Annotated in this window: 101 protein-coding genes, 1 tRNA gene, 1 pseudogene and 1 riboswitch (2 of these 104 cut by a window edge); of the genes and pseudogenes, 61 read left to right on the forward strand and 42 right to left on the reverse strand. The window is 64.0% G+C overall.

The window, feature by feature from the left end; translation table 11 throughout:
• The 10 genes from KNJ79_RS06095 to KNJ79_RS06140 form a co-directional block, all read left to right on the forward strand.
• Positions 1–967 carry the 3' portion of a deoxyguanosinetriphosphate triphosphohydrolase gene (locus tag KNJ79_RS06095; RefSeq protein ID WP_317153225.1) on the forward strand. 206 nt of this gene lie to the left of the window's left edge, so only the last 967 of its 1173 coding nucleotides appear in the window; the start codon falls outside the window, past its left edge; the stop codon is at positions 965–967.
• 28 nt (positions 968–995) lie between these two features.
• Entirely contained in the window at positions 996–1646 is a 651-nt protein-coding gene (locus KNJ79_RS06100) for a Rossmann-fold NAD(P)-binding domain-containing protein (protein ID WP_317153226.1), read from the forward strand.
• Between the two features lie 160 nt (positions 1647–1806).
• Positions 1807–1913: riboswitch (glycine riboswitch) on the forward strand.
• A 53-nt stretch (positions 1914–1966) separates the two neighbouring features.
• Positions 1967–3121 carry a glycine cleavage system aminomethyltransferase GcvT gene (gcvT, locus tag KNJ79_RS06105; RefSeq protein ID WP_317153227.1) on the forward strand — a complete coding sequence of 385 codons (1155 nt, stop codon included), beginning with the start codon at positions 1967–1969 and terminating at the stop codon, positions 3119–3121.
• Between the two features lie 2 nt (positions 3122–3123).
• Positions 3124–3495: a glycine cleavage system protein GcvH gene (gene gcvH / locus KNJ79_RS06110; RefSeq protein ID WP_089215045.1), complete on the forward strand. Its 372-nt coding sequence runs from the start codon at positions 3124–3126 to the stop codon at positions 3493–3495.
• Between the two features lie 120 nt (positions 3496–3615).
• The gene (gene gcvPA, locus KNJ79_RS06115; protein ID WP_317153228.1) at positions 3616–4974 is read left to right on the forward strand and encodes an aminomethyl-transferring glycine dehydrogenase subunit GcvPA; all 1359 of its coding nucleotides are present in this window, start codon (positions 3616–3618) and stop codon (positions 4972–4974) included.
• On the forward strand, positions 4971–6524 hold the full coding sequence (gene gcvPB, locus KNJ79_RS06120; RefSeq protein WP_317153229.1) for an aminomethyl-transferring glycine dehydrogenase subunit GcvPB: 1554 nt from the start codon (positions 4971–4973) through the stop codon (positions 6522–6524). Before gcvPA ends, gcvPB begins: the two co-directional genes overlap by 4 nt.
• An 88-nt stretch (positions 6525–6612) precedes the next feature.
• Complete coding sequence (locus tag KNJ79_RS06125) at positions 6613–7071, forward strand: ABA4-like family protein (protein WP_317153230.1); 459 nt, start codon at positions 6613–6615, stop codon at positions 7069–7071.
• Entirely contained in the window at positions 7068–7703 is a 636-nt protein-coding gene (locus KNJ79_RS06130) for a DUF938 domain-containing protein (RefSeq protein WP_317153231.1), read from the forward strand. Before KNJ79_RS06125 ends, KNJ79_RS06130 begins: the two co-directional genes overlap by 4 nt.
• 128 nt (positions 7704–7831) lie before the next feature.
• Positions 7832–9388 carry a fatty acid--CoA ligase gene (locus KNJ79_RS06135; RefSeq protein WP_317153232.1) on the forward strand — a complete coding sequence of 519 codons (1557 nt, stop codon included), beginning with the start codon at positions 7832–7834 and terminating at the stop codon, positions 9386–9388.
• Between the two features lie 89 nt (positions 9389–9477).
• Complete coding sequence (locus tag KNJ79_RS06140; protein ID WP_317153233.1) at positions 9478–11295, forward strand: DUF885 domain-containing protein; 1818 nt, start codon at positions 9478–9480, stop codon at positions 11293–11295.
• A 26-nt stretch (positions 11296–11321) separates the two neighbouring features.
• Here KNJ79_RS06140 and KNJ79_RS06145 read toward each other — a convergent pair whose 3' ends face one another.
• Positions 11322–11939 (reverse strand): glutathione S-transferase family protein, encoded by a 618-nt coding sequence (locus KNJ79_RS06145; RefSeq protein WP_317153234.1) that lies wholly within the window; start codon positions 11937–11939, stop codon positions 11322–11324.
• Complete coding sequence (locus KNJ79_RS06150; RefSeq protein WP_317153235.1) at positions 11936–12868, reverse strand: DMT family transporter; 933 nt, start codon at positions 12866–12868, stop codon at positions 11936–11938. The genes KNJ79_RS06145 and KNJ79_RS06150 overlap by 4 nt, the downstream gene beginning before the upstream one ends.
• 108 nt (positions 12869–12976) lie before the next feature.
• On the opposite strand from KNJ79_RS06150, the gene KNJ79_RS06155 reads away from it, so the two are divergent.
• Positions 12977–13052: transfer RNA gene (locus KNJ79_RS06155), tRNA-Trp, on the forward strand.
• Between the two features lie 124 nt (positions 13053–13176).
• Here the strand turns inward: KNJ79_RS06155 and KNJ79_RS06160 are convergent.
• Entirely contained in the window at positions 13177–13812 is a 636-nt protein-coding gene (locus KNJ79_RS06160) for a PilZ domain-containing protein (RefSeq protein WP_089215038.1), read from the reverse strand.
• Between the two features lie 483 nt (positions 13813–14295).
• Here KNJ79_RS06160 and secE point away from each other — a divergent pair, with 483 nt between their 5' ends.
• The 5 genes from secE to rplA all read left to right on the forward strand — a co-directional run bounded on the left by secE (position 14296) and on the right by rplA (position 17421).
• Complete coding sequence (gene secE, locus KNJ79_RS06165; protein ID WP_089215037.1) at positions 14296–14493, forward strand: preprotein translocase subunit SecE; 198 nt, start codon at positions 14296–14298, stop codon at positions 14491–14493.
• Positions 14494–14534: 41 nt separating this feature from the next.
• A complete protein-coding gene (nusG, locus tag KNJ79_RS06170) occupies positions 14535–15071 on the forward strand; it encodes a transcription termination/antitermination protein NusG (protein WP_089215036.1) in 537 nt (178 codons plus the stop codon).
• Between the two features lie 100 nt (positions 15072–15171).
• Positions 15172–16104, forward strand: coding sequence for an acyl-CoA thioesterase (locus KNJ79_RS06175; protein ID WP_089215035.1), 933 nt, complete (start codon positions 15172–15174; stop codon positions 16102–16104).
• A 185-nt stretch (positions 16105–16289) separates the two neighbouring features.
• Positions 16290–16721 (forward strand): 50S ribosomal protein L11, encoded by a 432-nt coding sequence (gene rplK / locus KNJ79_RS06180; RefSeq protein ID WP_089215034.1) that lies wholly within the window; start codon positions 16290–16292, stop codon positions 16719–16721.
• A 4-nt stretch (positions 16722–16725) separates the two neighbouring features.
• Positions 16726–17421, forward strand: a complete 696-nt coding sequence (gene rplA, locus KNJ79_RS06185; protein WP_089215033.1) for a 50S ribosomal protein L1 — start codon at positions 16726–16728, stop codon at positions 17419–17421.
• A gap of 563 nt (positions 17422–17984) precedes the next feature.
• On the opposite strand, the gene KNJ79_RS06190 is transcribed toward rplA, so the two are convergent.
• From KNJ79_RS06190 to KNJ79_RS06200, 3 genes are read right to left on the reverse strand one after another with little or no spacing between them, the layout of a single operon-like run.
• Entirely contained in the window at positions 17985–18632 is a 648-nt protein-coding gene (locus KNJ79_RS06190) for a heme exporter protein CcmB (RefSeq protein ID WP_089215032.1), read from the reverse strand.
• Positions 18629–19213 carry a heme ABC exporter ATP-binding protein CcmA gene (ccmA, locus tag KNJ79_RS06195; RefSeq protein WP_317153236.1) on the reverse strand — a complete coding sequence of 195 codons (585 nt, stop codon included), beginning with the start codon at positions 19211–19213 and terminating at the stop codon, positions 18629–18631. Before ccmA ends, KNJ79_RS06190 begins: the two co-directional genes overlap by 4 nt.
• The gene (locus KNJ79_RS06200) at positions 19213–19641 is read right to left on the reverse strand and encodes a metallopeptidase family protein (RefSeq protein ID WP_317153237.1); all 429 of its coding nucleotides are present in this window, start codon (positions 19639–19641) and stop codon (positions 19213–19215) included. Before KNJ79_RS06200 ends, ccmA begins: the two co-directional genes overlap by 1 nt.
• Positions 19642–19692: 51 nt before the next feature.
• Here KNJ79_RS06200 and KNJ79_RS06205 point away from each other — a divergent pair, with 51 nt between their 5' ends.
• From KNJ79_RS06205 to KNJ79_RS06220, 4 genes are all read left to right on the forward strand, one after another.
• Positions 19693–19980 carry a 4a-hydroxytetrahydrobiopterin dehydratase gene (locus KNJ79_RS06205; RefSeq protein WP_317153238.1) on the forward strand — a complete coding sequence of 96 codons (288 nt, stop codon included), beginning with the start codon at positions 19693–19695 and terminating at the stop codon, positions 19978–19980.
• Between the two features lie 284 nt (positions 19981–20264).
• Positions 20265–20573 carry a helix-turn-helix domain-containing protein gene (locus tag KNJ79_RS06210; protein WP_089215028.1) on the forward strand — a complete coding sequence of 103 codons (309 nt, stop codon included), beginning with the start codon at positions 20265–20267 and terminating at the stop codon, positions 20571–20573.
• Entirely contained in the window at positions 20570–22246 is a 1677-nt protein-coding gene (locus KNJ79_RS06215) for a SulP family inorganic anion transporter (RefSeq protein ID WP_317153239.1), read from the forward strand. The genes KNJ79_RS06210 and KNJ79_RS06215 overlap by 4 nt, the downstream gene beginning before the upstream one ends.
• Positions 22247–22275: 29 nt before the next feature.
• Positions 22276–22581, forward strand: coding sequence for an alkylphosphonate utilization protein (locus KNJ79_RS06220; RefSeq protein ID WP_089215101.1), 306 nt, complete (start codon positions 22276–22278; stop codon positions 22579–22581).
• A 236-nt stretch (positions 22582–22817) separates the two neighbouring features.
• Here KNJ79_RS06220 and KNJ79_RS06225 read toward each other — a convergent pair whose 3' ends face one another.
• The 3 genes from KNJ79_RS06225 to KNJ79_RS06235 all read right to left on the reverse strand — a co-directional run bounded on the left by KNJ79_RS06225 (position 22818) and on the right by KNJ79_RS06235 (position 24200).
• Entirely contained in the window at positions 22818–23138 is a 321-nt protein-coding gene (locus KNJ79_RS06225) for a DUF2218 domain-containing protein (protein ID WP_317153240.1), read from the reverse strand.
• A gap of 11 nt (positions 23139–23149) precedes the next feature.
• A complete protein-coding gene (locus KNJ79_RS06230; RefSeq protein WP_394357153.1) occupies positions 23150–23758 on the reverse strand; it encodes a PadR family transcriptional regulator in 609 nt (202 codons plus the stop codon).
• A gap of 100 nt (positions 23759–23858) precedes the next feature.
• On the reverse strand, positions 23859–24200 hold the full coding sequence (locus KNJ79_RS06235; protein ID WP_317153241.1) for a DUF4440 domain-containing protein: 342 nt from the start codon (positions 24198–24200) through the stop codon (positions 23859–23861).
• Positions 24201–24573: 373 nt separating this feature from the next.
• Here KNJ79_RS06235 and rplJ point away from each other — a divergent pair, with 373 nt between their 5' ends.
• On the forward strand, positions 24574–25089 hold the full coding sequence (gene rplJ / locus KNJ79_RS06240; RefSeq protein ID WP_089215026.1) for a 50S ribosomal protein L10: 516 nt from the start codon (positions 24574–24576) through the stop codon (positions 25087–25089).
• Positions 25090–25190: 101 nt separating this feature from the next.
• The gene (gene rplL / locus KNJ79_RS06245; RefSeq protein WP_089215025.1) at positions 25191–25565 is read left to right on the forward strand and encodes a 50S ribosomal protein L7/L12; all 375 of its coding nucleotides are present in this window, start codon (positions 25191–25193) and stop codon (positions 25563–25565) included.
• Between the two features lie 106 nt (positions 25566–25671).
• Here the strand turns inward: rplL and KNJ79_RS06250 are convergent, their stop codons facing one another.
• Together KNJ79_RS06250 and KNJ79_RS06255 are read right to left on the reverse strand one after the other, a co-directional pair.
• The gene (locus tag KNJ79_RS06250; protein ID WP_317153242.1) at positions 25672–26703 is read right to left on the reverse strand and encodes a hypothetical protein; all 1032 of its coding nucleotides are present in this window, start codon (positions 26701–26703) and stop codon (positions 25672–25674) included.
• A gap of 115 nt (positions 26704–26818) precedes the next feature.
• A complete protein-coding gene (locus tag KNJ79_RS06255) occupies positions 26819–28321 on the reverse strand; it encodes a hypothetical protein (protein WP_317153243.1) in 1503 nt (500 codons plus the stop codon).
• Positions 28322–28454: 133 nt separating this feature from the next.
• Here KNJ79_RS06255 and KNJ79_RS06260 point away from each other — a divergent pair, with 133 nt between their 5' ends.
• Together KNJ79_RS06260 and KNJ79_RS06265 are read left to right on the forward strand one after the other, a co-directional pair.
• Positions 28455–29486: a D-alanine--D-alanine ligase family protein gene (locus KNJ79_RS06260; protein WP_089215098.1), complete on the forward strand. Its 1032-nt coding sequence runs from the start codon at positions 28455–28457 to the stop codon at positions 29484–29486.
• Positions 29483–30343: an NTP transferase domain-containing protein gene (locus tag KNJ79_RS06265; protein ID WP_317153244.1), complete on the forward strand. Its 861-nt coding sequence runs from the start codon at positions 29483–29485 to the stop codon at positions 30341–30343. Before KNJ79_RS06260 ends, KNJ79_RS06265 begins: the two co-directional genes overlap by 4 nt.
• Here KNJ79_RS06265 and KNJ79_RS06270 read toward each other — a convergent pair.
• Positions 30264–31706 (reverse strand): 8'-apo-carotenoid 13,14-cleaving dioxygenase, encoded by a 1443-nt coding sequence (locus tag KNJ79_RS06270; RefSeq protein ID WP_317153245.1) that lies wholly within the window; start codon positions 31704–31706, stop codon positions 30264–30266. The two genes, KNJ79_RS06265 and KNJ79_RS06270, sit on opposite strands and share 80 nt — an antisense overlap.
• 75 nt (positions 31707–31781) lie before the next feature.
• Between KNJ79_RS06270 and KNJ79_RS06275 the strand changes: the two genes are divergently transcribed.
• On the forward strand, positions 31782–32396 hold the full coding sequence (locus KNJ79_RS06275; protein ID WP_317153246.1) for a TetR/AcrR family transcriptional regulator: 615 nt from the start codon (positions 31782–31784) through the stop codon (positions 32394–32396).
• 484 nt (positions 32397–32880) lie between these two features.
• Here the strand turns inward: KNJ79_RS06275 and KNJ79_RS06280 are convergent, their stop codons facing one another.
• Positions 32881–33720: a hypothetical protein gene (locus KNJ79_RS06280; RefSeq protein WP_317153247.1), complete on the reverse strand. Its 840-nt coding sequence runs from the start codon at positions 33718–33720 to the stop codon at positions 32881–32883.
• A gap of 431 nt (positions 33721–34151) precedes the next feature.
• On the opposite strand from KNJ79_RS06280, the gene rpoB reads away from it, so the two are divergent.
• Both rpoB and rpoC read left to right on the forward strand, forming a co-directional pair.
• Positions 34152–38327, forward strand: coding sequence for a DNA-directed RNA polymerase subunit beta (rpoB, locus tag KNJ79_RS06285; protein WP_317153248.1), 4176 nt, complete (start codon positions 34152–34154; stop codon positions 38325–38327).
• Positions 38328–38379: 52 nt separating this feature from the next.
• The gene (rpoC, locus tag KNJ79_RS06290) at positions 38380–42663 is read left to right on the forward strand and encodes a DNA-directed RNA polymerase subunit beta' (RefSeq protein WP_089215017.1); all 4284 of its coding nucleotides are present in this window, start codon (positions 38380–38382) and stop codon (positions 42661–42663) included.
• A 260-nt stretch (positions 42664–42923) separates the two neighbouring features.
• Here rpoC and KNJ79_RS06295 read toward each other — a convergent pair whose 3' ends face one another.
• The 4 genes from KNJ79_RS06295 to KNJ79_RS06310 all read right to left on the reverse strand — a co-directional run bounded on the left by KNJ79_RS06295 (position 42924) and on the right by KNJ79_RS06310 (position 46755).
• Positions 42924–44318, reverse strand: coding sequence for a L,D-transpeptidase scaffold domain-containing protein (locus KNJ79_RS06295; RefSeq protein ID WP_317153249.1), 1395 nt, complete (start codon positions 44316–44318; stop codon positions 42924–42926).
• A 71-nt stretch (positions 44319–44389) separates the two neighbouring features.
• On the reverse strand, positions 44390–45751 hold the full coding sequence (gene accC, locus KNJ79_RS06300) for an acetyl-CoA carboxylase biotin carboxylase subunit (protein WP_317153250.1): 1362 nt from the start codon (positions 45749–45751) through the stop codon (positions 44390–44392).
• Positions 45752–45762: 11 nt separating this feature from the next.
• The gene (accB, locus tag KNJ79_RS06305) at positions 45763–46248 is read right to left on the reverse strand and encodes an acetyl-CoA carboxylase biotin carboxyl carrier protein (protein ID WP_089214031.1); all 486 of its coding nucleotides are present in this window, start codon (positions 46246–46248) and stop codon (positions 45763–45765) included.
• Between the two features lie 66 nt (positions 46249–46314).
• Positions 46315–46755: a type II 3-dehydroquinate dehydratase gene (locus tag KNJ79_RS06310; RefSeq protein ID WP_089214032.1), complete on the reverse strand. Its 441-nt coding sequence runs from the start codon at positions 46753–46755 to the stop codon at positions 46315–46317.
• A gap of 78 nt (positions 46756–46833) precedes the next feature.
• On the opposite strand from KNJ79_RS06310, the gene thiS reads away from it, so the two are divergent.
• Positions 46834–47037, forward strand: a complete 204-nt coding sequence (gene thiS / locus KNJ79_RS06315; RefSeq protein WP_170935380.1) for a sulfur carrier protein ThiS — start codon at positions 46834–46836, stop codon at positions 47035–47037.
• Complete coding sequence (locus KNJ79_RS06320) at positions 47034–47804, forward strand: thiazole synthase (protein WP_317153251.1); 771 nt, start codon at positions 47034–47036, stop codon at positions 47802–47804. Before thiS ends, KNJ79_RS06320 begins: the two co-directional genes overlap by 4 nt.
• 77 nt (positions 47805–47881) lie before the next feature.
• On the opposite strand, the gene KNJ79_RS06325 is transcribed toward KNJ79_RS06320, so the two are convergent.
• Entirely contained in the window at positions 47882–49276 is a 1395-nt protein-coding gene (locus KNJ79_RS06325; RefSeq protein WP_317153252.1) for a DUF1254 domain-containing protein, read from the reverse strand.
• 274 nt (positions 49277–49550) lie between these two features.
• Between KNJ79_RS06325 and KNJ79_RS06330 the strand changes: the two genes are divergently transcribed.
• Positions 49551–50288, forward strand: coding sequence for a Crp/Fnr family transcriptional regulator (locus tag KNJ79_RS06330; protein WP_317153253.1), 738 nt, complete (start codon positions 49551–49553; stop codon positions 50286–50288).
• Between the two features lie 15 nt (positions 50289–50303).
• Here KNJ79_RS06330 and KNJ79_RS06335 read toward each other — a convergent pair whose 3' ends face one another.
• From KNJ79_RS06335 to KNJ79_RS06350, 4 genes are all read right to left on the reverse strand, one after another.
• Positions 50304–51032 (reverse strand): hypothetical protein, encoded by a 729-nt coding sequence (locus tag KNJ79_RS06335; RefSeq protein WP_317153254.1) that lies wholly within the window; start codon positions 51030–51032, stop codon positions 50304–50306.
• Positions 51033–51119: 87 nt separating this feature from the next.
• Entirely contained in the window at positions 51120–51560 is a 441-nt protein-coding gene (locus tag KNJ79_RS06340) for a DUF1330 domain-containing protein (RefSeq protein WP_317153255.1), read from the reverse strand.
• On the reverse strand, positions 51557–52108 hold the full coding sequence (locus tag KNJ79_RS06345) for a GNAT family N-acetyltransferase (RefSeq protein ID WP_317153256.1): 552 nt from the start codon (positions 52106–52108) through the stop codon (positions 51557–51559). The genes KNJ79_RS06340 and KNJ79_RS06345 overlap by 4 nt, the downstream gene beginning before the upstream one ends.
• A gap of 159 nt (positions 52109–52267) precedes the next feature.
• Positions 52268–52678, reverse strand: coding sequence for a glycine zipper 2TM domain-containing protein (locus KNJ79_RS06350; protein ID WP_317153257.1), 411 nt, complete (start codon positions 52676–52678; stop codon positions 52268–52270).
• A gap of 175 nt (positions 52679–52853) precedes the next feature.
• Between KNJ79_RS06350 and KNJ79_RS06355 the strand changes: the two genes are divergently transcribed.
• From KNJ79_RS06355 to KNJ79_RS06375, 5 genes are all read left to right on the forward strand, one after another.
• The gene (locus KNJ79_RS06355) at positions 52854–53075 is read left to right on the forward strand and encodes a hypothetical protein (RefSeq protein WP_317153258.1); all 222 of its coding nucleotides are present in this window, start codon (positions 52854–52856) and stop codon (positions 53073–53075) included.
• Positions 53076–53100: 25 nt separating this feature from the next.
• Positions 53101–53301: a hypothetical protein gene (locus tag KNJ79_RS06360; protein WP_317153259.1), complete on the forward strand. Its 201-nt coding sequence runs from the start codon at positions 53101–53103 to the stop codon at positions 53299–53301.
• Positions 53302–53683: 382 nt separating this feature from the next.
• Entirely contained in the window at positions 53684–53818 is a 135-nt protein-coding gene (locus KNJ79_RS06365) for a hypothetical protein (RefSeq protein WP_317153260.1), read from the forward strand.
• A 51-nt stretch (positions 53819–53869) separates the two neighbouring features.
• A complete protein-coding gene (locus KNJ79_RS06370; protein ID WP_317153261.1) occupies positions 53870–54496 on the forward strand; it encodes a lasso peptide biosynthesis B2 protein in 627 nt (208 codons plus the stop codon).
• Complete coding sequence (locus tag KNJ79_RS06375; RefSeq protein WP_317153262.1) at positions 54493–56223, forward strand: asparagine synthase C-terminal domain-containing protein; 1731 nt, start codon at positions 54493–54495, stop codon at positions 56221–56223. Before KNJ79_RS06370 ends, KNJ79_RS06375 begins: the two co-directional genes overlap by 4 nt.
• Here KNJ79_RS06375 and KNJ79_RS06380 read toward each other — a convergent pair.
• From KNJ79_RS06380 to KNJ79_RS06430, 12 genes and pseudogenes are all read right to left on the reverse strand, one after another.
• The gene (locus KNJ79_RS06380; RefSeq protein WP_317153263.1) at positions 56220–58406 is read right to left on the reverse strand and encodes a prolyl oligopeptidase family serine peptidase; all 2187 of its coding nucleotides are present in this window, start codon (positions 58404–58406) and stop codon (positions 56220–56222) included. The two genes, KNJ79_RS06375 and KNJ79_RS06380, sit on opposite strands and share 4 nt — an antisense overlap.
• 2 nt (positions 58407–58408) lie before the next feature.
• Positions 58409–60946, reverse strand: a complete 2538-nt coding sequence (locus KNJ79_RS06385; RefSeq protein ID WP_317153264.1) for a TonB-dependent receptor domain-containing protein — start codon at positions 60944–60946, stop codon at positions 58409–58411.
• A 320-nt stretch (positions 60947–61266) separates the two neighbouring features.
• Positions 61267–62271 (reverse strand): FecR family protein, encoded by a 1005-nt coding sequence (locus KNJ79_RS06390; protein ID WP_317153265.1) that lies wholly within the window; start codon positions 62269–62271, stop codon positions 61267–61269.
• Complete coding sequence (locus KNJ79_RS06395; protein WP_317153266.1) at positions 62268–62837, reverse strand: RNA polymerase sigma factor; 570 nt, start codon at positions 62835–62837, stop codon at positions 62268–62270. Before KNJ79_RS06395 ends, KNJ79_RS06390 begins: the two co-directional genes overlap by 4 nt.
• 275 nt (positions 62838–63112) lie before the next feature.
• Positions 63113–63823 carry an RES family NAD+ phosphorylase gene (locus KNJ79_RS06400; RefSeq protein ID WP_317153267.1) on the reverse strand — a complete coding sequence of 237 codons (711 nt, stop codon included), beginning with the start codon at positions 63821–63823 and terminating at the stop codon, positions 63113–63115.
• A 7-nt stretch (positions 63824–63830) separates the two neighbouring features.
• Positions 63831–64235 (reverse strand): MbcA/ParS/Xre antitoxin family protein, encoded by a 405-nt coding sequence (locus tag KNJ79_RS06405; protein WP_317153268.1) that lies wholly within the window; start codon positions 64233–64235, stop codon positions 63831–63833.
• Positions 64236–64379: 144 nt separating this feature from the next.
• Complete coding sequence (locus KNJ79_RS06410) at positions 64380–64802, reverse strand: hypothetical protein (RefSeq protein ID WP_317153269.1); 423 nt, start codon at positions 64800–64802, stop codon at positions 64380–64382.
• Positions 64803–64829: 27 nt separating this feature from the next.
• Positions 64830–64970 (reverse strand): annotated as a pseudogene (locus tag KNJ79_RS22495) (GntR family transcriptional regulator); the annotation flags it as partial.
• A gap of 260 nt (positions 64971–65230) precedes the next feature.
• Positions 65231–65986, reverse strand: a complete 756-nt coding sequence (locus tag KNJ79_RS06415; protein WP_317153270.1) for a helix-turn-helix transcriptional regulator — start codon at positions 65984–65986, stop codon at positions 65231–65233.
• A gap of 847 nt (positions 65987–66833) precedes the next feature.
• On the reverse strand, positions 66834–67220 hold the full coding sequence (locus KNJ79_RS06420) for a hypothetical protein (protein WP_317153271.1): 387 nt from the start codon (positions 67218–67220) through the stop codon (positions 66834–66836).
• 121 nt (positions 67221–67341) lie between these two features.
• Positions 67342–67677, reverse strand: coding sequence for a hypothetical protein (locus KNJ79_RS06425; RefSeq protein WP_317153272.1), 336 nt, complete (start codon positions 67675–67677; stop codon positions 67342–67344).
• 70 nt (positions 67678–67747) lie between these two features.
• Positions 67748–68260, reverse strand: coding sequence for a helix-turn-helix transcriptional regulator (locus KNJ79_RS06430; RefSeq protein ID WP_317153273.1), 513 nt, complete (start codon positions 68258–68260; stop codon positions 67748–67750).
• Between the two features lie 420 nt (positions 68261–68680).
• On the opposite strand from KNJ79_RS06430, the gene KNJ79_RS06435 reads away from it, so the two are divergent.
• The 15 genes from KNJ79_RS06435 to KNJ79_RS06505 all read left to right on the forward strand — a co-directional run bounded on the left by KNJ79_RS06435 (position 68681) and on the right by KNJ79_RS06505 (position 83404).
• Positions 68681–68953, forward strand: a complete 273-nt coding sequence (locus tag KNJ79_RS06435; protein WP_317153274.1) for a helix-turn-helix domain-containing protein — start codon at positions 68681–68683, stop codon at positions 68951–68953.
• A 38-nt stretch (positions 68954–68991) separates the two neighbouring features.
• Positions 68992–69504 (forward strand): S26 family signal peptidase, encoded by a 513-nt coding sequence (locus KNJ79_RS06440; protein ID WP_317153275.1) that lies wholly within the window; start codon positions 68992–68994, stop codon positions 69502–69504.
• Positions 69505–69565: 61 nt separating this feature from the next.
• Positions 69566–71359: a DUF3363 domain-containing protein gene (locus KNJ79_RS06445; protein ID WP_317153276.1), complete on the forward strand. Its 1794-nt coding sequence runs from the start codon at positions 69566–69568 to the stop codon at positions 71357–71359.
• 96 nt (positions 71360–71455) lie between these two features.
• Positions 71456–71800 carry a hypothetical protein gene (locus tag KNJ79_RS06450; protein ID WP_317153277.1) on the forward strand — a complete coding sequence of 115 codons (345 nt, stop codon included), beginning with the start codon at positions 71456–71458 and terminating at the stop codon, positions 71798–71800.
• Between the two features lie 243 nt (positions 71801–72043).
• Positions 72044–74029 (forward strand): IncP-type conjugal transfer protein TraG, encoded by a 1986-nt coding sequence (gene traG / locus KNJ79_RS06455; protein ID WP_317153278.1) that lies wholly within the window; start codon positions 72044–72046, stop codon positions 74027–74029.
• On the forward strand, positions 74026–74436 hold the full coding sequence (locus tag KNJ79_RS06460; protein ID WP_317153279.1) for a ribbon-helix-helix protein, CopG family: 411 nt from the start codon (positions 74026–74028) through the stop codon (positions 74434–74436). Before traG ends, KNJ79_RS06460 begins: the two co-directional genes overlap by 4 nt.
• A complete protein-coding gene (gene trbB / locus KNJ79_RS06465) occupies positions 74433–75413 on the forward strand; it encodes a P-type conjugative transfer ATPase TrbB (protein WP_317153280.1) in 981 nt (326 codons plus the stop codon). The genes KNJ79_RS06460 and trbB overlap by 4 nt, the downstream gene beginning before the upstream one ends.
• 13 nt (positions 75414–75426) lie before the next feature.
• Positions 75427–75759 carry a TrbC/VirB2 family protein gene (locus tag KNJ79_RS06470; protein WP_317153281.1) on the forward strand — a complete coding sequence of 111 codons (333 nt, stop codon included), beginning with the start codon at positions 75427–75429 and terminating at the stop codon, positions 75757–75759.
• The gene (locus KNJ79_RS06475; RefSeq protein ID WP_317153282.1) at positions 75756–76028 is read left to right on the forward strand and encodes a VirB3 family type IV secretion system protein; all 273 of its coding nucleotides are present in this window, start codon (positions 75756–75758) and stop codon (positions 76026–76028) included. Before KNJ79_RS06470 ends, KNJ79_RS06475 begins: the two co-directional genes overlap by 4 nt.
• Complete coding sequence (gene trbE / locus KNJ79_RS06480) at positions 76022–78478, forward strand: conjugal transfer protein TrbE (protein ID WP_317153283.1); 2457 nt, start codon at positions 76022–76024, stop codon at positions 78476–78478. Before KNJ79_RS06475 ends, trbE begins: the two co-directional genes overlap by 7 nt.
• Before the next feature lie 2 nt (positions 78479–78480).
• Positions 78481–79194: a P-type conjugative transfer protein TrbJ gene (gene trbJ / locus KNJ79_RS06485; protein ID WP_317153284.1), complete on the forward strand. Its 714-nt coding sequence runs from the start codon at positions 78481–78483 to the stop codon at positions 79192–79194.
• A 50-nt stretch (positions 79195–79244) separates the two neighbouring features.
• Entirely contained in the window at positions 79245–80543 is a 1299-nt protein-coding gene (gene trbL, locus KNJ79_RS06490) for a P-type conjugative transfer protein TrbL (protein ID WP_317153285.1), read from the forward strand.
• A gap of 4 nt (positions 80544–80547) precedes the next feature.
• Entirely contained in the window at positions 80548–81387 is an 840-nt protein-coding gene (trbF, locus tag KNJ79_RS06495) for a conjugal transfer protein TrbF (RefSeq protein ID WP_317153286.1), read from the forward strand.
• Positions 81384–82199, forward strand: a complete 816-nt coding sequence (gene trbG, locus KNJ79_RS06500; protein ID WP_317153287.1) for a P-type conjugative transfer protein TrbG — start codon at positions 81384–81386, stop codon at positions 82197–82199. Before trbF ends, trbG begins: the two co-directional genes overlap by 4 nt.
• Positions 82196–83404 carry a TrbI/VirB10 family protein gene (locus tag KNJ79_RS06505; RefSeq protein ID WP_317153288.1) on the forward strand — a complete coding sequence of 403 codons (1209 nt, stop codon included), beginning with the start codon at positions 82196–82198 and terminating at the stop codon, positions 83402–83404. The genes trbG and KNJ79_RS06505 overlap by 4 nt, the downstream gene beginning before the upstream one ends.
• A 99-nt stretch (positions 83405–83503) precedes the next feature.
• Here KNJ79_RS06505 and KNJ79_RS06510 read toward each other — a convergent pair whose 3' ends face one another.
• Genes KNJ79_RS06510 through KNJ79_RS06520 form a run of 3 tightly spaced genes read right to left on the reverse strand, consistent with a single transcriptional unit; the run spans position 83504 to position 97807 of the window.
• Entirely contained in the window at positions 83504–87127 is a 3624-nt protein-coding gene (locus KNJ79_RS06510) for a hypothetical protein (RefSeq protein ID WP_317153289.1), read from the reverse strand.
• Positions 87127–90174 (reverse strand): hypothetical protein, encoded by a 3048-nt coding sequence (locus tag KNJ79_RS06515; protein WP_317153290.1) that lies wholly within the window; start codon positions 90172–90174, stop codon positions 87127–87129. Before KNJ79_RS06515 ends, KNJ79_RS06510 begins: the two co-directional genes overlap by 1 nt.
• A gap of 1 nt (position 90175) precedes the next feature.
• Positions 90176–97807 carry a hypothetical protein gene (locus KNJ79_RS06520; protein ID WP_317153291.1) on the reverse strand — a complete coding sequence of 2544 codons (7632 nt, stop codon included), beginning with the start codon at positions 97805–97807 and terminating at the stop codon, positions 90176–90178.
• Between the two features lie 709 nt (positions 97808–98516).
• Here KNJ79_RS06520 and KNJ79_RS06525 point away from each other — a divergent pair.
• Genes KNJ79_RS06525 through KNJ79_RS06535 form a run of 3 tightly spaced genes read left to right on the forward strand, consistent with a single transcriptional unit; the run spans position 98517 to position 100621 of the window.
• Positions 98517–99407 carry an ArdC family protein gene (locus KNJ79_RS06525; RefSeq protein WP_317153292.1) on the forward strand — a complete coding sequence of 297 codons (891 nt, stop codon included), beginning with the start codon at positions 98517–98519 and terminating at the stop codon, positions 99405–99407.
• Entirely contained in the window at positions 99404–99652 is a 249-nt protein-coding gene (locus KNJ79_RS06530) for an RNA polymerase sigma factor (protein WP_317153293.1), read from the forward strand. The genes KNJ79_RS06525 and KNJ79_RS06530 overlap by 4 nt, the downstream gene beginning before the upstream one ends.
• Before the next feature lie 51 nt (positions 99653–99703).
• Positions 99704–100621 carry a HEPN domain-containing protein gene (locus tag KNJ79_RS06535; protein ID WP_317153294.1) on the forward strand — a complete coding sequence of 306 codons (918 nt, stop codon included), beginning with the start codon at positions 99704–99706 and terminating at the stop codon, positions 100619–100621.
• Positions 100622–100908: 287 nt separating this feature from the next.
• Here KNJ79_RS06535 and KNJ79_RS06540 read toward each other — a convergent pair whose 3' ends face one another.
• The 4 genes from KNJ79_RS06540 to wecB form a co-directional block, all read right to left on the reverse strand.
• Complete coding sequence (locus tag KNJ79_RS06540; protein WP_317153295.1) at positions 100909–101982, reverse strand: mannose-1-phosphate guanylyltransferase/mannose-6-phosphate isomerase; 1074 nt, start codon at positions 101980–101982, stop codon at positions 100909–100911.
• 16 nt (positions 101983–101998) lie between these two features.
• Complete coding sequence (locus KNJ79_RS06545; protein ID WP_317153296.1) at positions 101999–102805, reverse strand: class I mannose-6-phosphate isomerase; 807 nt, start codon at positions 102803–102805, stop codon at positions 101999–102001.
• A gap of 129 nt (positions 102806–102934) precedes the next feature.
• Positions 102935–104230 carry a UDP-N-acetyl-D-mannosamine dehydrogenase gene (gene wecC / locus KNJ79_RS06550; RefSeq protein WP_317153297.1) on the reverse strand — a complete coding sequence of 432 codons (1296 nt, stop codon included), beginning with the start codon at positions 104228–104230 and terminating at the stop codon, positions 102935–102937.
• Positions 104220–105335: a non-hydrolyzing UDP-N-acetylglucosamine 2-epimerase gene (wecB, locus tag KNJ79_RS06555; protein ID WP_317153298.1), complete on the reverse strand. Its 1116-nt coding sequence runs from the start codon at positions 105333–105335 to the stop codon at positions 104220–104222. Before wecB ends, wecC begins: the two co-directional genes overlap by 11 nt.
• 246 nt (positions 105336–105581) lie before the next feature.
• Between wecB and KNJ79_RS06560 the strand changes: the two genes are divergently transcribed.
• The 8 genes from KNJ79_RS06560 (at position 105582) to tnpC (ending at position 114312) form a co-directional block, all read left to right on the forward strand.
• Positions 105582–106394, forward strand: a complete 813-nt coding sequence (locus KNJ79_RS06560; RefSeq protein WP_317153299.1) for a metallophosphoesterase — start codon at positions 105582–105584, stop codon at positions 106392–106394.
• A 78-nt stretch (positions 106395–106472) separates the two neighbouring features.
• Positions 106473–107504, forward strand: coding sequence for an SDR family NAD(P)-dependent oxidoreductase (locus KNJ79_RS06565; protein WP_317153300.1), 1032 nt, complete (start codon positions 106473–106475; stop codon positions 107502–107504).
• Between the two features lie 233 nt (positions 107505–107737).
• Positions 107738–108445, forward strand: coding sequence for a polysaccharide biosynthesis/export family protein (locus KNJ79_RS06570; RefSeq protein WP_317153301.1), 708 nt, complete (start codon positions 107738–107740; stop codon positions 108443–108445).
• Positions 108446–108450: 5 nt separating this feature from the next.
• Positions 108451–110670, forward strand: coding sequence for a GumC family protein (locus KNJ79_RS06575; RefSeq protein ID WP_317153302.1), 2220 nt, complete (start codon positions 108451–108453; stop codon positions 110668–110670).
• Positions 110671–110780: 110 nt separating this feature from the next.
• Positions 110781–111551, forward strand: coding sequence for a WecB/TagA/CpsF family glycosyltransferase (locus KNJ79_RS06580; protein WP_317153303.1), 771 nt, complete (start codon positions 110781–110783; stop codon positions 111549–111551).
• 465 nt (positions 111552–112016) lie between these two features.
• Entirely contained in the window at positions 112017–112373 is a 357-nt protein-coding gene (tnpA, locus tag KNJ79_RS06585; protein WP_317153304.1) for an IS66-like element accessory protein TnpA, read from the forward strand.
• Positions 112370–112717 (forward strand): IS66 family insertion sequence element accessory protein TnpB, encoded by a 348-nt coding sequence (gene tnpB, locus KNJ79_RS06590; protein WP_137754517.1) that lies wholly within the window; start codon positions 112370–112372, stop codon positions 112715–112717. The genes tnpA and tnpB overlap by 4 nt, the downstream gene beginning before the upstream one ends.
• A gap of 53 nt (positions 112718–112770) precedes the next feature.
• Entirely contained in the window at positions 112771–114312 is a 1542-nt protein-coding gene (gene tnpC, locus KNJ79_RS06595) for an IS66 family transposase (RefSeq protein WP_317153305.1), read from the forward strand.
• A 149-nt stretch (positions 114313–114461) separates the two neighbouring features.
• Here tnpC and KNJ79_RS06600 read toward each other — a convergent pair whose 3' ends face one another.
• Positions 114462–115343: the 3' portion of a glycosyltransferase family 4 protein gene (locus tag KNJ79_RS06600; protein WP_317153306.1), read on the reverse strand. 186 nt of this gene lie beyond the right edge of the window; 882 of the gene's 1068 nt are visible here — the last part of the coding sequence; its start codon lies off the right edge, out of view; its stop codon occupies positions 114462–114464.

Genomic DNA, 115343 nt, shown 5'->3' on the forward strand with positions numbered 1-115343 from the left:
CAGTATCGAAGTCGCGCAGATCGGCCGCGGTATCGCGCGCGCGCTCGGGCTCAACGAGGATCTGACCGAGGCGCTGTGCCTCGCGCACGACATCGGCCATCCGCCCTTTGGCCACGCGGGGGAAGATGCGCTGAAAGCCGCGATGCGGACGCATGGCGGCTTCGATCACAATGGCCACACGCTGCGCACGCTCGCGCGGCTCGAATGTCCCTATCCGCGCTTCGACGGGCTCAATCTGACGTGGGAGACGCTCGAGGGGCTCGCCAAGCATAATGGCCCGGTGCGCCGCCCCGGCTGGGCGCTCGCCGACATCGACGCCGAATTTCCGCTCGATCTGACCAGTCATGCAAGCCTCGAAGCGCAGGTGGCGGCGGTCGCCGACGACATCGCCTATGACAATCACGACATCGACGACGGGCTGCGCGCCGGGCTGCTCTGCCTCGACCAGTTGATGGAACAGCCATTCGTCGCGGCGAACTTCGCAGGAGTCGAACGCCGCTTTCCCGGCGCGGCGCGCGAGCGGCAATTGCGCGAACTGGTGCGCGACCAGATCGGGGTGATGGTCAACGACGTGATCGCCGCGACGCAGGCGAATGTCGCCGGCGCGGGGGTCGCGACCGTCGCCGAGGTGCGCGCGGCGGGGCGGACGCTCGGCACCTTCTCACCCGAACTCGCGCGGCAGGAGCGCGACCTCAAGCGCTTCATGTATGCGAATCTCTATCACCACCCGTCGCAGCTCGCCGCGGCGGAGGGCGCGCGGCAGGTCGTCGCCAGCCTGTTCGCCGCCTATGTCGACGATCCGCGCCGCATGGGCAAGGATTGGGCGGCGCGCCTGCCCGACGGCGAGACCGCGATGGTCCGCCATATCGGCGACTATATCGCGGGCATGACCGACCGCTTCGCGATCGACCGCTTCGCCGAGATCCACGGGCGCGATGCGGTGCCCGAGGCGCTGAAACACGCCTGAGAGCGGACCGCTCGGGGAGGCGGACAAGATGGACGTGGAAACTCTTATCATCGGCGCAACCGGCATGATCGGTCGCAGCGTGATCGCGCAGGCGGACGAGTGTCCGCTGACGATCCTTGGACGCCATGCGCTCGCCGACCTGCCCCCACACCACAGCCAGCATGTCGCGCCGCCCGACGACTGGCCCGCGATCATCGCCGCCGTGCGTCCCGCGACGCTGATCTGCTGCCTCGGCACGACGATCAGGCAGGCAGGGTCGCAGGCCGCCTTTCGCGCGGTCGACCTCGATCTCGTGCTCGCGGCTGCCGGCGCGGCGCGAAGGGCGGATGCTGCGCATATGATCGTCGTCAGTTCGGTGGGCGCGTCGGCGAAAAGCCGCAATTTCTATCTGCGCACCAAGGGCGCGATGGAGGCGGGCCTCGCGGCGCTCGGCTTCGACCGGCTCGATATCCTGCGGCCGGGTCTGCTCACGGGCAAGCGGCATGGGCCGCCGCGGCTGGGCGAAGGAATTGCGATGGCTGCGGCGCCTTTCACCGACATGCTGCTCCACGGCTCGCTGCGGCGCTATCGCTCGATTCCCGCCGATGTCGTCGCAAGGGCGATCGTCGCGCTCGTCGATGCCGGCGCGCCGGGGATTTACGTCCATGAAAATGACGCGATGCGGCGGCTCGCCGATTGACTCTGTCCACCGCCGCCGCCAAGGCTCGGGCGTCTGCCGGAGCCTCGCAAGGGATTCGGCCGGCCGCGCGGGAGAGCGCGGGGAGCGGAGCGATCCGCGCCTCGCCACCGAAGGAGCAACCGCCCCGGAAACTCTCAGGTCAGCAGGACCGCGCGCCGGATCTGGACACTCTGGAAAGCGTCGTGGCTCCATGCTGCGACCACCGAAGGGGTAACTCCATGCTTTCATGGAGGAAAACTCTCAGGTTCCCGTGACAGAGGGGGCATGGCAAAGCGGCGGCATCGGGCCGCCGCGCGCCATGTCAACGACGGGAGGCCGATATGAGCGAAATTGGAGAAATTGACGAAGAGGCGGCGATCGAAGCGCTGCCGCTCGACGCCTGGCACCGCGCGCGCGGCGCGCGCATGGTCGAATTCGCCGGCTATCACATGCCGATCCAATATGAAGGCATCATGGCCGAACATCTGTGGACGCGCGACAGCGCCGGGCTGTTCGACGTCAGTCACATGGGCCAGCTCGTGCTGAGCGGCGAGGGCGCCGCCGAGGCGCTCGAAGCGCTCGTTCCCGGCGATATTTCGGCGCTGAAGCCCGGCCGGATGCGCTATTCGCTGCTGCTCGCCGAGGACGGTGGCATCCTCGACGATCTGATGATCACCAACACCGGGCGCGGCCTCTATCTGGTCGTCAACGGCGCGGTCAAATGGGACGATATCGCGCATCTGCGCGAGCATCTGCCCGACGAAATCGAGATGAACCTGCTCGACGATCATGCGCTGCTCGCGCTGCAAGGGCCAAAGGCGGTCGAAGCGCTCGTCGCGCTCGGCGTCGCGCCCGAGTTCGCCGACATTCTCCCCGTCGACCGCCTCGTTTTCATGCAGGCAGGCGCCTATCTGTGGGGCGACGTCCGATTGGGGATCAGCCGCTCGGGCTATACCGGCGAGGACGGGTTCGAAATTTCGGTGCCCGCCGAACAGGCCGAAGCGCTTGCCGATGCGCTGTGCGCGCTCGAGACGGTGAAGCCGATCGGGCTCGGCGCGCGCGATTCGCTGCGGCTCGAGGCGGGGCTGCCGCTCTATGGCCACGATCTCGACGAAGCCATCGACCCGGTCGAGGGCGACCTCTCCTTCGCGATTTCGAAGCGCCGCCGCGAGGAAGGCGGCTTCCCCGGTGCAGCGCGTATCCTCGGCCATCTCACCGACGGCTCCCCCCGCAAGCGCGTCGGCCTGAGCGTTGAAGGCAAGCTGCCGGTGCGCGAAGGCGCAAAGCTGTTCGACGGCAATCGCGAAGTCGGCATCGTCACCTCGGGCGGCTTCGCCCCCAGCGTCGGCGCGCCGATCGCGATGGGCTATGTGCCGCGCGGGTCGGCCGCGCCCGGCACCGCGCTCGCCGCCGAGGTGCGCGGGAAACGCATCCCGGTGACGGTCGCCGCCTTGCCGTTCGTTCCGCACCGCTATGTTCGTAAAACAGGAGCCTGACGATGCCGCGTTACTATACCGAAGAGCATGAATGGATCGACGTCGACGGCGACGTCGCGACGGTCGGGATCACCGACTATGCGCAGGGGCAGCTCGGCGACATCGTGTTCGTCGAAGTCCCCGACACCGGCGCCGAACTGTCGCAGGGCGGCGACGCCGCGGTGGTCGAATCGGTGAAGGCGGCGAGCGACGTCTATGCCCCGGTCGACGGCACCGTGACCGAAGGCAATGCCCAGCTCGAGGAAGACCCCGCGCTCGTCAACAGCGATCCCGAGGGCGAAGGCTGGTTCTTCCGCATGACGTTGTCCGACAAGAGCCAGCTCGACGGGTTGATGAACGCCGCGGCTTACAAGGCCTATTGCGACGATCTGTGACAAAGACCTCCCCTCCCGCTTGCGGGAGGGGTCGGGGGTGGGCCTGAACCATCAAGCTCACCTCTGCGGCCATGCCCACCCCCCAGCCCCTCCCGCAAGCGGGAGGGGGGAGATAGTGAAATGCGTTACCTCCCGCTCACCCCCGACGACCGCACGGCGATGCTTGCTGCCGTCGGCGCGTCGTCGATCGACGATCTGTTCGCCGATGTTCCGCCCGAAGCACGGCTCGATGGCCCGATCGCCGGCCTGCCGCTGCACGCGAGCGAGCTGGCGGTCGAGCGCCACATGGCGGCGCTGTCGCGGCGGAACCGCGCCGCGGGCGACGGTCCCTTCTTCCTCGGCGCCGGTGCCTATCGCCACCATGTCCCGGCGAGCGTCGATCATCTGATCCAGCGCGGCGAGTTTCTGACCGCCTATACGCCCTATCAGCCCGAAATCGCGCAGGGCACCTTGCAGATGCTGTTCGAGTTCCAGACGCAGGTCGCGCGATTGTTCGGCACCGACGTCGCCAATGCGTCGATGTACGATGGTTCGACCGCCTGCTGGGAAGCGATCGTGATGGCGCGGCGGATCACCAAGCGCGGCAAGGCGCTGCTATCGACCGGCCTGCACCCGCATTATCGCAGCGTCGCGCGGACGATGGCGAAATATACCCGCGACAGCCTGGTCGATGGCGATCCGAGCCTCGAACCCGGCACCGACTGGCGCGCGCTGGCCGACGCGGTCGACAAGGATACGAGCTGCGTCGTCGTCCAATATCCCGACATCCTTGGCCGCATCGACGATATGAGCGCGCTTGCGAGCGCCTGCCAGGCCGCGGGCGCGCTGCTGATCGCGGTGGTCACCGAACCCGTCGCGCTCGGCCTCATTAAATCGCCCGGCGAAATGGGCGCCGACATCGTGGTGGGCGAGGGGCAGGCGCTCGGCGTCGGGCTCCAGTTCGGCGGGCCCTATGTCGGCCTCTTCGCCTGCAAGAGCAAATATGTCCGCCAGATGCCGGGGCGCCTGTGCGGCGAGACCGTCGACGCGCAGGGCAAGCGCGGCTTCGTGCTCACCCTCTCGACGCGCGAGCAACATATCCGGCGCGAGAAGGCGACGAGCAATATCTGCACCAATTCGGGGCTTTGCGCCCTCGCCTTCAGCATCCACATGAGCCTGCTCGGCGAAAAGGGGCTGCGCCAGCTCGCCGCGATCAACCACGCGCGCGCGAAGGCGGCCGCCGCCGAACTGGCGAAGGTGCCCGGCGTGTCGGTGATGAACGACGCCTTTTTCAACGAATTCACGCTGCTCCTGCCGTCCGACGCGCGCGCCGCGGTGCATAGCCTCGCCGAAAAGGGCGTGCTCGGCGGCGTATCGCTGGGCCGGCTCTACCCCGACAATGACGGCCTCGCGAACGGGCTGGTCGTCGCCGTCACCGAAACGGTGACCGAAGAGGATATCGCCGCCTTTGCCGCGGCGCTGAAGGAGGTGCTGGCATGACCGCGCTCAACCCCGCCGGCTGGCGCCCCGAAATGAACGTCGCGGGCGGCGCCGACGACAGCGCCACCTTCACCGGCAACCGCGCGCTGATGCTCGAAGAGCCGCTCATTTTCGAGATCGGCTCGGCCGAGACCACCGGGGTCGATTTCGACGAGGACGCGCCCGCCGCCGGCCTCGGCCCCCTGATGCGCAGCGATCCCATCGGCCTGCCGGGGCTCAGCGAGTCCGAAACGGTGCGTCATTACACGCGCCTGTCGCGCCAGAATTATGCGATCGACCTCGGCCTCTTCCCGCTCGGCAGCTGCACGATGAAGCATAACCCGCGCCTCAACGAAAAGGTCGCGCGGATGCCGGGCTTCGCCGACGTCCACCCGCTCCAGCCGCAGGAAACGGTGCAGGGCGCGCTCGCCGTCATCAACGAACTCGCGGTGTGGCTGATCGAACTCACCGGCATGTATGGCGTCGCCATGTCGCCCAAGGCCGGCGCGCACGGCGAGCTGTGCGGCATCCTCTGCATCAAGGCGGCGCTCGAAGCGCGCGGCGAGGACCGGCGCGTGCTGCTCGTCCCCGAAAGCGCACACGGCACCAACCCCGCGACCGCCGCCTTTGCCGGGTTCACGGTCGAGGATATTCCGGCGACCAAGGAGGGCCGCGTCGACCTCGAAGCGCTGAAGGCGCGGCTCGGCCCCGATGTCGCCGGCGTGATGATCACCAACCCCAACACCTGCGGTCTGTTCGAGCGCGACATGAAGGCGATTTCGGACGCGGTCCACGCCGCGGGCGGCTATGTCTATTGCGACGGCGCGAACTTCAATGCGATCGTCGGCAAGGTGCGCCCCGGCGACCTCGGCGTCGATGCGATGCACATCAACCTCCACAAGACCTTCTCGACCCCGCACGGCGGCGGCGGCCCCGGTTCGGGTCCGGTCGTACTGTCCGAAGCGCTCGCGCCCTATGGCCCGATCCCCTACGCCGCGCGTTACGCCGATGGCTCGTTCAAGCTAGTCGAAGAGGAAAGTGCGGGCGACGAGCATCCCGATACTTTCGGGCGCATGACCGCCTTCCACGGCCAGATGGGCATGTTCACGCGCGCGCTGACCTATATCCTCAGCCACGGCGCCGACGGGCTGAAGCAGGTCGCCGAAGACGCCGTGCTCAACGCCAATTACGTGCTGCGCAGCTTGTCGGATGTGCTCGACGCCCCCTTCGCGGCGTCGGGGCCGTGCATGCATGAGGCGCTGTTCAGCGATCGTGGTTTCGCCGAGGGCTTCTCGACGCTCGACATCGCCAAGGGACTGATCGACGAGGGCTTCCACCCGATGACGGTCTATTTTCCGCTCGTCGTCCACGGCGCGATGCTCGTCGAGCCGACCGAGACCGAGTCGAAAGCGGTGCTCGACCAGTTCATCGGTGCCTTGCGCAGCCTCGCAATGCGCGCGAAAAATGGCGACCCCGCGCTCAAGTCGGCGCCGCATTTCGCCCCGCGCGCGCGGCTCGACGAGACGCTGGCGGCAAGGAAGCCGATCCTGACGTGGAGCGAAGCCAACTGATCGTCATTGCGAGCGTAGCGAAGCAATCCAGAGCGGCGTAAACCTCCCTGGATTGCTTCGCTTCGCTCGCAATGACGGGAACGGGACCATGATTATGAGCTGGGAAAGCCTCTATTCGCTGACCAACGGCTGGGCGCTGATCGGCTGGCTTGCGCTCGCCTTCCTGCCGCGCGGCCCGCGCATCCTGTCGGCGATCCTCTATGCCGGCGTCGCGCTGCTTTGCCTGACCTATGCGATCCTGCTCGGCGGCCTGATCTTCGGCGGCTGGGATGCCGGCGGGCCGAAGGCGGCGCTCGATTTCGCGAGCCTCTCGGGGGTGATGGCGCTGTTCGCGACCAAGGGCGGCACGGTCGTCGGCTGGACGCATTATCTGGCCTTCGACCTGTTCGTCGGCATGTGGATCGCGCGCGACGCCGATCAAAAGGATTTCAGCCGCATCGTTCAGCTGCCCTTCCTCTTCCTGACGCTGATGGTCGGGCCGGTCGGGCTGTTCGCATGGCTCGTGATGCGCGAGCGCCGCGCCAGGGCGCTGGCAAAGGCGAAATGAGCCCGCGTCCCTGGACCCCCGGCGACGGCGGCGCCGGCGACAAGCGCCACGCCCCCGCGACGCTGCGCAACCGCGACGCGATCGCGGCGGTGCTGGCCGAATGGCTCCTCCCTGCGGGCCGGGTTCTCGAAGTGGCGAGCGGGTCGGGCGAGCATGTGGTCCATTTCGCCGCCGCCTTTCCGCAGCTGCAATGGCAGCCGAGCGATCCCGACCCCGGCGCGCTCGTCTCGATCGCCGCGTGGAGCGCCGAGGCGGGGCTCGCCAATGTCGCGCCGCCGCTCATGCTCGATGCCGCCGCGCCCGATTGGCCGGCGGGTGATGCCGATGCGCTGCTCTGCATCAACATGGTGCATATCAGCCCGTGGGCCGCGACGCTCGGCCTGTTCGCGGGCGCGGCGCGCCTCCTGCCCGTTGCCGCGCCGCTGATCCTCTATGGCCCCTATGTCGAGCCCGACGTGCCGACCGCGCCGAGCAACGCCGATTTCGACGCCAGCTTGCGCGCGCGCAATCCCGAATGGGGTCTGCGCGATCTTGCCGCGGTGAAAACCGCCGCCGCCGATGCGGGCTTCGTTTTTACCGAGCGGCGCGCGATGCCCGCCAATAATCTGATGCTTCTTTTCCGCCGCAGCTGATCCGCGCTTTCCCGTTGCGCCCAGCCGCGCTTCGCATAAGTTCGCATACGAAGCGTCGCGCTTGTCAAACCGCCGGGTCTGTTGTTATCAGATCTGAGAATGGCGCGAAGCCGCTTGGGAGAGTCCAGATGAGCGATACCGCCGACCTGATTACCTTCGACCAATTCCTCACCCACTGGGCAAAGGAGCGTCCCGATCGCGTTGCGATGCGCGAGGAAGACCGGGTGATGAGCTATGCCGAACTCGAAGAGCGCACCGCGCGCGTCGCGAGCGCGCTGCTCGCCGCGGGGCTCGAAAAGGGCGATCGCATCGCGTGGATCGGCAAGAACAGCGACCTCTATTTCACCCTCTTCTTCGGCGCCGCGCGCGCCGGCATCGTGATGGCGCCGATCGGCTGGCGCCTCTCGCCCGTCGAATGGGCGTTCATCGTCAACGACACGCGGGCGAAGATCGTCTTCACCGGCCCCGGCTTCGACGCCGCGGAGGACCAGCTCGCCGGCAAGCTCGACCATGATCCGCAGATCGTCGGTGCCGATGCCGCGCGCGCGATGATCGGCGGGGCGAAGCGGGTGACGTTCGATCCGTCGGGGCCGGCGGACGCGGTGCTGCAACTCTATACCTCGGGCACGACCGGCAATCCGAAGGGCGCGGTGCTCACCAACACCAACCTCTTTGCGCTGCGCAAATATTCGGCCGACCTCGACATGCCCTATACCCGGTGGGAGGATGACGAGGCGGTGCTCGTCGCCATGCCGTGCGCGCACATCGGCGGCACCGGCCTCGGCATCATGGCGCTCGCGGCGGGGCTGCCCGGCATCGTCCTCGCCGAATTCAACCCCGATGGCGTCTTCGACGCGGTCGAGCATCATGGCGTGACGCGCTTCTTCATCGTCCCAGCGGCGCTGCAGATGCTGCTCCTCCACCCGCGCTGCGCGAGCGTCGACTACAGCCGGCTCAAATATATCCTCTATGGCGCCGCCCCGATCCCGCTCGACCTCCTGCGCCAGTGTATCAAGATGTTCGGCGCGCAGTTCATCCAGGCCTATGGCATGACCGAGACGACGGGCACGATCTGCATGCTTCCGCCCGAGGATCACGACCCCCAAGGCAATAGACGGATGCGCTCGGCGGGCAAGCCCCTCCCCGGCGTCGAAATCCGCATCCTCGGCCCCGACGGCGAAGAGGTGCCGACCGGCGAGGTGGGCGAGGTCGTCACCCGATCTTCGAACAATATGCAGGGCTATTGGAACCTTCCCGACGCGACCGCACGGACGATGACCGCGGGCGGCTGGATTCATACCGGCGACGCCGGTTACATGGACGAGGATGGCTATCTCTATATCCACGACCGGATGAAGGACATGATCATCTCGGGCGGCGAGAATGTCTATCCCGCCGAGGTCGAAAGCGCGATCTATGGCCACCCCGCGGTGCAGGAGGTCGCGGTGATCGGCATCCCCGATCCGAAATGGGGCGAGACGGTGAAGGCGGTCGTGGTCCCCAAAGCCGGCATGACGGTCGAGCCCGACGACATCATCGCCTGGGCCCGCGAGCGCATCGCCGCCTTCAAGGCGCCGCGCAGCGTCGACGTCATCGAAGCGCTGCCGCGCAACGCGAGCGGCAAGATCCTGCGCAAGGATCTGCGCGCACCCTATTGGGAAGGCTATGAGCGCATGGTGAATTGAGGCGATCGGCACCAGGCCGGTTTTGCCGCTGAAATATTATTGCGTCCGGCGAACCATTCGGCGACAAGCTCCTCAACCGACAGGAGAATATGATGCGCTTTGCCGTTGCCCTGATGCTGCTTCCCGTCCTGCCGCTCGCTCCCGTGAGCGCCCCCGCGTTCGCGCAGGCCGCTCCCGAGACCAGGGCGCAGGATCAGGCGCTGCTCGAATTTCTCGACAAGGCGTTCGACGAGCGCCTCGCGCTCAGCCCCGAATCGCAGACCCAGCTGGGGCTCAAGACCAACTACGACCGGCTCGACGACTATACCGACGCAGCCGCGGTGCGCGACCAGGAGCTGGCCGAGCGGCAGCTGAAAGCGATGCACGCCCGCTTCAAGCCCGACCAGCTCGGCGAGCGCGCGCGGGTCAGCTATCGCCTGTTCGAATATGAAGTCGAACGCGGCCGCGAATCGCTGCGCTTCCGCAAGCTGCGCTTTCCCGTCTCGACCAATGGCAGCCCTGCCGGCGCCATCCCGGTATTGCTCATCAACAACCACAAGGTCGACAGCGTGGCGGATGCCGAGGCCTATATCGCCCGGCTGCGCGACACCGACCGCGTGATGCGCGAAGTCGCGGCGACGATGCGCGAGCAGGCGGCCGCGGGAATCGTTCCGAACAAGGTCAACTTCGCCCCGGCGCGCGCCGACGCGCTGAAAGTGGTGACCGGCGCGCCGTTCGACGATGGCGCCGATTCGACGCTGATGGCCGATTTTCGCAAAAAGGTCGCCGCGCTCGATGCGCCCGAGGCGACCAAGGCCAGGCTTCTGGTGGATGCGCGCACCGCGCTGACCGGCCCTTTCAAGCATGGCTATGACACGCTGGTCGCCGCGATCGACGAGATCGAGCCGCAATCGACGGGCAACTTCGGCGCGTGGCACCTGCCCGACGGCGCGGCCTATTATGCCGACCGGCTCAAAAGCTCGACCACCACCGACCTTACCGCCGACCAGATCCACGAGCTCGGACTGAAGCAGGTCGCGGCGATTCATGAAGAGATGGAGGCGATCAAGCGCGAGGTCGGCTTCAAGGGCACGCTCACGCAATTCTTCGACCATGTCCGCACCGATCCGCGGTTCAAATATCCCGACACCGAAGCCGGCCGCGAGGCCTATCTCGCCGACGCGCGCGGCGTGATCGCTTCGGCGATGGCCGCCGCCCCGCGCCATTTTCGCGTGCTGCCCAAGGCGGCGCTCGAAGTGCGCGCGGTCGAGAAGTGGCGCGAGGCGACGGCGCCGACCGCCTTTTACAACCCGCCGTCGGCCGACGGGACGCGGCCCGGCATCTATTATGTGAATCTCGTCGACATGAACCAGACGCAAAAGGTTCAGGTCGCCGGCATCGCTGCGCATGAAGGCGCGCCCGGGCACCATTTCCAGATCGCGCGCCAGCAGGAACTCGCCGGTATTCCGAAGTTCCGCAAATATGGCGGCTACGGCGCCTATATGGAGGGCTGGGGGCTCTATTCGGAGCGCCTCGCGAACGAGATGGGGGTGTATAAAACTCCCTATGACCGTTTCGGCATGTTGTCGCTGCAGGTCTGGCGCGCGATCCGGCTGGTGCTCGACACCGGCATCCATTCGAAGCGCTGGACGCGCGAACAGGCGATCGCCTATTTCAAGGCGAACAGCTCGGTGTCCGATACCGACATCGCGCGCGAGGTCGATCGCTATTTCAACTGGCCGGGGCAGGCGACGAGCTACATGGTCGGCCAGCTCAAGATCGCCGAACTGCGGGGGCGCGCCGAAAGCGAACTCGGACCCCGCTTCGACATCCGCGACTTCCACGAAGCGGTGCTGAGCGAAGGCGCGCTGCCGCTCGATATCCTCGAAGAGCAGGTCGAGCGTTATATCGCGGCGAAGAAGCGATAAGAGCGACGGCCGGTGCCCGGGGCGGCTTATCCCTTCTGCCGCTCGCGCGCGCGCACGAACCCGTCGCGCGCCGTGCAGCGCGCCAGCCAGTCCTTCGTCGCCTCGCCGAGCACGTCGCCGGCGCCGAGCGTCGTCGCCAGAAACGCCGCATAGCCGATCGCGACGTCGGCAATGGTGAAGCGCCCCGCGACGAGCCATTCGCGTCCGTCGGCCAGCGCGGCCTCGATGCTCTTGGCGCGGCCGCCGAAGAAGGCCTTGTAATCCTCGACCGCCTGCGCGAGCCGGCGGGGCTCGGGCTCGACGCGCGTGTAGCGGATCATGATCGCGAGCGGAAAGGTCAGCGTCGCGTCGCTGCGGTGCAGCCAGTTGCGCCACGTCCAGTAATCGGGCTCGTCGCGTCCGACTTCGAGCGGCGTGCCCTCGGCGATACGCTCGCAGATCGCCGCCGATTCGGTCAGCAGCCGCCCGTTCTCGACCCACCCCGGCACTGTCATCAGCGGATTGATCGCGCGATAATCGGGCGCAAAGACGCGCGGCGGAAAGGGGAGGGTGCGAAGCTCGATCGCCATCCCCGCCTCCTCGGCTGCCCACAGGCAGCGCAGCGACCGCGCATCGGGGCAGTGATAGAGGATGGGCAGCGTCATGCGGTGATGTCCTTTCGCCGCTCGATATGCAGGCGATGCTCGCGCCAGGCAATGAACAGGCCGCTCGCGACGATCAGCGGGGCGCCGACCCACGTCGTATCGGCCGGGAAGGTGCCAAAGAAATACCAGCCGCAGGCGATCGACCAGAGCAGGCTCGAATAATCCATCGGCGTCACCACCGCGACGGGGGCGAGCCGCAGCGCGCCGGTCAGCGACATCTGCACCACCGCGCCGAGCAGGCCGAGGCCGATCAGCACCGCCCAGATCGCCGGGCCGTGCGGCGTCATTACGAAGGGCAGGGCGATCGTCAAAGGGACGAGCGAGATCAGGCTGAACCAGAAGACGATCGCCATCGGGCTTTCGGTGCGCGCAAGGTCGCGGACCTGGATGGTGATCAGCGCGGTCATGATCGCGCCGCCGAGCGCGATCAGGGTGCCGATGCCATGATCGCCGGTGAAGCCGCCGGCGAGCACGGTCGTCGGGTTGAGCACGACGAGCACGCCCAGAAAGCCGACGATCACCGCGCCCCAGCGCTGCCACCCGGTCGGCTCGCCGAGGAAGGCCGCGGCAAAGATCACCGCAAAGATCGGCACCGACAGGTTGATCGTCGTCGCCTCGGCCATCGGCAGATAGATCATGCCGCCGAAGTTGAGCGCCATGCCGGTGAGGCCCATTATCGCGCGGCGCGCGTGGGTGCCGGGGCGCTGGGTGCGGAACGTCGCGATCCCGCCGTGCCGCATCGCCCATAGGAGAAGCAAGGGGAGCACGACCACCTGCCGCCAGAACAGGCTTTCGACCAGGTGGACGCCGTCGGCAGCGGCGATCTTCACCAGCACGAACATCAGCGAGAGGCTCGCCATCGCGAGCAGCCGCAGCGCGATGCCGCCGAGATAATGTTGCGGAACGTCGGAGGATCGGGCGGCGGTCATGCGAGGCAAGCGCATATCAGCCCGGCGATGCTTTGCAAGCTATGCATCGCCCGCGCTATTCCGCTTGCGCACCCCGCCCCGTTGCGGCTAAGGGCGCACTCCGGCCTTAGGGGTATAGCTCAGCTGGTAGAGCATCGGTCTCCAAAACCGAGGGTCGCGGGTTCGAATCCTGCTGCCCCTGCCATTTCCTTGCAGGGAAATGATGTCGCCGGTCGCCGCTGTTGGCCCGGGGGCAGTCTTCAAAATTTGTCGATGATATTCCGCTGCGCCTGGCCCCTGTGGTCCGGCCAGGCTTTGTGCAGCGTGCGTCAGCTTTGAAAGCGGCGGATGCTTTCGAGGTCGCCCGGCGCGAGCGGCGGGGCGAACCAGATGCCGGCGCGCCAAATTCCCTGGGGGTCGCCGCGCGACCAGCGGACGATGCCGCGGCGGCGGATGTCTTCGCCGAGGACGAGCAGCAACTCGGTGCCCGTTTCAAGCCCACCGCCGTGGATAACGCCGGCGCCGTTCTGCGACAGATTTTCGATCTCGACGTCGTGATTGCCATCCTCGGTGACCGCGAGCGCGCGGCCGTGGACGGGCAGGCGCGGGGGGCGGTAATCGCCCGACTGGCGTTCGGCGGCGAGTTGGCGAAGGATGTCGAGCGCGTCGACCGGCGTGTCGAACTCGACGCCGCAGCGCCCGTCGCGCGCCCACACGACCTTGCCGACGAGCGTGATCGCGTCCGAAAGCGCGATCTGCAACGGCTCGCCGGGACTCACTGCGACAGTGGTCGCGAGCATCATGCCATGGTCCGAAATATTGCGGACGCGCCACAGTCCGGCGTCGCTTTCGCGCGCGATCCTGGCGATCCGAAAGACCGTACAATGCCGATTGTCTTCGCGGCGCTCGTCCTCGAGCCCGCTGGTATCGGGCGGTACCGGGCTGGCCGCATTGGGAATGTTCACAGGTTTCTCCTTATCGCTGCGTACCCGGATGAGTGCGTAGAGACCTATGTAATTTACGGATAAATTCTAGGTTATTAAGCCCGATGATGTCGATATTTTATTGTTGGTGAAGCTTTTGATCTAACCATTTCGTAACCAGTAAGAAATCCTGGAGCGATTCCGCCGGGTTAGGGGCCTTTCTCGCTCCTGTTCCGGCCGTTTTCGGGCCGGGGGGGGGTATTTGCGCCCTTTCGAACGCCGTTTTCGCCGGCCGCCCGGCGGCCCGTCCCGCGTGATCGCGCCGCCCCGCATCATGCGCGGCTTGCCAAGCCACCGGCGGGCGGCTAAAGGCCGCTTTCACTCGGACAGATGCGCCGTTTTCTTCCGCCTTTCACCGGCCCCGCCGGGGAGGGTGGGCGGACTATTGCCTGAAACCGCGCTTGACGCGGTGCGGCCGGCATCCCATCTGCCCTTCGAATTGGACACAAGGACAGGACGATCGACATGGCGAGGCCCAAGATTGGCGAATTCGTCAACCAGGTGAAGACCGAAGCCGGCAAGATCGTGTGGCCGACCGGCCGCGAAACGGTGCAGACGACGATCATGGTGCTGATCATGACGACGATCCTCGCCTTCTTCTTCCTTGGCGTCGACACGGTTTTCAACGCGATCGTCAACTGGTTGACGTCGCTCGCGCGCTGACAGGGCGCGGTTACAGGCATTTTTCCAGGGACAGGACGACAATGGCGCGCTGGTACATCATTCACGCCTATTCGGGCTTCGAGAACAAGGTTCGCGATTCGGTGATCGCCGAAGCCGAGCGCATGGGCCTCAGCGACTTCGTCGAAGCGGTCGAAGTGCCGGTCGAGACGGTCACCGAGGTCAAGCGCGGCAAGAAGGTGCAGGCCGAACGGAAATTCTTCCCCGGCTATGTCCTCGCCAAGCTGACGATGAGCGACGACGTCTATCACCTCGTCAAGAACACGCCCAAGGTCACGGGCTTTCTCGGCTCGTCGGGCAAGCCGCAGCCGATCAGCGAGGCCGAGGCGGCGCGCATCCTGAACAGCAAGGAAGAGGCCGCGGCGCGTCCGAAGACCGAGATTCGCGTCGATTACGAAATCGGCGACCAGGTCAAGGTGCTCGAAGGTCCGTTCGCGAGCTTCAACGGCGTCGTCGAGGAACTCGACTTCGACAAGGCGCGCGTCAAGGTATCGGTGTCGATCTTTGGCCGCGCGACCCCCGTCGAGCTCGATTTCGAGCAGGTCGAACGCATGAAATAAGCGTCGCCCCCGCGCAGGCGGGGGCCGTCGGCGGCCTTGCGCTGCGCCGACAGCGGCCCCCGCCTGCGCGGGAGCGACGGGCAAGGGGTAGGCCGTCATCATGAATTCGCTCTCTCCCGCAGAGATTCAGGCACGCATCGACCGCGCGCGCGAAATCAACGCGGGCGTCGATGCCGCAAAGGTCGTCGGCGCCGTGGCGCGGCTGTTCGATCTCGATCCCGTCCCCGGCCTTCCGGACGAGTTCACCTTTCCCGCGCTGCCGACCACGGCGCGCGACCGCATCTTCGGCGGACAGGTGATCGCGCAGGCGATGATGGCCGCGGCGCGCACGATCGAAGAAGGCAAAGAGGTCCACTCGCTCCACGCCTATTTCCTGCGCGGCGGCGACGAGACCAAGCCGCTGCATTTCCGCATCCACCGCGATTTCGACGGGCGCAGCTTCTCGAACCGCCGCGTCGTCGTGCGGCAGGACGGCAAGGTCATCTTCAACCTGACCGCCTCGTTCCAGATCCCGGCGAAAGGGCTGTCGCACCAGGTGCCGATGCCCGACCTCCGCCCGCCGGAGGAATGCTGGGATTTCACCGACTTCATCGCCGCCGATCCGCATATCTCGGATCGCCACCTCGCGCATATGGCGCGGCGCCGGCCGTTCGAGGTGCGCAGCTATCGCCCGGCGCCGTCCGAAAAGGCGACGCAGCATTATCAGTGGTTCCGCGTCGCCGCGCCGATCGGCGACGATCCGCTGATCCATCGCGGTTTCCTGGCCTTTGCCTCGGACATGGGGCTCCTGTCCTCGGCGATGCTGCCGCACGGGGTCAATTTCTGGACCCCCGGCATGGTGTCGACCAGCCTCGACCACGCGATGTGGTTCCACGGCGACATTCGCGTCGACGACTGGTTCGTCTTCGTGATGGACAGTCCGTGGACCGGCGGCGACCGCGGGCTGTGCCGCGGCTCGATCTATCGCCAGGACGGCACGCTGATCGCCACCGTCGTCCAGGAAGGGCTCGTGCGCTATCGCCCGCAGGGGTGAACGACTTTCCTCTCCCCTCGGGAGAGGGCAAATCCCTTGCATCTCCGCCGATTTGGGTCTAACCGCGCCGCTTCGCATCAGACACGGGTGCGATTCCGCGCGGGAGGAGGGGTGATGCCCTCTGCTGGACCGCTTATTTTGAGCCCCGGATTCCGTCCGGGGCGACAGAAAGAAAGGAGGCCATCATGGCCAAGAAGATCAGCGGCTATATCAAGCTGCAGGTGCCCGCCGGCACCGCCAACCCGTCGCCGCCGCTCGGGCCGGCGCTCGGTCAGCGCGGCGTCAACATCATGGAATTCTGCAAGGCGTTCAACGCCGCGACCGACGGCATGGACAAGGGCACCCCGACCCCGACCATCATCACCGTCTATGCGGACAAGAGCTTTTCGTTCGTCACCAAGACGCCCCCGGCGACCTACCTCATCAAGAAGGCCGCGAACCTGAAGTCGGGTTCGAAGGAGCCCGGCAAGATCAGCGGCGGCAAGATCGCGCGCTCGAAGCTCAGCGAGATCGCCGAGATCAAGATGAAGGATCTCAACGCCAACGACATCGAACAGGCGACGAAGATCATCGAAGGCAGCGCCCGCTCGATGGGCCTCGAAGTGACGGAGGGCTGATCCCATGGCAAAGCTGACCAAGAAGCAGAAGGCCCTCGAGGGCAAGGTCGACGCGCTGAAGCTCCACGCGGTCGATGAGGCGATCAAAACGGTGCGCGAACTCGCCAGCTCGAAGTTCGACGAAACGATGGAAATCGCGATGAACCTGGGCGTCGACCCGCGCCACGCCGACCAGATGGTCCGCGGCGTCGTCACGCTGCCCGCGGGCACCGGCAAGGACGTCAAGGTCGCGGTCTTCGCGCGCGGCGACAAGGCCGAGGAAGCGCTGAAGGCTGGCGCCGACAAGGTCGGGGCCGAGGACCTGATGGAAGACATGCAGGCCGGCAACCTCGACTATGGCCGCGTCATCGCGACGCCCGACATGATGGGCATCGTCGGCCGCCTCGGCAAGGTGCTGGGCCCGAAGGGCCTGATGCCGAACCCGAAGCTCGGCACCGTCACCCCGAACGTTGCCGAAGCCGTCAAGGCGGCCAAGGGCGGCCAGATCGAATTCCGCGTCGAAAAGGCCGGGATCATCCACGCCGGCCTCGGCAAGCTGTCGTTCGGCGAGGAAAAGCTCCGCCAGAACTTCGACGCCTTCGTCGATGCGATCGTCAAGGCGAAGCCCTCGGGCGCGAAGGGCAAATATGTCCGCAAGATCGCCCTGTCGTCGTCGATGGGCCCGGGCGTGAAGGTCGACACCGCCGAAATCGGCGCCTGATCGACCTGCAACCGATTCAGGAAAGGGCCGGGGGAAACTCCGGCCCTTTTCTTTTGGGCGGCATTTGGGGTGGCCTGTTGCCGTTGCGGTCTTCGGCTATCGCGGGTCGGGTCCGCGCTCTCGTTTCAAAGTTCAGCAAAGTTCAGCCTCGTGCGGCCGCCGGGTCGCGTCCGGCGAACCTGCCGCGCCGGCTCCCGCCCGCATCGTGACCGCGCTTTATCCACCTATCGAAAGAGCCGAGACAAAGGCTGGCACAGCCGAATGATGTAGGACAGCGGTTTTTTGCGGCGGACGTCCGGGTTGGGGTGGGGAACTGACGTTCGCCTACTCTCTTTCGTCATCCCGGACTTGATCCGGGATCCATAGCAGCGCCGAAGTCATGGACCCCGGATCAAGTCCGGGGTGACGAGGATGGAAAGGTCCGCAATCGGTCGGATGCCGCCTTCCAAACATTTCGCGCAGAGACGCAGAGAACGCAGAGATTTTCACGCTTGCCCTCTACGTTCTCTGCGTCTCTGCGCGAATCTGGTGATGGCCTGACGGTAGCAACCGGCCGAAGGCGGTCATTCGCGCAGCCCCCGCAGCGCCGCGCCCGCCGCGAACGGCCCGATTACGGTCAACAGCAGGCTCACCGCCGCGAGCAGCTTTGCCGCGCCGCGCCCCGACGGGTCGAGCATCCCCGCACCGAAGATGAGCAGCGGCACTGCGAGCGGCAGGATCAGCAGGCCGCCGATCGCGCTGCCGCCTTTGAGGTTCGCGGTCAGCGCGGCGCTCAGCACCGCGAGCGCGGCGAGCGCCGGAATCGCGAGCGCGAGCCCTGCCGCAATCGTGGCCACCCGCGCGCCATCCTGCGCGAGCAGCGCCGCCGCGGGCAGCAGCGCGATCAGCAGCGGCAGGCCAAAGCCGATCGCGTGCGCGGCAATCTTCACTGCGGCGATCAGTTCGTCGGCGAAACCGCGCACCGCGAGCTGGTCGAGCACCCCCGCGTCGCGGTCGGGGCGCACCAGCCGGTCGATCGGCAGCAGCGCCGCAAGCAGCGCCGCCACCCACAGCATCCCGCCGCCGGTCTTTGCCAGCAGCGGCGCGTCGGGGCCGACCGCGAAGGGAAAGGCGGTCGCGACGAGCAGGAAGAAGACGACCGGAATCCACAGCGCGCCGCTGCCCCATGCGCGGCGCAGGTCGCGCCAGAAGAGGGCGATGAGCGCGGTCACGCCAGCGCCCCCATGTCGAGTTGTGCCACATCCGGTAGCCCCAGGCTGAAATGCGACGCGAGCAGCACTGCGCCGCCGTTCGCGCGGTGCGCGGCGATCGCGGCGACGAGCAAGCCTCGCGCGCGCTCGTCCATCCCGTTCGCGGGCTCGTCGAGCAGCCAGATCGGCGCGCCGCTCGCGATCACGCGCGCCATCGCGCCGCGCTTGCGCTGGCCGGTCGACAGCATGGCGACGGGCACGTCGGACAGCGGCGCGAGCGCCATCGCCTCTATCGCGCGGTCGACCGCATGGCCATCGACGGTGTCGATCCGCGCCCAGAAATCGAGCGCCCGGCGCAGCGGCAGCTCGGGATCGAGCGCCGCCGCCTCGTCGATCAGCGCGCAGCGTTCGCGGCGCGTCACCGTCCCCGCAGCGGGGCGCAGCAGTCCGGCGGCGAGCCGGATCAGGCTCGACTTGCCCGCGCCATTGGGGCCGCGCAGCCACAGCGCTTCGCCGCGCGCCAGTACCAGCGACAGCCCTTCGAAGAGCAGCCGGTCGCCGCGGATGCACGCCACCCGGTCGAACCGCAGCAGCTCCGCCATCAGGCCATGTCCTCGAGCGCGTGCATATCCTCGTCGGAAAAGCCGAAATGGTGACCGATTTCGTGGATCAGCACATGGCGTATCAGCCAGTCGAGCCGTTCGCCGCCCTCGATCCATTCGATCAGGATCGGCAGGCGAAAAAGGGTCACGCGGTCGGGCATCGCGCCGCTCATGTCGATGCTGCGCTCGGTCAGCGGGCGGCCTTCGTAAAGGCCGGTCAGATCATAGGGATGCTCGATGTCGAGTGCGGCGAGCGTCGCGTCGTCGGCGACCTCTTCGATCGCGACCACCACGCCTTCGATATGCGGCTTGAACATATCGGGCAGCGCTGCGAGCGCCGCCTCGGCCATCGCATGGAAGGTATCGGCGTCGGGCGCGGTGCCGGCCCAGCCGGCGGGCGGATCGCGAAGGGCGGTCTTGTCGCTCATCGCGCCCTTCCTTATGGCGGGCGCTCGGCCTTTACCAGCGGGAGAAAGCAGATGGTCCGGAAACTCGACGATGCCGCGCGCGCCGCGCTGCTCGCCCGCTTCCCCGAATGGACGCACGAGCCGGCGCGCGACGCGATCACGCGCCGCTTCACCTTCGCCGATTTCGCGCAGGCGTTCGGCTTCATGGCGAGCGTCGCGATCATCGCCGAAAAGATGGACCATCATCCCGAATGGTCGAACGTCTATAATCGCGTCGACATCCTGCTGACGACGCATGACGCGAACGGCCTGTCGGAGCGCGACGCAAGACTTGCCGAGGCGATCGAGGCGCTGCTCTAAAACCGGCCGGTTTTGAGTGAAACCATTGTGAAAGCTTGTGTGTCCCCGCGAAGGCGGGAGCCCATCTCCTGCCGGTGCCATCCTGAACCGTCGGGAGATGGGTCCCCGCCTTCGCGGGGACACACGGCCTTTTTCGGGCAAAGGCGATCGCGCCATTGGGCAAATTGGAAAGCCTTCGGATTCGCGTAATGCTCTAATGCGGAGACCAGCATAATTCATATATGCACCATCCATTATTGGTGATAATGATCATAAATGATATATGAAACATCAATGAGGCGGATATGATCACGTCGCAGCAGATGCGCGCCGCGCGGGCGTTGCTGGGGATCGACCAGCGCGAGCTAGCCGAACGCGCCGGCCTCTCGCTGCCGACGATTCAGCGCATGGAGGCGTCGAACGGGCAGGTGCGCGGGGTCGTCGACACGCTGGTGAAGGTCGTCACCGCGTTCGAAAATGCGGGGATCGAACTGCTCGGCGAAAATGCGCCGAGCATCGGGATTGGACGCGGCGTCCGGCTGCGCGAAGCCGCGGCGACGCCGGATCGACGACGCCTCTCGCCCCGATTTGCGGAGGGAGACCGCGCGAAGTGATCGCGCAGGGCTTTACCCCCAAGCTGCTGACCGTCTGGCGCGAAGGCTATTCCCTTGCCACTTTCCGCGCCGACACGCTCGCCGGCCTGACCGTCGCCATCGTCGCGCTGCCGCTGGCGATGGCGCTCGGCATCGCCAGCGGCGCTTCGCCCGACAAGGGGCTCGTGACCGCGGTCGTCGCGGGCTTCCTGATCTCGATGCTCGGCGGCTCGCGCGTCCAGGTCGGCGGGCCGACCGGCGCGTTCGTCGTGGTGATCTTCAACGTCATTGCGAGCCATGGCTATGACGGCCTGCTGATCGCGACATTGCTCGCCGGCCTGATCCTGATCGCCGCGGGGCTGCTCCGCCTTGGGCAGATGATCAAATATATCCCGCATCCGGTGGTGACGGGGTTCACCGCGGGAATCGCAGTCATCATCGCTTCGAGCCAGGTCAAGGATTTCCTCGGCCTGACGATCGAGAACGTGCCCGCCGACTTTCTTGCCAAATGGCAGGCCTATCTGGGCGCCCTCGGCAGTGTCGACTGGACGACGGTCGGTATCGGCGCCGCGGCGCTCGCGATTATCGTTGGGCTTCGCAAGGCCGCGCCGCGCCTGCCCGGATTTCTGATCGCCGTCGTCGCGACCTCGGCGGCGGTCGCGCTGTTTCACCTGCCCGTGGACACGGTGGGCTCGCGCTTTCCCGATATGCCGGTTGGCCTGCCGATGCCATCCTTTCCCGAGCTTTCGCTGGCGAAGGTCAATGCGGTGTTGCCCTCGGCCTTCACCATCGCCTTCCTCGCCGGGATCGAGGCGTTGCTTTCGGCCGTCGTGGCCGACGGCATGGCGGGGACGCGGCATCGTTCGAACCAGGAATTGATCGGGCAGGGCGTGGCGAACCTCGGCTCGGCCTTTTTCGGCGGCCTTCCGGCGACCGGAGCGATCGCGCGCACCGCGACCAATATCCGGTCGGGGGCGAAGACGCCGGTCGCGGGCATGATGCACGCGATCTTTCTGCTTCTCTTCATCCTCTTCGCGGGGCGCCTGATGGGCTTTGTGCCGATGGCGGCGCTCGCGGCGATCCTGTTCATGGTCGCGTGGGGCATGAGCGAATATCAGCGCTTCCTCGCGCTGCTCAAAATGCCCAACAGCGACCGCGCGGTGCTGCTCCTCACCTTCGGGCTGACGGTGCTCGTCGACCTGACCGTCGCCATCGCCGTCGGGGTGACGCTCGCCTCGCTGCTCTTCATGGCGCGCATGGCCGAGGCGGTCGAGGTCAGGCGCGGCGGCGACCGCGATGCCGAACTCGATAAAGAAGATCTCGACCAGCGCGACGATCTGCCCAAGGGGGTCGAGGTGTTTCGTATCGCGGGGCCGCTCTTCTTCGGCGTCGCGGGCGAACTGCTCGACACGCTGCGCCGGCTCGGCGCGCCGCCGCGCGTCATCATCCTGCGGATGCGGCTCGTCCCGCTGCTCGATGCGAGCGGCGCGCAGGCGATCGAGGAATTCGCCCGTCAGGCACGGATCGCCGGGGCGCATGTCATCCTCTCGGGCGTGCAGCCGCAGCCGAGGGCGATGCTCGAACGCATCGGCCTCGGCGAAGCCGCGGGAAAGATTTCCTATGCCGCCGATTATGCGAGCGCGCAGGCGCTCGGCATCGAGCTCGCGGGCCTCGACGATGCCGCGCGCCACTGACGCGCCGGCCCCAATCCATGGAGAATGAAATGAGCAACGACGAAGATTATGTCTATGACGAGGAAAGCGGCGAGTGGCTGCCGGCCTCCGAACTCGCCGCGCGCCGTGCGGCGGCGGCCGAGGTCGAGGTGCGCGACGCCGTCGGCAACCGGCTCGCCGACGGCGACAGCGTCGTTCTGGTCAAGGATCTCGAGGTCAAGGGCGCGGGCAAGACGCTCAAGGTCGGCACGGTCATCAAGTCGATCCGGCTGACCGCCGATCCGCAGGAAATCGACTGCCGCCACGAAAGCATCAAGGGCCTCGTCCTGCGCGCCGAATTCGTGCGGAAACGTTGAGGGGGACGGCCGTTCGGTTTCGGGGTGTCCCCGCCAACCCTGAAAACAGGAATGGCGCGGGCGACAGGTTCCGACCCTGAAGCATGATCATCTTGGTCTGAATAAAGCCCGTGTGCTCCCGCGAAGGCGGGAGCCCATCTCATGCCGGTGCCATCTTGAACCGTCGGAAGATGGGTCCCCGCCTTCGCGGGGACACACGAACCTGTGCTAACGCTTCACACAAGGGCGATCGGCCGCTAGACCGCCTGCCAGTCGAAGGTCAGCGGCGCCTCGCGAAAGGCGAAGCGGTCGAGGTGACGCGCGAGGACGCCCTTCAATCCCTCGAGCTGCGCTTCGCTGCTCGCGTCGAGCCGCACCGCGAGCGTATCGGCGCCCGCGTCGAGCGTCGCGAGCCCGTTGCCGGGCCAGTCGGCGCCGCGCGCATCCCGCGGGAAGGTCACGGTCCCATGCTCGGGGGTGAATTCGACCGTTAGATTATGCTGCCAATGCTTGCAGAGCTGCTGAAGATATTTGCTCGCGTGCGCGGTCGGCACGCTGGCCGTGGCGGAAATCGTCATGCCTTGCTCCTTCACAGCCGCTCGATCTTCTGCGCGGCCTCGTCGATCAGCGCGACGATCCGGTGCAGCACCTCTTCGTCGGCTTCGCGGCGGCCGAGGCGGTTGACCAGGACATTGCGCAGATTGCCCATCGCGCGCCGCACCGAGACGGCATCGGTGCGCTGCTGTTCCTCGCCGATCGCGGCGAGCCGCGCGACGAGCGCTTCGACCTCTTCGGCGTTCGCGGCGAGTTCGGCCTCGCCGTCGGGGGTGATCGCGAACAGTTTCTTCGCGCCCTCGCTCTGCTGCGCTTCGATCTGGCCCATGTCGTCGAGCATGGTCAGCGTGGGATAGATGACGCCGGGGCTCGGCGCATAGGCGCCGCCGGTCAGCTCCTCGATCTGGCGGATCAGGTCGTAACCGTGGCGCGGTTCGTCGGCGATCAGCCTCAACAGGACGAGCCGCAACTCGCCGCTGTCGAACATCCGGCGTCGCCGGCCGCGCCCGTCGCCATCGTGGCCGTGCCGGCCGCCGAAACCGCGTCCGCTGCCGGGCCCGAAGCCGAAACCGCGTCCGCCGCGGTGCATCGCATGGCGCCGGCCGCAGCCGCGACCGCCATGCTCGTGGTGATGATAATGCATAAAAGCTCCTTCGAGTGAATCAAGATAGCTTTAAGATATATCTTAGATGCAATTTGGCAAGAGGCAATTTCGCGGGCGATCATCGGTCGCCTCGCGTGGGTCAGAGCGGGGTCTGCTGGTGCTGGACGAGCTGCCAGCCGCCGCCGGTGTCGCGATAGGTCGACGAGCACCAGCAGCCATAGACCTGGTCCCCCTCTCGGCGCGCCGCGGCCTTATAGGCAAGGACGCACAGCCCGGCCTGCGGCCGCGACAGGCGGCGCTCGCTCAGTTCGACGTCGGCCCAGCGCGGCGCCTGCCGGACCTCTTCGACGATCGCGTCATATTCCATCGCACCGATCCCCGGAAAGACCATCACGCAGTCGCGGTCGACCGATTGCTCGTATCGCTCGGGCCCGCCGAGCCAGAGAGCCTTCTCGATTGCCCATGCGCCATCGTCATTCATCGCGCGTCCTCCTGTCCCGCCAACTCGCCGCGGTGGGGCAAGGTTGCCTCGGGCGCTCGCGGCACGCGCGCTTGACTTTGCGCGCTGCGCCGCTATGAGCGCCCGCGTGTCGTCCGGGTTTCGGCCCGGCGATTCCGTCCGAGACAGTTGGTGAAGGGGATTGCCCTTCTTAATTTCCAGCCGAGACGGGGAACAGTCTTTCTCGGTCGCCCGCCTGGCGTTTCAGGCGTTCGCGGCTTGACCGACCCCATCGGACATCGTTGCGCGTGGATCAGGCGGGATTCGTCCCATGTCTGCCCATGCGTGTGTTAGCCGCCCGGCGGCGCGCGTGCCTCGTGCGCGCTCGCATCCGGGCAAGAGTGGAGAAACAGGCATGGATCGTGCTGAAAAGGCCGAAGCCGTATCCGCGCTGAACGCTACGCTGTCGAATGCAGCCTCGGTTGTGATTGTTCGCAACCTTGGCCTTACCGTCGCCCAGTCGACGGTGCTTCGCCAGCAGATGCGCGACGCCGGCGCGAGCTTCAAGGTCGCGAAGAACCGCCTGGCCAAGATCGCGCTCGATGGCACCGCCTACACCGGTATCGGCGATCTGCTGACCGGCCCGACGGCAATCGCAGCTTCCACCGACGCGGTGGCAGCGGCGAAGGTCGCCGTGGAATTTGCCAAGACCAACGACAAGCTCGAGATCGTTGGCGGCGGCATGGGCGATGTCGTGCTCGACGTCGAAGGGGTGAAGGCGCTTGCCTCGCTGCCGTCGCTCGACGAGCTGCGCGCGAAGATCGTCGGTCTCGTCCAGGCTCCGGCCACGAAGGTCGCGCAGATTGCGGCGGCTCCGGCGGGCCAGCTGGCGCGGGTCTTCGGTGCCTATGGCGCCAAGGACGCGGCATAAGAATACACGTCATCCCAGCGAAAGCTGGGATCGGTGTGATCCCAACTGAACGATGCCAGCTTTCGCTGGCATGACGATTAGAAATCTGATGGAGAATGAAAATGGCTGATCTTGCCAAGATTGTTGAAGACCTGTCGGCGCTGACCGTTCTGGAAGCCGCCGAGCTTTCGAAGATGCTCGAAGAAAAGTGGGGCGTTTCGGCTGCCGCTGCCGTTGCTGCTGCTCCGGCCGCTGCTGGCGCCGCTGCTCCGGCCGCTGAAGAAAAGGACGAGTTCGACGTCATCCTGACGGGCGACGGTGGTCAGAAGATCAACGTCATCAAGGAAGTCCGCGCGATCACCGGCCTGGGTCTCGGCGAAGCCAAGGCGCTGGTCGAAGGCGCGCCGAAGCCGATCAAGGAAGGCGCCAACAAGGCCGAAGCCGAAGAGATCAAGAAGAAGCTCGAAGCTGCCGGCGCGACCGTCGAACTCAAGTAATCGGGTTCGCGGACGAGCCGGGCGGGTTCTACCCGGTCGGCTTTGCGACGCAAAAGAAAGGGGCGGTGCCGCGAGGCGCCGCCCTTTTTCGTTGTGATCGGCGGGATCAGCCCTTGGCGAAGCCGGGGCGCAGGCCGCGATGGCCGCGCGCCGGTTCGGGGCGCAGCACCTTCTGCTCGGCTGGCGCCGGTGCCGGGCGCTGCGCGACGTCCCAGGCGCTCGCGGGCTTGCGCGTCCCGTCCTTCTGACCGGCAAGCAGCGCCTCATATTCCATCCGCTCGCGGCGGTCCTGGAAGCGCGCGCGCTTGAGCCGCTTCTTCAGCGTCAGGAAGGGATTGTCATCGCTGGGGCCGGCCATGGCCATCGCTTCGTGACGCCCCATGCTGCCGTGCGGTGCGGCGGTGAAGGCCGGGGTCGAGCGCGGCAGCGACGCCCTGACCGGCGTTTCGCGATGCACCGCGGGCTGGGGCGTGACAGGGGCTTCATAGGCGGTCGCAGGTTCGGCTTCGGCGACGACCCGGCGGCGGCGCGTCAGCGCAAAGGCCGCGCCGCCCGCGAGCAGCAGCGCCGCGGCGCCGCCGGCAAGTTCCCAGGGGAAGCTGTCGTTCGCCACGTCTGCGCTGGGGGGCGCCGCAAACCCGGTCGCGGGCACCGTCGGAACGGCAGCCGGCGGCGGTGCTGCTTCAGCTATTGCGGCAGCGGCAGGACCATTTACGGGCGCGGGTTCATCGACGGAGCGCGTCGTCGTTGTAGCGGAGGCGGGCTCCGGCCCCTTTTCGCGCTGCGCCGGGGCGCTGCGCCCGGCCTGTGCGGGTTTCGGCGCGGGCGCTTCGGCGGCCTTCGGCGCCGGGGCCGTTTCGGGGGCGGGCTCGATGTCGAGCGGCACGCGGAGCACGGGCGTCGCGGGCGGCGGCGTTTCCGGTGCGGGAGCCGTTACGGTCGGCGCGGGCACCGTCGGCGTGGTTGTCGGTGCGACCGGCGGCACGATCACCGGTGGCGACATCTCGATCGTCGGGCTCGCCGGCGCGGGAGCGGGCTGCGCAGGAGCCGCCTGCGCGAAGGCAGCGGGGGCGGAAAGGGCCAGAAACGCGGCAATCGCGCTCGTGGCGGGACGGGAGAGAGGCAGTTTCTTCGTCATAGTGGGGGGCAAACGGCCATGGTGCGAAAAGCGCTGCCGAACGGCTCGATTTTTCACGGCGAGCCGTTGCCGCCGAACGGTTGACTGAAGAATCCGCTCGATCCGGCGGTCGGATTCAGGCCACTTCGCGCTGCGTCAGCGTCGTCGCAGCCGAGGCCGATATGGCGGCGCCGATCAGCGACAGGTCGCGTTCGAGCCGCGCCTCGAGCGCCGCGTCGGGCATCGCGGCGAGTTCGGACATCAGCGGCATCGACAGCGACAGCCGGAGCGTGCCGGCCGCCCGTCCGCACGGCAGCATATGGGTGCGCACCGGTTGCCCGAGCCGGATTTCCTGCCCCAGCCAATGCTTCGATTGGCGCGCTATGGTCGCGTGGATCGCGCGCGCGGCTTCGAAATCGCACGCGGGCCAGCGCGGCGACAGGTCGATCGTGCGCAGCGTTTCGCTGGCGAGGCAGGCGCTGCCGGCGCCGGGCACTTCGCCGATCTCCAACCGGTCGACGAGCCGGCGCACTTCGCGATCGAAGGCGCCGGCGATGGTCGTCCGCCGCTCGCAGTCGATGGCGGCAAAGCGCTCCATTTCGATCAGCGCGGCCTCGAGCCGCAGCAGCAGCCCGAAATTGCCCGAGGCGGGCAGCGTCCCCGCGCCCGGCCAGCCCGCCGGCCATTCGGCGCGGCTGGCGAGCCGGCGAAAACCCGCGGGCAGCGGGTGAGCGCGTGCGTGGAGCGCATCGGGCACCAGCGCAAATCCGCTGAAGGGCGGCCCGCCCGCAAATTTGGACCCGGTGAGCAGAACGACGCAGCCAAGCGCGAGATAGCGCCGCACCGCTTTTGGCGCGATGCGGAGCTGGCAGGCGTCGACGACGATCGTGGCATGATCGGCATAGGCGCTCGCCAGCCGCTCGACATCGTCGAATGCGGGGAGGGTCAGGCCGGACTTCGATCCATGCACGACATGAACGATGGCGCGGCGATCGCGCGCGGCGGCATGGTCGATGTGCAGCGCGAGCTCGGCGGCGACCGCGGTGGAGGCGCGCGGACGGCCGTTGGCGTCGCGGATCGCCACATCGACGAGTTCGGTATCGGAAAAGGCCGGGTCGATCGCGCTTTCGGCGGTCACCTGTGCGCCCGCTGCCGTCTCATCGGCGAAGAAGCGTCCCGCCGCGCTGTGGACGCAGCCGCTGCCGACCTCGTCGCGCCCGAGGAGGACCGCGGTCAGCGGGCGTCCATCGTACGCGGCGGCGAGGCCGATATATTCGAGGTCGGTTCCCGATGCCGCAAAGACGACCGCCGTGTCGGCGAGGTCGAAATAGTCGGTGATGCGCTCGCGCAGCCCGGCGAGCGCCTCGGCATAGGCGCCGGCGGCCATCGGGCGGTCGAGCCGGTCGCGCCAGCGGCGCGCGAGCAGGTCGAAACTGTGCTGCGAAATGCTGTTGATCGTGGACGAGCCATAGGCGAGCGCCTCGGACGGCAACACGCTCGCGTAATATTTGTTACGCCCCTCTGCGTCGGGGCGGATGCGCGCGTCGCCGCCGCTCGCAAGGATTGCGGCGAGGCGCAGCCTGTCACGTCCGGCGCGTCCCAAGCCATTGTCGGTGAAATCGGATGGGCTCAGCAGCATCGGGATGCATCCTGTGGGGGAGGTGACGCGTTCCCCGTTAGCGCCGCGCGATGACAGTAGATTGGCGTTTTCGTTTCACGCATGTCATCGAAGCGTCATGCTGTCGCAACCTTCGCGTGGTCAGAGGAAGCTCATGCGAACCGACGATCTGAAACCGACGAAGCTGCCCGATGCGCTACGCGAGACGCAGCGGCTGCTGTTCATCGCGAAACATGCGAAATGGACCGGAGGGCTGCACCCCGAAGACGGCAATCATGCGCTGTATCACCGCGAGACGCGCGAGATACTCGAAGCGCTCGGTATGCCGCTCGTCGTCGCCGACAGCTACACCGATCTGTTCGCCGCGCCCGAGGCCGATTTCGTCTTTCCGCTGCTCAACCGCGGCGGCTTCTTCAATTCGGAAATGCTGCTGCCCCTGCTCTGCAACCGGCTCGGCCTGCCCTATGTCGGGGCGTCGCCGATCGTGCGCGGCCTGTCCGACGACAAGCATCTGACCAAGCTCGAAGCGGCGGCGCGCGGCGTTCCGACCGCGCCCTGGGCGCTGTTCCGCCGCGGCGCGCCGGTCGATGTGTCGCGCTGTCCGCCCGCGCGGCGCTGGGTGGTCAAGCCGAACAACAGCTCGGCGTCGTGGGGCATTCGCGACGCGCACGACCGCGCCGAACTCGCGCAGGCGATCGCCGAGGTGCAGGCGCTCGACCATGACGCGCTCGTCGAGCCGTTCATCGACGGCAGCGATGTCGAGGTGCCGGTGATCACGCTGGGCGGCGAGCCCGCGATGCTGCCGATGATGATCTTCGAACAGGCCGACCCGACGCATTTGCGCACCTATCAGGAAAAGCGCGACCTCGTCGATCGCAGCGCCAAATACAGCCTGCGGCTGCTCGAAGCCTCGCCGGTTGCGGCGCGGATCGAGGAGCTGACACGGCGGATGGTCGAGATTTTCCGGCCGTTCGATTATGGGCGTTTCGAGTTTCGCGTCGATTTCGCGAGCGGCGACATCCGGCTGCTCGAGGTCAATCTCAACTGCAACCTCTGGTCCGAAAAAGTGTTCGGCCGCGCGGCTCTGGCGGCGGGGTTCAGCCAGGCCGACCTCATCGAAACGATCGTCGCCGAAAGCATGATCCGGCAGGTCGGCGCAGCCGGCCGGCGAAAGGACGCGGCATGACGGGCTCGATCCTGATCCTCGCGGGGCGGCGTCCGGGCGCGGTCGATGCGCTCGCGGCGGCGCACGGCGTCGCCGACAAATGCCTGGTGCCCGTGGCGGGACGGCCGATGATCGCGCATGTGCTGGAAAGCGCGGCGGCCAGCGGGGCGGGCAAGATCTTCGTCTCGACGCACCACCGCGCGCTCGCGGACGATCTGGACGATCCGATCGTCGCAGCGCTCGGCGAGCGGCTCGTCGTCGTTCCGGCGGCGGACAATCTGACCGACTCGGTGCTCGCGGTCGCCGATCGCGCCGACTTCCCGCTGCTGATCACCACCGCCGACAATTGCCTGCTCACCCCCGAAACGATCGCCGAGATCGGTTCGGAAGCGGCGCGGCTCGGCGCCGAAGCCGGCGTGGCGCTCGCGCGGCGCGAGGATGTGCTTGCGGTGCATCCCGAGGGCCAGCGGCGCTTCTACGAATTTTCCGACGTCGCGGTGTCGAACTGCAACGCCTATTGGATCGGCCATCGCGGTGCGCTGAAGGCCGCCGAGGCGTTTCGCGGCGGCGGCCAGTTCGTCAAGAAGCCGATGCGCGTGATGCAGGCGTTCGGGCTGATCAACCTGCTCCGCTTCCGCTTCGGCCTCGGCCCGATCCACCATATTTTCCGGCGCATTTCCGGGCAATTGAAGGTCGATGTCGCCCCGCTTCTGGTGAGCGATGGAGCAACCGCGATTGATGTCGACAACGAACGCTCATTGCGCGTGACCGAAATGTTGATGCGGCGGATCGGGGGTGTCAGTCCGCCACCCAATTGCCGTGAAATCCCGGTGGAACGCGGTGCGGCAGATGCACGACCGCTTGCGGCGGCCCGCTGAAATCGTCGGCGTTCAGGATCATCAGGTCGGTGGTTTCGTCGTTCATGTCGACAACGAGGCCGATCAGCCAGCCGTCGTCCTCGGCGCCTTCGGCGCTGCGCGGCACGAAGACGAATTCGCCCGGATGGCGTCCGGGGCCGAAGTCGCGCGTTTCGGTGACCCCTTTCTCGAGGTCGTGGCGAAAGAGCCGCGTGTCGGCGATCGCCATCTCGACCCGGTCTTCGCCCGGTAGCGAAACGCTGTAAACATAGCGGTAGGGCTGCGTCGTCCGCCGCTCGTCGTAGCGGGGAAATTCCTGATTATGGTCGTGGATCACCGTGCGGATGGTTTTCCCCGCGACGGGGTCGATCGTCCAGCGCTCCATGCGCGAACGCTCGCTGTCGGGGCCGCGCTTCGAGCGCGCGAACATGGTTTCATGCGCGACGACGTCGACGATCACCTTGCCGTCCGTCGTTTCGAAGGCATTGGCGGGGTGAAAGACATAGCAGGGATCGACCGGCACCCAGACGACCTCGTCGCCGCGGCCTTTCCTGGGGAGGAGGCCGACCCGCGCCGGATGCGCGTCGTTCCACGCATAGGGGAAGCGATAGCCCGCGAGCAGCGATTTCATCGAGAAGGTGACCGGAAGATCGAAGACGAGGACGTAATTTTCGGTGATCGCGCAGTCGTGGATCGAAGGGCCGTCGCTGACCGCGACCGGTTCCTCGCGGATCACATGCGCCTCGGCGTCGAGCACCGTATGCCAGACCGTGCCGAGCTGGTCGCCCTTATAGGTGATCGCGTGTATCTCGTTCGTGAACGGGTCGTGATGCGGGTGCGCGGTGTAAGGACCGGCGAGCGTGCCGTCGAAGGGATTGTGCGCGATCGTCTCCAGCATTTCGGTCATTTCGGCGGGGGTTCCGCCCGCCTCGACGATCGCGAAAGTGCGGCCTGCGATGCCGACGACATTGGTGTTGGGGGCATCGAAGCCCTCTTGGCGCGGGCCCGGCGGGACCGGCTCGCCGAGTTTCGCGCAGGCTTCGGTGCCGCGCACCCAGCGGTTGCGATACCAGTCGGCCCTGCCGCCTGCGATGCGGATGCCGTGAACCATGCCGGCGCCGGTGAACCAGTGATAGCTCGCGGGATCGGGGGGGAGAGCCGGGTTGGGGCCGTTGCGCAAATAGCGGCCCGACAGCGCCGCGGGGATTTCGCCCTCGACACGCAGCTCTTCGAGCGTCAGTTCTTCGGTCATCGGCGTGTGGATGCCGGTCAGATAGGGATGGGCATCGGCGGGGCGGGGCAGGCGCTTGCGGTTGAAATCGGCGACCTTGCCGATGCCTTTGGCGACCGCGCCGCGGATCAGGGTTTCGACATTGCTGGCCATGTTGCTTCTCCACTATGCCGGGGGGAGGGGAGGCCCGGGCTTGCTTCGGCGACTCGGTATGTTTACAGTGGAAACATGATGGCGAGCAAAGATAACAGTGTCAACATGGAAAATTCCGGAGCGAGGGACGCGCGCGCCTATCATCATGGCGACCTGCGCGCTGCGGTAATCGCGGCGGGGCTGGCGCGGCTTGCCGGGGGCGACAGCGGCGAACTCGGGCTGCGTGCGCTGGCGCGCGACGTCGGGGTCAGCGCGACCGCGCTCTATCGGCATTTTCCCGACAAGGAGGCGCTGCTCGACGCGCTCGCCGACGAAGGGTTGCGGCGATTGGGGGCGTTGCAGGCGCAGGCGTGGCTGAAGGCCGGTGGCGGCCGCGCGGGGTTCAAGGCGACCGGCGTCGCCTATGTTCGCTTCGCGCACGACGAACCGGCGCTCTTCCGCCTCAGCTTCACGCGCCAGATGCCCGAGCGCAAGGGCGGGGGCGACGCGAGCGACGGCGGCGAGGTCGCTTATAATCTGCTACGCGCGGGCGTCGGCGAGGTTTTTCCCGCCGGCCCGGTCGATACCGCGGCGCTTCATGCCTGGGCGCTGGTGCATGGCCTGGCGATGCTGATCCTCGACCGCCGCGTCGACTGGGACGAAGCGATGGTCGAGCGCGTCGTCGGCCTGACCTTCGGCGGGGTGGATTGAGGAGCGCCGGGTAGCGTGCGCTCGGTATGCCGGGCAGACCTTTCACCGTTTCAGAAATCTCACACAAAGACACAAAGAGGGTGCGCTAGCAAACAAGCCTAGCCCGCTATCCCGCGCGAAGCGCATTTCCCTCTTTCATCGCTTGCGACGGCCAAGGAGCGCTTGCACAATGGCGCACCCTCTTTGTGTCTTTGCGTGAGATTCTGCACCGCTTCGGCCTGAACCCGCGCATCTGGCGCATCACCTCGGTGGGGGCGATGCGTCTTGTGAGGCCGCCATGCGATTCTAGAGCATCGTGCCGGAAATCTGCACCGTCTCCCCGAGCGGCGACGCTGCGGTTCTCGCTCCGCTCGAACGAGCCCCTCGTCTTCGCTCGGGGATGCGGATGATTCAGATTTCGCGCAATTTGCTCTAAACCACGAGACGCAAAAAGGGCGCGGAAACTCTCGTTTCCGCGCCCGGATTTCGGGTCGAAAATCCAGCCTTAGTTCGCCGGCGCTTCCGCCGCCGACGTATCGCCTGCTGCCGTTTCGGCAGCCGGAGCCGGTGCGCCGGTCGCTTGCGCGACGGCGGCCGCGAACTGTTCGGGCGTATAGGCGGCGACGATGCCGCTCGCGCCCATGTTGAAGGCGCTGCGCGGCAGCGCGACGTCGCCGCTCGCCGTCGCGATCACGACATTGGCGTTGTCGAACGACTTCACGGTGCCGAGCACCGCGGCGCCGTTGATGCTGCGCACCTCGACGCCGGGCTTCAGCGCCGCCGCGACCGCCGCGTCATCGGCGGCCGAAGCCTGGTTCGCCTGCGCGACCGCCGAGGCGAACTGCTCGGCGGTGAAGCTGGTGGCGAGGCCCTGCTGCGAGACGAAAAAAGCGTTCTTCGGCACCTTCACCTCGCCGGTCGGCGTGGTGACGACGACGCCGGTCGCGTCGACGAGCTTCACCTTGCCGAGGATGGCGGTGCCGCCCGCGCTGCGGATGTCCGCGCCCGGCTGGAGCGCCGAGGTCAGCGCCGCGGCATTGTCGGCGGCCGCCTTGTCGATCGCGGCGGTGAGCTGCGCCAGCGTGATCGTGATCGCCGGACCCTTGTCGCCCTGGGTGAAAGCGTTGGCGGGAAGCGTGACGGGCTTGCCGTTCATGGTGACGACGATATTGCTGCCGCTCACGCTCGAAATGGGACCGATTTCGGTGCCTTCGCTGTCATAGACGGTGGTGCCGGCGGTCAGATTGGGACCGGCTGCGTCCTGCGCCGCTGCCATCGTGGGCGCGGCCGCGACGGCGGCGAGGCCGAGGGAAACCGAGGTAAGCAAAACTGCGATCTTTCGCATCGCGAAAAGTCTCCTTGAGGAATGAAACGGGAATTGCGTTCACGGTCTGAACGCACAGACCCCTTGGATGGCTAATCAAATGCTGCCGAGCCGTGCCATATGCGCGACGAACCGTTGGACCCGGAGCCAATTGGTTGGCGATTGGCACGCGCGTTGCTTGCAGGGAGGGCGGCCGGGCGTTTCGTCCGATGAAGGGATTCGCGCGCGGGCGGGGAGGGTGCAATTGACAGGCGGCGACGGCAATCCTATATGGCGGTCACACCCTTCCGTCCGGGACGGACCCGACTTTGCGCAGCGGGTTCCATGAATGGGGCGTCGGGGATTTCGGGATGCGTGATGAAGCTGCGGTAAACCGGCAACGGTTGCTTGCGGCCTTTTTGCGTCTCTAGCGCTCCCGCGATTTTGGATTTTTGCAGGCGAGACAATCACATATGGCGACCAAGGCGACGTCGGTGGGCAAGGCCCTCGAAGCAACCGCGAAGAAGCGTATCCGCAAGCTGTTCGGCGACATTCACGAAGCCGTGGAAATGCCCAACCTCATCGAGGTGCAGCGCGAATCCTACGAACAATTCCTGCGGTCCGACCCCTCGGTCGGCTATGTTTCGGGCCTCGAAAAGACGCTGCGCAGCGTTTTCCCGATCCGCGACTTCGCCGGCACCGCCGAGCTCGACTTCGTTCATTACGAACTCGAAGACCCCAAATATGACGTCGAGGAATGCCGTCAGCGCGGCATTACCTATGCGGCGCCGATGAAGGTCACGCTGCGCCTGATCGTCTTCGAGGTCGACAGCGAAACCGACACCCGCAGCGTCCTCGATATCAAGGAGCAGGACGTCTACATGGGCGACATGCCGCTCATGACCGAGAACGGCACCTTCTTCATCAACGGCACCGAGCGTGTCATCGTCAGCCAGATGCACCGTTCGCCGGGTGTGCTGTTCGACCATGACCGCGGCAAGACGCACTCGTCGGGCAAATATCTCTTTGCCGCGCGCGTGATCCCCTATCGCGGCTCGTGGCTCGATTTCGAATTCGACGCCAAGGACATCGTCAACGTCCGCATCGACCGCAAGCGCAAGCTGCCGGTGACGAGCCTGCTCTATGCGCTTGGCATGTCGAGCGAGGAAATCCTCAACTTCTTCTACGACCGCCTCGTCTTCGAGCGCGCCGAAAACGGCTGGAAGGTTCCCTTCGTCGCTGAAAACTGGCGCGGCGCAAAGCCGACCTTCGACGTCGTCGATGCCAAGACCGGCGAAGTCGTCTTCGCCGCGGGCCACAAGATCAGCCCGCGCCTCGCCAACAAGGCGGCGAAGGACGGGCTCGACACGTTGCTGATCCCGACCGAGGAAATCTTCGGCCGCTATTCGGCCTATGACCTGATCAACGAGGCGACCGGCGAGATTTACATCGAAGCCGGCGACGAGGTGACCGCCGAAAATCTGGAAAAGATGGACGCCGCCGGCATCGACAAGCTGGTGCTGCTCGACATCGACCACAACAACACCGGTCCGTGGATCCGCAACACGTTGAAGGCCGACAAGGCCGAGGACCGCGACCAGGCGCTTTCGGACATCTACCGCGTGATGCGCCCCGGCGAACCGCCGACGCGCGAGACCGCCGAAGCGCTGTTCGACGGCCTGTTCTTCGACGCCGAACGCTACGACCTGTCGGCGGTGGGCCGCGTCAAGCTCAACATGCGCCTCGGCCTCGACGCCGAGGATACGGTGACGACGCTGCGCAGCGAGGACATCCTCGCCGTGGTCAAGGAACTGGTGAACCTGAAGGACGGCAAGGGCGAGATCGACGACATCGACAATCTCGGCAACCGCCGCGTCCGCTCGGTCGGCGAGCTGCTCGAGAATCAGTATCGCGTCGGCCTCTTGCGCATGGAGCGCGCGGTCAAGGAGCGCATGAGCTCGGTCGACGTGTCGACCGTGATGCCGAACGACCTGATCAACGCGAAGCCCGCAGTCGCCGCGGTGCGCGAATTCTTCGGCTCGTCGCAGCTCTCGCAGTTCATGGACCAGACCAACCCCTTGTCCGAAGTGACGCACAAGCGCCGCGTTTCGGCGCTCGGGCCGGGCGGCCTGACGCGCGAGCGCGCGGGCTTCGAAGTCCGCGACGTTCACCCGACCCACTATGGCCGCATCTGTCCGATCGAAACGCCCGAAGGCCCGAACATCGGCCTGATCAACAGCCTCGCGACCTTTGCCCGCGTCAACAAATATGGCTTCATCGAAACGCCGTACCGCCGCGTCGTCGATGGCAAGGTGACGAGCGAAGTCGTCTATCTGTCGGCGATGGAAGAGCAGAAGCACACCGTCGCGCAGGCGAACGCCGATTTGAACCCCGACGGCAGCTTCGCCGAGGAGCTGATCTCGGCGCGCGAAGGCGGCGAGTTCCTGATGGCGCCGCGCGAGCAGATCACGCTGATGGACGTGTCGCCGAAGCAGCTCGTTTCGGTCGCGGCCTCGCTGATTCCCTTCCTCGAGAACGACGACGCCAACCGCGCGCTGATGGGCTCGAACATGCAGCGCCAGGCGGTGCCGCTGCTGCGCGCCGAGGCGCCGGTCGTCGGCACGGGCATGGAAGGCACGGTCGCACGCGACTCGGGCGCGGCCATCGCGGCGCGCCGCGGCGGCATCGTCGATCAGGTCGATGCGACGCGTATCGTCATCCGCGCGACCGATCTGGTCGAACCGGGCAAGTCGGGCGTCGACATCTATCGCCTGCAGAAGTTCCAGCGCTCGAACCAGAACACCTGCGTCAACCAGCGTCCGCTGGTGAAGGTGGGCGACGTGATCCGGGCGGGCGACATCATCGCCGACGGTCCCTCGACCGAACTCGGCGAACTGGCGCTCGGCAAGAATGTGCTCGTCGCGTTCATGCCGTGGAACGGCTACAACTATGAGGACTCGATCCTCATTTCCGAACGCATCGTGAAGGACGACGTCTTCACCTCGATCCACATCGAGGAGTTCGAGGTCACCGCGCGCGACACGCGCCTTGGGCCGGAGGACATCACCCGCGACATTCCGAACGTCGGCGAAGAGGCCCTTCGCAACCTCGACGAAGCGGGCATCGTCTATATCGGCGCCGAGGTCGGCCCCGGCGACATCCTCTGCGGCAAGATCACGCCGAAGGGCGAAAGCCCGATGACGCCCGAAGAAAAGCTGCTCCGCGCGATCTTCGGTGAAAAGGCGAGCGACGTGCGCGACACCTCGCTGCGCCTGCCGCCGGGCGTGTCGGGCACCGTCGTCGAGGTCCGCGTCTTCAACCGTCACGGCATCGACAAGGACGAGCGCGCGATCGCGATCGAACGCGAGGAAATCGAACGTCTGAAGCAGGACGCCGACGACGAACGCTCGATCCTCAACCGCGCGACCTTCTCCAGCCTCAAGGAACTGCTGGTCGGCCAGACCACCAGCGCGGTGCCGAAGGGCATGAAGAAGGGCGAGACGCTGACCGAAGAGCAGCTCGCCGATCTCGACCGCGCCGACTGGTGGAAGCTCGCCGTCGTCGACGACAAGGCGCAGGCCGCGTTGGAAGCGATCAAGGCGCAGTATGACGAGGCGATCAAGCGCATCAACGCGAAATATGAAGATCGCGTCGAAAAGCTGCAGCGCGGCGACGAACTCGCGCCGGGCGTGCTCAAGATGGTCAAGGTCTTCGTCGCCATCAAGCGCAAGCTCCAGTCGGGCGACAAGATGGCGGGCCGTCACGGCAACAAGGGCATCATCAGCCGCATCCTGCCGCAGGAAGACATGCCCTTCCTCGAAGACGGCACTCCCGTCGACGTCGTGCTCAACCCGCTGGGCGTGCCGAGCCGCATGAACGTCGGTCAGATCCTCGAAACGCACCTCGGCTGGGCATCGCGCGGCTTCGGCCAGCGGATCACGGCCGCGCTCGAGGATTGGCGCGCGGCGAACCCCGAGCCCGAAGCGGGCGCGCCGCCCGAGGCGGTGCGCGAGGCGCTGCTCGACGCCTATGGCGACGATTATGCCGACGACATCAAGGCGCGGACGAGCGAGCAGATCGTCGATATGGCCGAGCATCTGAAGCTCGGCGTGCCGTTCGCGACGCCGGTGTTCGACGGTGCGCGCGAAGGCGATGTGTCGGCGATGCTCGAGCGCGCCGGGCTCGACCGCTCGGGTCAGGTCGATCTCTACGACGGCCGCACCGGCGACCGCTTCGACCGCAAGGTGACGGTGGGATATATGTATATCCTGAAGCTCCATCACCTCGTCGACGACAAGATCCACGCGCGCTCGATCGGCCCGTACAGCCTCGTCACCCAGCAGCCGCTGGGCGGTAAGGCGCAGTTCGGCGGCCAGCGCTTCGGTGAGATGGAGGTCTGGGCGCTCCAGGCCTATGGCGCGGCGTACACGCTCCAGGAAATGCTGACGGTGAAGTCGGACGACGTGATCGGCCGCACCAAGGTTTACGAAGCGATCGTCAAGGGCGACGACACCTTCGAGGCCGGCATTCCCGAAAGCTTCAACGTGCTCGTCAAGGAAATGCGCTCGCTGGGCCTCAACGTCGAGCTATCGTCCTATTCGGACGAAGACGACGAAGGTCCGGACGCCCTTCCCGAAGCCGCCGAATGATTTTTCCTCACCCCTCCCGCCCGCGGCGGGAGGGGAAGAGTGGAGCAGATAAATGAACCAGCTTACCAACTTCATGAACCCGGTCGCGAAGCCCGAAACCTTCGACATGATCAAGATCGGCATCGCGAGCCCCGAGCGCATCCGCTCGTGGTCGTTCGGCGAGATCAAGAAGCCCGAAACGATCAACTACCGCACGTTCAAGCCCGAGCGTGACGGCCTGTTCTGCGCGCGCATCTTTGGCCCGATCAAGGATTATGAATGCCTGTGCGGCAAGTATAAGCGCATGAAATACAAGGGCATCGTCTGCGAGAAGTGCGGTGTCGAAGTCACGGTGACCAAAGTGCGCCGCGAGCGCATGGGTCACATCGAGCTCGCCGCGCCCGTCGCGCACATCTGGTTCCTGAAGTCGCTGCCGAGCCGCATCGGCCTGCTGCTCGACATGCAATTGAAGCAGCTCGAGCGCGTCCTTTATTTCGAGGCCTATATCGTCCTCGAACCCGGCCTGACGCCGCTCGAGAAGTTCCAGCTCCTCACCGAGGACGAACTGCTCGACGCGCAGGATGAATATGGCGAGGACGCTTTCTCGGCCGGCATCGGCGCCGAGGCGATCCGCGTGCTGCTCGAAAATCTCGATCTCGAGCAAGAGCGCACCGACCTGATGGAAGAGCTGGCGACGACCAAGTCGGAGCTCAAGCCCAAGAAGATCATCAAGCGCCTCAAGGTCGTGGAATCGTTCATCGAATCGGGCAACCGCCCCGAATGGATGATCCTCGAGGTGATCCCGGTCATCCCGCCCGAGCTGCGCCCGCTGGTGCCGCTCGACGGCGGCCGCTTCGCGACGTCGGACCTCAACGACCTCTATCGCCGCGTCATCAACCGCAACAATCGTCTCAAGAGGTTGATGGAGCTGCGCGCGCCGGACATCATCGTCCGCAACGAGAAGCGCATGTTGCAGGAAGCCGTCGACGCGCTGTTCGACAACGGCCGCCGCGGCCGCACGATCACCGGCGCGAACAAGCGTCCGCTCAAATCGCTGTCCGACATGCTCAAGGGCAAGCAGGGCCGCTTCCGCCAGAACCTGCTCGGCAAGCGCGTCGACTATTCGGGCCGCTCGGTCATCGTGACCGGTCCGGAACTCAAGCTGCACCAGTGCGGTCTGCCGAAGAAGATGGCGCTCGAACTGTTCAAGCCGTTCATCTACGCCCGCCTCGACGCCAAGGGTCTGTCGATGACCCTGAAGCAGGCGAAGAAGTGGGTCGAGAAGGAACGCAAGGAAGTCTGGGACATTCTCGACGAAGTCATTCGCGAGCACCCGGTCCTGCTCAACCGCGCGCCGACGCTCCACCGCCTGGGCATCCAGGCGTTCGAGCCGGTGCTGATCGAGGGCAAGGCGATCCAGCTGCACCCGCTGGTCTGCGCCGCGTTCAACGCCGACTTCGACGGTGACCAGATGGCCGTCCACGTCCCGCTGAGCCTTGAGGCGCAGCTCGAAGCGCGCGTGCTGATGATGTCGACCAACAACATCCTCAGCCCCGCGAACGGCAAGCCGATCATCGTCCCGTCGCAGGACATGGTCCTCGGTCTCTATTATCTGTCGCTCGAGCGCGAAGGCGAGCCGGGCGAAGGCATGCTGCTCGCCGACATGGCCGAAGTGCATCAGGCGCTCTATACGGGCGCGGTCACGCTGCATACCAAGGTCATCAGCCGCGTCCCGCAGACCGACGAAGAGGGCAACGAGTATCTGAAGCGGTTCGAGACCACCCCGGGCCGCATGCTGATCGGCGAATGCCTGCCGAAGTCGCACACCGTGCCCTTCGACGTCGTCAACCGCCTGCTCACCAAGAAGGAAATCGGCGACGTCATCGACCAGGTCTATCGCCACACCGGCCAGAAAGAGACCGTTCTCTTTGCCGACGCGATCATGGGTCTGGGCTTCCGTCACGCGTTCAAGGCGGGCATTTCCTTCGGCAAGGACGACATGATCATCCCCGCGGCGAAGGAGAAGCTCGTCGACGATACGCGCGCGCTCGTGAAGGATTTCGAGCAGCAGTATCAGGACGGCCTGATCACGCAGCAGGAGAAGTATAATAAGGCGATCGACGCCTGGTCGCAGTGCGGCGACAAGGTCGCGAACGCGATGATGGACGAAATCCGTGCGACGCCGAAGCTCGACGACGGCCGTCTCGCCCCGATCAACTCCATCTATATGATGGCGCATTCGGGTGCGCGTGGTTCGCAGGCGCAGATGAAGCAGCTCGCGGGTATGCGCGGCCTGATGGCCAAGCCGTCGGGCGAGATCATCGAAACGCCGATCATCTCGAACTTCAAGGAGGGCCTGACGGTTCTCGAATATTTCAACTCGACCCACGGCGCGCGTAAGGGTCTGGCCGACACGGCGCTCAAGACGGCGAACTCGGGCTATCTGACCCGCCGCCTCGTCGACGTGTCGCAGGACTGCGTCGTGATCGAAGAGGATTGCGGCACGACCCGTGGCATGGAAATGCGCGCGATCGTGCAGGGCGGCAGCGTGATCGCTTCGCTCGGCGAGCGCATCCTCGGCCGCACGACGCTCGAGGACGTCACCGATGCCGAGGGCAATGTCCTCGCGCCGGTCGGCACGCTGCTCGACGAAGCGACGGTCGCGAAGATCGAGGAGGCCGAAGTGCAGGCGGTCAAGATCCGCTCGCCGCTGGTCTGCGAAGCGACGATGGGCGTTTGCGGCAAATGCTATGGCCGCGACCTCGCACGCGGCACGCCGGTGAACATCGGCGAAGCCGTCGGCGTCATCGCGGCGCAGTCGATCGGTGAGCCCGGCACGCAGCTGACGATGCGGACCTTCCACATCGGCGGCGCGGCGCAGGTCAACGAGCAGTCGAACCTCGAAGCGATTTCGGACGGCACGATCGAATATCGCGACATGGAAACGATCGTCGATCAGCGCGGCCGTCGCCTGGCGCTGTCGCGTTCGGGCGAGATTGCGATCATCGACGCCGAGGGCCGCGAGCGCGCGACCCACAAGCTGCCCTATGGTGCGCAGATCATGCACAAGGACGGCGAGAAGGTGAAGAAGGGCGACCGGATTGCCGAATGGGATCCGTTCACCATGCCGCTGATCACCGAAAAGCCGGGTGTCGTGAAATATCAGGATCTGGTCGATGCGAAGACGCTGACCGAGCAGGTCGACGAAGCGACCGGCATCGCGCAGCGCGTCGTGACCGAATATCGCGCCACCGGCCGCGGCAAGAAGGAAGATCTTCAGCCGCGCCTGACCCTGCTCGACGATGCGTCGGGCGAAGCCGCGCGCTATCTGCTCGCGGTCGGCACGATGATCTCGGTCGAGGACGGTCAGGAAGTGCAGGCGGGCGACGTGCTGGCGCGCGTCAGCCGCGAGGCATCGAAGACGCGCGACATCACCGGCGGTCTGCCGCGTGTTGCCGAGCTGTTCGAGGCGCGCGTGCCGAAGGATAATTCGGTCATCGCAAAGATCAGCGGCCGCATTGAGTTCGTCAAGGATTACAAGGCGAAGCGCAAGATCGCGATCGTTCCGGAAGAGGGCGATCCGGTCGAGTATCTGATCCCCAAGTCGAAAGTTCTGGAAGTGCAGGAAGGCGACTATGTGAAGCGCGGCGACGCGCTGATCTCGGGCTCGCCGAACCCGCACGACATTCTCGACGTCATGGGGGTCGAGGCGCTCGCCGAGTTCCTCGTGGCCGAGATCCAGGAAGTCTACCGGTTGCAGGGCGTGAAGATCAACGACAAGCACATCGAGGTGATCGTTCGCCAGATGCTGCAGAAGGTCGAGATCACCGACGGCGGCGACACCACGCTGCTGCCGGGCGAACAGCTCGATTATCTGGAGATGATGGAATATAACGCCAAGCTGCCGAAGAATGGCAAGCCCGCGGAAGGCCGCCCGGTCCTCCTCGGCATCACCAAGGCGTCGCTGCAGACCCGCAGCTTCGTCTCGGCGGCGTCCTTCCAGGAAACGACCCGCGTGCTCACCGAAGCGTCGGTGCAGGGCAAGGTCGACTCGCTGATGGGCCTCAAGGAAAATGTCATCGTCGGCCGCCTGATCCCGGCGGGCACCGGCGCTGCCATGAACCGCGTCCGCGTCACTGCGTCGAGCAAGGATGCCGCGCTGCGCGCCGCCATGCGCGCCGCGACCGAAGCGCATCTGATCGCGCCCGAGACGGCCGCCGAGGAGCATGAAGCCGAGTTGCAGCAGGGTCCCGATGCCGCGATCGGCGACGATCCGCTGGGTGCCGTGCAGGGCGAGGACTTCACGACCGACGATGTGATGGTCGAGGAGCGCCCCGAAGGCGGCGACGAGGAATAATCCTCGCCGGACCTCAGGCCTGACCGAATAAAGCCCCGCCGGAGCGATCCGGCGGGGCTTTTTCTATGGGCGATGGGGGAGGCGGCGGGCCGGTTGGAGACAGAGAACCGCCGTTCCCCATCTTCGTCATTCCCGCGAACGCGGGAATCCAGTGTGGGTTAGCCGACGCACGCTCTGGATTCCCGCTTTCGCGGGAATGACGACGTTGTGTGAGGCAGAATGTCGTCTATCGACCGCAATCGGTCGATGCGCTCCTCGCCTCAGTAGATTCCCGACATCCCCGGAGCCTCTGCGCTCGGCGTCTTCGGCGTCGGCTGGCGCGCCGCGGTCGTCGTCGTCGGCACGACCGGCGGCGGCGTGGGCGAGATGAGCACCGCGGTCGGACGGCCCCTTTCGGCAAAGCTGGCGACGACCGGTGCATCGCGGCCGTATAGGTCGGCGAGTTTCTTCACGCCGCCCTTGTCGTCGGGAACCATGGTCCAATAGGCGACATAGACCGGGAAGGGCTGTTCGAATTCGAAGCGGGTGGTCTTGCCGCTCGCGACGACTTCGCCGAACTCCTCGGGCGTCGCGCCCGCGAACATCACCGCCATCAGGCCGGAGAAATGGAGCGCCTTTTCGGTGCGGATGCAGCCGTGGCTGAAGGCGCGCTTCTCGGCGTTGAACGCGCCCTTCGACGGCGTGTCGTGCAGATAGATGGCGTGCGGGTTGAGCATTTCGAGCTTCATCACGCCGAGCGCGTTGCCGGGACCGGGCTGCTGAACGACCGACAGCGTCTTGCCGCTGCCGCTCCACGTATAGCCCTGACGCCGCGCCGAGGCGGGATTGTGCGCGATCGTCGCGCCGATGCCCTCGGCGATGATGCTGCGCGGCAGGGTCCAGGTCGGGTTGAGGATCACGCCGGTCGCCATAGGGTTGAGCTGCGGCGTCGGGGTCGAGGGCTTGCCGACGACTGCCTTGTGCGTCGCGATGACCGTGCCGTTCCGCACGACGCGGGTCAGATATTCGGGAACGTTGGTGACGACATAGCCGTCGCCGAGGTCACGCGGCATCCAGCGCCAGCGCTCCATGTTGACGCGAATGATATTCTCGTCCGCAGGCGTTTTCGCGGTGGCGAGCGCCGCCTTGAGCAGCGCGAAATTCGGATGGACCGGGTCGAGGCCGGCGAGCGTCATCGCGACGTCGTTCGCGGTCAGCGCATAATCGAGCAACGGGATCAGCGGCGTGCTGTCGGAATCGGTGTCGTCCATGAACCATTGCTTGCGCGCCGCATTGGGCGTGCGTCCGTCGCGCAGATGCGTCGCGAGCAGCAGGAAGGCGTCGGTCGCCGCCTTGTCGAGTTCGACCTGATTGCCGCTCGCGATCGCCGCCTGCAGGCCTTGGGGGTTGTAGTCCTGCGGGAAAAGGCCTTCCTCGCCGACATGCTGAATGAAGGTCAGCAGCGCGCGGGCATTATCCTCGCTCCAGCTCGGCAGATTGGCTTCGGCCAGCGTTTCGACGACCGGCGCATCGTCGGCGACCTTGTCGGGCTGGAGGACGACCGAATCCTCTTTGACGTCCGTAGGCGCGGTCTGCGCAAATGAGGGGGCGCCCGCAAGCGCGAGCGGAAGGAGGAGCGCCGCTGCGGGCGCGAAACGGGGGGAGATTAGGGCCATGATCTTGCCATAGCCGAGTTCCGAGGGGTTTGGAAGGCGGCGGAACGCCGCCGAAGCGTTAGGAAAGCCGCCTATTCCTTTGCTTCGGCATCCTGCTTTGCGAGCCATTCCTCGAGCCATTTGATCGTGTAGTTGCCGTCGATCACGTCGGGATCGGCGAGCAAGGCCTGGTGGAGCGGGATGTTGGTCTTTACGCCCCCGACGACCATTTCCTCGAGCGCACGGCGCATGCGCATCATGCAGCTTTCGCGCGTGCGGCCATAGACGATCAGCTTGCCGATCATGCTGTCGTAATAGGGCGGGATCGAATAGCCCGCGTAAAGCCCGCTATCGACGCGGACGTGCATACCGCCCGCGGGGTGATAGGCGGTGACCTTGCCCGGCGAAGGCATGAAGCTGCGCGGGTCTTCGGCATTGATCCGGCATTCGATGGCATGACCGCGGAATTCGAGGTCTTCCTGCGCGACCGACAACCCGCGCCCATCGGCGATGCGGATCTGTTCGCGCACGAGGTCGAAGCCGGTGATCATCTCGGTCACCGGATGCTCGACCTGGATGCGGGTGTTCATCTCGATGAAGAAGAATTCGCCATTTTCCCACAGGAACTCGATCGTCCCCGCGCCGCGATAGCCCATCTTCGCCATCGCATCGGCGCAGATGCCGCCCATGCGCGCGCGTTCCTCGGCCGAGATGACGGGCGAGGGGGCTTCCTCGAGCACCTTCTGGTGGCGGCGCTGCAGCGAGCAGTCGCGCTCGCCGAGGTGGATGGCATTGCCGTTACCGTCGCCGAACACCTGAAATTCGATATGGCGCGGGTTGCCGAGATATTTCTCCATATAGACGGTCGAATCGCCGAAAGCCGCGGCCGCTTCGCTCGCCGCCTGACCCATCAGGCTTTCGAGGCTCGCCGCGTCGGGCACGACCTTCATGCCGCGGCCGCCGCCGCCCGACGCCGCCTTGATGAGCACCGGATAGCCGATCTCTTCGGCAAGTCTTTTCGTCTCCGCGCCAAAGGTGACCGCGCCCGGCGAGCCCGGAACCACGGGCAGGCCGAGTTCGACCGCGGTGCGCTTTGCCTCGACCTTGTCGCCCATGGTACGGATATGCTCGGGCTTGGGGCCGACGAAAACGATGTCGTGCGCCTCGATAATCTCGGCGAAGCGCGCATTTTCCGAAAGGAAACCGTAGCCGGGATGGATCGCGTCGGCGCCGGTCACTTCGGCAGCCGAAATGATCGCGGGGATGTTGAGATAGCTGTCCTTCGCCGCCGGCGGACCGATGCACACGGCCTCGTCGGCAAGGCGGACGTGCATCGCGTCGGCGTCGGCGGTCGAGTGGACCGCGACCGTCTTGATGCCCATTTCATGCGCCGCGCGATGGATGCGCAGCGCGATCTCGCCGCGGTTGGCGATCAGGAGCTTTTCAATGGTCATCGGACTCGCCCTCAGTCGATGGTGAACAGCGGCTGGTCATATTCGACCGGCTGGCTGTTCTCGACATGCAGGGCCTTGAGCGTGCCCGATTTGGGCGCGGTGATCGGGTTCATCACCTTCATCGCCTCGATGATCAGGATCGTGTCGCCTTCCTTCACCGCGGCGCCGGCGCTCGCGAAATTGGGCGCGCCGGGTTCGGGGGCGAGATAGACGGTGCCGACCATCGGCGACTTGACGGCATCGGGAAAGGCCTCGGCCGCGGGCGCCGCTGCGGCGGGGGCAGCAGGAGCAGCAGCGGCGGGCGGCGCGGCGGCCGGAAGCGCCGGGGCAACGGCGATCGGCGCGGGCGCAGCGGCGGTCAGCGCCCGCGCGACGCGCACCTTGCGCTCGCCGTCTTCGACCTCGATTTCGGAGAGCCCGGTATCGTCGAGCAGTTCCGCAAGCGCGCGGACGAAGGCCGGATCGATGTTGATACCCTGCTCTTTATGGTCACCCATGTGATAATTCCTGCTGTTGCGGCGCCTTGGTGGCGCTCGACCCCTGTTTTCGATCGCGCCCTCTTGTCAGAGTCGCGCGGCGGCGTCCAGCGCCAGCATATAGCTGCCCGCGCCATGCCCCGCAAAATGTGCCGCCGCCGCCATACCGACATAACTGACATGCCGAAAGGGTTCGCGTGTCATCGGGTCCGAAAGATGCACCTCGATCACCGGCACCTTGATCGACTTGATCGCGTCGTGAAGCGCGATCGACGTGTGCGTATAGCCGCCGGCATTGAGCAGCACCGCCTTCGCGCCCGCGAAATGCGCTTCGTGCAGCCAGTCGATCAGCACGCCCTCGTGGTTCGACTGGCGGCAGTCGACGCGGAGGCCGAGGCCGGCCGCCTTTTCCGCGAGGCGCGCATGAATCTCGTCCAGCGTATCGTGGCCGTAAATTTCCGGCTCGCGGGTGCCGAGGAGATTGAGGTTGGGGCCGGAGAGGACGAAGACGACGGGAAGTTCGGGCAATGTCCGGGCTTTCGGTTGCTAGGTGGCGCACTCCCCCTATATGGGCTGCTCGGCAAAAGGCAAAGAAGGGCGCAGGCGGTGATCGCGATCATCCTCAACGGCGAACCGAGACAGGTGCGCGAAGGCAGCATCGCCGACCTCGTCGCGTCGCTCGGGCTCGACGTGAAGAAGGTCGCGGTCGAGTGCAACCGCGCGATCGTGCCGCGCTCGACACTGGCCGACGTCGCGCTCGCCGAGGGCGACGCGCTCGAGATCGTTCATTTCGTAGGAGGCGGTTGTTGACCGACCAATGGAGCGTTGCCGGGCGGAGCTTTTCGTCGCGGCTGATCGTAGGCACCGGCAAATATAAGGATTTCGAGCAGAATGCGGCGGCGGTCGCGGCGTCGGGCGCGGAGATCGTCACGGTCGCGGTGCGCCGCGTCAATGTGTCGGACCCGGGTGCGCCGATGCTGACCGACTATATCGATCCCAGGAAGGTCACATACCTGCCCAACACCGCCGGCTGCTTCAACGCCGACGATGCGATCCGCACGCTGCGGCTGGCGCGCGAAGCGGGGGGCTGGGACCTGGTGAAGCTCGAAGTGCTCGGCGAGGCGAAGACGCTCTACCCGAATATGCGCGAAACGCTGACCGCGACCGAGACGCTGGCCAAGGAGGGTTTCCTGCCGATGGTCTATTGCGTCGACGACCCGATCGCCGCGAAGCAGCTCGAGGATGCGGGGGCGGTGGCGATCATGCCGCTGGGCGCGCCGATCGGATCGGGGCTCGGTATCCAGAACCGCGTAACGATCCGCCTGATCGTCGAGGGCGCTTCGGTTCCCGTTCTCGTCGATGCGGGGGTCGGCACCGCGAGCGACGCGGCAGTGGCTATGGAACTCGGCTGCGACGGCGTGCTGATGAATACCGCCATCGCCGAGGCGAAAGACCCCGTCCGCATGGCGCGGGCGATGAAGCAGGCGGTTGAGGCCGGACGCGACGCCTATCTCGCGGGGCGTATGGGCCAGCGGCGCTATGCCGATCCGTCGAGCCCGCTGGCAGGACTTATCTGACAGAAGGCCCAGGGAATATGGCGTTACGCCGTTGCAGCGAAGACGGCCTCCGGTGAAGGAGGCCGTCGCCTTATATGTCAGGGCGCTTTCCGGATCGCCGGCGGCGTCCAGCGGCCGTCGAGCGCTTCGCGTCGGGGCAGGTAGAGCCGCAGGTTCATCGTGAACGGCCCGGTGGGGGCGGGCAGCCAGTTCGCTTCCTTGCCGGCCCCCGGCGAATCATGCTGGATATAGAGGTCGAGCGAACCATCGGCGTTGAAGTTCAGCTCGTCGCGGTCGCCGATCGCGAAGCGGCCCAGTGGATTGGCGGCGAAAAATTGGTCGGCGCCATACATGGTAAGCGACCAGAAGGCATCGGCCGGCGGAATCTGCTCCTTGTCGAAATGCAGCACATAGCGCGAGGCGCCGTTGAGCGGTTTGCCGTCGGCGTCGAACGGCGCCATCGGATAGATGGCTTCCTCCGGCGGCAGGGCGCCGAGGCCCGCATAGGCGATGAAGGCGCGCCGCAGATAGTCATTGCCATAGACGCCAAGCGCGTTGCCGAGCGCAACCCAGCCATTGGCGGTCAGCCGCACGCGCGTCCGGTTGTCGACGATCCGGCGATAGGCGTCGGCGGCGGCGCGCGACAGGCCGCGCTGCACCGCGGGATCGACCGCAGCGAGGTCGAAGCTCTTGCCGGGAACCAGCCCGACGCGCTCCATGCGCAGCAGGATCGCATAGTCGGTCGCGTGCGGCGGGTTGCGCTTCAGCGTTTCGGCAAAGAGCGAATAGAAGGCGGCGGGGCTCATTTGCGCGAGCTGCTCGACGGGCGGGGTCGCCATGTCGATCGAGGGATCGGGCTCCAGGGACGCTTTGCCGGCTGGCTGCTGTTGGCCCCACGACGACAGCGGCGCCGCGGCGTAGCCCGCCTGAAGTCCGTGGACATGGTCATAGTCGGGCGCGCCGTTGGTCTGGATGCGGCCGATGATCCAGCCATTGCCGGTCGGACTGCGCACCATCCGCATCCCGGCGGGCAGTTCGCCCTGCCAATGCGGCCCGACGACCGCAAAGCTGCCGCCCTCGTTGCCCGTCGTGCGCGTGCCGAGCGTCGCGAACACCTCGGTCCACATGTCCATGATCGGCACGACATGATAGCGTCCGGCGGTGTTCGGCATGGTGATGACCAGCGGCTCCTTGCCGACATCGAACCAGAGCGTCGAATAGAGCGTATCGGCGTTCGGTCGCACGACCTCCTTGAAGCCGGCATCGGGATAGGTCCGCATATGCGCGAAATGGTTCATCGGCGCGCGCGGGCGCCCCGGCGAACCCGCGTTGGTGAGAACGCGGCGCGACACCTCCATCAGCACCATCGGATAAGCGTAGGTGTAGGCGTCGAGCCCGATCGCATAGGCTTCGTCCTCGCTCACCGGTGCCGCCTGCGCGGGCGCCGACAGCAAGCCGGCGGCGAGCGCCAGCAGGGCCAGAAACTTCGTCATTCTTCCCGTCTCCCTTCGTGTTGGCGTTCGCGGTAGCGCCCACGGCGGCGCCCGTCTGTCGCCGCGCCGACAATCGCTTGGGATTTTTCGGGGCAGCGATTTAGAGCATACTCAACTTTGAGTAAGGCGCTTGCAAAGGTTCGTGTGTCCCCGCGAAGGCGGGGACCCATCTCCGACCGGTTCAAGATTGGGCTGTCGGGAGATGGGCTCCCGCCTTCGCGGGAGCACACGGCTTATTCAGTCAAAGAGGATCTAGGTTGCGGGAGGGGCAGCGATGACCACGGAAGCGAAGATGGTGGGCGGCAAAGGAGGCTGGAACGGCGATGCCCGCCTTGCCGCGCTGCGTCTTTGCCCGCCCTTCGCCGATTGGGATGAGGGCGCGCTGGCAAGGCTCGCCGCGATCGCGCGCGTCGAGCATCATGCCCGCGGTGCCGAAATCTTCGCGCGTGATCCCGAACGGCGCGAGGCGTTCGTGATCGCCGCCGGCGAAATCGAGATCAGCCGCGTTTCGGCTTCGGGGCGCAAATATGTGCTGAGTGTCAGCGGCGCGCACAGTGTGCTGGCGCTGGTCCGGCTGCTCGACCGGCAGCCGATCCACTTCACCTACCGCGCCTATAGCGACACGACGCTGCTGCACCTGCCCGCAGCACGCCTGATCGCGATCCTCGACGCCCAGCCGATGCTGTGGCGCAGTATCGCGCTGTTCATGTGCGCGCGGCAGGGGGACAGTCTGCGCCTGCTCAACGATCAGCAATTGGGGTCGCTCGAACAGCGGATGGCCGCGACGATCGTCGACCTTGCGCGCATTCACGGCATCGAGGGGAAGGAAGGAACCGAGGTCGGCCTGCGGCTGCCGCAGGAGCAACTCGGCGCGATGCTCGGCATTACGCGTCAGAGCGTCAACAAGCTGCTGCGCGGCTTCGAGGAGGCGGGGCTGATCGCGACCGACTATAATCGCCTGACGATCCGCGATCACGCAGCATTGGACCGGATCGCCGCCTCGCGCGATTGACTTTGCCGGCGTCGATCAGCGCCCGCCCGAAGCGACCAGATCGACGTCGGTCATGCCGCCGTCGCGGCGCGCGAAGACGACATAGGCGAAATCGCCATTGGTCCCGCCGAGGATATGGTCCTCGCCGTCGACGCGGTGGTCGGTGTCATAGCCCGCGCGGATCGCGAGCGTGTTATAATAATCGAGCACGCCCTGCAGCGAAGCTGCGGTCTGGAAGTTGACGACGCGCAGATTGCACTTGCTGTCCTTGACGCCGGCAGCCTCGCGCACCGTCGCGCGCGGATAGACGCTGAACGCGGCGGGCAGCCGGTCGGCCCAGCCGCGATCGTAGCTGAGCGGACTTTCGCATTTGATCTTCGATTGCTGTGCGGCGAGCGCGCCGATGGTCTTGGGCTCGTTCGCGCCGCCTGCGAAGGGAAGGGCGTTCGGCGCCTTGACCAGCTTGCCTGCCTTCATCGCCGCGGCCGCTTCGGCCGCCGCGGCGGCGCGGCCCGCCGGGATCGCCGGAACCCCGCCGTCGATCAGGCGGTTCCCTGGAGTGATCGCATTGCGGTTCGACTGGCCCGCGAGCTTGGGGTCGACCATGATCCTGTCCTGAAGCGCGTCCCTGATGGCCGGGTCGGCGTCGACGAGTCCCTCGTCGAGCGGCGACAGCTCGGCCTGCTCGGGTTTGTCGCGGCAGCCGGCGAGCCCCGCCGTCGCCATCAGCACGCCCGCAACGAGCCATTTTCCGCGCACCATCATCGCTAACACTCCCTTAATCCATCCCCGACCTGTGCCGGATGCTGGTAAAGAAGATGTGAGCAAAAGTCCTTAACCGGTAAGGCTTTGTTAGCCGAATATTGTCTCGGTGCGAGACAGGTCGGGATCGCAGCGGATGAGGCGCGAGGTTTCGACCGCAGCCTGACGGTGGACGACCGCCTGCCGGTAAACGGGATCGGTGACCATCTCCATGAAGGCGCCGCTGTTCGGATATTCGGCGATGAAAACCGCATCCCAATGCTCATCGCCGGGGCCGATCACCATCGCCTCCATCGTTCCGCGCCAGACGATGCGGCCGCCGACGCGCTGAAATACCGGGCCGCTGTCCTTGCCATAATGGGCATAGGCGTCGGCCCCGGTGAGCGGCTGTCCCGCGAGCGGATGATCGGCGGGGTAGTCGGCCTTCGCCTTGAAGCGGACGAGGTTGAGCATGTGGATCTTCGTATCGCGCGGCAGCGCCTTGAACGCATCGAACTGGGCGCGTTCGGGGTCGACAAAGCGGTCGGTCATGGTTGGAACTCCCTGCGTTTGATCCGCCACTGGTCGGCGCTCTGGATCCAGGCGTCGACCGGGGCATCCTGAAACGGGGCGGGAAGGCGCGTCGGGCCGCTGTTCGTCGCGCCGAGCCGCCGCGCGAGCGCCTGCGATCGGCTGTTGCCGGGGTCGATGCAGTGCATCAGCTGCGGCCATTTCAGAAACTCGACCGCGAAATCGCACGCGGCGATCGCGCCCTCGAAGGCGTAGCCGCGCCCGGCGAATTTGGCGCGAACGCCATAGCCGACCTCGGGACCGGGCCAATCGGCGGGCTCCCACGGGCCGAGCCGCCCGACCCACTCGCCGCTATCGCGTTCGATCACCGAAAACATCGAGAAGCCCCGGATATGCCATGCGCCGGCGAGCGCGCACCATAGGCGCCACGCCTGCGAGCGAGCGCACGGACCGCCGAGATATTTCATCGTTTCCGCCTCGGCGCACATTTCGGCAAAGGCGTCGAAATCCTCGGTTGCGGGCGGTCGCAGGATCAGCCGCTCGGTGACGAGAAGGGGGCCGTTGAGCATCGCTGTTCCTTTCGGCGGCGGACGGGCGATGCTTCTGGAGCATGGGGGCGGCGAGGGCAAGGGGCCGCATAAGACGAGGGCGCCGACCGATGGCCGGCGCCCTCTCCATCACGTAGTGCGGGCGGAGGGGTCTCGGACCCGCACCCGTAACGGTGCTCTCTAACGGCACCTATATTTGTCGCGGTCGATCTCGCGGCCGAGCAGCGCGCCCGCGCCGGCGCCGATGATCGTGCCGAGCAGCTTGTCGCCGTCTCCGGCGATTTCGTGCCCCGCGAGGCCGCCGACGGCGCCGCCGATCAACAGGCCGGTCGTGCCATTGTCCTTCTTGCAGTAATAACGGCCGTTCTTGCCGCGCCAGATGCGCGTGTTGGGGCCGACGCGCTCGTCGCGCGACGCATAATAGCGGCGGTCGTGCTTCTTGTGATAAAATTGGTTCGCCTGCTCCGGCTGGTGGAGACCATAGGCCTGTGCCGGGGTTTCGACCGACACGCCCGCGAAAGCGGGAGCGGTCGCTGCGATGCCGATGGCGGCAACCGCACCCGTCAGGCTCTTGGTAATCAAACGCATCATTCGTCCTTTCCTGGTTCGGCGCCTCCCCGCCGGTCGGCTTTGGGCGCTTCGCATGGAGAACGGGCAGGGGTCGGATTGCGTTGCATGAACGTCAGGCAACACGACGACTTGAGGGCTGACGCCGACGAAATGAATGCCGCTTGCGGGGCGGCGGGAGGCGTGCGACACTGCCTTCATGCTGAACATCGTATCGATCTTCATCGGACTGATCGCGCTGATCCTGGCGATACCCGCCTTCATTCCGCTGCTCGGCTGGGCGAACTGGATCATCATCCCGATCGCGATCGTCGGCCTCGCGCTCGGCGCGATGTCGAGCAGCAACGCCGGGCGCAACCTCAACATCGCAGTGATCGTCGTCGGGGTGGTTCGTCTGATGCTCGGGGGCGGGTTGATCTGACCGCTCACTAGCCGCCGGCCCGCTGGTGATAGAGACGCGCTTTTGCCACCTCGGCAGCGTGCTCTATCCGGGCGTCGTCGCGAGCGCGATGACTTTCTCGCTTAATTTTGGCGTTATTCGTATGGTCAGGCCGCGGCAGACGGCGTTGTTGAGCCTGCTGGTGACTGTCGTCGCAATGGGCCTTTCAACAGTACGCGCCCCGCAGCGAGTTCGCTGTCTGAAATGAAGGCGCGCAGCCCGCGGTTTTGCTGCGATGGATCCGGATTTGGGTCCAGTTCACGTTGCGTCTCTTCGGGGTTGGCGAAATAGGTTGTGTGCGCTGATCTGTGCCAGCGTGTGACCGGGTTCCGGCACGTATGTCCAAGCGTTTCGCTAAAGGTTCCGGTCTTAGTATCCGACGCTAAGGTCCTCGCTCGGTCACTCTTTTTTGAGATCAGGGCAATTGTTTATATTTAAAAAAATTGCCGTTTTTATCTTAAAAATCTCACATCTTAAATTCGAAATTATAAAGTGTTTATAATTCAATTATAAAATTGATTGTATATTTTGCAGAATATATTTCTGGCTTTGCGACTTATATTCGTCGCGATAGTTGGAAAGGAAGAATCATGAAAGACCATGCAGATTGCATCATCGACCTCGGTGACGCACGCGTCGAGACCCGCGGCGCGTCAGACGACGGCCCACTGGATGTGCAGACGTTCCAGCGCTATCCGAACGGCGGCATCCAGGCCGACGACTGATGCGAAAGGCGTGCGGTGCCGATTGCACCGCACGCCAGAACGCGTTCACTTATGTCCAAGCTCCGCCTTCGACACGATCTGTTACATTGCGCCATTGGCGCGGACGCGGTTTGTCTCGACCTCAGCCAAAACCGCTATTTTCTCTTTGCGCGGGAAGGAGCTGCAGCCCTGCGCGCCGCAGCTGACGGCAGTGCCAACGAAACTCAGCTCGAATGGCTTGCGCAAAAAGGCTTCATCGAGGTCGGAGAAATTGAAAATTCCAAGGCTGCCGCGGCGATTCCAGTCGAAAGTGTGTATGATGATCGCTTTCCGCGCGTCAGCGCTGCGCTCGTCCTTGAATCATTATTCTGGCATTCGCGCGCCCGGCGATGGCTTGCGACGCAATCGCTTGGGGCCCTCCTTTCGCCAAATGGCCTCCCATATGGTGACGTCGAGCGCTATCGTGAAATTGCAGCCAGCTTTGCGCGCGCATCGCGCTATCGTGATACCACCGATCAATGTCTCGCACGAGGTCTTGCGATGCGGGCGATGTTGGCTCGTCGCAACCTCGGCTGCAATCTCGTCGTGGGTGTCACGCTTCCCTTTGCAGCGCACTGCTGGATTCAGGTGGACGGCCTCGTCATCAGCGATCCTCTCGACCTCGTGCTCAATTACCGTCCCCTTCATTCAGTGCGATGAGGCTCTCGTTCCATCTTGAGATCCTGATTGGCGATCGAAAGCGGCGTGAAACTGCTGCCGGCACGGTCGGGTTCGCCGAGGGACGAGCACGGCTGTCGAGCGCCGCTCCGCGGGTCGATCTAAGTCAGAGCGGATGCATTGTCGGTCCACTGTTCAAACGAGAGCCGTTATCGCCTCGCGTGACCGAATTGGACCGATACGAGCAGCGGGATATCGTTCGATCTGGGGGAGCCGCGCTGTTATCCCGCTATTGGGGGGGGTATGTCGCGCTGCTCGAAAAAGACGACGCTTCGATCACTGTACTGCGCGACCCGTCGGGAATGATGCCTTGTTATTTCCGTCGCGGGTCAGAGGGGGTGACGCTCGCCAGCGACATGACTGCGCTAGCCGAGCCGGGCAGCGAAGAGGTCGACTATGGTTCCCTTGCGTGCATGTTCGCAGGAATCGACATGCTTGGGCGCCGGACCGGAATTTCCAATGTCGAAGAATTACTGCCGGGGGAGCAACTGACCGTCTCTGACGCCGGCATTCGGGTCGAGCAGATGTGGACGCCCTGGAACCATGTCGAGCCGCGCAAGGGGCTCGACTTTGAATCGGCCACACATGCCCTGAGAGACGCGCTACGGCAGTGCATCGGTGCTTGGTCGACTTGTTTCGACAATATTCTTGTCGGCGTGTCTGGGGGACTCGACAGTTCGATCGTGGTCGCCGCCTTGGGATCGCGCTCGCCAGATGTTCGCTGCCTGACCATGGTCGAGCCAGGAACCGATGGCGACGAGCGGCGCTACGCCTGCGCTCTGGTTGAGCAACTGGGTCAGCGGCTCGACGCGTCCAACTACGATCTCGGCTCGGTGGATATTAATCGAGCCGTTTTGCCGCATCTTCCCCTGCCCATTGCAGGGCACTACTTTCCCGCCATCGCCTCCGAGCACAAGCGTATCAGTTCAAATTGGCCTATCGGAGCCTATTTCGCGGGGAATGGCGGTGACAATGTGTTTTGCGCGATGCGCAGCGCCGCTCCGCTCGCGGATCGCTTTCTCGCCGGCGGAATGCCTCCTGGTCTTTTCGCCACCGCGCGAGATATTGCCGATCTTACCGGCACAGGGCTGGCGGAAGTCGTTCGTCACGGTGTCGCCCGTGTCCGTCGCTGGCGTGAGGGGCACCGACCGCGTCGCGACCTGAGGGGCCTCGGTCCATCAGGTCGGGCCGCAGTCCTGTCGAGCACCGATCAACATCCCTGGCTATCGGCGCCAGCGGGAAGCCTTCCGGGCAAGGCATCGCATGTCGCGATGCTCGCACGGGCTTACCGGAGCATCGAGCTCTATCCCCGGGACGTTGCCCCGCCGCAAATCTCCCCTCTGCTTTCACAGCCGATCGTCGAGCTCTGCCTGTCTATTCCCACTTGGTATTGGGTTCGCGGGGGACGCGATCGCGCCGTGGCACGTGAAGCAGTAAGAGATAGCCTCCCAACTCTGATCGTGGAGCGGCGCACTAAGGGGGGACCGACTGGTTTCGTTCGCCGCATATTCGAGGCCCAGCGCGACGACGCGATTGCTATGCTCAGCCGAGGGAAGCTCGTGGCAGCGGGTCTGCTCGATCCCGATTGGCTTGGAAGCGCCGCTACGAATAGCTGGCACAGCGATGGCGGCGATCTGCGGCTTCTCAGCTTTGCTGCCGCCGAATCCTGGGTGCGGTGGTGGGAGGATGGTAGCGATACACGCCGCTAATCTTTTAAACGCCATGCTGAATTTCCGCAGCGTTGTGGCGCCGCTTCACGCATCTTGTCCCAATTGAGGTAGCGGCTCGCAACAGGGGATTTGGGATTGCGCTTGCCGAGCAGCCAATAATCGAACCAGGCGACATTCTCTTGCATCGCCATGATCCGGTTCGACGGGATATGGAAAATATGCGTCTCGTCGCTGGCTGCGGTTGCGCCCGGATAGAGCGTGATTTGCGCCGGGACATGCGCTCGGCGCAGTGCTGCGTAGAGATCCACCGCGCCGGTGTAAGGCGTCGCCATCTGGAGCAACATCGCCCCGCACACCTGATCCGCGCGCAGCGAAGGCGCCAACCGTTGGTAATTGGGAAGCGCTCCCGCATCGGTTGGCGGGCCCCCAAAAACGGTGTCATAGGATCCCGGAAGATCGGGGTAGAATGCGGGCTCAAGATAGCCACCGTCGCCGCTCGATGCCGCCCGGAACATCTTGGATTGAGTCATGGTCACATTCACGCTTTGCGACCCGCGGCTGTAGCCGGCGATGCCGACACGCGCGGGGTCGACGGCGCCGGTCTCGATGAGGTCTTCGACCGCCGCCTCAAAGCTTGCGACCTCGTTGAGCCAGATGAGATCCTGGATGGTCCGGGGCGGTATGTCACGGGTTTCGTTGACCCACGCCTCATACGCAGCGTCAATAGCAGTCGTCTGATGCGACCTCGGTGTATTGACGAGCAGAACGACGTAGCCGTGCTCGGCAAAAAGCTGTGCCGGATATTCCCATTGGTTTTCACGGTTCGCGAAGCGATCGTCGGCGTCGCCGGCATGGGTAATGACGATGGCCGGATATCGGTGCCCATTCTTGTAGCCACGTGGCCATATGATGTAGCCGTCCGCCTTGTACCCGTGCCGATTGACCCAAGTTCGGGGCTCCACCGCCAGCGGCGCGATCTGCTCATGCGCGGACGAAACAGATGCCACCCGATTAACTTGGCCGTTGTCGACGTTGATCCGCACGACCTCCGGCGGGCTCGTCTGGCTCTGCGCGATGCATGCCCCCTTGTCGAGCGCGGCAGTGAAGTCGCAATTCGTGAGGCTGAACTTCCCTCCGATCGTCCAGATACGTCTGCCCTCTACAACCGCTAAGCCGAAGCGCGGCTCAGCTATTGTTCGATAACCCGCTATTGCCCGAGCCCCGTTGGCTGAAAGAAAGCCGCCAGTCGCGCGCGCATCTCCGACGGCAAAGGGAAAGCGTCCGTAGCTGTGAAGCTTCCCATTTGATTGGGTTTCGACGAGATCGCGGGTTTCGCCGAATCCCTTTGACGACAGCACTCCACCGCGAGGGCCTGGCAACCGCCAATAGGCAGGTCGCACCGCGTCGTTTACGACGCGCATCCTTTCGTGAGTCTTCGACCAGCCGAGTGTCACCCGCTTCGGCTGTCCATCCCCATCAGTCTCCATCACGTTGAAGCGGACTTCGTCGGCTTTCCACTGCACGAAGCTGTGCCCGAAAAATGTCAATCGATCGCTTCGTGGCCGCTTCGCTATCAGAATGTCCTGGCCATCAGGACGGCGTAGAAAGATTGATGCCGTTGCCTGTCCCCACGCGCGCCGACGCCCGCGCTCGATCGTGACGGCATCGTCATAGCGTATCGCGCTACGGAATGGGGCACCGTCGAGAACTACATACCAGAGCCATCGGCCATCGGGAGACCAGCTGTATGCTCGTACGCCGGTGGCAAGCGGCCCGTGGCCGTAGCCCGGATACACAGCACCTTCCGCATCGCCGAACACAGCCGTCGGCGGGTGTACGACTAGCGGTGTCGCCATCCCGCTTCCGGAAATCCGATAGAGCTGTACGCCCTCTCCCATGTCGACCCGCGCGCTCCAGTCGTCCGTACCGGGGATGCGCGCGAGCTGATCGATCCAGCCGGCATTTAAGATATCGCGGGTATCGCCGGTACGAAGATTGATGTGGCGCAGCTGCGCGGTTGTACGATCACTATTCGGGTCGGCGATCCGCGCGACATAGAGCACGCTTCGTCCGTCTGCCGATAGCGCGAGCGCACGAACCTCTGGCACTGTCAGCTGATCGATGAGCGTCCAGCGGTGGCCATCCTCGTCGGCCGCAACTGATGTAATAGACGGCGCCAGCGCAAGGAAGAGCGCGCCGCTACGAAGGCATGGACCTAGCATGCTTACCATTCCTGCCGAACGGTGAGACCGAGAAAACGGCCTGCCGGTGAATAGTTGGTCGTGTCGAAGGGGGTGTCGGTCGATCTTGCTGTGGCGATAGCTGTCGGCTTGGCATCAAACACATTTAGGGCGGCGATCGATAGCTCGGTCTTGGAACTGACCTTGATGCGCGCGGTGACATCGAGCGTCGTGTATGGCGGAATGCGGGCAGTCGGGTCCCGGCGGTCGTCTTCAAGCGCGCTCATATGATTGAGGAACCCAGAGAGCGTGAAGTGATGGGCTTCATAAGACAGTCCACCGCGGGCGCGAAACTTCGCTGGGTGGAAAATGGTACCGGCGAGATCCGTCCAGGGGAGACCGGAAATCAACTGCTGGCGGCTCTCGAGGAAACTTCCCGCAGCAGAGAGGGTCAAGCGTTCCGAAGGCCCGAGTGCAACCCGATAACGGGCCGACAGATCAATCCCCGAATAACGCTGGCGGGCGATATTGCGCTCACGTCCGTCGATCAGGGCAATGACATTGGCGGGATCATAGGTCTCCCCCGTCCTGTTCTCGAGGCCAAACAGCGAGCCTTCGATGAGCGTCGCCAGTTCGGCCGCAGCTGGATTTTGTGCGACCAGGCCGGCGTAGAGGGGGTTGTCGAGAATGCCGACGAACGAGGAGATGGGGGGCGCGACGCGGTCTCTGTAGTCAATGCGATACCACGCCGCCGTGAGTTTGAACCCGTCTACGGGAGTGAGCTGTGCGCTCAGGGTCCAGTTCTCGGAGCGTTCTGGACCGATCCGACTATCCGGACCTGTCGCGACGATGACATTTGCCATCGGCGGGTAGCCCGCCCCGTAGCTCGACGCCCGAGCCAGGACTGTCGAATAGCCTCCATATTGCTGATAGAGCGTGGGCATCTTGAAGGACCGGCCCCAAGAGACCGCAAGCCTCAAAGAGCTTACGGGTTCCCACGTCATGCCGAGTTTCGGCGTTACGATACTTCGAACGTCGGAATAATCTTCGAAACGCAGCGCTCCCGAAACCGACAATCGATGGAAGCCGGCAATATCCTGCTCTGGCGAGGTGAGGGGGGCAAATACTTCGGCATAAGCAAAGATATTGTCGCGCCGTCGATCGACCACATTCACGGGCAGGATCGCTCGGAAATCATTGCGCCGGGCGCCGGCACCGAAAGCGACCGCCACCTCGCCCGCTGCGAGCCTGAAAAGCGGGCCCTGAAAGCCACCTTCAATCGCGAGGTTTCGGTTGAAGAAATGCTTGTCGATATGCGAGAGCAGATCACCGCCTGAGAAGAGTTCAGCATAGCCACCTGTCTGGTCGGTGCCGAAGAAGCCGCTGGCTTTGAACTGCCAATTGCGGCCGAGATCGGCCGACAGACTTGGTGCAATCCCAACGCTCTCTGAGGTGCTCACATTGTCCAGCCCGAAGACGTCCGGAGCGAGCATCTGGTCGTAACCGAGGGTCTGATGAACGCGGCCCTTCTTGTATAAAAGGTCTGCTGCGAGTGTAATGTCGGGGCCGATTGCTTGGTGTCCGCTCACCAGCAACGAATGCCGGGAGGTCTTTGGAAAGAGCGTAGACCCCGGATTCATGGAGCCGGCGTAGCTTCTCTCCCCGGCGTCGATCGCCGACGAGTGACTATAATCATAGGCAGCGAGCACGCCACCTGATGTCCAGGAGCGGCCGCCAAGCAGACCATATTGCTGCTGGACGTTTCCGCCATCGGTAGAGGCACCAACGCGGGCCTTGGCTTCCAGTCCGTGATAATCGCGCTTCAGCCGAATGTTGACGACGCCGGCGACGGCATCAGCGCCATAGATGGCCGAGGCACCGTCGGCGACGATCTCGATCCGGTCGACGGCCGCCACCGGAATGGAGCTGACGTCGATCACCGACGAGATGCCGGTGTAGGCGAAGCGGTTGCCGTTGAGCAGGGTCAGCGTGGCGTTGGGACCAATGCCGCGCAGGTTGAATGTCGACGCGCCGTTGACATTGGCATTCTCGGCTGCCGCGCCCTGACCATTGCCAATGCCGGGATTCTGGCCGCCCCCAAAATTCTGGGGCACGCTGCGCGCGACTTCCCCCAGGTCGGATTGTCCGCCGTTGCGAATATCCTCATTCGTGACGACCGTGACCGGCGCTGCGGGAGGGGCGCCGGCGATACGCGTGCCTGTAACCACGATGGCGCCTTCGGATTCACTGGCGTCTGTCACCGCCGTTCGCCGCTTGATGATCACGGCGCTGTCTCGGAACTCGGCCCGAAGCCCGCTTCCTGCCAAAAGTGCTTCAATCGCATTGCGCGCGGTGAAACGGCCTTCCAGCGACGGGGCTGGCCTCCCGTTAACATCATCGGCCGCTGCGTAAAGCTCCCAACCGGCACGGGCGGCGACTGAGCGGAGCGCATCGCCGAGATCTTGCTCGCGAATGTCTATGTCGTATGCAGATTCCGGTTGTTGCGCAGCGGCAGCCGGCACAGCGTAGATTGCAGTGCCAGTAATCAGCGCCGACAGGATGTGGATGGTTGAACTGGTCATGGAGCCTCCCCTTTGCCCGCGCCTTTCGCGGGTCGTTCAGGAAGGTTCGACGTCGGCTAGAGGACGCCCTTAGTCGGACCGCGATTTTTTCACAGCATCGGAAAGGGCGTCATTGGAGCGCAAGGCGCGCCCTTCGGGACGCAAGGCAAGTTGTGTGGGCACGCGGCTACAGTCCAGGGTATCGAAAAGGCTCAAGCCGCTTTCGCGGCCAGACCTCGACAAGTGGCGTAGAGTTTACGTCGATCTTTGGCCGGGCAATGAAGACAGTTTTGCCGCTGCAACGCGGCGGCCCGTGTGGGCATCATCGAGGCAATGGGAATTCATCGTTTATGCAAATGCAGGCCCTCGGCATCTTTTGTGATTGCGAGGTCGAGAAGCGCAGCGATCTGCCGAGCGAACACTTCGGTCTTGCTGATCTTGAAGCGGCCTGTAACCTCGACGCGGGCAAGAGCCGGAGTGTCGAGAACAATCGGACGCTCGGCGTATCGGTTGGCCTCTCGGATGAGATATCCGAGCGAAATCTCCCTATGATTCGCCCATCCGCTTGGCCATTCGCGAACATTTTGATCGGGCGCCCTTTCAAGATGGACGGCATTTTCGCCGAGGTCGTAAGTGAGAGCATGCGAGGGTTGTAAATGTATTGGCTCTTTTCCGGGCCCCGCATCGGGGGTGATCCCAACAACTTTGGCATTTCCACGCCAGAGCGCGATCGTGCCGGTTCCCGGCGCCGCGACGGCCATATCGAATTCAGCGGTTCGAGACCGCAGGGTGACTCCATTCGCTTCGGCGACAAAAGGACGGGTGTCGGCCGATATTGAAAGGCGGGCTCGGCCCCGCGTGAGCCGGACACGCCGTTCCGCGACGCCGAGCGTGACTTCAAGGCGACTTTCGGTATCCAGGATTGCGATCGAACCGTCTGCGAGTTGAAATCGCCGTATCTCGCCGCGCCGTGTCATGAGTGCTTCTGCCGCGATGGCTCTTGACGATCCTGAAGCAAGCGGAACGGGCAACGTCGCTCCGAGCGCCCCAAAGGCAATCAGCAGCAACCCGGCGATCGCGGCCAACGCACCCCAGGATAGCCACCGTCCCGCCCTCGCTTGAGATCGCCGCTCGGCATGAGCGGACCCAAATCGCGAAGAGCGTTTCAGGATCGCTGACTGAGCGAGACGGCGCTCTATGCGATTAAAGGCATCGCGGTGCTCGGGGGCACTTTCCAGCCATTCCTGAAAATCCGCGCGCAATCCAGCCGCGTTCTCGCCGCGCATCTTAACAAGCCACGCCCGCGCGATTTCGTCGACAGAATAGTCACCGTCGCTATCGTTCATCGATCCTGGTCCACAGCTGCCGCGATTTTGGCGAGGGCTTTCATCATATGGTATTCGACCGTCGCAATGCTGATGCCTAAGGTCTGATGAATCTCCCGATAGCTCATTTCATCCACCCGGTGCATGAGGAATACCCGGCGGGTCTTCTCTGGCATTGCTTTGACGGCATCCTCATACTGCTGGAGCAGGTCGGCAGCTTCCATGTTCCATTCCTGCTGAGGTGGCGACGGGATATCCTGTTCTTCGTCAAGCGGAACCAAAGACATGTTTCGCCGGGCCAAGTGCCGAGCGCGGTCAATGAGCAGGTTGGTGGCAATGCGTTGCAGGAATCCTGCGGGATTGTTCAGGCGGTGTCGCTGCTGGCTGCCGGCAGCGCGGACAAATATATCCTGCACAATGTCGTACGCCTCCTCGATGCCGGCCTTGCGGCGAACAAAGCGAAGCAGGGCAGGGCGGTGCGATCGAAATAGGGAATCGAGATCGCCGCTTGCCTTCGGAGACGCTACGCCTTCCTCTCGCGCGTCGGCGCTCTCACTGTCGCAGCCCGACAGGTGGTCGGCCTGCATGTCGGCACTTTGCCCAAACTCTGCTGAAGACACGTCGATTCCATGAGCACTGCAAATGGCCCGGCGTCGCCGAGATCATTCGTCTTCCAGTGCTGTGCCGCTGCTCGACTATGCGAGCGGTCGTCTTGCGCGGCCGACGGACCTATGGACCGTCGTTCATGATGCCTGGCAGTCTGATTGCGCGTGTTGCCATCGCGCTGGCTCGATCATGCCAGCTTGGATCAAGGTCCACAAGTTTGGGAAATTCCATCGGCCGCCAGCAGTTGACTTTGCCGCTAAACTTCCAGGCGAAATACCTGGCCTGACCCATCGAGAGTGAGCTCGTGGATCATATCAACGCGTGCGCCATCCCAATGGTAGCGGAAGTGACGGCCTTGCAAGGGCTTTTCGACAACGTCAGGCCAGAAGGCAGCAAGGCACTCGCCGCCGGGATTGCGGACAGAAGGATAGACCACACCATCCTCACCCGCATCACGTCGCTGGCGTGCAAAGGCTTGCGACGGCGCATAGTCATCAGGCGCCAGAAGGGCATCGAAACCACCCGTCCGGATATCCACCAGCTCGGCGTTCACGATCCCGACCAACTCGCGCATATCCGAAATCCAGCCAGGCTCGTCCCGCGTATCGAGCAGGCGCCGCGCTTGATGGTGCGTGACTTCGGCAATCGCGGTTTTGAAATTATTCGCGGCATAATAGGCGCCGAAATATCCATCATGGAAGCGGCCCGGTCGATCAGGGGAGCAATGGGTGAAGGGCGCCATTACGTAGCTCGCTCCAGGGCCAGCGACGCGTCGTTCGACCGGCACCAGGTCGAGGTTGCCAATTGTCTCCGCGAGCCGCGGATTGGTTTTCGCCTCGGCCGCGGCGAGCAGTTCCCAATCTTCGGGGTCGGCAAGATCTTCGAACAGATCAATGGGGGGATATTTGCTTTCGATCAGGCGGACAGCCGACGGCCATTCGACAGGAGACAGCTTCGCATGGGGCATTCGCGGATCACCAAGCCCCGCGATAGCTGTCGAGATAGCGCCGCACGCGCATCAGATCGGTGAGTTGCCCGCCCAGCATGACCTCGAGCGCCGAGCGATCGCCGAAGGCATGATTGGGAGCCTTGATCCAGCGATATCCGCGTTGGACCTCCGTGTAGAGAAGTCGTAAAGCCTTGTGTATGCCGACAAGATTGGACAGGCGAGCGGCTAGATCGACATTCCAACGGCCATATTCACCCTGCTTCCAGCGCTGATAGGTGCGCACAGCGATATCGCCGAGAAGAACTGCAGCCTGTGCGTCCGTAATTTCCCAATGATCAAACAGCCGGATCACTGCCCGCTGCATGGCCTGCACTTCTGCATCCGAAAAGTTCGGCGCGGGCGGCGGCGCGGCCGCCTTGATCGCTATCATCTCCACACAAGCCTCCTACGACTATTGGCGGATATATGATCAATTTACGCCAATTGTCAATCAGGCCGGGTTTAGTATGTTTGCCGCGCGACGTTGGCGCTGCGCGAATTTCAGGGTGGGCGCGGGGCCCGCGGCAGGTGCGGACTATTTAGACGCCGAAAGAAGCCGTGCATATAAACTGGCCTTTTCGATACGCCGCGCATGATGTCGGACAAGGAGGCTTGGAACGTCCTCGGCGCCTTCCATTGCCGCTTCAATTTCGTCCAGCTCGGCTTCTGTGCCGCTCAATATTGATGCGTCGAGACGACGGGCGAGGCAAAGCCGATCATTGAGCCTTGCGATGGCCGTGAGCAGTTCGTCATTTTGCGATGCGCGCGCGGTCGCTAGCCACAAGTTCGCGAGACGATGGGGATACTCTTGCACCCCGCTCTTGATAACCGGTTGGTCTCGCCGTCCGGTAGTGAGACTGCCAAGCAACAGGATGAGGTTTAGCCCGAGCATATCGCGCAGCTCTGCTTCGGTCACAAGGTGCGCCCGGAAACCCTCTCCATGCGCAAAATCGACCATCTGTTCCCCGGCCAGCCGGTGAAGACTGTCCCGGACGGGAGTTATGCTTACGTTGTGATCATACGCCAGCTTCGTCGCCTCAAGGCGCACTCCAGGCGGGAGGTCGCCGGACTGGAGTCGCTGCTTGATGGCCTGATACGTGGGCTCGATTACATGGGAAGGACTCATCTAACTTGGCCTTCCTTGCGGCGCGATATCAATCCGCTGCGCAGCGAAGGGAGGCGGTGCCGTGTCATAGCCTCATGCCACGAGCAGCCCGGATCTGGGGTGGGCCGCTCAAAATGTGCCAGCGCCATAGGGAGAATCTGGCGTTACAGAGGCAATGACATCCGCTCATCGAATATCTCTCGCGGCGGCGTTCAGGACCACTGGCTTCATTCGGTCCGTCATGGCTTTTCGTCTCGGGGAAGGCCTGCGCAGATAGTACATCAGAGCGGTTTCTCGCTTGGCCACCAATCGCAGATGTCGGAAAAGCCGATCAGACCGTCGAACAACGCGCACAGGATCAGCATTTGCCTGCAGGGTACATTGTAGCGTTCGCGTGCCATCTTGAGGTGCTGAGCGGCCGTAAACTTGGCAATTCCGAGGATCACGGCAATCTCGCTAGCGGTCTTGCCCCTCGCCCACCAAAGAACACATTCGCGTTGACGGTCACTTAGGACGGGATCTGGGGGAGCGCCTGATCCACCGGCGATACGGCGCGCTGACGCGATGGCTAACGTACCGGCCAAATCCGCGAAAAGGAGTAGGTTGCGTGTCAGCGGCACGCCGACCGGCGCGACGAACGAACAGCAGCCGCTTGCCTCGCCAGGAAGATGCCGAGAAATGGAGTAGCCGTCATCGACACCGATCTCCCGCCCTGTCGCCAGCAGCTGGCGTTCACTGCGAGTCAAGGGAATGAGATTCTCGAGATCCCGCCAGTGAAATCCCGTGACGGATCGCTCGCCCGCTCGCCCGATCAGGTCACGAAGGACAAGGCTTTCGCAAACGTCAGTCCACGCCGCTGGGAGATTGTGAATAAACAACGTTGTCTGCCGGTGGCGGCAGCGCTTGTCATACGAAAGCACGAAATGGCGAAAGCCCAAGCGCTTTGATGTGTAAGTCATCATTGAATGCAGGGCGCCGCGATCCGCGACTTCAGAAAAGCCACGTGCAAGGTCGTCGGCCAGATGCAGGTGTTTCACAATCGTGGATGGATGCGGCGCAGTACCGACAGGCGCCAATTGCAACACTGCTCCAAGGTCGTCGCTCTCGAATCCTCTGTCGGAACGAACGATAGTTGGACTGGTGCACGATGAGCTTATGGAGCGCATTGGCGACCTCGTCGCTTCTGGAACAGCGCTACGTCATCGGCCGTTATGTATTATCCATCTTTCATTGTGAGATAAACCCGAACGTAGAAGAGAAAGACCCAGATTGTGATCAATCGGCGTGAACTCTTATCTCCTGCAATCTCCTGAGTTCCTGTCCCAACGATCGAAAAATTCGGCGCGGGCAAGAAAATGTCGGGTCAAGTTGTTCATAACAGGCAGCGGCAGTGTGACATGTTTACGTCGCCCGTCAGCAGGATCGGCCGTGCGAACGGCATAGCCCGCTTCGCAGAGGCGATCGACAAGACGTAAAGCGCTTGTCATCGGAAGACCGGATCCGAAGCAAAGCGAGCTGATCGGTAGCGAGCGTCGTTCGCACTGATGTATGAACAGATCGATCAGCATGTCCCACGCAGGCTCGCGAAACAGCGGATTCGACCCGAGCATCTCGCGACGCAACGAGCGCCAAGCGTAAGTTGCCCGGGCGTATCTAAGCGCTATCTGCTCAGCGTCCCTGTCGAGCGTGCGGGCCGCGGCGGGCAAACTTTTGGCTATTGCGACATTCACAGCGGATTGCCGCCTGCGACAAGGTGTGGACAGGGCCTCTGTTGATCGTGGTGCGTCGCGCAAGGGCGCGCGATGTCGTTCAATCGCTGTTGCGAGACGCCTGCTCCTGCGAACCGTTGATCGCTCGCTGCAATGGCCGCAGCGCGGTATTCGGCTACGCCGATTGCGACAGCGGCTTTCGCCACGATATGAACCATGAGCGGTCGCGACCGCTGTGCTCCAGACGCCTTCGGTGCCGCCAGGTTCCGATCACGAGAATAGGAGGAACCAGCCATGATGGCGTCACCTGCATGGTCAGGTAGGCGGCGGGATCGAGCTGCAAATCGAGTATGCGGCTCGTGTGGGCTAACAGCGGGAGAATATGAACCGCGGCGGCCAAAAGTGGCCAGAACCGATAGGCGACCAGCGCGAGTACGGTTGTAGCGATCGCCCCCCACACGTCGATTGCCAAATGCCCGGCGTCGAGGGTGGCAAACTGCGGTGGAAACCAGTGGTGGAGCGCAAGATCCGCGCCGACCATCGTCGCCGAAATGCCCGCCATATATCGTTCCGGTCCGCCGCCGCGCCAGGCGGCGTAAGCAAACGCTGCCACTAGGCTGATAAGAAACAATTCTTTCCGCACTGTGTAGACCTCTCACAAGGACGACCCCCGACGCAGCGCTTTAGCTACCTGCCGACGCGGGGGGCGTCGTCAGACGACCCGTTTTCTTCGGGCAATCATGAAGGTCATAGCCCGCCACTTCGGCGCCCATTTCGGCGACGTCTCCGTGGATGCGCATTATATCGGCGCTCACGCCGACAAGAGCGAGCTGGGCTTTCGCCAGTCGATGTATCGTCGCCTGCCCCTTGATTGGAGGAACGTCGCTCATCTCGCGCCGCGCCACGACGAGACTTGCGAACAGGGAGGAAAGAGCGACGAGTGCATCGTCAACTCGGATTTCTGCCCCGGGCACGTCCCGTTCGAGGCGAGCGGCAATCATGTTGGTAGAATCGACCATGTGAACTCCTCAATGCCGGTGACGCCAGGCGTAGCTCCGGTTCAGAAGGTTACCCCATTTCAGGTCGGGATCAGCCTGAGTTCAGCTGCGAAAGCGCCTGTCCGATACCTAGGCCTGCAAGAACCAGAATGACGATCGCCAACAGGATTGATACGATGAGCGTCACCCGGGTTTCTGCCTGAAGATCGGGTCTCCAGAAATCCCGAGACGGCGATTCCCCTAGGTGCGCGTCGGTCGGCAGGGTGCCATCTTTCTTCGCATCCTTGGCAGGATCGCCATCCGAGAACTGAGATGGCACAGAGACCGGCGATGGGGCCAGCACCGCTGGGTCGTATACCACTCGGTCGTATGTTTGCTTGAGCCGTGTGTAGGTGATGGCTGCCTCATTCCTGTCGGCGGTCCCAAGAACTCGGCGCGCTGCCGTTATCCGTTGATCGACGGTGTCCTTCGAGATCCCGAGGATGCGGCTGATCTGTTTTGACGTTTTGCGCTCGAGCAAGAGCTCGAGACAATCGCGCTGCTTTTGCGTCAGCCGAGACCATAGAATCTCGTCTTGAGGAGATGACGACCCCGAATCATCCATGTTTACAATAATGTCAAAGCAGGCGCGACGAGGCAATCAGTCACGATTCACGGCGCCGTGAGAGCTCTCTGCGGATGAGCGCGCGCAAGATAAGGACTACTGAATATCAGAAGGTCAAAAGTAGATTCCGAGTGTGATGTCGTGAGGGCTCTCATCGGTGGGCATCCCTCGTCGATGGTATGGAATTTCAGTGCGATCGCGTTTCCAATTGTATTGCGTCAATTATAATCAGGGGACGAAGCCAATGCATGAAGGCCGAGCGCGCGATCAGCGGCGCAAACCCGTTTTACATGGATCGAAGCCGTTGTGGCGGCTTCGCGAATCTCCGCGCCCTGGCAGGGTGGACCTAACCTTTCATCGCGAGCCCTTCATGAGACACGTGCGGAGAGGCCTGAGTCGCTTCGGCTGGGAGGTCATCAAATGACCGAGAGTGAGGAAATTGCGCGCGCGCGCTGTCTGCGGAGAGGCAGCCCTTTTCTCAGCAACGACGAAGCCGCGGCGTTTCTCGGGCTTGGGCCCCGCACGCTTCAGGAACTGCGCGCGCGGGGCAAGGGACCAGCGTCTCGCAGGCATGCCCGGTTCGTGCGCTATCATATAGACGATCTGGTTCGTTGGTCGCGAACCACGATATTCGTAGAATCGCTTCGCGAAAAGCAGCCCGAAATGCTGTGGCTCCGGCGGCTGAAATGGTGAAGTTGAAGCGCATTGAACGGGCGGTTCAAAGGGTCCGCATGAGCGATCCTGCCGTTCGTTTGAAAGCCGCGGGCACAATGTTGCTCATTGGTGCATTATTGCTCCAGCTGGTGTGGTGCCCGGCGCCGCGGCTGGTGTGGAATGTGAGTAACAGCGCGCCAAAGGGGCTCTATTTTGTGCGTCCGGGGGCTTCGCATAGTGTCGGCGACATGGTCGTCGCAAAATTGCCCGACCCATGGCGCGGATTGGCGGCCCACCGTCACTACCTCCCCCGCAATGTGCCGTTGGTAAAGCGCGTTGCGGCCATTGAGGGCGACGAGGTCTGCGCGCGGGGGCGGCGTGTTTTAATTAACGATGTGCCCACGGTGCTGCGCTTCGCGCGCGATGGTGCGGGACGTGCGCTGCCGTGGTGGCGGGGCTGCAGGGTTCTGCACAGAGGCGAGGTCTTCCTTTTGATGAGCGCCCCTGCTTCGTCATTCGATGGTCGCTATTTCGGGGTGATGAAGGGGGGAGCCGTAGTGGGGAGGGCGACGCTTATCTGGCCCGCGTGAACGCATCGCCGCCGACTGGCGGAACGGCGAGCTTTTTACCGAAGTCGGCGACCATCATGCTGTGAAGATCAAGCAGCAGAACGTTGAGAGTCCAATCATGGGAAGCAGCGGCGGAGTCTTCGATCCAATTCTTGGCCGAATAGGCGACACGCGGCACCGAAAGAGCGGCAAATATCTCGGGCGGATTCTCGCAGCGTCTTCCCGCGCGGGGCCGAAGGCAAAATGGAACGCCCAATCCTTTACAGGTAGCCGCATAGGGCGGGGAGCGCCGATCGGCCGCCTCTTGGCGAGCCGGGGGGCGGGGGCGGCGCGCCTCGTGCGCCGGACAACCGTCATCGTCGTTGCTCCGAGAATGGCCGGGCGGGGGGAGGCGGCCGCAAGGCATCATCTGCGATATATCCAGCGGGACGGAGTTGCCCTGGATGGCGGTCCAGGTGAATTATATTCCGCATCCGAAGAACACGTAAACGGCCGCGAGTTTCTCGATCGCTCGGTCGACGACCGGCATCAGTTTCGCGTCATCCTGAGCGCTGACGAAGGAGATCTCTATGATGATCTAAAGCCGCTTGTGCGACGTTTCCTGAGCCAGATGGAGATGGATCTGGATACCGAGCTCGACTGGGTGGCAGCGGACCATCACAACACGGGTAAGCCGCATAGCCACATCGTCATCCGGGGCAGAGATGATCGTGGTGGCGACCTGATCATTGCCCGCGAATATCTGAAAGAGGGAATGCCGGAGCGCGCGAGCGAGATCGTAGCGCTTGACCTTGGGCCCAAGTCGGAGCTTGAAATCGCGGCGCGCCGTCGTCTCGATGTCAGTCAGCAGCGAGTAACCGAAATCGATCGAGTTCTGCTGCGTGATAGGGAGCAAGGCAATGCGGTGGCGTCCACCGCCAGCAATTCCTTCGAGCAAGCGCGGCGAGCTGGGCGCTTGCAGATGCTGAAGCGATTTGGTCTTGCCGAAGAAGTGCAACCGGGACGATGGCACATCGAACCCGATATCCACAAAATCCTTACGGTCATGGAGCAGCGCCATGACATCGCCGAGCAGCTGCAGCAGGATCTGTTGAGGCGGGGAAAGGATGGTCTTGCCCGCGATCATGTGGCCCACGATCAGGCGGCGCCGCTGGCTGAAGTCTTGGTCGGCCGTCTCGCTCTTTGCAATCAGGTTGCCGAGCATCGTTGTCAGCACTACCTGCTGCTCGAAGCTGTCGACGGTCGCCAACATTATGTCACATTCGACGGCGGCAACCGCGTGGCAGACCTGCCGGAAAACTCGATACTGTGCGTTTCGCCGGCGGTAGGCGAAGGGCTGGAACCCGAAGTCGAAATTCTCTCCCCGGTTCCGCTCAATCGGTTGGTTGAGGTTGAGGCGGTGACGTGGCTCGATCGGATGCATGCAGCTGAAACGACAATAACGTGCCGCGAGAGGGCGTTTGGCAGCGAGGTACTGGACGCGATGGAACGGCGGCGTTTGTGGCTCATCGAGCATCGATGGGCGGACAATATCCGCGAAAACCTCATATATCGCGAAGATGCATTTGCCGAGCTGAGGCGCAGGGAAGTAGCGCGGCTGGGGAGCGCGATCGCCGCCGAGAGGGGCACTGACTATCCTCCTCTTTCGCCACACGACCGTTTTACAGGCGTGGTAGCCCGCAAGCTCAGCAGTGAAGGCGGCCAATATATGCTCGTCGAACGCGCGCGCCAATTTTCGCTTGTGCCCTGGAGCGCCCAACTGGAAGCCAGCATCGGGCGCACCATCAGCGGTGTCGTGGGCGAAGATGGCATCGGCTTTGCCCCCTTGCGGAGCCCAGGCCTCGAAGCTCCGGGGTTGGACCGAGCGACGAGCTGATAAGCCAACGATTGTTCACCGGCTTTTACTTTCGCGCTCCCTCATGTTCGTCGCAACCATGTTGCCGAGAAGGAGGCAAGGCGCCATGGCGCGGTGATGCAAGAGATCATCGAAATATATCGCCACTATAATGGGCTTCTCGGCGGCCAAAGCATTCCATCCGATACGCTCATGCACGTGCATGGCGGTATGATCGTCCTGTTCGCCGCCCGCGTTGTAACCCGGCGGTCCCTTGCGAGCTGGACACCTTTTCTCGTTGTGCTTGCCGCCGCATTGGCGAAGGAAGCCGCTGACCGGGTCGCCTACGGTGCCTGGCGCATGCCCGACAGTCCGCTCGATATCGCCAATACGATATTCTGGCCCCTCGTCCTCATGATAGGGCTGCGCTGGCGCAGCGCCCACCCCACGCACGCGTCCAGGCGGCGGGCGGCAGCTCGTTGATCTGGGCTGGATCGCGAGTGTCTGGCGGACCGCTAAGGTGCACCCGAAGGAAATGATCCTCGGCCTTGCGACTCGACTGGAGATTCCCGGCATTTATCGCTCTTGACTCCGAGAGGGTAATCGGACTCGGGAATTTCTGCGTCGAGACTCCAGCTTCCTGCGTCGAAACGACACTATGAAAGAAGAAGACAGGCGGCGATTCTCATGAGGTGAACCCGGTGATGCGGCCGGGAGGAGAGCCTCATGACTTCAACCCGGATACGTCTTGGACGAATAGTTCTCGCGTTCATCATCATCCTTCTCGGACCATGGGGTGCGACGCAATGGGCGGCTGCGGCACTCGGGCACCAGCCTGAACTTGGTTCGGCCTGGTCACATCTTGGAAGCGAGCCAATTTACCCCCCCTGGGCCATCTTTGCATGGTGGTATCGCTTCGCAGCATATGCGCCGGACGTCTTCAACACGGCTGGAATTATGGTGGGCGCGAGCGGGCTGGCCGGTTGCAGTGTCGCGATGCTTGGGTCGCTGTGGCAAGAGAGCGCAGGCAGCAAACTGACCACTTATGGCTCCGCGCGCTGGGCGGACGAACGCGATATTCGACGCGCTGGACTTCGCGCTGAAGATGGCATCTTCATCGGCTGCGCAGAGGGCAAATATCTGCGCGACGATGGACCTAAGCACGTCATGGCCTTCGCTCCAACCCGGAGCGGCAAAGGCGTGGGGCTCGTGGTGCCGACTCTCCTTGCCTGGACCGGAAGCGTCGTCGTCCATGACATAAAGGGTGAAAACTGGGACCTGACGGCAGGATGGCGGTCGCATTTTACCCACACATTGCTGTTCAACCCTACCGACCGCCGTTCGGCAAAATATAATCCGCTTCTCGAAGTCCGCCGCGGGGATCATGAGGTCCGTGATGTTCAAAACATCGCTGATATCCTCGTTGATCCCGAGGGCTCGCTTGAGCGGCGGAATCACTGGGAAAAAACATCGCACTCCCTGCTTGTCGGCGCGATTTTGCATGTGCTTTACGCTGAAGCGGACAAGACGCTCGCCGGGGTTGCTACCCTGCTTTCGAACCCCGACAGATCGTTTGCCGCGACGCTTGAGGAGATGATGAGGTCCAATCATCTCGGAACCCCCGGCCACCCGCGGGTGCATCCTGTGGTTGCCTCGGCGGCTCGCGAGCTTCTCAACAAAAGCGACAATGAACGCAGCGGGGTGCTCTCGACTGCCATGTCGTTCCTCAGTCTCTACCGGGACCCAACCATCGCCGAAGTCACCTCGCGAAGTGATTGGCGGATCGCGGATCTCGTGGAATCTGAGAACCCTCTTTCACTCTATCTGGTCGTACCTCCGTCGGACATCTCGCGCACCAAGCCTCTTGTTCGTCTCGTTCTCAATCAGATCGGACGCAGACTGACCGAGAAGCTCGATGATCACCGTTCGATCGCGCGCCGCCACAAGCTTCTGCTCATGCTCGACGAGTTTCCGACATTGGGTCGTCTCGACTTTTTCGAGACCGCGCTCGCCTTCATGGCAGGCTATGGCATTCGCGCCTTCTTGATTACGCAGTCGCTCAATCAGGTCAGCAAGGCCTATGGCGAGAATAATTCAATTCTGGACAACTGCCATGTCCGCGTCGCCTTTGCCACTAACGATGAGCGCACGGCCATGCGGATTTCCGACGCGCTCGGGACCGCGACCGAGCAGCGAAAGATGCGCAACTACGCCGGACAGCGATTTGCGCTTTGGTTGACCCATGTCTCGGTCAGTCGCCAGGAGACGGCGCGCCCGCTGCTTACTGCCGGGGAGGTCATGCAACTCCCGCCCGACGAGGAGCTTGTCCTCGTGTCTGGGATGCCGCCGATCCGGGCGAGGAAGCTGCGATACTTCGAGGATTCCAACTTTACATCTCGGGTTGTGGATCCTCCGGCGCTTTCCCCGGCGAACTATACCGATTGCCCGCCGCCGCGGCCGGATGACTGGCGTAGCGACGTGCGCGACGACAGACGCTGTGTGGAAGCAGGGGCAGGGATAACGGCATTGCGGCCTCGCGATCGCGAGGAAGCACCGGCGCCCGCAGTCGATCTTAGCGTTCCGCCACTCCGGTCGTTCACCTCCACCCAAGGCCCGCTAGGCTTCGATGACGACACCCATATCGCGGTTCGCACGGCGCTTGACGCAGAAAGACCTGCGAGCGCGAGCGACAGGAAGGGAAAGGTCTCGTGAGCGGGGCTTCGGCAGCACGGCTGCGCCATCAATTTGTCCTCGATGCCGAAATTGTCGAACGTCTCGAGGCGCTGACCGCCAAACCCGGGGTGAGCAAGTCCTCGATTGTCCGCGAGGCGCTGAAGGAGTGGATGAACCGCGAAGCCGTGCCGGTGCTCGATTCCCGTTTTGCGCCGAGACTCAACCAGATATCGCGGCAGCTGGAGCGGATCGAGCGAAACGGGAAGATCGCTCTTGAGGTGCAGGCCTTGTTCGTGCGCTATATGCTGGCTTCGATTCCTCCGGTTCCCGAGAATGACGCAGTGGCCCGCGCACAAGGCCGCGAGCGTTTCGAAGCCTTTACGCTGAAGGTTGCCGAGGCGTTCTCGCGCGGCGGCGGAAGCTTCGATTCGGATACCGGGCTATGAACAGCGCCGCCGTCAGCGGGCGCCGTCGCCAGATGCTGCAGTCGGCATTCGGGCCGGATATTTCCGCCTCACTTGCCGATGAACGCGTCGTCGAAGTGATGGTCAACCCCGACGGGGCGCTTCGCCTCGATGTGCTGGGCGAGGGGTGCATCGACACCGGCGTGCGCTTCGAGGCAGAGCAGGTCGAACGGATCATCCGGCTCGTCGCGACGCAGGCGCGCGGCGAAATCCGTATCGACATTCCCATCGTCAGCGCGGAACTCCCGCCGCACGAAGCGGGGTCAGGCGAGCGCTTTGAGGGGGTGATGCCGCCGGTTTCGAAGGCACCCTGCTTTTCGATACGCAAGGCCGCCGCCCGGATCTTCACGCTCTGCGATTACGTCAGGACGGGCATTTGCAGCGCGGATTGCGCGCGCATCCTCTCGCAGGCGGTCGCCGAGAAGCAGAACATTGTCGTAGCGGGCGGGACCAGCTCGGGGAAGACGACCCTCGCCAACGCACTTCTTGATGAGATGGCGGGGCGCGATGAGCGGATCATCGTCATCGAAGACACGCGCGAACTTCAATGCCCTGCGCCGAACCGCGTCGAACTGAGAACCTGCGCCGGAAGTGTCTCGATCGCTGACCTGGTCCGTTCGACGCTTCGTCTGCGGCCCGACCGCATCATCGTCGGAGAAGTGCGCGGAGGCGAGGCTCTCGACATGCTCAAAGCATGGAACACCGGTCATCCGGGGGGCATTGCAACGCTCCACGCGAACAGCGCCCTGTCCGCCCTCGTGCGTCTCGAACAGCTTGTGCAGGAGCGGGTGACCGTCGTGCCGCGCCACCTGATCGCCGATGCGATCGACATCGTCGTGTTCATCTCGGGGCGCGGCCTGGCGCGGCGCATTTCCTCCGTGGCCAAGGTCGAAGGCCTCACCGCCGACGGCCGATATCGCCTGGATGAACTCGCCCTCGAAGCAAGTGATCAGCCGTGAAGGAGAGACGATCATGTCATCAGCTGATTTTGTGAAGGATCTCAAAGTCCGTGCCGTTCTGCTCGTCGGCGCGGCCGGCGCTGCCGCCGTTTCTGCACATGCCGCGGGATCGGGCATGCCCTGGGAGGAACCGCTTCAACAGGTTCTCGAGTCTGTTCAAGGTCCGGTCGCCAAGATCGTGGCGGTCATTATTATCATCGTCACCGGTCTCACGCTCGCGGTCGGCGAAACGGCCGGCGCATTCCGGCGGCTCATCCAGATAATCTTCGGCCTCAGCATCGCCTTTGCCGCTTCGAGCTTCTTTCTGGATTTCTTCAGCTTCGGCGGCGGAGCGCTGGTGGCATGACGGGCACCAGTGATCACGCCGAGGGATTCGAAGTGCCGCTTCACCGAGCGCTTGCCGAACCCATTCTGCTCGGCGGTGCGCCGCGGGCTGTTGCCATAGCGAATGGTACGCTCGCAGCCGCGCTGGGTCTCGGTCTTCAGCAATGGATCGCTGGTCTCATTGTTTGGGGTGCAGGACACACGATCGCGATGCTCGCGGCGAAGCGCGATCCTGATTTCGCGCGCGTTTTGGTTCGCCACCTCCGCCAGCGCGGGCAGCTGACATGCTGAAGCTCGGCGAATACAGAAACCGTGCCGACCGGCTGGCCGATCACCTGCCCTGGGCGGCGCTTGTCGCGCCCGGCGTCGTCCTCAATAAGGATGGCAGCTTCCAGCGCACAATGACTTTCCGAGGCCCCGATCTGGAAAGCGCGACCGAAGCCGAACTCATCGCGACCTGCGCTCGCGCCAACAATGTTCTCAAGCGCTTCGGATCGGGCTGGGCGTTGCATATCGAGGCGGACCGTCGCCCCGCGCCAGGTTATCCCAAGAGCCGCTTCCGCGATGCGGCGTCCTGGCTCGTCGACGAAGAGCGGCGCGCGGCCTTCGAACAAGCGGAAGCGCATTACGAAAGCCGTTCCTATCTGACCCTTACATTCCTGCCGCAGCCCGACCAATCTGATGCCGCGGAGCGGGTTCTGATCGATCGGCTCGACGCACCAAAGGGTCGCGACTGGCGCCAGGCGCTCGAGACATTTCTCGCCGAGACGGGCCGAGCCTTCGATCTCTTCACCGACTTCATGCCCTCTGTTCGCGCGCTTGATGACGGCGAAACACTTACCTTCCTTCACGACTGTATATCGCTCTGCCGGCACAAGGTCATGGTTCCACACACGCCCATGTACCTCGATGGACTGCTCGTGGATACGCCGCTGGTCGGCGGCCTGGAGCCGATGCTCGGCGATCAGCATCTGCGCACTCTGACGATTTTGGGTTTTCCTAATCTCACCCGACCGGGCATTCTTGAGGCGCTCAATCATCAGGACTTCGGATATCGTTGGGTCACCCGGTTCATCGCGCTCGACAGGGCTGCAGCGACGAAGGCCCTCACCAGCTTGCGCCGCCAGTGGTTCAACAAGCGCAAGTCAGTGACCGCGCTCCTGCGCGAAGTTCTTTATAATCAACCCGCCCAGCTTATCGACAACGACGCGGGCAACAAGGTCGCGGACGCCGATATGGCGCTGCAGGCATTGGGCGGCGATCATGTGGCTTTCGGCTATCTCACCACCACGATCACGCTGTCCCACACCGACCGGGCCCGCCTCGATGAAAGGGTCCGCGCCGTCGAACGGATCGTAAACGGTCTTGGTTTCGCCAGCATCCGCGAGAGCGCCAATGCCGTCGAAGCCTGGCTCTCAAGTTTGCCTGGGCAAGTTTACGCCAATGTTCGTCAGCCTGTCGTTCACACACTGAACCTCGCGCATCTGATGCCCCTCTCGAGCGTCTGGGCGGGGCCGGAGAAAAATGAACACCTCGACTCCCCGCCGCTTCTCTACGCCAAGACGAGCGGCTCGACACCGTTCCGACTGAGCACGCATGTCGGCGACGTGGGGCATATGCTGGTGACCGGTCCCACGGGGGCCGGGAAATCGGTGCTGCTGGCAATGCTCGCATTGCAGTTCCGGCGCTATGATGGATCGCAGATCTACATTTTTGACAAGGGCAATTCGGCGCGCGCTTCGGTGCTCGCGATGGGGGGCTCGCACCACGTTCTCGAACTCGGCGGGGGAGGGCAGGACGGATCTCTTTCGTTTCAGCCATTGCGGCACATCGATCAGCCGGGCGAGCGCGCCTGGGCAGCCGACTGGATTGCTGCCCTTTTCCTCCACGAGGGCGTCCACCTCACGCCTGAGGCAAAGGATTTGCTTTGGTCCGCCCTCGGCAATCTCGCGACCGCGCCCGCCAACGAACGAACCCTGACGGGCCTGTCCTTGCTTCTGCAATCTTCCGCCCTGCGCATGGCGCTTGCGCCCTACGTGCTGGAAGGCAGCTTCGGCGGAATGCTCGACGCCGCGAGCGACGAGCTTGCAATCGCGGACGTTCAATGTTTCGAAACCGAGGGCATTATCGGACACGCGGGCCTGGCGGCGCCCGTGCTGAGCTATCTCTTTCACCGGCTCGACGCCCGCTTTGCCGGCAGGCCAACCTTGCTCATTCTCGACGAGGCCTGGGTTTTTCTCGACAATCCCCTATTCGCCGCCCGCATTCGTGAGTGGCTGAAGGTACTGAGAAAGCGCAACGTCTCGGTCATTTTCGCGACGCAGAGTCTCGCCGACATCGAGACTTCTTCCATCGCCCCGGCGATCGTCGAAAGCTGCCCACAGCGGATATTCCTGCCCAACGACCGGGCTATCGAACCGCAAACCCGCGCCGCCTATCAGCGCTTCGGCCTCAACGAACGCCAAATCGAGCTCATCGCGCACGCCATACCCAAACGGCACTATTATCTGCAGTCCGCGCGCGGAAATCGTCTGTTCGAACTTGGGCTCGGCCCGATTGCCCTTGCCCTTGCTGGAGCATCAGACCCGCAGAGCCAGGCGCTTATCGATGGCCTGACCGGATGCGGAGAGGATCCGACCGCCTTCCTTCGCGCATTCCTGAACGCCTCAGGCCTCGACTGGGCGGGCGACCTCGTCGGCACATTTCCCAGTTCCCAGTGCAGCAGCAGCGAAGGAGAATGAAGATGTCTAAGCGTCTCTCTATGGCCCTGATAACCGCACTTTCTTGTGCGGCGTTTTCACCGCTTGCTCACGCGATACCTGTTTTCGATGGCGCGAATTACGCGCAGAACCTGTTGTCAGCCGCACGTGCACTGCGACAGATCAACAATCAGATCACGCAGCTTCAAAACGAAGCACGCATGCTGGCAAACGATGCCAAAAATCTCGCGACAATCGATTTTCCGCAGCTCGAAGCGCTGCAGGCTCGACTCGAGCTGATTGACGAGCTCATGGGAAGAGCACAGGCGATCGATTTTCGGCTCGATGATCTCGACGAGCAGTTTCGCAGCGAATTTCCCGCTCGCTTTGATCACCTCCTTACTCACGACGAGCGGCTGGCTGCGGCAAGAAAACAGCTCGAGGACACGATTGCGAGCTTTCGGCAGACTATGGCGGTGCAAAGCGGCGTCATCGAGAATGTTCGCAGCGATGCGCAGGATCTCGCAGCGATCGTTGCCAAAAGCCAGGACGCCCAGGGCAGCCTGCAAGCTGCCCAAGCAACAAATCAGCTTCTAGCGCTTACCGCACGCCAACAGTTTCAAATTCAGCAGCTCCTGGCCGCGCAGTTCCGCGACCAATCGCTCGACGCAGCGCGGCGAGGGCAGAGCGAACGCAAGGCGCACGAGCGCCTCCAGCGATTTCTGGGTGACGGCAAGGCATACACCCCGCGCCCCTAATCGCGGTTTCGCAGCGCGCCGATTCATGTGGCCAATGACGAGAGGCGTTGATGGAAGATCTCAATGTCATCGACGAGTTTCTGCAAGCGTTCATCCGCTATATCGACAGCGGCTTCGGCCTCTTGGGCGGCGACGTGGGGTTCCTCACGACGACGCTCATAGGGATCGATATCACGCTGGCCGGACTGTTCTGGGCGCTTGGCGGCGAAGACGATGTCATTGCGAAATTCATCAGGAAGATTCTCTATGTCGGCGCGTTCGCGCTGATCTTGAACAATTTTCAGCTGCTGACCGAGATTGTCTTCAACAGCTTTGCCGGGCTCGGCCTCGTCGCCGGTGGCGGCACGATCACTGCCGAGGATCTACTCCTACCCGGACGGCTCGCCGGTACCGGATTCGAGGCGGCCGCGCCGCTGTTGGAGCAGGCTTCCGAGCTCGTCGGCCCGGTCGATTTCTTCAATAATTTTGTCGAGATCGCGGTGCTGCTGATCGCGTGGGTAATCGTGCTCGCCGCCTTCTTCATCCTCGCGATTCAGCTCTTCATTACCATCCTCGAATTCAAGCTGACGAGCCTCGCCGGCTTCATTCTCGTCCCCTTCGCCCTCTGGAACCGGACAAGCTTCCTCGCCGAACGCGTGCTCGGCAATGTCGTGAGCTCGGGGGTCAAGGTGATGGTGCTGGCGGTTATCGTGGGTATCGGATCCAACTATTTCGCTGCATTCACCGGCGCGATCACCGGGAATGAGGTGTCGGTCGAGCAAGCGGTTTCACTGATGCTCGCGAGCCTCTCCCTTCTCGGCCTCGCCATCTTCGGACCCGGTATTGCTTCGGGGCTCGTCGCGGGGGCACCGCAGCTTGGTGCGGGGTCGGCGGTGACGACTACCGCGCTTGCCGCCGGCGGCATGGCGTTCGTCGGAGCGGGAGCGGCGGGCGCATCGCGCGCGCTCGCAGGGGGCGGCCTCGGCGCGATCAGGGCTGCAACTGCCGTGGGAAGCGGGGCGTCCGCTGCCTATCAAATGGGCCAGAAGAATTCGGGCTCGACGAGCATTGGGGCCGGCCTGGGCGGCGTGGCGCGCGCTGCGGGAGGGCTGGCGGGCAGCAAGGCGGGCCGCGCGCTCGGGTTGAGCGAGGCGGCTGCGAGCGGACGACAGGCGGTATCGGCCTCTCAAGGTCGCGGTGAGGTCGTCACGACCAACCACGCAGCGGAGGGCAAGGCGGCCCCGCCCTGGGCGCAGAGGCTTCAGGCCACCCAGGCTGCACGCCACCGACGGCAAATGGCTGTCCACGCCATCCGCGACGGCGACAAAGGCGGGCAGGGAATGACCCCAGATATCAAGGAAAGGGACTGAGCTTATGCGATTCAGACGCGCCCCTCAGCGCTACGGCCGAACGCCCGAGCCGGAGACACCCTATCAGCGCGCCGGCCAATTGTGGGACGAGCGCATCGGATCGGCAAGGGTGCAGGCAAGGAACTGGCGCCTCATGGCGTTCGGCGGGCTCTTTCTCGCTGGCGGCCTCTCGAGTGCTCTCGTCTGGCAGTCAGCTCAGAGCCGCATCATGCCCTATGTCGTGGAGGTCGACAAGCTTGGCGCGGCGCGCGCGGTTGTCCCCGCCGACACAGAATATGAGCCGACCGACCCTCAGATTGCGTGGCATCTCGGACAATTTATAACGCATGTTCGCTCGCGATCCCTCGATCCCGTGCTCATGCGCGAAGACTGGCTGTCCGCTTATGATTTCGTGACCAGGCGAGCAGCGCTGTTTCTGGGGGAATATGCACGCGCATCGTCGCCGTTCGCCGAAATCGGCACTCGAACTGTTTCGGTGCAGGTGACGAGCATCGTCAGAGCCTCTGACAAGAGCTTTCGGGTCAACTGGACTGAAACGACGTACGAGCGAGGCGCGCGAGTAGATAGGTCGCGCTGGACTGCCGTTTTGACCGTAAAGGTCGAGACTCCGAAATCCGCGGACGCTCTGCGACGCAATCCGCTGGGCCTTCACATCGACGGGATAGACTGGAGCCGCGAATTCGGTCTCGAGCGCGATGCGAAGCCGCCAGAAATTCCGGGGAAGGCTCGCTCGGAAAGGCGACAAAGTCTGCTCGACCGCCGCAATATTCCCCTTGGATCGCCGCTCGACCCCACATTGGGCCAGGGCAGCCGCGCGGAGCAACGGGAAAGGACGAGGCCGTGAACCGTTTATCCATTCTCTCGATCGCGACGGTCGCGATCACATCAGTTGCCGCGAACACCGCGAGCGCGAAGGCGTCGAAGACGGCTCCGGGGCTTCGCGAGCCTGCGGCCGAACGATATGTCGAGGCGGTCCAGCTCTATCCTTATGCCGAAGGTGCGCTCTATCGCCTCTTCACGGTTCCGGGGCAGGTGAGCGACATCATGCTCGAGCCGGGGGAGACCATCGTATCCCTCGCGGCCGGCGATACGGCGCGCTGGGTCGTCGGCGACACGACCAGCGGCAGCGGCACGTCGAAGCGCGCCCATATTTTGATCAAGCCACTCACTCCTGGTCTATCGACCAATCTAATCGCGGCAACCGACAGGCGCGTCTATCGGGTGCAGCTGGTGAGCAGGTCCAAAAACCCGATGATAGCGGTTCGCTGGAGTTATCCGCACAGCGACTTCATAACGACTGTCAGCCCTCGTGATGCACGCGCAGCGGATGCGCCCGTTTCCCGCGGCGTTGACGTCGCGTCCCTTCACTTTGGCTATCGAATATCTGGTGACAAGCCCGATTGGCGTCCGCTGCGCGCCTTCGACGACGGACGGCAAAGTTGGATCGAATTCCCGCCGTCGATCGCAACCAGCGAGGCACCCCCATTATTTCTCATTGACGATGAGGGCGAGGCTGCACTCGTCAACTACCGGATGACGGGGCACTTTTATGTCGTTGACCGGATTTTCAGCGTCGCGGAACTGCGGCTGGGCGGCAAGAAACAAGCCATCGTTCGGATCACGCGTCTTGCTCCAGGCAAGAGGAAAGGGCGGTGACCGATGCAGCGGATGAAGATGGGGCGACGCCGGCCAAGGTCGATCCCGGAACGCTGGCTCTGAGAGGGCGGCCGAGACGGGTTGTCCGCTTCCGGCGCGATGTGATCATGGGATTGGCAGCCTGCGCTATTGCAGGCACCGTCGCCGCGGCGTGGCTGTCGCTTCGACCAAGCGACGTCCATTCCGTGCCCAGCTCCACCGCCAAAAATCTAGCTTCAGCGAGTGCACCTCCCGAAGCGCTTGATGGGATGCCGTCGAGCTATGCCGATATGCCGCAGCTTGGACCGGCGCCGGGTCGCGCGGGTCGGCTCGCGTCTTTTGGCACCGACGGCGGGTTCGCGGTGAGCTCCGATGAGACGAGAGCCAGCGCCAGGAACGAGGAACGGGAACGCAATGGCGACGCAGAGCGGGCTGCGCGCGCGTCGGCAATAATGATCGGCGCGGCGCCTCGAACAGTTGAATATCCTGGCTTGGCCAAGGATAGCGCGCCGATCGATGGCGACATTGTGCGAGATCCCGTGACAGGTCGCCCGAAGGACGCAGATCAGCGCGCATTTGCCGTACGCGGGACGGAATCTGGCGATAGGTCATATCTCAACCCGCACCGACTTGCTGCGCCACCGTCGCCCTACCTGGTGCAGGCGGGCAGTGTGATCGCCGCTAGCCTGATCACCGGATTGAATTCCGAACTTCCGGGCCTCGTTACGGCGCAGGTCACGCAAAATGTCCATGACAGCATCACGGGCCGCACGCTACTTATCCCGCAAGGAACAAGGCTGATCGGTCGATACGACGATGACATAGCCCTTGGTCAGAAACGAGCTCTTGTTGTCTGGGAGCGACTAATATTGCCCAATGGCGCGTCGCTGGAAATCGACGACATGCCGGCGTCGGATACGCAGGGCTTTTCGGGCCTTTCCGATCGCATCGATCAGCATGAGGGCAAGGTGATGGAGGGCGTTGTGCTGGCGACCCTTCTCGGCGTGGGAACCGAAATCGGGCGGGGCGACGACGAAAGCTCCGTCGCGCGTGCGATCCGCGAGTCCGCGCAGGACAACGGATCGCGGGCAGGCGATCAACTTGTAGGCCGCAGTCTCGACATTCAGCCAACCCTAATAGTGCGGCCGGGCTGGGCTTTTCGGATCGTCGTTCACAAGGATCTGATCTTGCCTCCCTGGGACGCGGCCGAGGCGCCGCCTCGGTAGCGCGTACGGCCGGAAGGGGAAGGCGATATTGGGTCGACCGCTCAGGCGAGCGCAGGCGTTGCGGCACGGACGGGCCGACGTAATTGCCGATGATACCAACTATTCATCCGGCGATGCATGTTCGGTGCCCGTAAGCGCAACCGCTGCGAGCAGAGCCGGGATGTCCAAATCGCTGCGCGAACCATCGGGAAACCAGGTTGCGATGTCGATTGTCGTCGGGCTGGGATCAGGTCGTTTTATGACCGTGACCGACCGGCGGGTGTTCGGTCGAATCCCGAAATCATCGTGGGTCTCCTGTTCATCGAGCTCACCGACGGCTCGGATCAGCTCTTCGGGATCGTCGGGCAAGCGAGACGCTGGCACGCCGAGCCGACCCGCAATCAGTGACCGCCTGAACAGCATAATTTCCCGGGGTCGACCATCCTCCAACCGCTCGTCGAAGACGGTGGCGGCCAGCGAACTGTCGAAGGTCAACCCGCGGCGTGACAAATGGGTGGTTCCGGTCATGGCAAATACGTCGTCGACGATAACGGTTGTGGTAGCCATCCGCAGGTCGCGGCCAGCGCCGGCTCCCGGAGAGAAGAGCGCGACGCGATCTTGCGCTCCCTCGCGGAGCTGATCCATCGCCTCGAGCAACAGGTGATCCCGAATGGCCTGCAGCTTTTTGGGTGTCCCGGGCGCAAGTCGCGACGGGACGCAGATGAGCACCCGCAAGCCTTTGCGCGCCGCTAGCCGGTCGATCAGTCTGTTCAACAGATTGAGCCGGTCGTCATCCGGTCCATGCTCCAGCGCGTCGAGTGAAGGCGTTTCGATGTAAATGAAGTCCTGTGCGCGATCGAAGGCGCTCGCGAGGGCGAAAGCGCTCTCGCGAGCGCCGTGCTGACCGACAAGCAGGCGGCGGTCGAGAGCGCGCGTAACCGAATCGGTCTGGGCCCCGATGATCGATCGCAGGAACTGACCAAGCGGTCCCGCGCCGCCGGGAAGGTTGATGTCGTCGAGAAACGCCTCGAACGCGGCCTCGTTCTGACTTAGCGGAAAGGCGCTGATCGCTGCGGCGCCCAAGGCCAGCCCGGGGATGCCCTCCTGACCGCGCGCGGTCGTGCGCAGGATCGCCGCCACCGGTCCGGCATCTACGCCGGAAGGGTCGCTCGGCAACAGCGTAGCGGCCTCGGCGGCAACCGCGAGCTCGCTCTGCGCCGCAACGCTGAGCTCTGGGTCGCTGGCGCCGCTAATGATCGCGAACGACAGCCCTGAGGTGCGCTCTTGAACATATTCGGCGATCGCCTTAGCCGGCGGGCCGTCGAGCAGCACGCCAGTAGCATGCGTCTCGATCGCGGCCCTCCCGCCCGGGTGTCCTAGGTGGTGGGGCAGCAGTTCGTGGAACGAAGGCAGTCGCGGACCACCCGTTAGCGCGGCAACCGCGCTTGCTAGCGGTGCACTGGTAGTTACGGCAGCAGCGACCTCCAGCCGATCCTGCAGGGCGAAAGGCGCAGAAGAAGCGGTTGCGGCGGCACCGCCACGCTCGACGCGGTGAACGATGACACCGCCGATCGACTGCAGCCCCCCGCGCGGATCGCCACCATTCGCGGCCTCCGCAAACGGCCGGCCAAGCGGATCGGCATGGTCCGGGGTGGCAGAAAAAGCCGGCGCGGTAAGCGAGATTATATCGCCGCTGGAAAGGCGATTGACCAATGTCTCGGCTGTCCGCGCCGCAGCGGGAACTGCTTTCCGGTCGACGACTATTGGCGGGCTGTCGAGCAAGACGATCGTGGCTCCGGGGGGCACCGAAGCGGCGGGTAGCGCTGCGTTCCCGATTTCCCCCGTTTCGCATATCGCCCAGCTTCCTGCGACCACCGATGCCGGGTTGCCGGGCAGCGGAGCTGGTCGTTCGAAACGAAGGTCGGCGTAGTTGCGCGTCTGGACATCGCCGTTCGCATCGAGCCGGGCCAACTGCGCGTCGAAGGAGAGGAGGCCGCGGGCGTCGAGGCGGCCAGCGGGGAGGGTCATTACGAGCGTCGCGCGTCCGCCGCCGACGCGCCCGCCGCCGCCGGTGAGACGCGGCCGGACGCCGTTTTCGAGCGAGAAGCCGAGCGGCCACGCGCGCACCCACATGCCGTCGAATTCGGGCCCGATCTCGATCTCCACCAGCACCGCTTGGTCGCCGTCTGCATCGCCGCCACCGACGAGGGCGCGGACGCGGTAAGTGCCGGGCCGGTCGAGCGCAGCCGCTTCGCTGAGCGTCGTCGGAAACGCCGTGCTGGCGGTGGGCAGGAGCGCCGGGGTCGTGACAACTCCCGCCTCGGCATCGGCGATGCCGAAGACCGCGCGGCGCTGGCCGGGAGCGGAAAAGACGGTGTCGATGGCAGCATTCGCTTCTTCGGCGGTCGCGAGCAGCACGGGGCCGCTCGATGCGGTGCGGCTGACGTTGATACGGGTGCTCGGCCGGTTCTGATCGGAGCTGCGCCGCTCGTTGTCATCTGCCGGCGCGTCGCGGCTGGCGCGGCGCGAAATGCCGACGAGATGGCGTTCCTCGTCGACCACCGCGACGCGCACGAAATCGCGTTCGATGCCGGGGGTCGAGGGATTGCCGTCGGGCCAGAGCGTCAGCGTGGTCGCGTAGGGACCCGCAGGCAATGGCGCGATGCGCGCGCGGGGCGCATTGTCGAGCACCGGATCGTCGGGCGGGGGTGCAACCGGCGGAGTATCGAGGGGTTTGAAATCGAACGCGATCGAACCGCCGTCGGCCGCTATCAGCGTCCGATCGACCGTGGTGCCGCCGTTGCGAAGCCGGTCGTCGATGAAGGGATCGCCGAGCGGTCCTTCGTGCGCATCGACCAGGTGGGCGTGCCGGCCAGCGTCAACGGCGCAGACCAGCGGCTGGCCGCCGGAGTTGGGCAGGTCGATGACGTTGATACCGGGAGCGAGCAACTGAGGCGGGTCGCCCGGATTCACGGCGCCGACGCCGGTGCTCATCAGCCATGACCACCAGGCGGCGACCGCGCCGGGGTCGATCGCGCGGCCACGATGATCGAACGCCCAGAATTGGGCCGAGCCCGCCAGCGCACCGAGTAACTCATCCTGCGGCGCGGGCAAAGCGGGGTCGATCTTGAAGCGGCCCGGTCGCCGCAGTCGGGTCATCGGGAAGTCGCCGTCGACCAGCCCGGTCGCATTGTCGATATCGAGACCGAGCGCCTGCATCCGGCCGCGGTTGGTGGTGCCGCTGAAATTGGTGATGCCGCCGAACAGCGTAACGAGCGTGTCGTGATCGAGCGCGGGAAGGGTCGGAACCAACGCAAAGCTGCGCACGCGCGCGCGCTGGTTGGTATCAAAAGGAACAGTTGGCGGTGCGGGAGCCGCCGCACTGGTCGCGGGCGGTATCAGCCGCGCGAGATCGTGGAGCCGCTCCTCGACCTCCGGAAAGAGGCGGAACCAGGCGACAAGTTTTCCATCCTCGAACGGCCAGTCGCCATTGCCGTCCTGAAGATTGGCGATCATCGGCGAGGGTCTGGCCGGTCGTGCGATGAACAGGCTGAGCGTCCCCGTCGCAGGCGGCAGCCACGCAGTGCCGTTATTGCCCAGATCGATGGTCACCGACAGCTTTCCGCTATCATCGGGGACGGGCAGCGTGATGACGGTGCCGACGTTGGCGGGCTTGAACCACGGCCCCAAAATGGGTGCCGAGACTCCGAGTTCGAGCGGCAGGGGATCGAGCAGGATCGCCATCACATGGGTCCCATCACGGTCAGCGACGGACCCGGTCGGCCGACCGGATCGATGGCCCGCACGGACCAGGCGGATCCTGCCGGCGGCGCCGGATCGGTAGCCTCGAAGAAGCCCGAGGGCATGCGCTTCATCTCTATCGCGAGCCGCGTCGGGCGCGCGCCCGGCGACAGGCGATACAGCTCGATGCGATAGGCGCCGAGCGGCGTACCGATGAGTGCCTCAGCGTCGGGATGCGCCGCACGCAGCAGCACGTCGCCGGTGCCGAGCGCCATCGCGTCGAGGCTGGCGAACGCCGCCGGTGGCTGCGCCGGCACCGTCGAGAGGGTGACGGGGGCCGAAGGCGAGCTCCATTCGCCGATCGGGATGCTGCCTGCGGTGGGCGCGCCCGGCGGCGGGCCCGACTGGACTTCGACGACAAAGGCATAGGTTCGCCAGGGCCGCAGCGGTTCGGGAAGCGATATGGTAAAGCGCGTACCGTCGATGCCCTGCGACCCGGGGGGGATCGCGCCCGTCGCGATGACATCCATGCGCAGCGCATCGGTCACCGGGACGCTGGCGCGGCGGACGCGCCAGTGATCGGGAGTCGCGCGCCCCGGCGGGACGGCGACCGCGATCTCGACACCATTGGTGATCGCGTCGTGGTCGTAGGGCATTGGCACGAGGCTGGCGAGCGGCCCGGGCGGCGGGCCGTAATTGGGCACCGCGACCGGGATGATGTCGATATCGGACAGTTCAGGAAGCGCGCCCGACGGCCCTTCGGCGACGACGCGATAGGTGGCGAGGACGTCGAGCGAACCCGAAACGCGGTGCGTGAAGCGCGTGGTCGCCCCTTGCGAAGGGATAGGATCGGCGGTGACGCATTCGAAGGCGTTCCACGAAAAGCGATGCTTTTGATCGCGGATCGCGCCAGCGCGCGGGGCGCCCGTCGGGGTCGCGGCGATGGCGTCGGCGATGCCGCCCTGACCCCCGGCGCGCAGCGCTCCGAGCATCGTGGTTTCGTTGCTGGCGAAGACGCGGTAGCTGACGCCCGGTGCCGAGGGCCATTCGAGTTCGACGCGGGCGTAGCCGGTCGCATCGGGCCGCGCGCTATACTGCAGTTCGGTCGGCACGATCGGCGGCGCGGGCGGGCGCGGGTCGAGCAGTGTGCGCGTCGCAGGGATGCTGTCGGGCGACACGAGATTGCCACTGTCGATCCAGCGCGCGGTAACGGTGAGCGTCGTCGATGCGGCGCGGTCGAGCGGCGGCCCCGCGCGGGTGACGACCAGCACATTGTGCTGGCCCGGGTGCGATTCGATCATCATACCCGATGCGGCGAGGACGAACGACGTGGTGGTGGCCGGGGTACCGCCAACGCTGATGTCGATGTCCAGACGGTCGAGCGGGAAGCCGCCGGGGGGCAGGTCGACTTGGTTCGGGATCGGCATGCGGATAATCGCCATGCCCGCCAGCGGACCGTCAGGGATCGGGCCGCCGGGGGGCAGGGCGGGCGGTTGGTAGGCGAGTTCGACCACCGGTTGCAGCGGCGGCGTGCGCGGTTTGGCGGCGTTGGTCGCCGAGGACCATTCGCTCCAGCGGCCGAACCAGTCGCCCTGCGCAACCAGATAGGTGGCCGGCCCCTCAAGCGCGTCCCGATCGTCGATGCGCGACTGGTGCGGCACGGGATTATCTTCAGCCTCGGTCGCGACGATCGCGAAGAGATCCTCGGGCGGCGGCGTGATATTGGGGGCCGGACGCCCTTCGCCGATGACCGGGTTCAGGATGCGCCGCCGTCCGTCATCGGCGACCGCGGCGATCAGCGCGCGCGGCACCATATTGTCGAGCCGGACGCGGACGTGGCGGCGCACGTCGGGCGGCGGCGGTTCGGGCAGCCAGCCGCGATCTTCAAAGCCGAGCGGTGCCGGAGCATTGGGCCGTAGCGGCGCGACGCCGACCGCTGTGACGGCCAGCGCCGTGAGGTCGAGATATGGTCCCTCCAGTTCAGGAACGAGATCCTGATTGCGCAGGTCGTCGAATGCTGCCGCCGCGTCGTCGCGGCTTGCCCGCCGGTGCGATGCAAGCACCACGCGGTGGAGAAAGGACCATTGATCGGCTGCGTAGCGCCACAGCCCGCGGATGAAATAGCAGCGCAGCGTACCCGCGGTGCCATCGGCGTCGTCGACATCGCCGAATCCGAGCCAGTGGCCCACATCGGGATCGACCGAGGCGCCGAGGATATGTGGTTCGATCGGCAGGCTGAGCGAACCTTCGCTGCCGTCATCATAGGGCTGGGCATCGACGAGATCGAATGTCGGTAGCGACAGGTCGTGCAGCACGGTTTCGAGCCAGCGATCGAGGTCGGCTTCGATCCGCCCGATGCGGTCGAGCGAGAAACTGCCGCTCGCGGGCGGCGAGGCGCCCGGCGCGGTCTGGCCCGCCACGCCATATTGCGGCACGCGCTGTGGATTGCCCCGCTGGACGCGGTCCTTGGCCTCGGAGCGGGCATCTGGGGTGGGTTTGTAGCGGGGTGCGGGGTCGACGGGTAGACTCCACACCATTCGCAGCTTGGGATCGAGCTCGCGCAGCGCCTCGTCGCGCGAAATCCAGCGTAGGCCGTTGACCCGTCCGCGGCCCGATACGCGCACCGCGTCGATCCTCTGGCCGGCGACAACATAAGGCTCTTCGAAGCGCACGCCGAAGGGTCGAAGGCCGTTTGGGCTGTTGACCAGCGCGGCGAAGGTTACAGGTTCGATCCGTTCTCCGACCGCACTCAGCTGTGCCCAGATTGCCTGGCCGCCGACGAGATGGCCTGTGACCGGATTGTCGGGTTTGACGCTGAACGGTGCGGTGAGGACGTTGCCGAAGCTGTCGATCCAGACGACATCGCTGTGGCGCGCAAGCCTGCCGACCCGGTCGCGGCCGAGGTCCGCGCGATAGACGAACAGCGGCGTCGCGGGCAGGCCCGCGGCGGGTGCCGAGAGCGCGCGGATGTGCATGCCCTTCGCCAGGTGGGGGTCGCCGATGGCGTCGATCGCTTCGGCAGTGAAGGCCCAGGGCGGTGCGGGGATCATGTCATTCGCCCTCCTGGAAGACCGACAGCGGGCGGTCGTAGACGGGAAGCGTCCCGCTCGCGCCGGGCGCACCGCGCTCGTTGAGCTGGAGCAGCAGGTCGTAGGTGAGGCCGCCGGTGACCGGGATCGGCGCGGTAGCGAGGAATAGCAGCCGCGTGCCGGCGGCATTGCGGACGCGTTCTACGAGGCTGCCGAGAACTTCGGTTGCCTGGATTATACGCGTCGGGCGCGGTCGGCGGCCGGGGAGCGGAAAGCTGGGGAGGATGCGCTCGATGTTGCGGCGCAGCTGCAGCACCCCGACCTCCATGCGCGGCGGCGGGGTGGGTTCGCCGGCGGCGCCGGTCGCGAAGCCCGGTCGGAACACCGCCTCGTTGGCCTCGACCAGCGCGCCGATGATAGCCCATGGCTGGCCCGGGGCGCCGGGGCGCGACCAGATGAGGCTGGTGCGCGGCGCCGCGGGCAGCGGCCACGGATCGAGGCCGAGCGTCCCGAGCATCTCGTCGAGCCGCGCGTCGTTGATTTCGAGCGGGCCGGCGGCGGGCAGCGGCCCAGTGGCGATCGCATCATAAGGATGCGCGATGCCGATCGGCGTGTGGAAGCCCAGCGCGCCGAGGAACTCGGTCGGATTGCGATAGCGCGAGGTGCGGAAATGCAGTCGTGCCACAGGCACTTCGGGATGCTGGCCCACAGTCTTTGGCGCCGACGAGAGCGTCAGGTCGTAATCGGCATGCGGTTTCAGGTCGGCCTCGACCGAGATCGACGACGAGCCGAGCGGCGGCGTACCGCCGATGCACGGCGCTTCCTCGGCCGCGACGACGAAGCGGTGGTCGGCCTCGAACCAGGTCAGTGTTTCGAGCGCGAAATGGGTGGCGATCACGGTGTCGAGCGGGTGCTGCCCGCCCGCCGGGGGCGAGGGGACATTGTGCAGCGCCGCAGGGCCCGGGTCGGTGCGCAGGACGCGCACCAGCGGCAGCCGGTCGTAGTGATCGAGCAGCGATTCGATATGATCAACCGAGAACCAGAAGCCGACACGGTCGTCGAGGAAGTGCGGCGCGCCGGTGTGATCGGGGGTCGCGGCCATGATGTAGCGCGCGAGGCCGCGGGCATCGAAGACGCGCTCGTCATATCCGGGGCCGGCCTGCGCCGGATCGGTCTCGATGCTTGCGGTGGCGGCGGGCTGCGGCTGCGAGACACCGACGGCGGCGGTGCGGAAGGCGAAGCGGTCGGTATCGCCGGGCTCCCATGGGCGCGAAGCGGGCGACGGGGGCGCATCGCCTGGATTGTCCGGGCGCCAGCCCTGATAGGACCAGGTTGCGCGCAGCTGATAGGCGGTGTCGGCGTCGAGCTCAATCTTGCGGGTTGGCTCGTTCGCCGCGAACTGGCCGACGAGCCCGGTGAGCAGGCCGGTGAGCGAGCCGCGGAAATCGGCATCGGTCGCCTGCGCCTCGCCCGCCTCCAGCGTGATGCCGCACAGCTCGACGAGCGCGATCTCGCCGCGGCGGTGGGCGGCGACCTCGACCGCGGCCCAGCCGTCGCCCGAACCGACACCGAGGTCGGGGAGCGGATAGGCGAATTTGAAGCAGGTGTTGGCGCCGATATCGACCGGCGGGATGACCCGCGGGGTCAGCGGTACGCGCTTGCCGCCGACGGTGACGCCGACCACGGCGGGGAGATCGGGGGTCGGCAGCTCGGCCACCTCGCCGAGCAGCACCTGATCGTCGGCGCCCCAGCGCACGAGCGACAGCTGCGCGCCGTCCGCGCCATCGATGACGAAGCCCGAGATGGCCGAAGCCTGCAGCATGATGGTGGTGAAGCCGCTCGATCCGCGGACTGACTTGACGGTCTCGCGCGCGACCTCACGCCCGTCGGCGTCGAGCGCGACGATCTTGGTCTGGCGCTTGACGCGCAGGTCGAGGCGGACGAGCGGGACGGGGCTGTTATGTTTCGCCTCGAAGCGGCCCGCGAGCTTGAGGATCGCCCGCTCATCGGCGGTCGCGGGGCGCATTTCGGCGTCGGAGCGATAGATCGCGCCGCTTTCGCCTGTGAAGCGTTTGATCTCGGCGGGCGCTGTGGGCATGCGGTCCCAGCCGGCGGGCGGCTCGATCCGCGCAGCCTGGCGGCCGGTGCAGATCTCGAGAATGATCTCACCGCTGAGCAACGGCTTCGAGTTGCGGAAGCGGACCGGCGGGGTGAGGATGAGCTGGTTGCCCTGCGAGAGCGCGGGGAAGCGCCAGCCGCGCGAGACGATCGTCGCGCCGAGCTTGACCGCGCCGTGGAGGCCGCCGACCTGGCCGGGGCGATAGGTCCAGCCGGCATCGCCCGCGAGCGCCGCGATCGTGTCGGGATCGAAGCCGTCGCCGGCGAGTGCGGTCGCGGAAAAGCGGCTGGGAAAAAGCACTTGCGCGTCGCACTTCGCATCGAATGCTGCGAGGCCGACAAGGACGGGGCGGGCATCTTCGCCCATCGCGCAGCAGGGCTCGGCGGGCTTGGGCTCGTCGCAGACATGATCGACGGTGCCGGCGGGATCGCCGGGCAGATCCTGCGATCCCTCGCCGAGCCAGCGCGACCAGGCGCGCGGATCCCAGTGGAAGAGGCCGAGCTCGCGGCCCTCCTCGCTCGATCCCGGGGCGTTGTTGCCGCCCACCGCCGCGGCGTTGCGGTGGCTCGGCAGCCACCAGGCGCTGTCGAACGGCCCCGCGACCTTGGTCCAGTCGGCGTCGTTCGCGGGATTGCCGCCGGTCAGCTTGAACAGCTCGAGCTTGTCGAGCCGATAGGCATATTTCAGCTCGCTCGACCCGCTCCAGACGTTACCGGGTGCGAGCGAGGCCGATGACACGCGGCGGTCAAAATCGGTCGCCGGCACCGCGCCGAGCGCGTCCTCGACATAGTGGCTGAACTTGAGCACCGCGACGGTGTCGGGCCACACCGTCGAGGCCGAGGCGAGGTCGGCAGCCGCCTTTCCTTTGGTCGCGGCGAGATGATCGCATAAGTCGACACCGACGAGCGGCGATGCAGGTTTCGGCACGTCGAGCGGCACATCGTCGCCGAAGTGCACATTCACGCAGCCTTTGACCGAGAAGAAGAAGAAGCTGATTTTCCCGCAGAAATGGCCGTCGAGATAGCGAACGTCGGGGCTGACGTGGAAATGCACGAGGCCGTCCACCCCGATCGAACCGACCTTGAGGTCGAGTTCGCCGCGCACGCCTGCGGCGCCGGCGAACAGCAGCGGCTTGGTGCCCATGCCGACGAGCAGGAAAGCACCGAGTTCGACCTTGAACGGCCCCGCCTTCTTCTTGAGCTGAAACCCGGCGCCGACGCCGATCGCATAGCCGTCGAAGTCCAGCGGAGGCACCATGTCCGCCGGCACCAGCGTCCCGCCGAGCCCCTGCAGACCGCGCTCCTCGATCATGACGAACGCCCAGGCCTTTACGTCGATGATGTCGGGGAAGAGGGTGACGGTGATCGGGCTGCCGGGCCGGTCGGGGTGATTGTCGGTACCGAGGCGGATGTACCAGGCCAGCCCGCTCGACGAGAGAGGATAGAAGGCCGAGAAGGGAACGTTGATCCTGACGATCTTCGGAATTTCGTAAGTAGCGCGCACCGCGACGAGCACCGAATTGGCATCGATCAGCGTCATGCCCAATATGCGGAACGTGCTGCTGTTGGGGGTGCCGCGTTCGGTTGCGCTCTGCTTGCGCGGAGTCAGCAGCTTGGCGTCGATCCCGAAGAGCACCGAAATGTCCGGGAAACCGAGGGCGATCGACCCCTCGGCGTTGAAGGTGAAGGCGCTGTCGGGCAGCGTGCCGATGAGCGCGCCGAGGCCGAGCGCGAACTGCCCCGACTGACGCCGGTATTTCTGCTCGGGCTGGCGCGCATACCAGTCGAGTTCGCGCTGGACGGGATCGGGATTGGGCAGCCCGTCGAGGTTGCGCGTGCCGTTGGCGACGAAGCGCCCCATCAGGCCGAACAGGCCGAGGCCGGTGTTGGCGAGCGGGATGCCGACGGGGAACTGCACCCCGACCTCGACCGCGACGAAATCATGGTCGATCGCGAGCGCGCCATAGGCGCCGAGCCGTGCCGGCACGACTGTGACGCCGAGCAGCGCGCGGATCGCGCCGGCTTCGCCGATCGTCACCGACCCCTTTCCTTCGACGACGCCGGGTACGTTGATCACCGCCGTGAGTCCGCGCAGCTCGACCGAGAAGGGTTCGACCGTCAGCCGGATCGTCGCGCCCTCGAGTCGCACGACGCCGAGGTCGATGGCGAATTCGAGATCGAATTCCATCCACGTCGAGCCATTGCCGATGCGCGAGGTCGCGATGCGGATGAGGTCGCCGAGCGGGCCGCCGAGCGACCATTGGCCCGGGCCGACAATTTCGACGCTGACGTCGGAATAGCTGACCCCGACCGAGGCGAGTCCGCTTTTGGCGGAGTCGAAGTAGAGGCCGACGCCCTTGTACTTCAGCTTGACCTCGCCCTTGAGGAAGCTGCCGCCGGGAAGGTCGACGTCGATGTTGAGGTCGACGCTATAGTCGACGGTGGCGCTGACCCGGGTGTTGCCGTTCCAGCGATAGCTGATGGCGAATTTATCGATATCGACGGTGCTTTCGGGATCGCCGTCGTTGAGCAGGGTCCCGGCGATCGCGCCGGCGGCGAGCACCGCGGCGAGGGCCGCGAGCTTTTCGTTCGTATCCTCGTCGTCGTGGATGTCCGCGGGGTTGATCAGCGCGACGAAGGCGGGCGCGAAGGCGAGCGCCCCGGCGAGCGCGTCGCTGCGGATAAGTAGCGCGCCGTCGGGCAGGCCGAGCGAGCCGTCGAGCTGGGTCTGGCCGGTGCGGGCATCGTAGGCGAGCCGCAGGATCATTTCCCAGAAATCGGGACCGGTCGGTTTGGGGATCGTCAGCGAACCGGGCGGGCCGGTAACGGTCGCCGGCAGTTCGGTCTCGGCCGATTTCCAGGCGATCAGCAGCTCGGCTTCGGTCGGGATCAGGTCGGCCGAATTGACGACAGTGGGGCTGTCCCACTTGGCGCGGGCGCGCACCCGGTAATCGATCGGCGGCCCCTGGGTTTCGGTCGAGGGTATCTTGGGCGGCGGCGGGCCGTCGGGCCCTGGCAGCAGGATGCGTACCGGGGTGACGTCATTGGCCTGCGTCGGCGGCTGCGGCGGCGGTTGCGGCGGCGACGCTTCAACATAGGCGAAGATGTCGGCGCAGCGATAACCCTTGCGGCGATCGTCGTCGCGCGCCTTCGCATGCTGCGATGAGGTCGCGCCGTCGTCGGTCCAGGCGCCGTTCCAGCGCGGTTTGGTGGTGCCCGCGGGGGTTCCTGGCAGCGCGAGCCGCTGCACCGCGGCGAAACGTGTCGGCAGTTCGGCAAAGGTCGGCCATCCGGCGGGCGATGGATCGGTTTCGATGCGCGACAATATTTTGTCGGGAGCGATCCCGGCGGCGGTCAGCGCCTCGACCGCCGCCTTGCGCCGGCGATCGGCGAGGTCGGCGTTTTTCGAATTGTTGGTGGCAAGGTCGACGTTGAAACGCAGGTCGTCGGTGCGCCCGACCACGATATATTGCGTCCCAGCCGCCTGCGCCTCGACCCAGTGGCGGATTTTTGCCGAAACAGCGCCGCCATCGGGAGCGCCGCGGCTCGCCACCGGAGCGGCAATCGGCTGCGCATTTTCGAGATGGGTGCCGCGATCGAGGTCTGCCGTAACCTCGGTGGGGGTCGCGGGATAGACGGCGCTCAGGATCTTGACGTCGCCCTGCGCGCTGGGTTCGTCGAACGCGAAGAGCAGTTGCAGCTCGGAATGAAGAATCGTCCCTGGTTGGGCAGGGGTCGACGGGATCGGCGTGGCTGCGTCGACGGGGACAGGCAGCTCGACTTCGGCAATGGCGCCGGCGGGGATGGTGACATTCGGCGGCGCGAGGTCGGCACTTTGCGCTGCGTTGTGCCGTTCCGCATTCTGGTGGAATGACGCCGATTCGAACGTGTCGACGACCTTCGCCGGGGTAACTTCGGAAAAGCCGGCGACCGATACGACCGCTGGGGTGGCGTTGTCCGAGCCCGTTTGGTGGCCGACCAGCAGTCTGCCCGAGCGGATGATGTCGATGCGCAGCCGCCGCGTATCGGATTGTGCAGTGACCATCAGATCGAGCGTCGCAGGCCCTTCGGCGAGTTCGGGAAGCGTGAATTTCTGCTTCTTGGTCGCGGTCGGTGCGGCCGAGCCGCTGCCGAGTTGCCAATTGGCATCGACCGCACCGTTGCCGCGGCGCGTCTTCAACTCGATGCCCTTCAGGAGTTCGCGGGGGCCGCGCAGGTGCAGCACGTTGGAAAAGGTCGCGCCGCCGATCGTCGCATCGATGAAAGGCGCCGCCGGCTTTGGCGCGCCGATCCGTGGGAAGCGCACCGCGACCTCGATCAGCTCGATCTGCTCCTCAGGTGTGCTCGGGACGGCACTCGGCAGATCGGGCTGGGTGTAAGCGATCGCCGGGTTGCCGAGGCGCAGCTTGTAACGCAGCGGCGTGTCGCTCGGCACGGTGAAATAGGGCGTCGTCGCAGAATTGCCCTCGGTCCCGTCGGGCAGCCGCCACCACACGCCGACGACGCCGAAATCGGTATGGCCGGGGATCAGGTCGCCGACGCCGAACTGGACGCGGACCTGGTCGGTCAGCGCCGCCTGCGAAATGTCGATGCCATATTCGAGCGCGCCGGCCGTCCCCGCGGGCGTCGTCTGCGCGACCTCGACATCGTCGTCATCCTTAGCGACGGGTTTGCGCAGCACCTTGATATGGGTGCGCCGTTCGTCCTCGAAATCGAAACCCCATTCGACGCGCAATTCGCCCTGTCGCCCGCCGGGGTCGCCGACGATGACGTCGCGCGCGCTAATCGACAGGTTGGGCAGCAGCGGAAAATTCGGCGGCGTATAGAAGGTCGTCTCTTTGAAGGCGACGCCGGTCCATCCCTCATCATGGCCTCGCGCCACAATGTCGGCGGGCGTGTAGGCTGAGCTCAGGTCGAGGGTGAAGCGGTCGAGGGTCATCCCATATTCGGAACCGCCGAAGAAGAAATGTGGCGGACGGACGGTCAGCCGCGCGACCGCGCCGGTAGGAAAGGTCGGGTCGAAGGGATCCGGCGTGTCGACGAGCTGGAAGTTGGCGGCGCGGCCGACCGCACCCTGTACTCGGATGACGCCCGCAGCGACGAGAAACACCTTTCTGAGCGGATCGAGCCGCTCAAGATGAAGCACTTCCAGTCCCGCGCCGCCGGTCTGGCGCGCGCCCTGGAGAAAGGGGAGTTCGAGTTCGATGTTCGACGCCGAGATGTCGAGCGTCCAGTCGCTCGGCGGTGCTTCCTGACCGCCCGGGCGGTTTGCCGACCGACGCACCGCGAGGCGGAAGGGCAGGCCGGTCGTCAACCCCGGGATTTTGAGCGCGGCTCTGGCGACGTCGATGTCGAGTACGTCGCCGATCGACTGCAGCACTCCGGTGTGCAGGACGAAATCGGTGCTGGTGGTCGAGCGGTGTTCGAGGACGGTCAACGTGCCGATCCGCTCGACCGCCTCGTCAGGAACGAAATTGGCAAGCTCACTGGTCTGCGGAAGGAGATCCAGGATCGAAATGCCGAGACGAGCGACCAACGGGAGCCTCCGTCAAAAGGAACGCGAAATTCCGCGTCCGATTGCCGCAAACCCATGGTTGTCGTTGAACGAGAAGGCGTCGAGTCGACGCGCTCTAGATGGCGGGCTTTTACATTAAAGGGCCATCGTCGACAAGCTCTCGGGCAGCCGGCGCCGTTTGTAACGGCAAATTGCGGCGCATCAGCCTCACCGAGGTCGAGTGCCATCTCTGGCTGGCGCTCGCGGTGCTCGCGCAATCCTGCGAAGCAGGAGCCTTCTCTCACGCCGCAAGGCATTGCTGACCCCTAGAGATAGGTCTGGGAAGGCGATCGTCGGACCGACGGATCAACCTGCGACGATAGCTCCAGCATAGATGTCGCCGCGTCCGCGGCGGCGCCAATTTCGCACGCGCAAACTGACGCCGCGCCCGCGGCGGCGTTTCCCTCTTTCGCTTCAAATTGACGTCGCATGCGCGGCGCCGCTGATTCTCCTGTCACAGATTGTCGCCGCATGGGCGGCGGCGTGGTGATCCCGGCACGGGAGGGTCGCGAGGCGGGCGTCACTCGCCTTTAGCCCCGCCTGTCCGGGCCGCAACCCGCTTCGCGGGTTCGCCACTTCGTTTCGATCCTTCGGATGCCCTCCGGCCAATATGGCGGGTCTGCCGGCTCCCTCCTGCCGCCCCCCTCGCGCCCCTTCCGGGCCGGGGTGCGGTTGGAAGGAGAGAAGGGAAATGGAACGGACGACCGGACGCGAGAGCCTTTACAGCGAGGTCACGAGCCGCATCATCGCCGAGATCGAGGAAGAGCGGCTGCCCTGGGTGCAGCCATGGGAGCGCGCGGCGTGCGCCTGCACGATGCCGTGCAATGCCGCAAGCCTACGCCGCTACTCGGGGGTCAATGTCCTCATCCTCTGGACCGAAGCGATGGCGAGGGGGTATTCCTCACAGCGCTGGCTCACCTACCGGCAGGCGATCGCGCTCGGCGGGCATGTCCGGCGCGGCGAGAGCGGGACGCGGGTCTGCTACGCCGATCGCTTCACGCCGCGGGAAGAGCAGGAGCGGGCAAGGGACGAGGGCCGCGAGGCGAGGGCGGTCGCGTTCCTCAGGCGGTTCACCCTGTTCAACATCGACCAGTGCGAGGATCTGCCCGCCCATGTCACGGCAGAAGAGCCGATGCCCGACCCGGTGCTGCAGGTGGCGGCGGCCGACGCGCTGATCGCGGCGAGCGGCGCGCGCTTCATCATCGGCGGCGACGAGGCCTTCTACAGTCCGGAGCATGATGCGGTGCAGGTGCCGCCGATCGCGGCGTTCCCCGATCCGGTCAACTGGTATCGCACCGCGCTCCACGAGCTTGGCCACTGGACCGGCCACACCAGCCGGCTGGACCGCGATCAGGCGTGCAGCTTCGGCTCGGAGGCCTATGCAAGGGAAGAGCTCGTCGCCGAGATGGCGGCGGCGTTCACCTGCGCCTCGCTCGGTATCGTGCCGACGGTTCGTCATTCGGACTATATCGCCTCCTGGCTCGAAGTGCTGCGCGGCGACGCGGGCGCGATCTTCCGGGCCGCGAGTGCGGCGAGCAGGGCTGCCGACTATCTCCTCGCCTTCGCGGGAGAGGAACGGTGAGGGGCCGCATCATTACCGAAGCGGAACGGAGGGTGCTGCGCCGCTACGAGCGCGCGGTCCTCCGCATGTCCCCGAGGCAGCGGGCGGTATTCCTCGCGCATGTCGTCGGCGGGCTGAGCTACCGGCAGATCGCGCACCAGCAGCGCATCAGCCTCACCGAGGTCGAGTGCCATCTCTGGCTCGCGCTCGCGGTGCTCGATGATGAGCGAAAGCCCCGATATTGGTGGCAGTTCTGGAAGAGGTAAGGGGAGGGGGCCTTGCCAAGCAGGGCCGACCCCGACAGGGTGAGGGAAGCCATGCGAACCGATCTCGATCATCTCCCGGCTCCGAAGCAGCGCGAGCTCGAGCGTGTGAAGGCAATCATCTTCGAGGAGTTCGAAGATGCGCTCGCGCTCGCGACGCAAGGGTGGAAGAAGAAGGGGCGGATCGAGAAGATCATCCTCTACGGGAGCTACGCGCGCGGCGGCTGGGTCGACGAGCCGCACACGGCGAAGGGCTATCGCTCGGACTTCGACCTTCTGATCATCGTCAACGACAAGCGCCTCACCGAGCGGGTCGACTACTGGCTGAAGCTCGACGACCGGCTCACCCGCGAGCTCGCCATCGACAGGACGCTCAAAACCCCGGTTAACTTCATCGTCCACACGCTGCAGGAGGTGAACGACGGGCTCGCGCACGGACGCTATTTCTTCATGGACGTCGCGAAGGACGGCGTCGCGCTCTACAGCTTCGACGACAAAGAGCTCCACACCCCGAAGCCGAAGACGCCCGATGAGGCGCTCGCCATGGCGACCGAGTATTTTGAGGAGTGGTATCCAAGTGCGATGCGCGCCCACATCAATTTTGGCGACGATCTAAATCGCGGATGGAACAAAGACGCTGCCTTCATACTTCATCAGGCAACCGAGCGTCTTTACCACTGCGTCCTTCTCGTCTGCACCTTCTACACGCCGCACGTCCACAATTTGGGGTTTCTGCGCACGCAGGCCGAGCGCCTCGACATGCGGCTCGTCGACGCCTGGCCGCGCGAGAGCCGGCGCGATCGCGCGCGGTTCGAGAAACTCAAGGAAGCCTATGTAAAGGCGCGATACTCCAAGCACTACAGGATCAGCGAGGAGGAGCTTCGCTGGCTCGGCGAGCGCGTCGAGGAACTTGGCCGCGCGGTGGAGGAGGTCTGTATGGAGCGGATCGCGATGTTGGGGAGAGCCAGCTAGGATAGGGAATACCTCCGTTGGACTAATCGGGGAACCAGGTCCAAAGGGCGAGAATGACCCAAATCACAGCAAATGATGTGCAAAAGACTCCGAACAATTTCAGATACGCGAGCGCGAGGTCCTCGCTTGCAGCCTTCGGTATCACAGCGTGATGACGAATGAGCCGATAAGCGACAAGGATCAATATGCTTGCAAAGATGCTGCCGATTACTGTCGTCAATGATCACACCTTCAAGGTTGATCCAAGGCTGAGCGGAATTTTCGACCTGAATGCCACCAAGCCGACCCTAACCAGCAGGGCCTTTCGCTCGCTCTTGGGCTAGCAGTTTGACCTCTTGCGCCCGGTCGCGGGGCAGAAGCAAGATATCGTCGCCCTCCACGACGACGATAAGGTCCGAGATGCCGACCATCGAAATGCGTTTGCCCGCAGGAGCTCGAACATAATTGCGCTGAGCATCGACGGCGATAACGTCGCCGATCAGCACATTGTCATTTCGATCCTTGGCTCCAAGCTCGTAGAGTGCTGCCCACCCTCCCACATCGGACCAGCCAGGGTCCACAGGTACAACGACCACGTCACGGGCACCCTCCATGACGGCATAATCGATCGAATTCGACGGACTGCCTAGAAATGCCGCCTCGTTGGGGTGGACGACCAAACCGTCGACGACGGCATGCGCGATGGAAGCGACACAAGCGGCGTTGATCTCCGGCTGCTGGCGCGCAAGTTCGCCCAGATATCGATCCGCGCGCATCAGGAAAATTCCAGCATTCCAATAATGGCCGCCCTCCTGAAGCATGGCCTCGGCTGCCGCGCGTTTAGGTTTCTCGACAAAGCGGTTGACGGCATGGACGCCGGTACGGCCATTGAGGGCCTCACCGGCCGCGATGTATCCGTACCCGGTCTCCGGGTGCGAGGGGTCGATGCCGAAGGTTGCGAGCGCGCCTTCAAGTACTGCCGGTAGCGCGAGCTCGATCGCCGACAGAAACGCCTCCACATTTGTCATCACATGATCAGCGGGCATTACCAGCATTACCGTTTCCGAGCCGCAAAGTGCCGCCGCAAGCGCAATCGCGGGCGCTGTGTTGCGAGCGGCCGGCTCGACGATAATCCGTGCGTCCAGGATGCCGGCTGCCGAAAGATCTGCCGTCACAAGCTCGACATGCGAGGAACCGCATACGACGACAGGAGCGGCAAAGCGGCTGCGATCCGCCACACGGTCTACCGTCTGCCGGAACATGCTCTCGTTGCCTGCAAGCGCGTGAAATTGTTTCGGGCTGACGGCTGACGATGTCGGCCAGAGGCGCGTTCCCGAGCCGCCGGACAGGACGACAGGAATAATCATCTGCTTCTCGATCATCGAGTTAGCCCCTGACTCATTCAGGCCAGCAGAGCAAGGCGCGGGCGTCGCTATCAAGAGAAAGTGCATCGAGCTGGTCGATCAGGACGCATTCTCCCAACGTGATCTCGTCCTCGCCAACCATGCAACCGGGCGACAGCGGAACGAGGGTATATCGGCCCGGTGCTTGCGGAAGAAGTGCGCGCGCGCCGGCACCGGCAAGATGCCGCAAATGGAAATGCGGCCCTTCAACCAGAATTCGATTGTCCGTGTCGGCAACATGGGTATCGCGTTTGTCGTGGTGAGGCCTCGCCTTCGCCACTGCCAGCCCCGCATCCAGATGCAATTGGCGGTCCCGGCCATAGTCATATAGCCGGTAGGTCAGATCGACATTCTGCTGCACTTCCACGACGATCAGACCCGGCCCGATCGCGTGGATCGTACCGGCAGGGTTATAGATGAAATCGCCAGCGCGCGGGGTGCGCCAGTCGATCATCGCTTCGATGGAGCCGTCGAGCGCCGCATCGCGGAGCGCAGCGACGCTGCTCTCGCCTGTGAGGCCGACACCCAGCGCGGCTTCCGCCGTCGCGTCCAGCACCAGCCAGCACTCATCCTTCCCTCGCCGGAAACCGGTTGATTGCGCCGCATCATCGTCGGGATGAACCTGGATGGAAAGTCGCTCCGACGTGAAGAGAAATTTCACCATGAGGGGCGCTGCGTCACCCGCGGGATCCTCGAACCAGATCTCGCCGACGCGCCTATCGCCAAGGTTTCCGAATGCCGGCGGGATATCGCAGCGGCCCCAGGGCTTCTCAACGATACGTGTTTCCAGCCGGGTCAACATGGGGCCGGTCGTGCGGAGTTTTCCCAACCGTGTCAACACGTCAGGGCGACTGCATCGGCCCCTTGACACTGGCCTCCGACGAGCCAGTCAAATGTGACATTTTGCGAATGAGGTCGCAACGCTGACGCGTCAGGCGATGAGCCGCTTTCCCTGCGTTGCATGAAGCTGCTGCTGATCGGGCCAAAGGCCTCGCGTGTCGTACACGATCATGTCCCGACGTTCCTCGAGGGGGATCGATTTAAAAAGTTCGTGATCGACGAGCACGATCAACAGGTCGCACGACGCCAGCGCGCTGTCGAGATCGACCAGTTCGGCACGCGTACCGTCGAATTCGCGCGGAAGCGTGCGAGCAAAGGGCTCGACGATACGGATCTGCGGGCCGAAGCGGCGAGCGAGCGCAGCAGCAACCTCGAGGGCAGGGCTTTCACGAAAGTCGTCGATGTTGGGCTTGAAGGCAAGGCCGAGACACGCGACGCGAGCGTTCGGATGCTGCGACACCAGCATTTCAGCGGCGCCGATGACGTGCGCGGTCTTCGCGAGGTTGACCTCGCGTGCGGTGCGGATCAAGCGGCTCTGCTCGGGCGCTCCGTGCACGAGAAACCAGGGGTCGACTGCGATGCAGTGGCCGCCGACGCCGGGACCGGGCTGGAGGATGTTGACGCGCGGATGGCGGTTGGCGAGGCGGATGACCTCCCAAACGTCGACCTCCATTTTTTCGGCCATCATCGAAAGTTCGTTGGCAAAGGCGATATTGACATCGCGATAGCTGTTCTCGACCAGCTTCACCATCTCGGCGGCGCGCGCGGACGTGGTGACACAGGCCCCGCGCACGAACTGGCGGTAGAAGGTCATGGCGCGGCGGGCGCAGCGCGGTGTGACGCCGCCGATACAGCGGTCGTTGTCGACGAGCTCGACGAGGATCCGACCCGGGAGCACGCGCTCGGGACAATAGGCAATGAAGATGTCCGCAGCACCATCGCATGTGCCCGGAATCTTGAGGTCGGGGCGGAGCCCGGCGATTAGGTCCGCCACTTTTTCGGTCGTCCCGACCGGCGACGTGGATTCGAGGATCACCAGATTGCCGGCTACGAGCACCGGCGCGATCGCGCGCGCTGCAGAGAGAACGTGACTGATGTCGGGGCGGTGCTCTTCATCGTGCGGGGTCGGCACTGCGATAACGAAGTTATCTGCGGGCGCAACCTCCAGCGAGGCGGTGAGCGCGCCCCGTGCGACGACGCCCTGGACGAGCCCGTCGAGATCCACTTCTTCGATGTGCACATTGCCATTGTTGATCGTATCGACGACCTTCTGGCTGACATCGATGCCGGTTACCCGGCAGCCAGAGCGTGCGATCAAAGCGGCCGTCGGCAGGCCGATATAGCCCAAGCCGAGAACGGCGACCTTTTGTTCGGCATCAATGGGCACGCGCAATTATCTCCGCAATCCGTTTTGCCGCGGTGCCGTCGCCAAAGGGATTGTGGGCACGGGCCATGGCGGCATATGCGCTCTCATCGTCAAAAAGGCTGAAGATTTCAGTAACGATTCGAGCCTTGTCGGTTCCTACGAGTCGTGCAGTGCCTGCGGCAATCCCCTCCGGACGCTCGGTGGTCTCGCGCATCACGAGCACCGGCTTTCCCAGTGCCGGCGCTTCCTCCTGGACGCCTCCGCTGTCGGTGAGAACCACATCGCAAAGTTCGAGCAACCGGACGAAATGCGGATAATCGAGCGGATCGATCAGCGCGACGTTGGGGAGGTGGCCGAGGATCGGCTCCATCGCGCTGCGCACCAGCGGGTTGGGGTGGATGGGAAAGATGACGGTGATGTCGTCGCGCGCCGTGATCGCCGCGATGGCTTCTGCTATGGCCTGCATGCCTTCGCCGAAATTCTCGCGTCGATGCGATGTTACCGCAACGATACGCCTTCCCGCGAAACGCCTCGCCAGCGGTTCGAGACCGGCTGCCAGGGCTGGCTCTTCCCCGATGCGCGCCTGCGTTGCCAGGAGCGCGTCGATCACCGTGTTTCCAGTCACATGGATGCTGTCTGCCGGCACATTCTCGCCGCGCAGGGATGCGGCTGCAGTTTCGGTGGGAGCGAAGTGCAGATCAGCGACGGCCCCCGCGACCTTGCGGTTCACCTCCTCCGGCCAGGGATGATATATGTCGCCGCTTCGCAGGCCTGCCTCGACGTGGCCCACCGGAATCTTACGAAAATAGGCGGCCAGCGTCGCCGCCACGGTCGTCAACGTGTCGCCGTGGACAAGCACCCGGTCGGGACGCGCGGTATCGAATGTCTCACCGAGGCGCGTCACCAGCCGGGCCAGAAGCGCATCCAATGTTTGGTTCGCTTGCATGACATCGAGGTCGATGTCGGGCACGATACGCGCAATCTTGAGGACCTGATCGAGCATTTCGCGGTGCTGGGCGGTGACGCAGACGGTGACGTCGATATCAGGCCGCGCCTGTAACGCATGGACGACGGGAAACATCTTGATCGCTTCCGGACGCGTTCCGAAAACCGTCATGACCTTCATTGCGAACTCTCCAGCGAACGTCCGACAGCATGATGAATTGCGCGGCCATGGATGGTTAATGCAGAATGCTTGAGACACCCTTAAGGGCGGTTTCGTTCATTCGAGGTAAAACTGCCCGGTGACAGACCGCACTGCAACATCGGCGTGGTTCCGGCGTATTGCTACCATCGAAATCGAAGGGTAGGGAGGCGATACGGTTGCGCTTACCCGGCCCTGGGTGCCGGCCCTCGACAACCGAGTGATTGAATGCACATGAAATCCATCTCAAAATTTTTTGGAAAGCGTAAAGCCGGGCCGACTGCGACGGCGCATGAGCAGTTCGCTGTGCCCTCGGGACAACGTGTTTATGCGATCGGAGATATCCACGGTCGTGACGATCTGTTCGAACAGATCATCGACCGCATTCGCGACGATAGTGCTAAACGTGGACCGACGCATGTGACGCTAATTCTGCTCGGCGACCTTGTCGACCGCGGCGCCCAGTCGGCGGCGGTCGTCGAACGCGCCATGAATCTGAGGACCGAGTTCCCCGATACCCGTCTGCTGATCGGCAATCACGAGGAATGTTTTCTCGCGGCGCTTACCGGCGACGTTCGACGCGTGCGCTATTTCATGCGGATCGGCGGTGATGCCACGGTGCGCAGCTATTGGCAGGACGATACAAGCTTTGCCGCTGCCACCTTCGAACAGGTCGCCGAACGGCTTCCCCAGATTGTCCCGCCCGACCATGTCAATTTCCTCGGCATGGGCGAAGATGTCGTCGAAATCGGCGATTATGCCTTCGTCCATGCCGGCATTCGACCCGGCGTGCCGCTCGACAAACAGGCTCTGTCGGACCTGAGGTGGATTCGCGAAGAGTTTCTCAATGATCCATGCGACCACGGCAAGATGGTGATCCATGGTCACAGCATCACAGACGAGCCCGACGAACAGCCGAACCGCATCGGCATCGATGTTGGCGCCTTTCGGAGCGGGACACTCGCTGCCTTGGGGCTGGAAGGGACACGGCGCTGGTTTCTGTTTGCATCTGATCAGGCGGCAGCCGTCAACGCCGCCTGATCCGCGCTTTTCCAGCATTTAGCCGTTAATAGAATAGCAGCCGTCGATCGCTAACGCCCCCATTTCCTTCCAAGTTCGATGGAGCGCAGCGGCGTGAACGGAAAAATTTTTATCACGGGGACGGCAGGCTTCATCGGCTTCCACCTCGCGACGTTGCTCCTCGACGAGGGACTCGAGGTCGTCGGCTATGACGGGATGACCGACTATTACGACCCCCAGCTCAAACGTCGCCGTCACCAGAATTTATTGCAGAACGCGCGGTTCAGCGCGGTCGAAGCAATGCTCGAAGACCGGCAGGCTTTCGATGCCGCAGTAGACAGCTTCGTCCCCGACGTCATCGTTCATCTGGCGGGGCAGGCGGGCGTGCGCTATTCGCTTGAGGCGCCCGAATCCTATGTGCAGAGCAATGTGATTGGCAGCTTTCACGTTCTTGAGGCCGCGCGGCGGCACGCGGTGCGGCATTTGCTCATCGCCTCGACATCATCGGTTTATGGCGCCAACGGCGCCATGCCCTTTCGCGAGACAGATAAGGCTGATCTGCAGGTCTCCTTCTATGGCGCGACCAAGAAGGCCGTCGAAGCGATGGCGCACAGCTACGCACACTTGTGGGACATCCCGACAACGATGTTCCGCTTCTTCACCGTTTATGGTCCGTGGGGACGCCCCGACATGGCACTGTTCAAATTCGTCGATGCCATCCTCGCTGGGCGACCGATCGACGTATATAACGAAGGTATGCTGTCGCGCGATTTCACGTATGTCGGTGATCTCGCGCGAGCGGTTCGCTTGCTGATCGATGTTCCACCGGTGCGACCGTTGTCGGCAAACGATATCAAGGACGGCGATAGCCTGTCGCCCGTTGCGCCCTACCGGGTTGTCAACATTGGAGCCGGTCAGCCCGTGCCATTACTCGACTTCGTGAAAGCGGTCGAAAACGCGGTGCGGAAGCGGGCGCAGCACAACCTATTACCAATGCAATCGGGAGATGTGGTCAATACTTGGGCAGAGTGCAGCTTGCTGGCAAAACTGACGGGGTATCAGCCACAAACCTCCCTCGACCAAGGGGTCGCAAAATTCGTGACCTGGTATAGAGGATACTATGCGCGTTGACGCTATCGAAAATTGGCGAGGAAATTGACCCATACAGATTTTCATTTAGCTCTTTGCGTTCCCAAGGAGCTAGCTGAGTAGCGTCAGGTTGTGCCTCCGCCGAGCATCGGCCCCGATAAAGGAATCCCAAGCTCTGTCGAAAAGACTGCGCGGCCGTCGAGTCAGCTTGAGATCGCACGTAGCTACCATCGGATTGTTGCAATGCCCTTGCCGAATGTTAATAGCGGTCGCTTGTGAGTGGAGAATCGATTTTGTTAGGGAAAACAGCCATTGTGGCGATGTGCAGCCTATTGGCTGGGTGTGCATCAACGGGTCTACCGACCGGCGATCAAGCTTATGCGGTTATTCCGGCACCTTCCAGCCAAGCGGCGCCGTCGGAATATCGTATCGGCCCACTTGATATTCTCAAGATTACGGTGTTTCAGGAGCCAGACTTGTCGCTGGAGGAGGTTCCCGTAGACGCCAGCGGAAACATTCTGTTTCCCCTGATCGGGCAGGTCGCTGTCTCCGGCAAGACCAGTACGGAATTATCCAATGCGATTGCCGACCGGCTTGGTGAAAAATATCTCGTCGATCCCCAAGTTTCGACGATTGTCTCAACATCCGCATCTCAAAATGTGACTGTTGAGGGCGCGGTCAACAAGCCGGGCGTGTTTCCTCTACAGGGCCCCACAACCCTCCTGCAAGCGATGGCGCTTTCAGAGGGACCGACACAAACCGCCAAGCTCCGCGAAGTTATTGTGTTTCGTAGAAAAGAAGATGGTGTTTACGCCGCTCAGTTTGACCTCGGCGCAATTAGGATTGGCCAAGCGCCAAATCCTGAAATTCTTGGAGGTGACATCGTCGTCGTCGGAAACTCGTTCGCAAAGCAGCTATTTCGGGACTTCCTCCAATTGTCGCCCATTTTGTCCACGGTGTTTGTGCGCCTTAGCAACAATTGAAATTTATGAACGGCAAGATCACCCATATGGATCACGGTATAAGTATCAATCCGACTTCGCGCGGCTCGCACGGTTCTTCCGGGTTCGACGAACCTACAGCAGAATATGAGCAAGATTCGCTATTCTCGTTTGACTTTGCGTCAGCTTGGGCGGCAATATATCGATCGCGATTTTGGCTTGCTGGGATAGTTGCGGGCGCCCTTCTGATCGGAGTTGTTATTACCGTCCTCTCCACTCCGATATATCGGGCGACTTCAACTGTTCAAATTGATCAAGAAGCGGCAAAAGTGCTTGGCACGGAGGACGCCAACGCGTCAGCCGCAATTCAGGACTCTGATCGATTCTTGAAAACCCAAGTGGATGTTATTCGCAGCCGGTCGCTGGCCGAAGCTGTAGCCGAAGATCTTAAGTTGTTTAATACTGACGAATTTCTGGATGCGATGGATGTTGATCCTGACTCAATGAATTCGGATGCACTTACGCCTGAGCAGGCACAGCGCGAGCTGGTTCTCAATACGCTGTCGGATAATCTGTTAGTATCGCTACCCGTAGACTCAAGGATTGCATCTATATCATTTGATAGTGCTGATCCAGCCCTTGCGGCTCGGATTGCTAATAGCTTTGCTCAAAATTATATTAGGAACAATCTCCAGCGTAAGTTTGATACTTCGTCCTATGCTAGGGAGTTTTTAAAGCAGCAGCTTGACGAAGCGGCGATACGATTGGCCAATTCAGAACGAGAAGCACTCGATTATGCCCGACGTACTCGGGTGATTGACGCGACCAACGCAGCGGGTTCCGACGTTAACGATTCGACCGCACCGAAATCGCTTGTAACTGCGACCTTGGTTAAGCTTAACCAAGATTACGCCGAAGCGGTCGCTCGGCGGATTGAGTTTCAGCAGAAGTGGGAAACGTCAAAAGGGACCGACGTGATGGCGTTGCCCGAAGTGCTCGCCAATTTCGCTATCCAGAGTCTGCTGCAGCAAAAAGCGCTCGTTCAATCCGAGTATGAGCAGCAACTTCAACGCCGGAAGGAGAGCTTTCCGACTGTCAAGCAGGCCAAGGCGCGGCTGGATGAACTTGACAGTCAGATCGCAGCGATAGCTGCGGGAATCCGGCAGACGTTGCGCGGCAATTATGAAGCCGCGCTCGCTCAAGAGCAGGCACTCAGTGCGCAAATCGCAGAGTTGAAGGATCAGACGCTCAATGAGCAGGATCAAGCTGTGCAGCTGGGCATTTTGAAGCGCAACACCAGCAATGCTCGTAAGCTTTATGATCTCCTCAACACTCGATATAACGAGATAAACGCTGAAGCGGGTGTTCAAGCGAACAACTTATCGATCGTCGATCGCGCCGATCGTCCAGTTGAGCCCATTCGACCGAGCGTTATCTTCAATATGGCGTTGGCTTTGGTCTCGGGCTTGGTGATTGCTGCCTTGTTCGTGATAGGCCGCGAGCAACTATTCAACGTCGTGCGGACGCCTGAGGATATTGGTCGGAAACTGGGGCAGCCATCACTCGGTGCGATACCCAAAATGGCTGAAGGCTTTGCCATTGAACAAGAAATCTTGGATCCAAAGAGCGTTTTGTCTGAGACCTTCTCATCCTTGCGCTCGTCCCTCATGTTGGTGTCGTCACATGGCTTGCCCCGCAGCCTCATGTTCACCAGTGCCAAGCAGGGGGAGGGCAAATCCTCTTGTTGCTTTGCTACCGCGATCGCGTTGAGCCGCATAGGCAAGAGGGTGCTGGTGATCGATCTTGATCTCCGACGCCCTAACCAACATAATAAATTCGGGGTGAAGAATAGCGCGGGGATGTCCGACCTTCTCACACAGAACAAGACGGCGGCGGAGGTTACTCAAGGGTCCGCTTTCGAAGGCGTTTTCTTCATTCCCAGCGGCGGGACTCCGCCCAACCCAGCCGAGCTGCTCGCCGGCGCCTCGGCTCGTAGGGTTATTGCTGAGCTTGAGAAGGACTACGATGTTGTATTGATAGACAGCCCCCCAACTTTGGGTCTCGCGGACGCCGTCGAAATTGGAGCGTTGGCCGAGAGCTGCATTTTCGTGATGGAGTCGTCTAACAATCAAGCCGCGCATGCCCGCAACGCGTTGCAGCGCCTGTCTCAGCGCGGCGCTAATATTATTGGGGTTCTCTTGACCAAGTTTGACATGAAGGAGGCGGGTTACGGTTACGAATACGCCTACCAATACTCATACACCTAAGGGCTTGTACGGCCTTAAACGAATAGCGGATGGATCCCACATCCGTTTTTTGGGTAGCGAGGGGACATCGCGTCGGCGAGGACGGTAGCAGTAGCCTGGGGGAGGCTTTGATGAAACATGAACGAGCGAAATTGCGGCGCGCGTTTCTCAGTCTTCAATTCGATTGTGTAGCCAGCGATACCCTTCTTGGTCAAATGGCGGCCAGATCGGCAGAAAAGGAATTTGCCTATCTGGTCACGCCCAACGTCGATCACGTAGTTCGTTTGCATTCCATAGAGCATAAAGATGATCGTGTTCGCGCGGCCTATGACAATGCTCAGTGGTGTACGTGCGATAGTCGTATTTTGGCGCTGCTTGCAGCGATGCAGGGAATTCGGCTTCCCGTGGTGACCGGTAGCGACCTGACAGCAGATGTGCTGCAAAGCGCCCTCGGGTCAGGTGACAGGATCGCTCTTGTCGGCGGGAAAAGGTCATCTGCCAGATTGCTCCGCAAGATGTTTCCGGAAATCGAGATCGTTGAGCATCAACCTCCAATGGGGCTCATGAGCAATCCGGTCGCTATTGAGGCTGCTGCAGCCTTTATAGCAGAAAGTAAGGCCCGTTTCACGTTCATTTCCGTCGGATCGCCTCAGCAGGAGTTAATCGCCCATGCGACATTTCGGCGCCCTGATGCGACGGGGATTGGTCTTTGTGTTGGGGCAGCCATCGAATTTGTGGTTGGCGGCAAACGCCGCGCTCCGCCGCTAGTACAAAAGCTCAAATTGGAATGGGCATTTCGACTATTCTGTGAACCCGCTAGGCTTTGGCGTCGATATCTCGTTGAGGGACCGCGTATTCTGCTAATAGCTTTGGCGGAATTTCGACATCGTCCGAGATATTAATATGCTATGCAGCTGTCCTCCAGCCGGACTCGCTCGTGAAATCATAAACCAGTAACATGCCCCCCGGGTTCTACGTAAGCGCCTGTTTTCCTCCCACCTTGCTCATCTGCGTGATTCCGGCAGACACGGTGTGACGTGACAAAACGGTCAGACCGGGGGGGGCGGCAAATCCCAGGGGGGCACAGCGCTTCGAGCGCGATGACGTGATTAGGGAGCCAGCCTGCGGACTTCATCAGGGCCAGCAGCCATGCGGCGCGTAACCGTGTCCTGAAGGCCGCCTTGCGGGAAGCTGCTTTGCGGTGCTGATAGCCGCCGCTCTTTGCGAGGGTAACCGTGTCCTGAAGGCCGCCTTGCGGGGAGCTGCTGCGGGGTGCTGATAGCCGCTCTTTGTGAGGAGCGGTGATGAGCGAGGATATCGGAGCGGCGGGAGCGAGTGCTCTTGTGACCGGTCATATGAGTGATCGTATGAGCAGTCGGATCGCGGTCGTAGGCGGGCGTCGTCGCTGGTCGGTGGATCAGAAGCTGGCTATCCTGCGCGAAGCGCTCGGCCCCGATGGCTCGGTCTCGGCGACGTGCCAGCGGCACGCGGTCGGCAGCGGGATGCTCTATACGTGGCGCCGGCAGGCCCTGTCCGGCGATCTGACGGGAACGAAGCGGACGCCGGCACCATCGTTCGCTGAGGTCGAGGTGTCGGTGCCGGCTACGGCGCCGGCAGGCAGCGGCCAGATCGGGATCGAGCTGCCTTCGGGCGTGCGGATCACCGTCGACGCGGCGGTCGATGCCGACGCGCTGGCCCGGGTGATGTCCGTCCTTGCCCGATGATCCCGTTACCACCGACGACACGCATTTATCTGGCCTGCGGCGCCACCGACATGCGCAAAGGGTTCGACGGTCTCGCGGTGCTGGTGCAGCAGGTGCTGGAGAAGAGTCCGCACTCGGGCGCGCTGTTCGCGTTCCGCGGCAAGCGCGGCGATCTGGTCAAGCTGCTCTGGTATGATGGCCAGGGTCTGTGCCTGTTCTCGAAGCGCATGGACCGGGGGCGGTTCATCTGGCCGATCACGAAGGCAGGCAAGGTCAGCCTCACCGCGGCGCAGCTTTCGATGCTGCTCGAAGGCATCGACTGGCGGCGTCCCGAACGCACTGCGGCACCCTTGCTCGCAGGGTAAAAAGTGACGGATTAGTGAGGGTTTTACTGGCATCGTGGAGCCCGTTTTGCTAGGTGCTCCGGGTGTCGGAACCAGCCTCTTCCAGCATCGACAAGGACGCCCGGATCGCCGAGCTCGAAGCCGCTCTCGCGGCCCGCGATACGCTGATCGACACTCTCCGCCACCAGCTCGCCCAGCTCCGCCGCATGACCTTCGGCCAGTCCTCGGAGAAGCTCGCGCTCCAGATCGAGCAGCTCGAGCTTGCCCTGGGAGAGCTCGAAGGCGAAGCCGAGGTCGCCGACAGCGGAACGACCGAACGGGCACCCGCCGAACGCCCCTCACCGGTGCGCGCATTGCCCGATCATCTGCCGCGCGCCGAACGGCGGATCGAGCCCGACGCCGGCAGCTGCACCTGTCCCGATTGCGGCGGCGCGCTGCGCCCGCTGGGCGACGACAGCGACGAGCAGCTCGACATTGCCCCGGTCCAGTGGCGCGTCATCCGCACCGTGCGGCCCAAGTATAGCTGTCGCGCCTGCGACAGGATCGTCCAGGCCCCGGCGCCGGTGAAGGCGATAGCACGCGGCAAGGCGAGCTTTGCGACACTCGCCCATGTCGTCGTGAACAAGTTCGATCACCATCTCCCGCTTTATCGCCAGGCAGAGATGATGGCGGCGCAGGGCATCGACATCGATCGCTCGACCCTTGCCGGATGGGCGGGCCAGGCCGCGCATCTGCTCGATCCCATCGTCAGCCGCATCCGCGAAGAAGGGCTGAAGGCCAGCAAGCTCCACACGGACGACACGCCGGTGCCGATGCTCGTGCCCGGCAAGGGCCGGGCCGCGCAGGCACGGCTCTGGGCCTATGTCGTCGATGATCGCGCGTCGGGCGCCGCAACCCCGGCGCTCGCCTGGTATCGGTTCACTCCCGATCGCAGCGGCATCCATCCGCAGAGCGAGCTCAGGTCGTTCACCGGCCTTCTCCAGGCTGATGGCTATGCCGGATATGAGAAGCTCTACGAGGGCAGCCAGATCCAGGAGGTCGCCTGCTGGGCGCACTTCCGCCGCAAGATCTTCGAGTGCCACCAGACGAGCCCGACGCCGCTCACCGCCGATCTGCTCGACCGTATCGCCGGGCTTTACCGGATCGAAGAGGACGTCCGCGGTCAGCCGCCCGATATCCGGCGCCGACACCGACAGGAGCAAGCCATTCCGCAGATCGTCGCGCTTCGCGGCGCGATCGACGATGCCCTGCACCGCCTGTCGCCCAAGTCGGCGATGGCGAAGGCGCTCGCCTATGGCCGCAAGCGCTGGGACGCGCTCACCCGTTACGTCGATGAGGGTATGGCGGAGATCGACAACAATATCGCCGAGCGCGCGATCCGGTCCATCGCCATCGGCCGCAAGAACTGGCTGTTCGCCGGATCGAAGGCCGGCGGCGAACGCGCCGCCGCAATCTACTCGGTCATCGAGACCGCCAAGCTCAATGGGGTTGAGCCCCAAGCCTATATTGCCGACGTCATCGAGAAGATCGCTTCCGGCTGGCCCGCGTCCCGCTGGGATGAACTCATGCCCTGGAACTGGCAGCCCCATCAGCAGCAGATCGCACAGGCCGCGTAGCTGCGGCCTTCAGGCCACGCTTACTTGCGAGGAGCGGTGATGAATTGACGTGATGGCGTGAACGGCCCCTGCACCAGCGGGACATATCGCTTTGGGCCGCGATGCCATTTTAGCTATTCATAACCGCGATCAACTATGGCCGACGCATCCTACGCGACTAGCTCCCGGTACAACTTGATCATGCGAGTTGCGGTTGCCTCGATCGAGAATCGCTGCTGCCAGCGGCTGTATCCCGCTGCTCCCATTCGCAGTCGCAAGAAAGGATCCCGGCATAGGCGCTCGAGTGCATCCGCAAGAGACAAAGCGTCTCCTGGATGAACGATTAATCCCGTTTCGCCCTCGATTACCTGCGAAGGCACAGCGCCGACATTCGACGCCACGACCGGCAGCCCGTGAGCCATGGCTTCCAAAATTGCCATCGGCTGGTTTTCTACCAGCGAAGGAAGAACGAAGATATCAGAACGGCGATAGGCAAGTTGCACGTCATCAACGTTAAGCCATCCAAGAAACTCAACTTGATCCTCGACGGACAGTCTTTTCGCGACCGCACGATATCCTTCAATATCGCCATCCCCGCCTAAAAGTGCTTTAAATTCTATGCCCCGCTTTTTCAATGTCCCAAGAGCATCCAATAAAACTGGAACACCTTTTAGTTGAGTTAACCGCCCCATAAAGCATATTGAAGGAACGGGATTATCGGGATGCGCAAGCTCTTTAGCAGCAGGGACGCCGTTCCCAACTGCTATCACTCTATTTCTCGGAACCCCAATTTGATCAGTGATAAAATTCTTTCTACCTTCATCGAGAATAACAAAAGCATCTGCGTTTAAAAACAGCCACTTTATCAACCTTTTTACAATGCCTGATCTTTTCTCATAAAATTCTTCATAGCCGCCGCCATGGTCGTGCAAAATTATTTTTGCCCTTTTTAATTTTGACACCAAGACGTAGGGAATCTTCCTAAAAGTCGATCCTCTCGGAGCAAAATTTATATGAACGACATCAATCCGATGATACAAAAAAAAGAAAAA

This window comes from Sphingopyxis indica (assembly GCF_032879645.1).
Classification (GTDB): domain Bacteria; phylum Pseudomonadota; class Alphaproteobacteria; order Sphingomonadales; family Sphingomonadaceae; genus Sphingopyxis; species Sphingopyxis indica.

Coding starts and splice junctions, on each gene's coding strand:
- KNJ79_RS06425 (WP_317153272.1), bottom strand. CDS start 67,677: ATGGTCGATTCTACCAACATGATTGCCGCTCGCCTCGAACGGGACGTG.
- rpoC (WP_089215017.1), top strand. CDS start 38,380: ATGAACCAGCTTACCAACTTCATGAACCCGGTCGCGAAGCCCGAAACC.
- KNJ79_RS06575 (WP_317153302.1), top strand. CDS start 108,451: ATGAACGGCAAGATCACCCATATGGATCACGGTATAAGTATCAATCCG.
- KNJ79_RS06225 (WP_317153240.1), bottom strand. CDS start 23,138: ATGACGATTTCCGCCACGGCCAGCGTGCCGACCGCGCACGCGAGCAAA.
- KNJ79_RS06440 (WP_317153275.1), top strand. CDS start 68,992: ATGAGCGATCCTGCCGTTCGTTTGAAAGCCGCGGGCACAATGTTGCTC.
- KNJ79_RS06475 (WP_317153282.1), top strand. CDS start 75,756: ATGACGGGCACCAGTGATCACGCCGAGGGATTCGAAGTGCCGCTTCAC.
- KNJ79_RS06390 (WP_317153265.1), bottom strand. CDS start 62,271: ATGAACGATAGCGACGGTGACTATTCTGTCGACGAAATCGCGCGGGCG.
- KNJ79_RS06385 (WP_317153264.1), bottom strand. CDS start 60,946: ATGACCAGTTCAACCATCCACATCCTGTCGGCGCTGATTACTGGCACT.
- KNJ79_RS06345 (WP_317153256.1), bottom strand. CDS start 52,108: ATGCTCAACGGCCCCCTTCTCGTCACCGAGCGGCTGATCCTGCGACCG.
- KNJ79_RS06220 (WP_089215101.1), top strand. CDS start 22,276: ATGAGCAACGACGAAGATTATGTCTATGACGAGGAAAGCGGCGAGTGG.
- accC (WP_317153250.1), bottom strand. CDS start 45,751: ATGACCATTGAAAAGCTCCTGATCGCCAACCGCGGCGAGATCGCGCTG.
- KNJ79_RS06400 (WP_317153267.1), bottom strand. CDS start 63,823: ATGCCCCATGCGAAGCTGTCTCCTGTCGAATGGCCGTCGGCTGTCCGC.
- KNJ79_RS06125 (WP_317153230.1), top strand. CDS start 6,613: ATGATTATGAGCTGGGAAAGCCTCTATTCGCTGACCAACGGCTGGGCG.
- gcvH (WP_089215045.1), top strand. CDS start 3,124: ATGCCGCGTTACTATACCGAAGAGCATGAATGGATCGACGTCGACGGC.
- KNJ79_RS06250 (WP_317153242.1), bottom strand. CDS start 26,703: ATGACGAAGAAACTGCCTCTCTCCCGTCCCGCCACGAGCGCGATTGCC.
- KNJ79_RS06545 (WP_317153296.1), bottom strand. CDS start 102,805: ATGTTGACCCGGCTGGAAACACGTATCGTTGAGAAGCCCTGGGGCCGC.
- ccmA (WP_317153236.1), bottom strand. CDS start 19,213: ATGGCGGAGCTGCTGCGGTTCGACCGGGTGGCGTGCATCCGCGGCGAC.
- KNJ79_RS06535 (WP_317153294.1), top strand. CDS start 99,704: ATGCGAACCGATCTCGATCATCTCCCGGCTCCGAAGCAGCGCGAGCTC.
- KNJ79_RS06210 (WP_089215028.1), top strand. CDS start 20,265: ATGATCACGTCGCAGCAGATGCGCGCCGCGCGGGCGTTGCTGGGGATC.
- rplA (WP_089215033.1), top strand. CDS start 16,726: ATGGCAAAGCTGACCAAGAAGCAGAAGGCCCTCGAGGGCAAGGTCGAC.
- KNJ79_RS06235 (WP_317153241.1), bottom strand. CDS start 24,200: ATGAATGACGATGGCGCATGGGCAATCGAGAAGGCTCTCTGGCTCGGC.
- traG (WP_317153278.1), top strand. CDS start 72,044: ATGACTTCAACCCGGATACGTCTTGGACGAATAGTTCTCGCGTTCATC.
- tnpB (WP_137754517.1), top strand. CDS start 112,370: ATGATCCCGTTACCACCGACGACACGCATTTATCTGGCCTGCGGCGCC.
- KNJ79_RS06370 (WP_317153261.1), top strand. CDS start 53,870: ATGTCCAAGCTCCGCCTTCGACACGATCTGTTACATTGCGCCATTGGC.
- KNJ79_RS06130 (WP_317153231.1), top strand. CDS start 7,068: ATGAGCCCGCGTCCCTGGACCCCCGGCGACGGCGGCGCCGGCGACAAG.
- KNJ79_RS06515 (WP_317153290.1), bottom strand. CDS start 90,174: ATGATCCCCGCACCGCCCTGGGCCTTCACTGCCGAAGCGATCGACGCC.
- nusG (WP_089215036.1), top strand. CDS start 14,535: ATGGCGCGCTGGTACATCATTCACGCCTATTCGGGCTTCGAGAACAAG.
- KNJ79_RS06230 (WP_394357153.1), bottom strand. CDS start 23,758: ATGCATTATCATCACCACGAGCATGGCGGTCGCGGCTGCGGCCGGCGC.
- KNJ79_RS06135 (WP_317153232.1), top strand. CDS start 7,832: ATGAGCGATACCGCCGACCTGATTACCTTCGACCAATTCCTCACCCAC.
- KNJ79_RS06280 (WP_317153247.1), bottom strand. CDS start 33,720: ATGCGAAAGATCGCAGTTTTGCTTACCTCGGTTTCCCTCGGCCTCGCC.
- accB (WP_089214031.1), bottom strand. CDS start 46,248: ATGGGTGACCATAAAGAGCAGGGTATCAACATCGATCCGGCCTTCGTC.
- KNJ79_RS06410 (WP_317153269.1), bottom strand. CDS start 64,802: ATGGTCGATTTTGCGCATGGAGAGGGTTTCCGGGCGCACCTTGTGACC.
- tnpA (WP_317153304.1), top strand. CDS start 112,017: ATGAGCAGTCGGATCGCGGTCGTAGGCGGGCGTCGTCGCTGGTCGGTG.
- rplK (WP_089215034.1), top strand. CDS start 16,290: ATGGCCAAGAAGATCAGCGGCTATATCAAGCTGCAGGTGCCCGCCGGC.
- gcvT (WP_317153227.1), top strand. CDS start 1,967: ATGAGCGAAATTGGAGAAATTGACGAAGAGGCGGCGATCGAAGCGCTG.
- KNJ79_RS06140 (WP_317153233.1), top strand. CDS start 9,478: ATGATGCGCTTTGCCGTTGCCCTGATGCTGCTTCCCGTCCTGCCGCTC.
- KNJ79_RS06275 (WP_317153246.1), top strand. CDS start 31,782: ATGATGGCGAGCAAAGATAACAGTGTCAACATGGAAAATTCCGGAGCG.
- KNJ79_RS06325 (WP_317153252.1), bottom strand. CDS start 49,276: ATGACGAAGTTTCTGGCCCTGCTGGCGCTCGCCGCCGGCTTGCTGTCG.
- KNJ79_RS06510 (WP_317153289.1), bottom strand. CDS start 87,127: ATGGCGATCCTGCTCGATCCCCTGCCGCTCGAACTCGGAGTCTCGGCA.
- KNJ79_RS06255 (WP_317153243.1), bottom strand. CDS start 28,321: ATGCTGCTGAGCCCATCCGATTTCACCGACAATGGCTTGGGACGCGCC.
- KNJ79_RS06395 (WP_317153266.1), bottom strand. CDS start 62,837: ATGCAGGCCGACCACCTGTCGGGCTGCGACAGTGAGAGCGCCGACGCG.
- rpoB (WP_317153248.1), top strand. CDS start 34,152: ATGGCGACCAAGGCGACGTCGGTGGGCAAGGCCCTCGAAGCAACCGCG.
- KNJ79_RS06200 (WP_317153237.1), bottom strand. CDS start 19,641: ATGAGCGACAAGACCGCCCTTCGCGATCCGCCCGCCGGCTGGGCCGGC.
- trbE (WP_317153283.1), top strand. CDS start 76,022: ATGCTGAAGCTCGGCGAATACAGAAACCGTGCCGACCGGCTGGCCGAT.
- KNJ79_RS06265 (WP_317153244.1), top strand. CDS start 29,483: ATGACGGGCTCGATCCTGATCCTCGCGGGGCGGCGTCCGGGCGCGGTC.
- KNJ79_RS06295 (WP_317153249.1), bottom strand. CDS start 44,318: ATGGCCCTAATCTCCCCCCGTTTCGCGCCCGCAGCGGCGCTCCTCCTT.
- gcvPA (WP_317153228.1), top strand. CDS start 3,616: ATGCGTTACCTCCCGCTCACCCCCGACGACCGCACGGCGATGCTTGCT.
- KNJ79_RS06100 (WP_317153226.1), top strand. CDS start 996: ATGGACGTGGAAACTCTTATCATCGGCGCAACCGGCATGATCGGTCGC.
- KNJ79_RS06260 (WP_089215098.1), top strand. CDS start 28,455: ATGCGAACCGACGATCTGAAACCGACGAAGCTGCCCGATGCGCTACGC.
- trbF (WP_317153286.1), top strand. CDS start 80,548: ATGCGATTCAGACGCGCCCCTCAGCGCTACGGCCGAACGCCCGAGCCG.
- KNJ79_RS06430 (WP_317153273.1), bottom strand. CDS start 68,260: ATGGATGATTCGGGGTCGTCATCTCCTCAAGACGAGATTCTATGGTCT.
- trbB (WP_317153280.1), top strand. CDS start 74,433: ATGAACAGCGCCGCCGTCAGCGGGCGCCGTCGCCAGATGCTGCAGTCG.
- KNJ79_RS06205 (WP_317153238.1), top strand. CDS start 19,693: ATGGTCCGGAAACTCGACGATGCCGCGCGCGCCGCGCTGCTCGCCCGC.
- KNJ79_RS06580 (WP_317153303.1), top strand. CDS start 110,781: ATGAAACATGAACGAGCGAAATTGCGGCGCGCGTTTCTCAGTCTTCAA.
- gcvPB (WP_317153229.1), top strand. CDS start 4,971: ATGACCGCGCTCAACCCCGCCGGCTGGCGCCCCGAAATGAACGTCGCG.
- rplL (WP_089215025.1), top strand. CDS start 25,191: ATGGCTGATCTTGCCAAGATTGTTGAAGACCTGTCGGCGCTGACCGTT.
- trbL (WP_317153285.1), top strand. CDS start 79,245: ATGGAAGATCTCAATGTCATCGACGAGTTTCTGCAAGCGTTCATCCGC.
- KNJ79_RS06355 (WP_317153258.1), top strand. CDS start 52,854: ATGCTGAACATCGTATCGATCTTCATCGGACTGATCGCGCTGATCCTG.
- KNJ79_RS06270 (WP_317153245.1), bottom strand. CDS start 31,706: ATGGCCAGCAATGTCGAAACCCTGATCCGCGGCGCGGTCGCCAAAGGC.
- KNJ79_RS06365 (WP_317153260.1), top strand. CDS start 53,684: ATGAAAGACCATGCAGATTGCATCATCGACCTCGGTGACGCACGCGTC.
- KNJ79_RS06335 (WP_317153254.1), bottom strand. CDS start 51,032: ATGATGGTGCGCGGAAAATGGCTCGTTGCGGGCGTGCTGATGGCGACG.
- KNJ79_RS06145 (WP_317153234.1), bottom strand. CDS start 11,939: ATGACGCTGCCCATCCTCTATCACTGCCCCGATGCGCGGTCGCTGCGC.
- KNJ79_RS06420 (WP_317153271.1), bottom strand. CDS start 67,220: ATGGCGGGCATTTCGGCGACGATGGTCGGCGCGGATCTTGCGCTCCAC.
- KNJ79_RS06350 (WP_317153257.1), bottom strand. CDS start 52,678: ATGATGCGTTTGATTACCAAGAGCCTGACGGGTGCGGTTGCCGCCATC.
- KNJ79_RS06560 (WP_317153299.1), top strand. CDS start 105,582: ATGCACATGAAATCCATCTCAAAATTTTTTGGAAAGCGTAAAGCCGGG.
- KNJ79_RS06565 (WP_317153300.1), top strand. CDS start 106,473: ATGGAGCGCAGCGGCGTGAACGGAAAAATTTTTATCACGGGGACGGCA.
- rplJ (WP_089215026.1), top strand. CDS start 24,574: ATGGATCGTGCTGAAAAGGCCGAAGCCGTATCCGCGCTGAACGCTACG.
- KNJ79_RS06330 (WP_317153253.1), top strand. CDS start 49,551: ATGACCACGGAAGCGAAGATGGTGGGCGGCAAAGGAGGCTGGAACGGC.
- KNJ79_RS06175 (WP_089215035.1), top strand. CDS start 15,172: ATGAATTCGCTCTCTCCCGCAGAGATTCAGGCACGCATCGACCGCGCG.
- KNJ79_RS06540 (WP_317153295.1), bottom strand. CDS start 101,982: ATGATCGAGAAGCAGATGATTATTCCTGTCGTCCTGTCCGGCGGCTCG.
- KNJ79_RS06340 (WP_317153255.1), bottom strand. CDS start 51,560: ATGACCGACCGCTTTGTCGACCCCGAACGCGCCCAGTTCGATGCGTTC.
- secE (WP_089215037.1), top strand. CDS start 14,296: ATGGCGAGGCCCAAGATTGGCGAATTCGTCAACCAGGTGAAGACCGAA.
- KNJ79_RS06525 (WP_317153292.1), top strand. CDS start 98,517: ATGGAACGGACGACCGGACGCGAGAGCCTTTACAGCGAGGTCACGAGC.
- wecB (WP_317153298.1), bottom strand. CDS start 105,335: ATGAAGGTCATGACGGTTTTCGGAACGCGTCCGGAAGCGATCAAGATG.
- KNJ79_RS06470 (WP_317153281.1), top strand. CDS start 75,427: ATGTCATCAGCTGATTTTGTGAAGGATCTCAAAGTCCGTGCCGTTCTG.
- KNJ79_RS06150 (WP_317153235.1), bottom strand. CDS start 12,868: ATGACCGCCGCCCGATCCTCCGACGTTCCGCAACATTATCTCGGCGGC.
- trbJ (WP_317153284.1), top strand. CDS start 78,481: ATGTCTAAGCGTCTCTCTATGGCCCTGATAACCGCACTTTCTTGTGCG.
- KNJ79_RS06405 (WP_317153268.1), bottom strand. CDS start 64,235: ATGATAGCGATCAAGGCGGCCGCGCCGCCGCCCGCGCCGAACTTTTCG.
- KNJ79_RS06375 (WP_317153262.1), top strand. CDS start 54,493: ATGAGGCTCTCGTTCCATCTTGAGATCCTGATTGGCGATCGAAAGCGG.
- KNJ79_RS06450 (WP_317153277.1), top strand. CDS start 71,456: ATGCAAGAGATCATCGAAATATATCGCCACTATAATGGGCTTCTCGGC.
- KNJ79_RS06435 (WP_317153274.1), top strand. CDS start 68,681: ATGACCGAGAGTGAGGAAATTGCGCGCGCGCGCTGTCTGCGGAGAGGC.
- KNJ79_RS06380 (WP_317153263.1), bottom strand. CDS start 58,406: ATGCTAGGTCCATGCCTTCGTAGCGGCGCGCTCTTCCTTGCGCTGGCG.